86 protein-coding genes and 1 pseudogene are annotated in these 107,532 nt (G+C 60.5%); 34 read left to right on the top strand and 53 right to left on the bottom strand.

Going from position 1 to position 107,532, the window contains the following annotated elements:
- The 3 genes from hldE to PG5_RS06125 form a co-directional block, all read right to left on the bottom strand.
- A partial coding sequence (hldE, locus tag PG5_RS06135) for a bifunctional D-glycero-beta-D-manno-heptose-7-phosphate kinase/D-glycero-beta-D-manno-heptose 1-phosphate adenylyltransferase HldE (RefSeq protein WP_042955249.1) occupies nucleotides 1–1,378 on the bottom strand: 1,378 nt, incomplete at its 3' end.
- Nucleotides 1,379–1,453: 75 nt separating this feature from the next.
- The gene (msbA, locus tag PG5_RS06130) at nucleotides 1,454–3,259 is read right to left on the bottom strand and encodes a lipid A export permease/ATP-binding protein MsbA (protein ID WP_020796232.1); all 1,806 of its coding nucleotides are present in this window, start codon (nucleotides 3,257–3,259) and stop codon (nucleotides 1,454–1,456) included.
- A 15-nt stretch (nucleotides 3,260–3,274) separates the two neighbouring features.
- Nucleotides 3,275–4,447 (bottom strand): O-antigen ligase, encoded by a 1,173-nt coding sequence (locus tag PG5_RS06125; RefSeq protein ID WP_020796231.1) that lies wholly within the window; start codon nucleotides 4,445–4,447, stop codon nucleotides 3,275–3,277.
- Between the two features lie 110 nt (nucleotides 4,448–4,557).
- Here PG5_RS06125 and PG5_RS06120 point away from each other — a divergent pair, with 110 nt between their 5' ends.
- The gene (locus tag PG5_RS06120) at nucleotides 4,558–5,163 is read left to right on the top strand and encodes a serine/threonine-protein kinase (protein WP_033039387.1); all 606 of its coding nucleotides are present in this window, start codon (nucleotides 4,558–4,560) and stop codon (nucleotides 5,161–5,163) included.
- Here the strand turns inward: PG5_RS06120 and PG5_RS06115 are convergent.
- The 16 genes from PG5_RS06115 to glnE form a co-directional block, all read right to left on the bottom strand.
- Complete coding sequence (locus PG5_RS06115) at nucleotides 5,158–6,252, bottom strand: glycosyltransferase (protein ID WP_020796229.1); 1,095 nt, start codon at nucleotides 6,250–6,252, stop codon at nucleotides 5,158–5,160. The genes PG5_RS06120 and PG5_RS06115 overlap by 6 nt on opposite strands.
- Before the next feature lie 48 nt (nucleotides 6,253–6,300).
- Nucleotides 6,301–7,062 (bottom strand): hypothetical protein, encoded by a 762-nt coding sequence (locus tag PG5_RS06110; protein WP_020796228.1) that lies wholly within the window; start codon nucleotides 7,060–7,062, stop codon nucleotides 6,301–6,303.
- 55 nt (nucleotides 7,063–7,117) lie between these two features.
- Nucleotides 7,118–8,074 carry a glycosyltransferase gene (locus tag PG5_RS06105; RefSeq protein ID WP_020796227.1) on the bottom strand — a complete coding sequence of 319 codons (957 nt, stop codon included), beginning with the start codon at nucleotides 8,072–8,074 and terminating at the stop codon, nucleotides 7,118–7,120.
- Between the two features lie 85 nt (nucleotides 8,075–8,159).
- Nucleotides 8,160–9,560, bottom strand: coding sequence for a PIG-L deacetylase family protein (locus PG5_RS06100; protein ID WP_033039393.1), 1,401 nt, complete (start codon nucleotides 9,558–9,560; stop codon nucleotides 8,160–8,162).
- 8 nt (nucleotides 9,561–9,568) lie between these two features.
- Nucleotides 9,569–10,465, bottom strand: coding sequence for an antimicrobial resistance protein Mig-14 (locus tag PG5_RS06095; RefSeq protein WP_020796225.1), 897 nt, complete (start codon nucleotides 10,463–10,465; stop codon nucleotides 9,569–9,571).
- Nucleotides 10,465–11,595, bottom strand: a complete 1,131-nt coding sequence (locus tag PG5_RS06090) for a glycosyltransferase (protein ID WP_020796224.1) — start codon at nucleotides 11,593–11,595, stop codon at nucleotides 10,465–10,467. The genes PG5_RS06095 and PG5_RS06090 overlap by 1 nt, the downstream gene beginning before the upstream one ends.
- Entirely contained in the window at nucleotides 11,579–13,336 is a 1,758-nt protein-coding gene (locus PG5_RS06085; RefSeq protein WP_020796222.1) for a carbamoyltransferase, read from the bottom strand. Before PG5_RS06085 ends, PG5_RS06090 begins: the two co-directional genes overlap by 17 nt.
- 165 nt (nucleotides 13,337–13,501) lie before the next feature.
- A complete protein-coding gene (locus PG5_RS06080; protein ID WP_080725275.1) occupies nucleotides 13,502–13,837 on the bottom strand; it encodes a YceK/YidQ family lipoprotein in 336 nt (111 codons plus the stop codon).
- A 121-nt stretch (nucleotides 13,838–13,958) separates the two neighbouring features.
- Nucleotides 13,959–15,410, bottom strand: coding sequence for a lipopolysaccharide kinase InaA family protein (locus PG5_RS06075; protein ID WP_020796220.1), 1,452 nt, complete (start codon nucleotides 15,408–15,410; stop codon nucleotides 13,959–13,961).
- Nucleotides 15,410–16,162, bottom strand: coding sequence for a lipopolysaccharide kinase InaA family protein (locus PG5_RS06070; RefSeq protein WP_020796219.1), 753 nt, complete (start codon nucleotides 16,160–16,162; stop codon nucleotides 15,410–15,412). Before PG5_RS06070 ends, PG5_RS06075 begins: the two co-directional genes overlap by 1 nt.
- Nucleotides 16,159–16,893, bottom strand: a complete 735-nt coding sequence (locus tag PG5_RS06065; protein ID WP_020796218.1) for a lipopolysaccharide kinase InaA family protein — start codon at nucleotides 16,891–16,893, stop codon at nucleotides 16,159–16,161. Before PG5_RS06065 ends, PG5_RS06070 begins: the two co-directional genes overlap by 4 nt.
- Entirely contained in the window at nucleotides 16,893–17,699 is an 807-nt protein-coding gene (gene rfaP / locus PG5_RS06060; RefSeq protein WP_020796217.1) for a lipopolysaccharide core heptose(I) kinase RfaP, read from the bottom strand. Before rfaP ends, PG5_RS06065 begins: the two co-directional genes overlap by 1 nt.
- Nucleotides 17,700–18,821: a glycosyltransferase family 4 protein gene (locus PG5_RS06055; RefSeq protein ID WP_020796216.1), complete on the bottom strand. Its 1,122-nt coding sequence runs from the start codon at nucleotides 18,819–18,821 to the stop codon at nucleotides 17,700–17,702. It abuts the gene before it with no gap.
- Nucleotides 18,821–19,882: a lipopolysaccharide heptosyltransferase I gene (gene waaC, locus PG5_RS06050; protein WP_020796215.1), complete on the bottom strand. Its 1,062-nt coding sequence runs from the start codon at nucleotides 19,880–19,882 to the stop codon at nucleotides 18,821–18,823. The genes PG5_RS06055 and waaC overlap by 1 nt, the downstream gene beginning before the upstream one ends.
- Before the next feature lies 1 nt (nucleotide 19,883).
- Nucleotides 19,884–20,918: a lipopolysaccharide heptosyltransferase II gene (gene waaF, locus PG5_RS06045; RefSeq protein ID WP_020796214.1), complete on the bottom strand. Its 1,035-nt coding sequence runs from the start codon at nucleotides 20,916–20,918 to the stop codon at nucleotides 19,884–19,886.
- Between the two features lie 203 nt (nucleotides 20,919–21,121).
- Nucleotides 21,122–24,061, bottom strand: coding sequence for a bifunctional [glutamate--ammonia ligase]-adenylyl-L-tyrosine phosphorylase/[glutamate--ammonia-ligase] adenylyltransferase (glnE, locus tag PG5_RS06040; protein ID WP_020796213.1), 2,940 nt, complete (start codon nucleotides 24,059–24,061; stop codon nucleotides 21,122–21,124).
- 383 nt (nucleotides 24,062–24,444) lie between these two features.
- Between glnE and aceE the strand changes: the two genes are divergently transcribed.
- The 5 genes from aceE (at nucleotide 24,445) to msrA (ending at nucleotide 34,359) form a co-directional block, all read left to right on the top strand.
- The gene (gene aceE, locus PG5_RS06035; protein ID WP_020796211.1) at nucleotides 24,445–27,090 is read left to right on the top strand and encodes a pyruvate dehydrogenase (acetyl-transferring), homodimeric type; all 2,646 of its coding nucleotides are present in this window, start codon (nucleotides 24,445–24,447) and stop codon (nucleotides 27,088–27,090) included.
- Nucleotides 27,091–27,101: 11 nt separating this feature from the next.
- On the top strand, nucleotides 27,102–29,072 hold the full coding sequence (gene aceF, locus PG5_RS06030) for a dihydrolipoyllysine-residue acetyltransferase (protein WP_020796210.1): 1,971 nt from the start codon (nucleotides 27,102–27,104) through the stop codon (nucleotides 29,070–29,072).
- Between the two features lie 258 nt (nucleotides 29,073–29,330).
- Entirely contained in the window at nucleotides 29,331–30,725 is a 1,395-nt protein-coding gene (locus PG5_RS06025) for an alkaline phosphatase D family protein (RefSeq protein WP_020796209.1), read from the top strand.
- 230 nt (nucleotides 30,726–30,955) lie between these two features.
- Nucleotides 30,956–33,649, top strand: a complete 2,694-nt coding sequence (locus PG5_RS06020) for a bifunctional diguanylate cyclase/phosphodiesterase (RefSeq protein WP_020796208.1) — start codon at nucleotides 30,956–30,958, stop codon at nucleotides 33,647–33,649.
- Nucleotides 33,650–33,711: 62 nt separating this feature from the next.
- Entirely contained in the window at nucleotides 33,712–34,359 is a 648-nt protein-coding gene (gene msrA, locus PG5_RS06015; RefSeq protein ID WP_020796207.1) for a peptide-methionine (S)-S-oxide reductase MsrA, read from the top strand.
- A gap of 46 nt (nucleotides 34,360–34,405) precedes the next feature.
- On the opposite strand, the gene PG5_RS06010 is transcribed toward msrA, so the two are convergent.
- The 3 genes from PG5_RS06010 to putP all read right to left on the bottom strand — a co-directional run bounded on the left by PG5_RS06010 (nucleotide 34,406) and on the right by putP (nucleotide 37,665).
- Nucleotides 34,406–35,242: a 23S rRNA (adenine(2030)-N(6))-methyltransferase RlmJ gene (locus PG5_RS06010; protein ID WP_020796206.1), complete on the bottom strand. Its 837-nt coding sequence runs from the start codon at nucleotides 35,240–35,242 to the stop codon at nucleotides 34,406–34,408.
- A gap of 190 nt (nucleotides 35,243–35,432) precedes the next feature.
- Nucleotides 35,433–35,762, bottom strand: a complete 330-nt coding sequence (locus tag PG5_RS06000) for a hypothetical protein (protein WP_020796205.1) — start codon at nucleotides 35,760–35,762, stop codon at nucleotides 35,433–35,435.
- Nucleotides 35,763–36,180: 418 nt separating this feature from the next.
- Complete coding sequence (gene putP / locus PG5_RS05995) at nucleotides 36,181–37,665, bottom strand: sodium/proline symporter PutP (protein WP_033044748.1); 1,485 nt, start codon at nucleotides 37,663–37,665, stop codon at nucleotides 36,181–36,183.
- 274 nt (nucleotides 37,666–37,939) lie between these two features.
- On the opposite strand from putP, the gene PG5_RS34765 reads away from it, so the two are divergent.
- The 3 genes from PG5_RS34765 (at nucleotide 37,940) to PG5_RS05985 (ending at nucleotide 44,121) form a co-directional block, all read left to right on the top strand.
- Nucleotides 37,940–38,074 carry a hypothetical protein gene (locus tag PG5_RS34765; protein ID WP_020796203.1) on the top strand — a complete coding sequence of 45 codons (135 nt, stop codon included), beginning with the start codon at nucleotides 37,940–37,942 and terminating at the stop codon, nucleotides 38,072–38,074.
- A gap of 51 nt (nucleotides 38,075–38,125) precedes the next feature.
- On the top strand, nucleotides 38,126–42,076 hold the full coding sequence (gene putA / locus PG5_RS05990; protein ID WP_020796202.1) for a trifunctional transcriptional regulator/proline dehydrogenase/L-glutamate gamma-semialdehyde dehydrogenase: 3,951 nt from the start codon (nucleotides 38,126–38,128) through the stop codon (nucleotides 42,074–42,076).
- A 242-nt stretch (nucleotides 42,077–42,318) separates the two neighbouring features.
- Nucleotides 42,319–44,121 carry an acyl-CoA dehydrogenase gene (locus PG5_RS05985; protein WP_020796201.1) on the top strand — a complete coding sequence of 601 codons (1,803 nt, stop codon included), beginning with the start codon at nucleotides 42,319–42,321 and terminating at the stop codon, nucleotides 44,119–44,121.
- 113 nt (nucleotides 44,122–44,234) lie between these two features.
- Here PG5_RS05985 and PG5_RS35240 read toward each other — a convergent pair whose 3' ends face one another.
- From PG5_RS35240 to PG5_RS05970, 4 genes and pseudogenes are all read right to left on the bottom strand, one after another.
- Complete coding sequence (locus PG5_RS35240; protein WP_371106600.1) at nucleotides 44,235–44,966, bottom strand: methyl-accepting chemotaxis protein; 732 nt, start codon at nucleotides 44,964–44,966, stop codon at nucleotides 44,235–44,237.
- A gap of 135 nt (nucleotides 44,967–45,101) precedes the next feature.
- Nucleotides 45,102–46,127: pseudogene (locus tag PG5_RS35235) on the bottom strand (cache domain-containing protein); the annotation flags it as partial.
- A 145-nt stretch (nucleotides 46,128–46,272) separates the two neighbouring features.
- Nucleotides 46,273–46,572, bottom strand: a complete 300-nt coding sequence (locus PG5_RS05975) for a cell division protein ZapA (protein WP_020796199.1) — start codon at nucleotides 46,570–46,572, stop codon at nucleotides 46,273–46,275.
- Nucleotides 46,569–46,799 (bottom strand): hypothetical protein, encoded by a 231-nt coding sequence (locus PG5_RS05970; protein ID WP_033045282.1) that lies wholly within the window; start codon nucleotides 46,797–46,799, stop codon nucleotides 46,569–46,571. Before PG5_RS05970 ends, PG5_RS05975 begins: the two co-directional genes overlap by 4 nt.
- 355 nt (nucleotides 46,800–47,154) lie before the next feature.
- On the opposite strand from PG5_RS05970, the gene PG5_RS05965 reads away from it, so the two are divergent.
- The 4 genes from PG5_RS05965 to trxC all read left to right on the top strand — a co-directional run bounded on the left by PG5_RS05965 (nucleotide 47,155) and on the right by trxC (nucleotide 54,301).
- Nucleotides 47,155–48,897: a potassium/proton antiporter gene (locus PG5_RS05965; RefSeq protein WP_020796197.1), complete on the top strand. Its 1,743-nt coding sequence runs from the start codon at nucleotides 47,155–47,157 to the stop codon at nucleotides 48,895–48,897.
- A gap of 34 nt (nucleotides 48,898–48,931) precedes the next feature.
- Nucleotides 48,932–52,282, top strand: a complete 3,351-nt coding sequence (mscK, locus tag PG5_RS05960) for a mechanosensitive channel MscK (RefSeq protein ID WP_020796196.1) — start codon at nucleotides 48,932–48,934, stop codon at nucleotides 52,280–52,282.
- A gap of 48 nt (nucleotides 52,283–52,330) precedes the next feature.
- Nucleotides 52,331–53,794 carry a protein adenylyltransferase SelO gene (gene selO, locus PG5_RS05955; protein ID WP_020796195.1) on the top strand — a complete coding sequence of 488 codons (1,464 nt, stop codon included), beginning with the start codon at nucleotides 52,331–52,333 and terminating at the stop codon, nucleotides 53,792–53,794.
- A 72-nt stretch (nucleotides 53,795–53,866) separates the two neighbouring features.
- A complete protein-coding gene (gene trxC / locus PG5_RS05950) occupies nucleotides 53,867–54,301 on the top strand; it encodes a thioredoxin TrxC (protein ID WP_020796194.1) in 435 nt (144 codons plus the stop codon).
- Nucleotides 54,302–54,434: 133 nt separating this feature from the next.
- Here the strand turns inward: trxC and PG5_RS05945 are convergent, their stop codons facing one another.
- Nucleotides 54,435–55,205: a ParA family protein gene (locus PG5_RS05945; protein ID WP_020796193.1), complete on the bottom strand. Its 771-nt coding sequence runs from the start codon at nucleotides 55,203–55,205 to the stop codon at nucleotides 54,435–54,437.
- A gap of 355 nt (nucleotides 55,206–55,560) precedes the next feature.
- Here PG5_RS05945 and PG5_RS05940 point away from each other — a divergent pair, with 355 nt between their 5' ends.
- Genes PG5_RS05940 through PG5_RS05850 form a run of 19 tightly spaced genes read left to right on the top strand, consistent with a single transcriptional unit; the run spans nucleotide 55,561 to nucleotide 72,933 of the window.
- Nucleotides 55,561–56,286, top strand: coding sequence for a beta-ketoacyl synthase chain length factor (locus PG5_RS05940; protein ID WP_042955247.1), 726 nt, complete (start codon nucleotides 55,561–55,563; stop codon nucleotides 56,284–56,286).
- On the top strand, nucleotides 56,262–57,065 hold the full coding sequence (locus PG5_RS05935) for a 1-acyl-sn-glycerol-3-phosphate acyltransferase (RefSeq protein ID WP_020796191.1): 804 nt from the start codon (nucleotides 56,262–56,264) through the stop codon (nucleotides 57,063–57,065). Before PG5_RS05940 ends, PG5_RS05935 begins: the two co-directional genes overlap by 25 nt.
- Nucleotides 57,052–57,312 (top strand): phosphopantetheine-binding protein, encoded by a 261-nt coding sequence (locus tag PG5_RS05930; RefSeq protein WP_020796190.1) that lies wholly within the window; start codon nucleotides 57,052–57,054, stop codon nucleotides 57,310–57,312. The genes PG5_RS05935 and PG5_RS05930 overlap by 14 nt, the downstream gene beginning before the upstream one ends.
- 9 nt (nucleotides 57,313–57,321) lie before the next feature.
- Nucleotides 57,322–57,576, top strand: a complete 255-nt coding sequence (locus PG5_RS05925) for an acyl carrier protein (RefSeq protein WP_020796189.1) — start codon at nucleotides 57,322–57,324, stop codon at nucleotides 57,574–57,576.
- Complete coding sequence (locus tag PG5_RS05920; RefSeq protein WP_020796188.1) at nucleotides 57,573–58,118, top strand: membrane protein; 546 nt, start codon at nucleotides 57,573–57,575, stop codon at nucleotides 58,116–58,118. The genes PG5_RS05925 and PG5_RS05920 overlap by 4 nt, the downstream gene beginning before the upstream one ends.
- Complete coding sequence (locus PG5_RS05915; protein WP_020796187.1) at nucleotides 58,115–59,794, top strand: acyl-CoA synthetase family protein; 1,680 nt, start codon at nucleotides 58,115–58,117, stop codon at nucleotides 59,792–59,794. The genes PG5_RS05920 and PG5_RS05915 overlap by 4 nt, the downstream gene beginning before the upstream one ends.
- Nucleotides 59,787–60,521: a glycosyltransferase family 2 protein gene (locus PG5_RS05910; RefSeq protein ID WP_020796186.1), complete on the top strand. Its 735-nt coding sequence runs from the start codon at nucleotides 59,787–59,789 to the stop codon at nucleotides 60,519–60,521. Before PG5_RS05915 ends, PG5_RS05910 begins: the two co-directional genes overlap by 8 nt.
- On the top strand, nucleotides 60,518–61,459 hold the full coding sequence (locus PG5_RS05905) for an acyltransferase (RefSeq protein WP_020796185.1): 942 nt from the start codon (nucleotides 60,518–60,520) through the stop codon (nucleotides 61,457–61,459). The genes PG5_RS05910 and PG5_RS05905 overlap by 4 nt, the downstream gene beginning before the upstream one ends.
- Nucleotides 61,440–62,984: a histidine ammonia-lyase gene (hutH, locus tag PG5_RS05900; protein WP_020796184.1), complete on the top strand. Its 1,545-nt coding sequence runs from the start codon at nucleotides 61,440–61,442 to the stop codon at nucleotides 62,982–62,984. The genes PG5_RS05905 and hutH overlap by 20 nt, the downstream gene beginning before the upstream one ends.
- Nucleotides 62,977–63,402, top strand: coding sequence for a thioesterase family protein (locus PG5_RS05895; protein WP_020796183.1), 426 nt, complete (start codon nucleotides 62,977–62,979; stop codon nucleotides 63,400–63,402). The genes hutH and PG5_RS05895 overlap by 8 nt, the downstream gene beginning before the upstream one ends.
- On the top strand, nucleotides 63,399–64,091 hold the full coding sequence (locus PG5_RS05890; protein WP_020796182.1) for an outer membrane lipoprotein carrier protein LolA: 693 nt from the start codon (nucleotides 63,399–63,401) through the stop codon (nucleotides 64,089–64,091). Before PG5_RS05895 ends, PG5_RS05890 begins: the two co-directional genes overlap by 4 nt.
- Nucleotides 64,075–66,414 carry an MMPL family transporter gene (locus PG5_RS05885; RefSeq protein ID WP_033044225.1) on the top strand — a complete coding sequence of 780 codons (2,340 nt, stop codon included), beginning with the start codon at nucleotides 64,075–64,077 and terminating at the stop codon, nucleotides 66,412–66,414. Before PG5_RS05890 ends, PG5_RS05885 begins: the two co-directional genes overlap by 17 nt.
- Complete coding sequence (locus PG5_RS05880) at nucleotides 66,411–67,571, top strand: hypothetical protein (protein ID WP_020796180.1); 1,161 nt, start codon at nucleotides 66,411–66,413, stop codon at nucleotides 67,569–67,571. The genes PG5_RS05885 and PG5_RS05880 overlap by 4 nt, the downstream gene beginning before the upstream one ends.
- Nucleotides 67,558–68,805: an NAD(P)/FAD-dependent oxidoreductase gene (locus PG5_RS05875; protein WP_020796179.1), complete on the top strand. Its 1,248-nt coding sequence runs from the start codon at nucleotides 67,558–67,560 to the stop codon at nucleotides 68,803–68,805. Before PG5_RS05880 ends, PG5_RS05875 begins: the two co-directional genes overlap by 14 nt.
- A 46-nt stretch (nucleotides 68,806–68,851) precedes the next feature.
- Nucleotides 68,852–69,334, top strand: coding sequence for a hypothetical protein (locus PG5_RS05870; protein ID WP_020796178.1), 483 nt, complete (start codon nucleotides 68,852–68,854; stop codon nucleotides 69,332–69,334).
- Nucleotides 69,331–70,524, top strand: coding sequence for a beta-ketoacyl-[acyl-carrier-protein] synthase family protein (locus tag PG5_RS05865; RefSeq protein WP_020796177.1), 1,194 nt, complete (start codon nucleotides 69,331–69,333; stop codon nucleotides 70,522–70,524). The genes PG5_RS05870 and PG5_RS05865 overlap by 4 nt, the downstream gene beginning before the upstream one ends.
- Complete coding sequence (locus PG5_RS05860) at nucleotides 70,521–70,982, top strand: hotdog family protein (RefSeq protein WP_020796176.1); 462 nt, start codon at nucleotides 70,521–70,523, stop codon at nucleotides 70,980–70,982. Before PG5_RS05865 ends, PG5_RS05860 begins: the two co-directional genes overlap by 4 nt.
- Entirely contained in the window at nucleotides 70,979–71,707 is a 729-nt protein-coding gene (gene fabG / locus PG5_RS05855) for a 3-oxoacyl-ACP reductase FabG (protein WP_020796175.1), read from the top strand. Before PG5_RS05860 ends, fabG begins: the two co-directional genes overlap by 4 nt.
- Entirely contained in the window at nucleotides 71,707–72,933 is a 1,227-nt protein-coding gene (locus PG5_RS05850) for a beta-ketoacyl-ACP synthase (protein WP_033044227.1), read from the top strand. The genes fabG and PG5_RS05850 overlap by 1 nt, the downstream gene beginning before the upstream one ends.
- Before the next feature lie 154 nt (nucleotides 72,934–73,087).
- Here the strand turns inward: PG5_RS05850 and PG5_RS05845 are convergent, their stop codons facing one another.
- Both PG5_RS05845 and PG5_RS05840 read right to left on the bottom strand, forming a co-directional pair.
- Nucleotides 73,088–73,351: a DUF6124 family protein gene (locus tag PG5_RS05845; protein WP_020796173.1), complete on the bottom strand. Its 264-nt coding sequence runs from the start codon at nucleotides 73,349–73,351 to the stop codon at nucleotides 73,088–73,090.
- Between the two features lie 475 nt (nucleotides 73,352–73,826).
- The gene (locus tag PG5_RS05840) at nucleotides 73,827–74,729 is read right to left on the bottom strand and encodes a LysR family transcriptional regulator (protein WP_020796172.1); all 903 of its coding nucleotides are present in this window, start codon (nucleotides 74,727–74,729) and stop codon (nucleotides 73,827–73,829) included.
- A gap of 119 nt (nucleotides 74,730–74,848) precedes the next feature.
- Between PG5_RS05840 and PG5_RS05835 the strand changes: the two genes are divergently transcribed.
- Nucleotides 74,849–76,129 carry an MFS transporter gene (locus PG5_RS05835; protein ID WP_020796171.1) on the top strand — a complete coding sequence of 427 codons (1,281 nt, stop codon included), beginning with the start codon at nucleotides 74,849–74,851 and terminating at the stop codon, nucleotides 76,127–76,129.
- Here PG5_RS05835 and gspM read toward each other — a convergent pair.
- The 23 genes from gspM to PG5_RS05720 all read right to left on the bottom strand — a co-directional run bounded on the left by gspM (nucleotide 76,122) and on the right by PG5_RS05720 (nucleotide 103,140).
- Nucleotides 76,122–76,583 (bottom strand): type II secretion system protein GspM, encoded by a 462-nt coding sequence (gspM, locus tag PG5_RS05830; protein WP_020796170.1) that lies wholly within the window; start codon nucleotides 76,581–76,583, stop codon nucleotides 76,122–76,124. The two genes, PG5_RS05835 and gspM, sit on opposite strands and share 8 nt — an antisense overlap.
- Nucleotides 76,580–77,692 (bottom strand): type II secretion system protein GspL, encoded by a 1,113-nt coding sequence (gspL, locus tag PG5_RS05825; protein WP_020796169.1) that lies wholly within the window; start codon nucleotides 77,690–77,692, stop codon nucleotides 76,580–76,582. The genes gspM and gspL overlap by 4 nt, the downstream gene beginning before the upstream one ends.
- Nucleotides 77,689–78,519 (bottom strand): type II secretion system protein GspK, encoded by an 831-nt coding sequence (locus PG5_RS05820; protein WP_020796168.1) that lies wholly within the window; start codon nucleotides 78,517–78,519, stop codon nucleotides 77,689–77,691. Before PG5_RS05820 ends, gspL begins: the two co-directional genes overlap by 4 nt.
- Nucleotides 78,516–79,058 (bottom strand): type II secretion system minor pseudopilin GspJ, encoded by a 543-nt coding sequence (gene gspJ, locus PG5_RS05815; RefSeq protein ID WP_020796167.1) that lies wholly within the window; start codon nucleotides 79,056–79,058, stop codon nucleotides 78,516–78,518. The genes PG5_RS05820 and gspJ overlap by 4 nt, the downstream gene beginning before the upstream one ends.
- Nucleotides 79,051–79,434, bottom strand: coding sequence for a type II secretion system minor pseudopilin GspI (gspI, locus tag PG5_RS05810; RefSeq protein ID WP_020796166.1), 384 nt, complete (start codon nucleotides 79,432–79,434; stop codon nucleotides 79,051–79,053). The genes gspJ and gspI overlap by 8 nt, the downstream gene beginning before the upstream one ends.
- Nucleotides 79,427–79,894 carry a type II secretion system minor pseudopilin GspH gene (gene gspH, locus PG5_RS05805; protein ID WP_033044047.1) on the bottom strand — a complete coding sequence of 156 codons (468 nt, stop codon included), beginning with the start codon at nucleotides 79,892–79,894 and terminating at the stop codon, nucleotides 79,427–79,429. The genes gspI and gspH overlap by 8 nt, the downstream gene beginning before the upstream one ends.
- A 3-nt stretch (nucleotides 79,895–79,897) precedes the next feature.
- Nucleotides 79,898–80,347, bottom strand: a complete 450-nt coding sequence (gene gspG, locus PG5_RS05800) for a type II secretion system major pseudopilin GspG (protein ID WP_020796164.1) — start codon at nucleotides 80,345–80,347, stop codon at nucleotides 79,898–79,900.
- A gap of 2 nt (nucleotides 80,348–80,349) precedes the next feature.
- On the bottom strand, nucleotides 80,350–81,558 hold the full coding sequence (gspF, locus tag PG5_RS05795; RefSeq protein ID WP_020796163.1) for a type II secretion system inner membrane protein GspF: 1,209 nt from the start codon (nucleotides 81,556–81,558) through the stop codon (nucleotides 80,350–80,352).
- Nucleotides 81,559–81,561: 3 nt separating this feature from the next.
- Nucleotides 81,562–83,040, bottom strand: a complete 1,479-nt coding sequence (gene gspE, locus PG5_RS05790; RefSeq protein ID WP_020796162.1) for a type II secretion system ATPase GspE — start codon at nucleotides 83,038–83,040, stop codon at nucleotides 81,562–81,564.
- Nucleotides 83,037–84,965 carry a type II secretion system secretin GspD gene (gspD, locus tag PG5_RS05785; protein WP_020796161.1) on the bottom strand — a complete coding sequence of 643 codons (1,929 nt, stop codon included), beginning with the start codon at nucleotides 84,963–84,965 and terminating at the stop codon, nucleotides 83,037–83,039. The genes gspE and gspD overlap by 4 nt, the downstream gene beginning before the upstream one ends.
- A gap of 8 nt (nucleotides 84,966–84,973) precedes the next feature.
- Entirely contained in the window at nucleotides 84,974–85,492 is a 519-nt protein-coding gene (locus PG5_RS05780; RefSeq protein WP_020796160.1) for a type II secretion system protein N, read from the bottom strand.
- 109 nt (nucleotides 85,493–85,601) lie between these two features.
- The gene (gbpA, locus tag PG5_RS05775; protein WP_020796159.1) at nucleotides 85,602–87,068 is read right to left on the bottom strand and encodes an N-acetylglucosamine-binding protein GbpA; all 1,467 of its coding nucleotides are present in this window, start codon (nucleotides 87,066–87,068) and stop codon (nucleotides 85,602–85,604) included.
- 287 nt (nucleotides 87,069–87,355) lie between these two features.
- A complete protein-coding gene (gene hemE, locus PG5_RS05770; RefSeq protein ID WP_020796158.1) occupies nucleotides 87,356–88,423 on the bottom strand; it encodes a uroporphyrinogen decarboxylase in 1,068 nt (355 codons plus the stop codon).
- 252 nt (nucleotides 88,424–88,675) lie between these two features.
- On the bottom strand, nucleotides 88,676–90,094 hold the full coding sequence (locus tag PG5_RS05765; RefSeq protein ID WP_020796157.1) for an FAD-dependent oxidoreductase: 1,419 nt from the start codon (nucleotides 90,092–90,094) through the stop codon (nucleotides 88,676–88,678).
- A gap of 32 nt (nucleotides 90,095–90,126) precedes the next feature.
- On the bottom strand, nucleotides 90,127–94,572 hold the full coding sequence (gene gltB / locus PG5_RS05760; RefSeq protein ID WP_020796156.1) for a glutamate synthase large subunit: 4,446 nt from the start codon (nucleotides 94,570–94,572) through the stop codon (nucleotides 90,127–90,129).
- 350 nt (nucleotides 94,573–94,922) lie between these two features.
- Nucleotides 94,923–96,524: an AAA family ATPase gene (locus PG5_RS05755; protein WP_020796155.1), complete on the bottom strand. Its 1,602-nt coding sequence runs from the start codon at nucleotides 96,522–96,524 to the stop codon at nucleotides 94,923–94,925.
- A gap of 10 nt (nucleotides 96,525–96,534) precedes the next feature.
- The gene (aroB, locus tag PG5_RS05750; protein ID WP_020796154.1) at nucleotides 96,535–97,635 is read right to left on the bottom strand and encodes a 3-dehydroquinate synthase; all 1,101 of its coding nucleotides are present in this window, start codon (nucleotides 97,633–97,635) and stop codon (nucleotides 96,535–96,537) included.
- A gap of 151 nt (nucleotides 97,636–97,786) precedes the next feature.
- Entirely contained in the window at nucleotides 97,787–98,305 is a 519-nt protein-coding gene (gene aroK / locus PG5_RS05745; RefSeq protein ID WP_032831512.1) for a shikimate kinase AroK, read from the bottom strand.
- A gap of 4 nt (nucleotides 98,306–98,309) precedes the next feature.
- Nucleotides 98,310–100,358: a type IV pilus secretin PilQ gene (gene pilQ / locus PG5_RS05740; RefSeq protein WP_020796153.1), complete on the bottom strand. Its 2,049-nt coding sequence runs from the start codon at nucleotides 100,356–100,358 to the stop codon at nucleotides 98,310–98,312.
- A 13-nt stretch (nucleotides 100,359–100,371) separates the two neighbouring features.
- Nucleotides 100,372–100,896: a pilus assembly protein PilP gene (locus PG5_RS05735; RefSeq protein ID WP_033042554.1), complete on the bottom strand. Its 525-nt coding sequence runs from the start codon at nucleotides 100,894–100,896 to the stop codon at nucleotides 100,372–100,374.
- Nucleotides 100,896–101,516 carry a type 4a pilus biogenesis protein PilO gene (locus tag PG5_RS05730; protein WP_020796151.1) on the bottom strand — a complete coding sequence of 207 codons (621 nt, stop codon included), beginning with the start codon at nucleotides 101,514–101,516 and terminating at the stop codon, nucleotides 100,896–100,898. Before PG5_RS05730 ends, PG5_RS05735 begins: the two co-directional genes overlap by 1 nt.
- Nucleotides 101,513–102,079: a PilN domain-containing protein gene (locus PG5_RS05725; protein WP_020796150.1), complete on the bottom strand. Its 567-nt coding sequence runs from the start codon at nucleotides 102,077–102,079 to the stop codon at nucleotides 101,513–101,515. The genes PG5_RS05730 and PG5_RS05725 overlap by 4 nt, the downstream gene beginning before the upstream one ends.
- The gene (locus PG5_RS05720) at nucleotides 102,079–103,140 is read right to left on the bottom strand and encodes a pilus assembly protein PilM (RefSeq protein WP_020796149.1); all 1,062 of its coding nucleotides are present in this window, start codon (nucleotides 103,138–103,140) and stop codon (nucleotides 102,079–102,081) included. The genes PG5_RS05725 and PG5_RS05720 overlap by 1 nt, the downstream gene beginning before the upstream one ends.
- Nucleotides 103,141–103,354: 214 nt before the next feature.
- On the opposite strand from PG5_RS05720, the gene PG5_RS05715 reads away from it, so the two are divergent.
- Nucleotides 103,355–105,796 (top strand): penicillin-binding protein 1A, encoded by a 2,442-nt coding sequence (locus PG5_RS05715; RefSeq protein WP_033042561.1) that lies wholly within the window; start codon nucleotides 103,355–103,357, stop codon nucleotides 105,794–105,796.
- Nucleotides 105,797–106,037: 241 nt separating this feature from the next.
- Here PG5_RS05715 and PG5_RS05710 read toward each other — a convergent pair whose 3' ends face one another.
- Nucleotides 106,038–107,306, bottom strand: coding sequence for a malic enzyme-like NAD(P)-binding protein (locus PG5_RS05710; protein WP_020796147.1), 1,269 nt, complete (start codon nucleotides 107,304–107,306; stop codon nucleotides 106,038–106,040).
- Nucleotides 107,307–107,532: the final 226 nt, after the last annotated feature.

The following is a 107,532-nucleotide window of genomic DNA, read 5'->3' as shown; positions in this document are numbered from 1 at the left end:
CCCCCCCCCCCCCCCCCCCTTCCCCCGCCCCGCCGTAAGCGGTCACGATGTCCGCACCGACCACCTGGTCAATCCCGTAGTCCCCACCCTTGACCAGCACATCCGGCTTCACCTCGCGCAGCAAGTTCTCCGGCGTGCCCTCAGCGAAGCTGATCACCCAATCGACGGCACCCAGGCCTGCCAGCACCGCCATGCGTCGGTCGACACTGTTGATCGGACGGCCAGGCCCTTTCAGGCGGCTGACCGACGCATCGTCGTTGACCGCAACGATCAGGCGATCGCCCTGCGCCCGTGCTTGCTCCAGGTACGTCACGTGCCCGGCATGCAGGATGTCGAAGCAACCGTTGGTGAAAACGATCTTCTCGTTATGCGCACGCGCATCATCGACTGCCAGCAATAGCTGCTCCAGGCCCAGCACACCGCGCTCGGAACCCTGATCGCGCTGGATGGCACGCCGCAATTCCGGCGCGCTGATGGCCGCCGTACCGAGCTTGCCGACCACGATGCCTGCCGCCAGGTTGGCCAGGCCCACTGCGTGTGGCAGTTCCTCGCCAGCAGCAATCGCCGCTGCCAAAGTGGAAATTACCGTATCGCCAGCACCGGTCACGTCGAACACTTCACGGGCACGTGCCGGCAGGTGCAATGCTGGATGATCCGGGCGCAGCAAGGTCATGCCGTGTTCGCCACGGGTCACCAGCAAGGCGCCCAGGTCCAGGTCGTGCATCAGCTTCGCGCCTTTGTTCACCAAATCATGCTCATCGACGCAACCTCCGACGATGGTTTCGAACTCGCTGAGGTTCGGCGTGATCAGGCTCGCACCGCGATAAATGGAAAAGTCCTTGCCCTTGGGATCCGCCAGCACCGGAATGCCTCGGGCACGGGCGGCCTGGATCAACGCCTGATGGTTTTTCAGCGCGCCCTTGCCGTAGTCGGACAGTACCAGCACCTTGATGCCTTCGAGCAGTTCATCGACCTGCACGGACAACGCCAAAGCGTCGGTGGCGAAGGGTTCTTCGAAGTCGATGCGCAGCAGTTGCTGGTGACGACTCATGACCCGCAGCTTGACGATGGTCGGCTGGTGGGCAATGCGCTGGAACAACGCGCGCACACCGGCACCCTTGAGACTATTGACCAGGCTGTCGGCGGCTTCATCGTCGCCAGTCACTCCGACCAGCGAAGCCGGCGCGCCGAGGGCGGCAATGTTCAACGCAACGTTGGCGGCACCGCCCGGGCGGTCCTCGATGTGATCGACCTTGACCACCGGTACTGGCGCCTCAGGGGAAATCCGTGAGGTACCACCATGCCAGTAACGGTCGAGCATGACATCGCCGACCACCAAGACAGGGGCTTGATCGAATCGCGGCATGGACAACTTCATGGAGCAACCCACATACAAAATGAACAGGGGCGCGATATTAACACAGGGTGAGTCAGGCTCACCCTGATGTCGGTATCAGGCGATGTCTTCGGCCGGCGTATCGAGCCCCATCGCATGCAGCCGCGAATAGTAGCCATTTTGCGCCAGCAATTGAGAGTGGGTCCCACGCTCGACGATTTCGCCGTGGTCCATCACCAGGATCAGGTCGGCCTTTTCGATAGTCGACAACCGGTGAGCGATGACCAGCGTGGTACGACCCTTCATGACTTGATCCAGCGCTGCCTGAATGTGGCGCTCGGACTCGGTATCAAGTGCCGAGGTTGCTTCATCGAGAATCAGCAACGGAGCATTTTTCAACAAGGCCCGGGCAATCGCCAGGCGCTGGCGCTGACCGCCGGACAGCAGTACGCCGTTTTCCCCGACCTGGGTATCCAGGCCTTGCGGCATCTGCGCGATGAAGTCCATTGCATAGGCGTCCGCGGCAGCCTTTTCAATGTCTTCGCGAGGTGCGCCAGCCAAATCGCCGTAGGCGATATTGTTAGCGATGGTGTCATTGAACAGGGTCACATGCTGTGTGACCTGCGCTACGTGCCGACGCAGATTGCGCAGGCGATAGTCTTCGATTTCGACATCGTCGAGCAGGATCTCACCGACTTCATGATGGTAGAAGCGCGGTATCAGGCTGGCGAGAGTCGATTTGCCGCTGCCAGAGCGACCCACCAGGGCGATCATCTGTCCCGGCGCGGCGGTAAAGCTGATGTTCTTCAGCACCTCACGCTCTGTGCCTGGATAGGTGAAGCTCAGGTTGCGTACTTCCAGATAGCCGTTGACGCGATCACGCTCAACGGTTCCGTTGTCGACTTCCGGCTCAACGTCCAGTTGCTCGAAAATGCTTTCGGCACCAGCGACACCTTTCTGAATGGTCGAACTGACTTCCGACAGCTGCCGGATCGGCTTGGGTAGCAGACCCGCCGCAGTGATGTAGGCCACCAGGTCACCGGCGGTTGCATCACCACGCAGGAGCAGCACCAGGAACATCAGAGCGGCCATGGCGGTGTAGATCACCAGCTGCAACATCGGCGTATAGACCGCACCGGTCTTGGTCATACGTAGTTGCTTGTCGGTGTTGCCCTGGCTGGCTTCGGCAAAACGCCGCTCTTCGTAGCTCTCGCCACCGAAACTGCGCACTACGCGATAACCCTGGATGGTCTCGGAAGCCACATGGGTCACGTCGCCCATCGCCACCTGGATCTTCTTGCTCTGCTTGCGGAATTTCTTGCTGGTATTACCCACCATGAATGCAATCAGCGGCAGGATCGCCAGCATCACGAGGGTCAGTTTCCAGTTCATCCACAGCAGGTAGGCAAACAGGAAGACCACGGTAAGGCCTTCGCGGATAACTACCTTGATGGCATCGGTGGCGGCACCGGTCACCATGGTCACGTTGAACGTGATTCGCGAGATCAGATGCCCGGAATTGTGGGTATCGAAGTAGCGATTCGGCAGGACCAGCAATTTATTGAACAACTCGACGCGCAGGTCATGCACCAGCCCCAATGACACCTTCGCCAGGTAATAGTTACCGAGGAAGGAGCCCAGGCCTTGCCACGCCGCGATCAGGATGATCAGCAGTGGCACGGCCATCAGCAGCTGCAAGTCCTTCAGGTAGGGGACGTCGGGAAAGAGCACCGCTTCAGGATTGCTCAGGCCATCGACGAAATACTTGAGAATCCCCGCCAGCATCGGCTGTGTGGAGGCAAAGATCACGAAGCCCACGATACTCAGCAAGAAAAGACCGAGATAAGGTTTTACATAACCCAACAGCCGAAAATAGATTTTCAGGCTGGAGTCCTGTCCCGCTTTGGGCGGTGCGTCACTCATCGTAGAGCTCACTGGTTAGGAAGAACGCGAAATTTTATCACAAGCGTCAGGATTGACCCGCGCCCATACCAAAACACTGGCCAGGCCAATGGGCAACCAGCTGATAAACCATTCAGCCCTTGGAGTACCATTCAGGCTGGCGGCGTCAAACTGCATCGCCAGGGTAGAGAACAGCCATATGCCGATGATTCCCTTGGCATAGAGTGTTTCCCGAACCTTCCACGCTTCGCGCAGTACAGCGATCCAGGTCGCAGCCCACAACAATAATCCCGGCAGGCCCAATTCGATGGCCACATGGGTGAACAGGTTGTGCGCGTGGTCAAAATACTGCCCATCGGCAAACACCGTGTAGTGACTGCCAAGGCCCAGGCCCCGCCATGGGTGCTCGGCGATCATTTGCAGACTGGCCAACAGGATCTGCGGGCGATAGGAAGCGCCGCGCGCCAGTACCAGGGATTCGAAAAGCCAGAACGCAAGCATGGCGACGATCAGTGCGACCGCCGCAATGATGCGACTGCGCCGGTCACCGCACCAGATCGGCATGGCAAGTATCGTGAGAAACATTGCCAAGGCAGCGCCGCGGCTCTGGCTGAGCAGAACGAATAACCCCAGGAAACCCAACGCAACGGCACAAACCACCTGCATCGCGCCAGTACGTGGCGCCCAGAGCACCAGCCACACCGCAGCCAACCCGATGACGTAGCCGCCCAGAATCGGATGGGCCAATTCGCCCAACCCTTCCACACGTGAACTCCAGGCGTTGCCTTGCATCCCATAAAATTTGACGATCGCCACCAATGCAGTGACAGCCAATCCTATGCCTCCCCACTGCATGATGCGGATCACGCGCTCGGGGCGGGCACTGGCGAATACCGGGAAAAACAACAGGAATACCACGACGTACAGCACACGCTTGGCTGCGCGTTCCAGGTCAGGGGTATTCGACCAGGAAAGGCTGAGCAGTGACCAGATCACCAGCCCGAGCAACGGCAGGTAGATCCAGCGCTGGTCATGGAATAATTCCCGAAGCCGGGCCCGCGCGGGCCAGCAGAAGATGATTGCAGGCAACCAGAGAAACGCCACCAAGCCTTGTTGATAGAGCTTGTTGGTAGGCGCAATGGCGATGGCCAACAAAAACCACAAAAGACCTACTGCCATCCATGCTTGCGCCCAACGAGTTTCTTGCATCAAATTGCTCCTGTAAGCGTTCGCCTACCCAACCCGACATGGTTAAAGCTGAATTTTTTCGGCATCATTGCCCGCCACTGTGCCCCGTTCTTCCAACAAGGCTTTCTACGATGCAATGTTCCCGGCTCCCTCAAGCAGCCCTAGATCAATTGATTGACGGTGCCAAAGTACTCGAGGCCGACAGTTACGGGCCAAAAGTCTACCTGTTGCAAGATGGGAATATCCTCAAACTGTTTCGCCGCAAGCGTATTTTTTCATCTGCCTTGTTTCGTCCATACTCGAAACGCTTTATCGACAACGCGCTCGAACTGCAAAAGCTCGGTGTGCCGACCTTGCAGGTCCTGCAGTATTACCGACTGCAGGCGCCGGGCATGACAGCCGTGCTGTACCAGCCATTGCCAGGCCAGACCCTGCGCCAGGTCGCCAGCAAGGACGGATTCAACTGGCCGCAAGCCTTGCCAGAATTGGCCGCACTGATACGCAGCCTCCATCAATCGGGGATTTACTTCCGCTCACTGCATCTGGGCAACATCGTGATCACGCCCGACAATCGTATGGGGCTGATTGACGTGGCTGACATGCGGTTCCTGCGAGCCCCATTGCCTCGCCACTTGATCAAGCGCAACCTGCAGCATTTCGCACGCTATATTGCGCGCGAGAACCTGAACGACACCTTTCCGATGCAGGCATTGGAGCAGGCAGTGTTGCCATCATGAGAGTAGCGCACGGGCGGTCTGGCTGAAGCTCAGCCAGGCTTGATCCGGCGCTAACGCTTGGAATTGTTCAGCAGCGACCGCTTCGGCAGAGACACTGAACGCTCGCAAGATCGCTTCGCGCCACGCACTCACGTCATCAACCGGGGCATACCAGCCGCTATCGGCCAACTGTTCGCGAAACACCGGTAACTCACTGCACAGTACCGGAACGCCCGCCATGACCGCCTCCTGCATGATCAACCCCAGGCCTTCTTCCCGCGAAGGGATCGCCACCCAGTCGAAGGCACGATAAAGACGCGCCGCGTCATCCAGATGGCCCGGCAGCAAGACTTGCTCACGCAGTCCCAGCTCATCGATTCGCGCTTGCAGCGTGGCCCGAGCGCTGCCCTCCCCGACAATGACCAATCTCAGGTCGGCGCGCTTGTGCAATGCCCCCGCAAAGGCATCGAGCAGGCAAATGAAGCCCTTCTCCGAAACCAGGCGCCCCACCGCTCCCAATATTGGCCCTCCGGTCGCAGACAGGCCCAAGCGGCTCAACGCCTCTTCCCGAGGAAGTAAAGCGCTATGGAAAGCGGCAGGCTCAAAGGCACTGCGCAATGTCACGACCGGTACCTGCAAGTCACGATTCAGGGAAGTTGCGAGGGTGTTCGACACGGCAGCCAATGCCAGCTGGGAGGATGGGAGCTGTTGGAAGAGCGCTCGATCACCTGCATGCAGCCGCGTCGCCCCATGAAAAATGACCACTACACGGATATGCGGCAACCCCTTGAGTATCGGCAACAGCGTGCGCGCCACTCCCAACCCGTCAAGCAATAGCAAACGCGCGTCGCTGTCCTTGAGGGCGCGGTGAAACCGGGCGCGCATCCAGGGTTTGGTCAATCGCCAGAAATGCCGCCCTTTCAATTGGGCAGAAGTCAGCCCCCATTCACGGATCTCACCAACGTTCACTCCACATTCGCGCGCACCTCCCTGAAGCAACCAGGTTTTCACCGGGGCCGAGGGTAAGGCATGAGACAGTATCTGCTGATGCACCTTGTGGATCGAGGCAAATGGAGCACCACCGGCCCACATCACATTGAGAATACTCATAGGGCAAGCAGCCAATACAAAAGGTAAAGGGGATAAGCTGCGGTGTCGCTACTTGATGGTCCAGCCAATGCAGACTCCCAACAACAAAAACAAAACGAATTTGACCTGTTCGCGCCGACTACGACGCGCCTTGCGCTGTCGCTCGATAGGCGTTTGCACGTGCAGGCCAAACCCGGTGTGCATGACTGCGTCCGCTTCAAGCGTCAGGGCAGTCAGATTCAGCTGTGCGTATCGTTGTGACAGCGCTTTCTCTCCACCGTGCCCGGAGAATGGCGCGCACAATCGATATTCCTTTACCCTCCGCAGGCCCGGGTTCAGCGAGAACCCCTGCCACTGCGGCTTGTCGGAAATCAATGGATGGCAAGCCACTCCACCTACGACCTCACGCGGCCCCAGATGAATGTAGGGACTGTGAACCCGCAGATCATGAGTATAGCTACGCAGCCACACTTGCAGGATTTCCGGGCGCAATTGGAGAATGGTCATGGAGTCTTCCACAAACCCTGGGCGATAGAATTCCCAGTCATCCTCGCAATGGAAGATGTAGTTCGTGCTGACGTGTTCGTACGCCAGGTCGATTGACGCCAGTTGACCCAGCTTGGGTCGATTGACGAACACCGTGCAGTGTTCCTTCCAGTTAGCTGGAATGACCGCGTGAACGCCTTCGTCACCCGCATCCTCAGTGATGAACACTTCACGGATAGGGGCCGTATTGAATCGATCGAAGCTCTCGAGTGTAGTCTTCAGCAGATCCAGGCGACCACAGCTTGTGACCACTAGCGTGATGTCACTCTCGTGGGAAAAATGCACGGTTTTCTCAATAGGATAAAAGTGGTCAGCAATATCAATGGCCGGCCTACACTTGTCAAACACCCAAATTGAGTCGAATTCTTTCCAACAGACTCAGCGGCGCACGGGCACGCAGTGCAGGCTCAAGCTCCTCAACGATACGCTGGCCGATGCGTGCAAAGCTGAACTGACTGACCGCCAGCTCCTGACCGTTGCGCGCGATACGCTGCGCCAGTTGCGGGTCGCTGCGCAGAATGGCCAGCTTTTCCTGAAGCTGTGCAATGTCCCGATACAACACCACGTTGTGCATATCCTGCAAGCCCAGCGCTTGGCATTCCGCGGCACCCTGATCATAGGCTAGCAAGACACAGCCACAGGCCATGGCTTCGAAGTTCTTGATCATGAATTCGCCCATGCCGACGTCCGCACTGACGAAAAATCGAATGCGGTTAAGCGTATCGCGGTACTCCTCGCCGGACTTGGTACGAGTGACAACCAGGGGTTCGACACTCGCCAGCTCATCGAGCAGCGCCTTGCGGCCGCTATAGGCAACGCTGTTGGTACTGCCAACGAACGCCAGCTCGATATCCCGCTCGCGCCCTTGATCTTCAAGCTGCGTCTGGTCGTAGCCCTTGGGAACGAACACTGCATCGAAGCCCTCCGAACGCAGGCGCTCGGTGACAACGAAACCGGAACTGATGACTCGCGCCCACGGCAATCGACGGTAGTGCGCACTGAACTTACCGGTGTACTTGCAAGGAATGTAGTTCTGGTAGGCATCGTGCTCGAGGATGACCAGGTTGGGAATCGTACGGATAAATCCGACCTGGCGGATCTCCTGCTTGAACCGCAGGAAAAACACGATCCGGTCGTACCGGGACACGTCGACTTCACGCCGGAAATAACTGCGCAGGTTGCGCTGTTCCTTGCTGCTCAACCACCGCAAGTCGCACTCGCAATGAGCCGCCACCCCGTCGTACAGACGGTCCAGGATGGCCCGCTGATCTTTCTGCACCAGAAATAGAACTTTCATCGTCTTCCTTGCCACAACAGGCAAATGGAGCAACACCTGAAACCGGACCTGCCCTCAGACGGCCGACCTTCAGGCCCATGACACCTTATAAACGCCAAAACAGTTCCTGGCGTCGCACAGCCTTGCGAAAAAATTCATTTTCGCCGTAACGCGAACCGGCCCGGCCCGCCAGAAACCGCTGCAACCCACGCCGCAAGCGACGCTTGAATGGCGGCGGCGGTTGCAGGTCGTGCATCATCGCCAATGCCATTGCCTTGTCACGCTGCTGAGCCAGGGAAAGCTGCAGGCAGTAGGGATGCATCTGCTGACCAAGATCGAACACGGGAGGAAGGGCAATAGCGGTGCCGGTGTCACCCATCGGCCAGCGATCGTTGTCATGAAGGTGATTGGCATAGCCCAACAGCGTCGGTTGCCAATCAAGCCCCTTTAGCGCTTCGAGCACTGCTGCCTGCGCACAAAAATGATCGGGATGGGGATCAAGGGTCGGGTGCGGCAATACGATTACCTCAGGCCGGGCACGCAGCAGCAGGGCTTGCAGATCTGCCAGCAGGTTGTTCCAGGTTGGCGCGCCATCGACATCGCCCGGCAGGCCAAACGGGTTCAATTGGCGAAATACCCGGGTGTCGTGCAAATCCGCTTCCCGCGAGCCTATCGGCTTGGCGGGCGATGCCTGCATGGCTTCCAGTTGCAAGCAGAAATAGCCCAACTGCACGCAATGGTCTGACGGCACTCCCGCCCAGCGCGGCACGGCAATACTGTCCCAGGCACGCAAACGGCCTTTCAGGCGCGCCGCCTCGACCTTGTTCATGCCCATGCGTTGATAATGTTCGGCTTCGATTTCACCGGCGGTGAGCGTCACGATCCAGGCTTCATCTGCCTGACTGTACAAACCGTAAGCCGCGAGCTCGGCATCATCGGCATGCGGGGCGATGACCATCACCCGTTGACGGCGAAAGTCCGGATGTTCAAAAGCCCACAACACAGGCTCACCCTGTAGCCGGCAGAATCTCCCACGCAGGCGCAACTCACCGCGCGACAGCACCTGGGCCTGGCCGCTGAGGTTGAGGTAACGCAGGCCGTCCACTCCCCGTTCGAAGGTCTGCCGGTCAGGGCTGTCGCCCCCCGTCAACTCGACCACTGGATCGAAGAAACGTCCCAGCCACGTGCTTTTTACCTTGAGGGCCAGCACCAGCGTCGCGTCGTCGACCAGCATGACGCCCTCATCCAGGCGCAGGTGCTCCCCGTTCAGGTGAACCTTGGGCTGCGGGGTGTAGGGCGTAAAGGTGTACTGATAGTCGTCTTTGGCGCTATAGAACAGGTGATCGGCAAACCAGGCTTCGTGGGCCACCCAGCCCACCAGCGCAAGCACCAGTGGCAACCACCACACCACCAGGATGCCGGACAGGATCAACAGCACCAGCGCCACCAGCAGACCGATGCGTTTATTGCGCCGATGGCGCTTGAGCAATTGCTGTTTGCGGGTCATGGCTTGACTCATACGGTGTAGACCGGCACAGGGTTGCACCAGCGATCCTTGTATTCCCGGTCGGCACGGCCAAAGGAAAAGCGCAGGGGCTTGTCCAGTGCCCTGGCGTGCTCCCAGGCGCTTTGGGTGTTGAGAAAACTCAGTACGCTACCGGGACTGAACTCGCGGGTTTCGGGATCGACACCGCCATTGATGTATTCAACGCTGATCCATTGCGGCGTCTCAACGCGATAAACCAGTTGAATGGCGATGGCGGCATCATTGAGGAAGATCACCGAACCGATCAGAAACTCGCGCAACAACTCGATGACCTCGGCCATGCGTTCGGCACCGGTTGCCGGGAAACCCCAGCGACGCAGGAACAAATCACAATAGATCGCGCCCAGCTCCTGACTGGAAAACTCGGAAACCGCTCGCACGACGCCACCCGCTTCCTCCAGCAACCTGAGTTCGCGACGCTGGTTGTAGCGAAATTTCTTCGACAACTCTTCGGGCGTGCGGGCCATGGCCAGTTGTTCGGCCTGCAGCCTGATACCGGTGAAACGGTTTTCGTTGAGCGCCGACAAGTAGCGGCCACGATGGCGCAAAGGTGCCTGGGCATCGGTGGCAGCCGGCAGGATGATTTCGGCATTGCCGAGGTCGAACAAGCCCTTCTTGCCGTGACGCTTGAGCACGTCCTTGGACAAGGCAAGGTCGCGCCCCCAGGTCGGAATCGCCGCCTTGATTTCGCCGCCTTGCTCCCACGCCAGGTATCGCACTGGGATGTCGGCGAGCCGCGCCAGGCGCTCGACCACCAGCGGGTGAGTGGCGACGCTGCCGCCATAACGCTGCCAGGCCTCGGCATAAGTCGAGGCATCGGATAGCGACCAGCCGCGTTCGCGCCAGCCTTGAAATCGGTTGAGCATCAGCCCCTCTGTGCCAGTTCGGTAACGTGCGGCAAGTGCCAGAAAGCATCGCGCACCGCGCGGTCGGAGAAGCGTTCACGCAGGCGCTCAAGCATCAACTCGGCGCACTGGCGACGTTGCTGCTCGTCCATTGCGGCCAGATGTTGCAGGCCTTGAGCCAAGTGCTCGGCATCGCCCAAGGGAAACAGGATACCAACGCCTTCGACCACTTCCTTGGCTCCGCCACAGGCCGTTGCGAGCAATGGCACGCCCGCCGCCATGGCTTCGAGCAGCACCATGCCGAATGGTTCATGATCGGAACTGAGGGCAAACACATCGAAAGCGCTGAAATACCGCCGGGCCTCAGGGACCTGACCAAGGAACAGCACCCGGTTGCCAATCCCCAACTCGAGAGCCTGGGCCTTCAAATCCTGTTCCAGACGACCGCTACCCAAAATGACCAGTTGGCTGTTGGCCGGCAACCCGGGGAGCGCCTTGGCAAAACCTTCCAGCAACGTGGCTTGATCCTTGTCCGGGTGCAGACGACCGACGTTGCCGACGATCCAGGCATCCGCAGACAGGCCGAGGGTCTCGCGCGCCTCGCGAGCCGACACCTGGCTAGCCTGCAAAGCCGGTACATCGATCCGGTTATAGAGCGTCTGGATCCTTGCCGCCGGCCACTTCGGCAGGCATTGGCGCATGTCGTCACGCACGGCATCGGACACCCCGAGCAGGCTCAGGCGCTTGCGGAAAATATGCGCGAAGAGCTTGCGTGTGCCGCGCTTGTAATCGTCAAACGCATGGTGCACGCCAATCACCGGCAACGAGGTGCCGAGCAAGGCGATGTAGATCGGCTTGAAGCGATGGGCAATGCAGAAACTGAAATTGCGCGAAGCGGCGATCTTGCGCAGATCGCCAATGGCGCCCAGCTTCAGGCCACGAATGGCCTTGGAGCTGTACTCCATGAACAACACTTCATCCGAGGCGCAACCCGCGGCCACCTCGGCATCGGCGACCCCGGTCAGAAACACCGTGGTCACGCGATAGCCGGTGCCCGCGAACAGGCTGGCGTACTGCCGGGCGCAGTCCAGGAACGGCCCGTCATAGCCGTGACAAAACTGCAGCACATGGCGTTCAGCCGAGCGTGTCATAGGTGTCCGCGCCCTCTTTGACCACCAGGATGTCTTCCATGATCAGATACTGTAGATCCGAACCGAAGAACATGTTCAAGGCGTCCGTCGGCGAGCAGATCATCGGTTCGCCACGACGGTTGAGCGAGGTGTTCAGCGACACGCCGTTACCCGTCAGGTTTTCCAGTGCCTTCATCATGTCGTAGTAGCGTGGGTTGTATTCACGCTTGAGCACCTGGGCCCGGGACGTGCCGTCTTCGTGAACGACTTCCGGCACGCGGGTTTTCCATTCTTCAGCCACTTCGAAAGTGAAGGTCATGAACGGCGCCGGGTGATCGATCTTGATCATCTGCGGTGCGACGGTGTCGAGCATCGACGGGCAGAAAGGCCTCCAGCGCTCGCGGAACTTGATCTGGTGGTTGATGCGGTCGGCCACGCCGGCCACGCTCGGGCAACCGATGATCGAACGACCGCCCAGTGCACGCGGACCGAACTCCATGCGGCCCTGGAACCAGGCCACCGGGTTGCCGTCGACCATGATCTTGGCGATCTGCTCGGGCATGTTGTCGAGCTTGCGCCACGTTGGTTTGTTCTCGTGACGAGCACAGGCCGCGATCACGTCTTCGTTGCTGTACGACGGACCGAGGTAAACGTGTTCCATCTTCTCGACAGGTACGCCACGGGCATGGGACACATACGCTGCCGCGCCCACCGCAGTACCGGCGTCGCCGGACGCCGGCTGCACGAACAGCTCCTTGACGTCGTCGCGAGCGATGATTTTCTGGTTGAGCTTGACGTTCAGCGCACAACCACCGGCGTAGGCCAGCTTGCCGGTTTCCTTGAGCACGTCGCCCAGGTAATGGTCGATCATCTGCAAGGCAATTTTTTCAAACAGCGCTTGAATGCTGGCGGCGTAGTGAATGTAAGGCTCGTCGGCGATGTCGCCTTCGCGCTTTGGACCCAGCCACTCGATCAGCTTCGGCGAGAAGTAGTAACCCTTGCCCTTTTCTTTGTAACGACGCAGCCCGATAACGTTGGCGTAGTCGGTGTTGATGACCAGCTCACCGTTTTCGAACGAAGCCAGGCGCGAGAAATCATATTTGCTGGCGTCGCCGTACGGCGCCATGCCCATGACCTTGAACTCACCGTCAAGCATGTCGAAACCGAGGAACTCGGTGATCGCGCCATACAGGCCGCCGAGAGAGTCCGGATCGAAAAATTCCTTGATCTTGTGGATCTTGCCGTTTTCGCCATATCCGAAGAAGGTCGTGGCGTACTCGCCCTTGCCGTCGATGCCCAGGATCGCGGTTTTCTCTTTGAAACCGGAACAGTGATAGGCGCTGGAGGCGTGGGCCAAGTGGTGTTCAACCGGCTCGATCTTGATCTTCTTCGGATCAAAACCCAGTTGCTCCAGGCACCAGACGATCTTGTTGCGATAGCGCTTGTAGCGACGGTTACCCATCAGGATCGCGTCAAGTGCGCGGTCCGGGGCGTACCAGTATCGCTTGGCGTACTGCCACCGCGCCTTGCCGAACAGGCTGATCGGTGCGAACGGAATCGCTACCACGTCAACGTCGGAAGGCTTGATGCCGGCCTGTTCCAGGCAGAACTTCGCCGACTCGTAGGGCATGCGGTTCTTTGCATGTTTATCGCGTACGAAGCGCTCTTCTTCCGCCGCCGCGACCAGCTTGCCGTCGATGTACAGGGCTGCGGAAGGATCATGGCTAAGGGCGCCGGACAGGCCAAGAATCGTCAATGCCACAGGGGTCTAGCCTCTTTAGTCTGCGTGCAGGCGCAATGCGCCTCAAAAATTAATGTGCCCTCGCAACGGGCGAGAGACAGCTAAAGGGCGGGATTATAGCTTAAAAGCAGCTTCAAGCCTCTAGCGGCAAGCTGCAAGCGATAGCGGGGTTGACCGTGCCGTTGGTTATTCGGGTGCTGGCCGCCAGTAAATGCTGATATTGCCATCCGTGCCCTGCCGGTAAATCGTATACGGCAAGACAACGGTATCCAGCACGCCAGTCAATACCAGGTCCACCAAAACGAGCGGGACGTAGATACCCGTTGGATCGGGCGGCGCATTCAGCACACAAAAATCGTAGGCCAGGCCGCTGTACACCCGAGGAATGGACTGACAATAGGTTTTTTGCCGTCGAAGCCCGTGGGCCGCGTCGGCATCGTCCTGAAACACCGTTGCGACCGTCCCGCACCCTGTCAAAGCCAGTGAAATGAAACCTGATACAACTAGCGTCTTGATCGTCAAAGCTTGCCCTCCGTAAGCGTCAGGCAAACTAGCATCGCGGTCATTCAGGCCACAGTTCATGGCTTCTCAAAATCATGTAGGACCGTTCGCAGGAACTTGTCCGCTAATCTCTCGAAGGGGTTCAGGCAGCGCCAGAGACGTCCTTGGGTAGACGCTGATCGATGACCTGATAGAGCGCGCTATTCTCGGGCCAATTACGCATGAACCGCGCCCGATCCCGAGCATACGCCGGCGCGAAGCTGGCGAGCGAGCCATGCTGGCACATCGAATCCAGATCGATCAGCGCCCAACGATCCTGCTGCCAGAACAGATTGTGGCCCTTGAAGTCGCCGTGGCTGATGCGCTCGCGAATCAGTTCGGCGAACAGGTGATCCAGCGCCAGCAACTCGGTCTCAGGAGCATCGCCGCTATCAATGTACGGCGCGAATCGCTCGATGATGTCTGGCCCCGGCAGATGCTCGGTGATCAGATAGGCACGACCGCGCAACCCGAGAAAACGCTTTTCCTGCACCGCCAGCGGCTTGGGCGTGGCGATGCCGAGGAATGCCAGGCGATTGCCCTCGCGCCAGGAGTGCCAGGCACGGCTCGGGCGCCAGAAGCGCTTGAGCCAGTGGGCGAAACCCTTGATGTTGTAGCGCTTGATCACCAGCGTACGTCCGTCCACCTCAACCTTGCCGACGCTCGCCGCGCCGCCGGTCTTGTACAGATGCCCCTGATCCAGCAAGGCATCAGCCTGGGCCAATACCGGTAGCATTGCCGCCTCTTCCTCGCGACGGATCGCCCGCAAGCCGAACGCACCGCGCTGGACGCTGAACAGCGTGCATTCGCGACCGGTCTTGATCAGGAAGTCCTTCAGGCGCCAGCTGCGAACCTTGTCGACCTGTTTTTGCAGCGCCTCCATGGGTAGGGCATGCTCGCCGTTGCTCAGCAGGTAGTACACCAGCAATTCTTCGGTGAACGGCTCCAGCGACTTGGGCAACTGGGCGAAAAACACCCCGAGGTTTTCCAGGACCTTCTGGCGCGAGAGTGGCTGGCCCGCCGTTTCGCTGCAGATCCCGGCGCCATCGATCAAATACAGTCGATTGCCCTGGCGCAACAGGTTGTCCAGATGCAGGTCTTCTTGCCACAAACCTTTGCGATGCATCTGGCCGATCGCACCCAAGGCTTGCGCCAGCACGGCTGACTGCTCGTCGGCCAGCACCGGCAGGCCTTCCACCTGCTGCCAGGCATCGCCCAGGCTCTGGGCACCCTCAAGGAACTCAAACAGCAGCCAGCCACCCTCGCCTTCCTTCAGGCCATCAGCCAACAGGAGTGGCGTGGTCAGGCCTTGGGCGGAGAGCAATCGCACGCCGTCCAACTCGCGCTGGAAATTCCGTGCTGCCTTGTTGCCAACCAGCAACTTGGCCAGCACTGGCCGACCGCGCCAGACACCGGCACCGACATAACGCTGTCCAGGCAATACCCGCAACAGGGTCAGCAACTGCAACTGCGCCGGCCCGGCAGCATCGGCCAGTGAAAGACTGATGGGCAGGCTCGGCTGACGGCCAGCGTTTTTCAGCTCGGACAAATGCATCAGCGCTTCTCCTTATGGCTACGTCGCGCGGTCAGGCGCGCCAGCCAGCTATCGATCAGCGTGCTGTCCTGAGATTGATCCAGATAGGCGGCCAGCAGAATGCGCAGCTGCGCCTCGCTCCATTCCGGCGCCCGACGTAACAGCGGCTCCAGGTCCTTGACCCGATCCCGCTGGCCGAACAGCAGTGGCCGAGTCTTTTCCAGATCGATCAGTTGCGCCTGATAGCCGTCACCGGTGGCGCACAGGAAAATATGCTTGGGGTAAAAACAGCCATGCACCTGACGCTTGCCGTGCAGGTGCCGCGCCAGTTTTCCGCAGGCTTGAAGTATCGCCACATGTTGCGCCTCGCCGAGGTCCGACCAGCGCTGCAGCAGCGAATCCAGGTCATCCCAGCCGTCCAGGGCGCGAGTGAGGAGAATCGCCCGGACTTCGCCGTCGACCTTGCGCTCACCGAAAAACGCCGCTTTCAGCGCTGGAATGCCGAGCTTTTCGTAGCGGCTGATGTTACGAAACTCCCTGGCAAAACTCGGCTCGCCAAAGGGCGCGTGCAAGGTATGCATCTGGTAGTTGCTCTGACGCTTGAGGTAGAAACCCTGACCCTCCAGATCCAGTCGAAACACGCTGCTCCAGCCTCCACGCAAGGTGTTGGGTTCGTCCACGGCATCGAGCTGCCGGGCCCAGAGCGCATCGAAAGTACCGAGGCCGTGGCGCTCAAGCAGCGCACGGTCTTCAGCGGCCAGGAAATCAGTCATTCGCGTCCCTCGAAAAATCTCACCACATGCCGGATGCGCTTTTTATCGGCGGCATTGAGCCGGCTGCACTGGCGGTATTGCAGGTAAAAACGCAGGCGCTGGGTAGCCGACAGTTGATACTTGGCGACCTTGTCCAGGCAGGCCAAGTCCTTGGTGATTCGGTATTTGAGCCAGAAACCGCTCCAGAAATCACCGTTGGGGCAGTCGATCAGGAACAGGCGGGCCTGATCGTCGACCAGCAGGTTGCGCCACTTCAAATCGTTATGGGTAAAGTGATGTTCGTGCATTGTGCGGGTGTAGCTGGCCAGTTGTCGGCTGATGCTGTCGACCCAGGCGCGGTCCGCCAGTTTCGCATCGTGCCGCTCGGCCAGCGCCGACAGGTCTTCTGTATGTGGCAGTTCGCGAGTGATCATCGCCCCACGATCGTAGGCCGCACCACGCCGCTCCAGGCCCCAGGCCACTACCTCGGCGGTGGGGATGCCCCACTTGGCGAAACGCTTGAGGTTTTGCCACTCCATTTTCACCCGTGGCTTACCCAAGTAGCGCCGCAAGCCCTTGCCCGCCCCCACGTAGCGTTTGACGTAATAGTTGACGCCATTGCGCTGGACGCGAATGACCTCCGACAACGGATCGCGGGTCAGGCGCTCACCTTGCAGCGCAAACACGGCATCAAGGCTGCCGAAGTCTTCTGCCAGATCGTTGTAAGCAGGCTCAAGCCTCCAGCCCGCCATCAGAGCGCGTCCCCGTATCGCTGTTTACGCTCGTAAAGCTTGTTGGCCTTGCCTTCGAGCCAGCTCAGCAGCCCGGCTTCTTCGCTCAAGACCTGGCGCAGCGGCTGCTGGAAATAGCCCTTGAGAAAACGCAGCTTGTCGCGTCGGGTCAGGCCGATATCCAGAGCGGAAAAATACAGCGCCGCCAGATCCTTGTTACGCCAGCGCGCGGTGATCGTCGGACGGGTCTGGGCGCGGTGCAGGTCGATCACCGAGAGTTTGAAATCGTCTGCGGTCACCGGCTTGTCGGTGTGCAACAGGAAGTGGCAGATGTAACAGTCACGGTGGTTTACCCCGGCACGGTGCATCATGCCGGTCATGCGCGCCACTTCGGCAATCAGCGCACGCTTGAGTTTTGGCTCGGGCGGCTGCTTGATCCAGTTGATGCTGTAATCTTCGAGACTGACAGTCGGCGCCAGCTCTTCGGTGACGATGAACGAATGCTGGTCCGCCGGGTTGCTGCCCTTCTCGCCATAAGCGACGGCGGTCATGGTCGGCACGCCGACTTCCTGCAGGCGTTGGATGGCCTTCCATTCCTGGCCAGCCCCCAGCACCGGCAACTTGGCAGTGAGCAGGTTCTTGAAGATTTCGCCCCAGCCGATGCCACGGTGGATTTTCACGAAAAACCCGTTGCCGTTCACTTCGGTACGCAGCGTGCGGCGAGCCTCAAGCTCCCGGTATACCTCGCCCTGCAAGCCCTCGACTTCGGCGAACGGATCGCGTCCGGCCCAGAGGCTCTTGAACGGTTCAGCCAGCATCAACTTCATTTAAGCGTGCTCCGCCAGAATCACATCGGCCGCGTGCTGCGGCATGCTGTAGAGGTCGGCCGTCTCGGCGAAGGCCAAACCGTTGCGGCTCCAGGCCGCCCTTGCTTGAGCGTCGTTCAGCATACCGGTCAGGTACTGGGTCAGCTGGGCTTGATCGAACGGCTCGTCCAGCACCAGGCCGGCGTCGGCCTCGGCGATGTAATGGGCGTACCCGCATACCGCACTGACCAGCACCGGCAACCCAGCCACCAGCGCTTCCAGCAGCACGGTGCCGGTGTTTTCGTTGTAGGCCGGGTGGATCAACAGATCGGCGCCCAACAGGAAACGCGGTATATCGCTGCGACCCTTGAGGAACGTCACGTTGTCGCCGAGCCCCAGCGTGGCGCTCTGCATCTGGAATATCTTGGGGTCGTCCTGGCCAATTACAAACAGCCGGGTGCGCTTCTTCAGATCAGCGGGCAACCCGGCCAGGGCCTTGAGACTGCGATCCACGCCCTTGGTCTTGAACCCGGAGCCGATCTGCACCAGCAGCAAGTCATCGTCCTTCAGATTGAATTCAGCGCGGAACCCGGCGCGAATTTCGTCCGCATCCGCCGGCCGGCGACGATCCTGGGCAATACCCGGCGGCAGCAGGTGGAAGCGCTCCAGTGGCGTGCCGTAATGCTTGATGAATAGCGGTTGCTGAACCTCGGAAATCATCAACACTTCAGTCTTGGCGTCCTTGGCGAACACCGCGCGCTCGTACTCGGCGAAATGGCGGTAGCGGCCCCAGCGCCGATACAGCGAATTGCGCAGGTTTTGCGCCTTGTCTTCGAAACAGCCGTCAGCGGCGTAGTAGACGTCCAAACCCGGCATCTTGTTGAAGCCGATCAAACGGTCCACCGGACGCTTGGCCAGGTCCGCTTCCATCCATTCGCTGAGCTTTTCGTTGCGCCGATGGTTGAAGAATGCCTTGACCGGCGCCACGAGTACCTCGAAACCCGGTGGCACCTCGCCTTCCCAGATCAGCGTGTAGACGCGAATCTGGTGTCCGCGCTTCTGGCACTCCAGGGCGATGCGCATGAAATCTCGCTGCAGGCCACCAAAGGGAAAGTACTTGTACAGGACAAATGCCAATTGCATCAGCGCAGCTCCTCAGCCAGTAACAACGTGCTCAGTCGGCTCGCGACACGCTCGGGATTCAGACGCGTGAAGCACAATGGCCACTCGCGTTTCAGGTCAAACCGATTGGCATCTTCGGCCGTCGGTTGATAAGTGCATTTTTTTTGCAAACACGGTGCGCAGGGGAAATCGCTGGCCATGTGAATCTGCGACTTGCCGTAGGCCCCGGTCAGGCCCGGATTGGTCGGGCCGAACAGCGACAGCGTTGGCACATCAAGGGCTGCGGCCAGATGACCGAGGCCAGTGTCCACCGCCACGCAGGCTTGCGCGCCGGCCAGCACCTTGCCGACCCCGGCCAGATTCAGCTTGGGCAAAACCTCGGCGTGCTTGAAGCCGGCAGCGATACGCTCGGCACGGGCCTTTTCCGCGCCGTTGCCCCAGGGAAGTTTCACGCCCACACCAAGGTAACCGACCCGTTCGGTCAGCTCGCGCCAGTAGGCTTCGGGCCAGTGCTTGGTGTCCCAAGTGGTGCCATGCAGGAACACCACATAGGGGTTCTTGCGCGGCAATTCCACCAGGCGCTCGACACTCAGGCCGTAGTCACCCAGCCCCTTGGGCAAGTCATAACCCAGGGCGATGGCGAACAACTGACGCACCCGCTCTACCGCATGCTGACCGCGGGCAACCGCCAGCCGCCGGTTATAGAAACGCGCGGCGACGGGTTCACGCGCCGAACCTTTATCGAGGCCGGCCACCGGGGCTTTCACATACCGGGTCAGCAGAGCGCTTTTGAGCAGGCCCTGGGCATCGATGACCAGATCGTATTTCGTGGCGCGAAGGCTCTGCTTGAAGCGCTTCCATTCGCCACTCTTGATGGTCTGCCAGAGGTTCTTGCGCCAGCGACGGATCGCCACCGGAATCACCTTGCCCACCGCCGGGTGCCAGGTCGGAATTTCGGCGAAGCCTTCTTCCACCACCCAGTCAAAGGTGATGCCGGGGATGGCCCGCGAGGCGTCGGTCAGCGCCGGCAGCGCATGAATCACGTCGCCCAGCGATGAAGTCTTGATCAGCAATACCCGCAAACTATTTGACCTCGACCACAGTGCCCTGCAAACGCTGCAAGGCTTCGTTCACCGCCTGCGGCATCAGTTGGCGCAGGCAGTTGTAATGGCCGAAACGGCAGGTGCGGTCGAAGCATGGGCTGCATTCGATGCCCAGGCGCACGATCTCGACATGTTCGGCCAAGGGTGGCGTGAAGCCCGGTGACGTCGAGCCATAGACTGCCACCAGCGGGCGGTTCAGCGCGGCGGCAACGTGCATCAGGCCAGAGTCGTTGGACACCACCGAATCGGCGCAGGACAGCAAATCGATGGCCTCGGCCAACGAGGTGCCGCCACTGAGGTTCACCGACTCTTCACGCAAGCCGGGAATCAACCGCGAACGGATGTCTTCACCCACGGCGTGATCGTTTTTCGAACCGAACAGCCAGACTTGCCAGCCCTCGCGAATCTTCGCTTCGGCCACCTTGGCGTAATGCTCGGACGGCCAACGCTTGGACTCGCCGAACTCGGCACCGGGGCACAGCGCCAACACCGGGCGGTCGAGGGTCAGGCCAAACTTGGCCAATGCCGCCTCGCGAGTCACCGGGTCGATCCGCAGGCTCGGGCGCGGGTAAGGCTTGGGCAGCTCAAGGCCTGGCTCGTAGGCCAGGGCCATGAAGCGCTCGATCATCAACGGGTAACGCTCTTTATCCAGCGTGCGTACGTCGTTGAGCAGGCCGTAGCGGAACTCACCACGCCAGCCGGTACGCTTGGGGATGCCGGCGAAGAACGGCACCAGTGCCGACTTCAGGGAATTGGGCAACAGGATCGCCTGGTCGTACTGGCCGGCCAGGGATTTGCCGATGCGCCGACGCGTCGCCAGCTCCAGTGCGCCGTGGCCGAGCGGGAAGCTCAAGGCCTGGCGAACTTCGGGCATGCGCTCAAGAATCGGCCGGCTCCACTCGGGGGCCAGCACGTCGATTTCGCATTGCGGGTGGCGTTGCTTGAGACACTGAAACAGTGTCTGCGCCATCACCATGTCACCGACCCAACTGGGCCCAACGATCAGAATTTTCATGTGGTTTCCATAAACGAACCGGGGAGGCCTACGCCTCCCCGCCTCGAAAATTCTACAGAACAACGCAAATCTACTGTAGAAGCGAGCCTGATCGCGATGGTCGTTAACGATAACGCAGCAAGTCTGGCACTCCGCGGCGCTCTCAAATTCATCGCGAGCATGCTCGCTCCTACAGGGGATATTGGCGTATCAAATATCCCGTTTCAGCTTAGCCCCAGTTCACGCCAGATCCGCATGACCTGTCGCCGTTCGTCCGCGAACTGGTCACCCGGAATCACCCCGGCATTCTTCTGCAAGGCCTGCCGGTGGGCGGCGGAGCGGTAAGCTTTATAAGCTTCACGCAACAGACTGGCGTCCTCGACAGGCATCAGCCCGGCCTTCTCCAATTCTTCCAGAATACGGATATTGTCTGTCCAGCGCAGCAATGGCGGGTACGTTTCGGACCACGCCAGGGCCGCGTATTGCACCATAAATTCAATATCGACGATACCTCCGGCGTCCTGCTTGAGGTCGAAGGGCACTGTGGCTTCGAAGGCATTTGCCCCGGTGCCGGCCGCGGTACTCTTGCTGCCCAGGTTATCGCGCATCTTGGCGCGCATCTCGCTGACCTCCTGGCGCAGGGTCGGCAAGTCGCGTGCCTTGCCCAGGATCGCTGCGCGAACCTGCTCGAATGCCCGGCCGACGTCGTCGCTACCCACCAATACCCGCGCCCTGACCAACGCCTGATGCTCCCAGGTCCAGGCTTCATTTTCCTGGTAGCGCGCAAAGGCCCCCAGCGAACTCACCAGCAGCCCTGATGCACCGGACGGGCGCAGGCGCATGTCGACTTCATAGAGCTGACCGGAGTTGGTCTGCGCTGTCAGCAAGTGAATGATCCGCTGCCCGAGCCGGGTGAAAAACTGCGCGCCATCGATCGACTTCGGCCCGTCGGTTTCTGCCTGTGGATCGCCATCATGGATGAACACCAGGTCCAGGTCCGAACCATGCCCCAATTCCAGGCCACCGACTTTCCCATAACCGACAATGATGAAGCCGGGATCGCACAAGGTGCCATCGGTGCGTAGCGGCGTGCCGTACTTGGCGACCGTTTGCCGCCAGGCCAGGGCCAGTACTTGTTCCAGTATCGCTTCGGCGAGCCAGGTCAGGTAATCGCTGACTTTCATCAACGGCAGGCTGCCGGCGATTTCCGAAGCGGCGACCCGCAAGCGGTGCGCCAGCTTGAAATGGCGCAAGGCCTCCATCTGCTGCTCGAGGTCGTCCTCGGGAATCCGGGTCAGGCGTTCGCGCAACTCAGCGGCCAGCTCCGGTGCCAACGGCGGCTTGAACAACCGGCCTTCGTTGAGCAACTCATCGAGCAACAGCGGAAAGCGGGTGATCTGTTCGGCGATCCATGGGCTCGCTGCACACAAGGTCAGCAAGCGGCGCAGGGCACCGGGATTTTCGGTCAGCAAAACGAGATAAGCAGAACGGCGGGCTACAGCTTCCACCAGTGGCAACACCCGTTCCAGCACCAGATCCGGATTGGCATGCTCGACAGCCTGGGCCAGCAAGCGCGGAATAAAGGCGTCGAGGCGCTCACGCCCCAGTCGCTGCATGGCGCGCAATTGCGGGCTGCCGCGTAAACTGGCCAAGGCTTTCAGAGCCTGGGTGGCATCGGCGAAACCGCCTTCCTGCAACTGTCGGCAGGCAGCTTCTTCATCCTGAGCCTCTTCCCACAGCGGCAACCACTCTCCACCGACCACCACTTCGTTTTCGGCGCCCTGCTCCTCGTCAGGGTCGGCGATCACCTGAGCGAAGTGCCAGGCCACGCGGCCGCGCCAGTACATCAGGCGCTCATGAAACGCCGGCCAATCGGCAAAGCCCAACATGAAGGCAATGCGCGCCTGATCCTGAGCACTGTCCGGCAGCATCTGGGTCTGGCGATCGGCAATCGCCTGAATCGCATGTTCGGTGTAACGCAGGAACTCGTAACCTTCACGCAGCTCACTGATCACCGCTGGCGGGAGATAACCCTGACCTTCCAGCGTACTCAGTACTTTTAATAGTGGACGTTGTTGCAGACTCAGGTCGCGACCGCCGTGAATCAACTGAAAGGCCTGGGCAATGAACTCCACCTCACGGATGCCGCCGGAGCCGAGCTTGATGTTGTCGGCCATGCCCTTGCGCCGCACTTCCTGCTGGATCAACTGCTTCATGGTGCGCAATGCTTCGATCGCCGAGAAGTCCAGGTAGCGTCGATACACGAACGGTCGCAGCATCTCTTGCAGTTGCGCACCGGCCACTTGATCCCCGGCCACTACCCGCGACTTGATCATCGCGTAGCGTTCCCAGTCGCGGCCCTGGTCCTGGTAGTACTGCTCCAGCGCGTTGAAGCTCAACACCAGGGCACCCGACGAACCGTAGGGCCGCAAGCGCATGTCGACACGGAACACAAAACCGTCGACGGTCATCGGGTCCAGCGCCTTGATCAAGCGCTGGCCAAGACGGATGAAGAATTCCTGGTTGTCCAGCGGGCGCTTGACCCCGACCGTTTCGCCGCCTTCGGGATAGGCAAAGATCAGGTCGATGTCCGACGACAGATTGAGTTCGACCGCGCCCAGCTTGCCCATGCCGAGGACGACCATCTGCTGCGGCTCGCCGCTGCGCCGGCCGGTGGGCACGCCGAACTGCTGGCAATGCCGTGCGTACAACCATTGATAGGCCTGGTCGATGCTGGCATCGGCCATGTCCGAAAGGTCGCGGCACGTCTGGACCAGATCGGCCTGGCGGGTCAGGTCACGCCAGACGATCCGCACCTGGTGGCGCGCCCGTTGGCGGCGCAATGCCCGGCCGAGTTGTTCATCGGTCTCGGCGGCATTTACGGCTGCAGCGATCTGCGCGCATAACTCGCCGGGGGCATAGCCACGGTCCAGTTCACCGGAGCGCACCAGTTCCAGCAGCATCAGCGGATCGCGCACCGATTGCTCGGTGACAAAGTCGCTGGCGGCGGTTACCCGGGAAAATTGCGCCCAGCGCTCGGGCGTCCATGTGGACAGGCCATGGTCGTCATCCAATGCCTCGACAGCATCGCGCAACGACTGCTCGGCGCGGGTGACAAACGGCAAGAGAATAGCGGGCAGGTCGACAAGCGGGGGCAGGCTCATGGTCTATCCTTGATCGGCGTGTAACAGGCTGCATGTAGTGAATCTCGCATACCCACTACCTGAAGGAGTGTCGAACAAAAGTTAGAAATAGCTGAAAATTCTTTTTTATTGGCAGCCAACATCAAGGTTTCACCTTTTTCGGTTGGCAAAAGACCAACCTTAACGATTATTCTCACAACGCAGCCGGGGGCCACAAGCCGCTCATCTGTAGTTTTACTACTCGTATATACATTAGCAAGGCTGAAATGCCGGATGATTTGTAGTAAAACTACACACCGCCGGAACAACCTATCGGCAATCCAAGAATTCATAACGTCTGCCCACAAGGCCAGTCGCTAACTCAGGCAACCGATTCTGGTAGCCTTTCCGCCCTGGAGCAAGCCATGCAAGACCTCGATCCCGTCGAAACCCAGGAATGGCTGGACGCCCTGGAATCGGTTCTCGACAAAGAAGGCGAAGACCGTGCTCACTATCTGATGACCCGTATGGGTGAACTCGCGACCCGCAGCGGTTCGCAGTTGCCTTACGCCATCACCACGCCTTACCGCAACACCATCCCGGTAACCCACGAAGCACGCATGCCTGGCGACCTGTTCATGGAACGCCGCATTCGCTCGCTGGTACGCTGGAACGCGATGGCCATGGTAATGCGTACGAACCTGAAAGATTCTGACCTCGGCGGTCACATCTCCAGCTTCGCTTCCAGCGCGACCCTGTATGACATCGGCTTCAACTATTTCTTCCAGGCCCCGACCGACGAACACGGCGGCGACCTGATCTACTTCCAGGGCCACACTTCGCCAGGCGTCTACGCCCGCGCGTTCATGGAAGGCCGCATCACCGAAGACCAGATGAACAACTTCCGCCAGGAAGTCGACGGCCAGGGCTTGTCGTCCTATCCGCACCCTTGGCTGATGCCTGACTTCTGGCAGTTCCCGACCGTATCCATGGGCCTGGGCCCGATCCAGGCGATCTACCAGGCGCGTTTCATGAAGTACCTGGAAGCCCGTGGCTTCATTCCTGCCGGCAAGCAAAAAGTCTGGTGCTTCCTGGGCGACGGCGAGTGCGACGAGCCGGAATCCCTGGGCGCGATCTCCCTGGCTGGCCGCGAGAAGCTGGACAACCTGATCTTCGTCATCAACTGCAACCTGCAGCGCCTCGACGGCCCGGTTCGCGGCAACGGCAAGATCATCCAGGAACTCGAAGGCGTGTTCCGCGGTGCCCAGTGGAACGTGACCAAAGTCATCTGGGGCCGTTTCTGGGACCCACTGCTGGCCAAGGACGTCGACGGCATCCTGCAACGTCGCATGGACGAAGTCATCGACGGCGAGTACCAGAACTACAAGGCCAAAGACGGCGCGTTCGTACGTGAACACTTCTTCAACTCGCCAGAACTCAAGGCGATGGTTGCAGACTTGTCCGACGACGAGATCTGGAAACTCAACCGTGGCGGCCACGACCCGTACAAGGTCTACGCGGCGTACCACGAAGCGGTCAACCACAAAGAACAACCTACCGTCATCCTGGCCAAGACCATCAAGGGTTATGGCACCGGTGCCGGCGAAGCGAAGAACACCGCGCACAACACCAAGAAAGTCGATGTCGACAGCCTGAAGTTGTTCCGCGATCGCTTCGACATCCCGGTCAAGGACGAAGAACTGGAGAACCTGCCGTTCTTCAAGCCTGAGCCAAACAGCGCCGAAGCCCGCTACCTGAGCGAGCGTCGTACCGCACTGGGTGGCTTCGTGCCGCAGCGTCGCGCGCAAAGCTTCAGCGTGCCGACTCCACCACTCGATACCCTCAAGGCTATCCTGGACGGCTCGGGCGACCGTGAAATCTCCACCACCATGGCCTTCGTGCGCATCCTCGCGCAGCTGGTCAAGGACAAGGAAATCGGCCCACGCATCGTGCCGATCATTCCGGACGAAGCCCGTACCTTCGGTATGGAAGGCATGTTCCGTCAGTTGGGCATCTACTCGTCCGTCGGCCAGCTCTACGAGCCAGTCGATAAAGACCAGGTGATGTTCTACAAGGAAGACAAGAAGGGCCAGATCCTCGAGGAAGGCATCAACGAAGCGGGCGCCATGAGCTCCTTCATCGCTGCCGGTACTTCGTACTCCAGCCACAACCAGCCAATGCTGCCGTTCTACATCTTCTACTCGATGTTCGGCTTCCAGCGTATCGGCGACCTCGCGTGGGCCGCTGGCGACAGCCGTACCCGTGGCTTCCTGATCGGCGGTACCGCCGGCCGTACCACCTTGAACGGTGAAGGCCTGCAACACGAAGACGGTCACAGCCACCTGCTGGCTGCCACCATCCCGAACTGCCGTACCTACGATCCAACCTACGGCTATGAGCTGGCGGTGATCATCCAGGACGGCATGAAGAAGATGACCGAAGAGCAACAGGACGTCTTCTACTACATCACCGTGATGAACGAGTCGTACCAGCAGCCAGCCATGCCGGCCGGTGCCGAAGAAGGCATCAAGCGGGGCATGTACCTGCTCGAGGAAGACAACCGCGAAGCGGCACACCACGTTCAGCTGATGGGCTCCGGCACCATCCTGCGTGAAGTGCGTGAAGCGGCGAAGATCCTGCGTGAAGAGTTCAACGTCGGCGCCGACGTGTGGAGCGTTACCAGCTTCAACGAACTGCGTCGCGACGGCCTGGCCGTTGAGCGCACCAACCGTCTGCACCCTGGCCAGAAGCCTAAGCTGAGCTACGTGGAAGAGTGCTTGAATGGCCGCAAAGGTCCGGTCATCGCCTCTACCGACTACATGAAACTGTTCGCCGAGCAGATCCGTCAGTGGGTACCGTCCAAGGAATTCAAAGTCCTGGGTACCGATGGTTTTGGCCGCAGCGACAGCCGCAAGAAACTGCGTCATTTCTTCGAAGTCGACCGTCATTTCGTGGTGTTGGCAGCCCTGGAAGCACTGGCTGACCGTGGTGACATCGAACCTAAGGTTGTGGCTGAAGCCATTGCCAAGTTCGGTATCAACCCGGAAAAACTCAACCCACTGGACTGCTGAGGAGAGATTCTGTGAGCGAACTCATTCGCGTACCTGACATCGGCAGCGGTGAAGGTGAAGTAATTGAACTGTTTGTGAAGGTCGGCGACCGCATCGAAGCTGACCAGAGCATCCTGACACTTGAGTCGGACAAGGCGAGCATGGAAGTGCCTGCGCCGAAGGCCGGCATCATCAAGAGCCTGAAAGTGAAGCTGGGCGATCGCCTGAAAGAGGGCGACGAACTGCTGGAGCTGGAAGTCGAAGGCGCCGCTGCTGCGGCTCCAGCGGCTGCCCCTGCGCCTGCTGCAAAAGCTGCAGCTGCACCTGCTCCTGCGGCAGCTCCAGCGCCGGCAGCTCCAGCTGCTGCACCGGCTGCCGCTTCGGTACAGCAAGTGCACGTGCCGGACATCGGCTCGTCGGGCAAGGCCCAGATCATCGAGATCCAGGTCAAGGTCGGCGACACCGTCGAGGCTGATCAGTCGCTGATCACCCTGGAATCCGACAAGGCGAGCATGGAAATCCCGTCGCCTACCGCTGGCGTGGTCAAGGCCATCAGCGTCAAGCTCAATGACGAAGTTGGCACTGGCGACCTGATCCTGGACCTGGAAGTGGCCGGTGCTGCTGCACCTGCCGCCGCGCCTGCCCAGGCTGCCGCTCCTGCACCTGCCGCTGCGCCTGCTCCGGCAGCTGCTCCTGCTGCTCCCGTTGCAGACAGCGTTCAGGACATCCACGTTCCGGACATCGGTTCGGCGGGCAAGGCCAAGATCATCGAAGTGCTGGTCAAGGCCGGTGACTCGGTTGAAGCCGATCAGTCGCTGATCACCCTGGAATCCGACAAGGCGAGCATGGAAATCCCATCGCCTGCCGCTGGTGTGGTGGAAAGCGTTTCCATCAAGCTGGACGACGAAGTCGGTACCGGCGACCTGATCCTCAAGCTGAAAGTCAAAGGCGCAGCGCCTGCTGCTGCCCCGGCACCTGCTGCCGCTGCTGCGAGCGCGCCTGCGCCAGCCGCTGCTCCTGCTCCTGCTGCCGCCGCACCTGCTGCAGCCGCTCCGGCTGCTGCTCCAGCCAAGCCTGGCGCCAAGGTTCACGCAGGCCCGGCCGTACGCCAACTGGCCCGTGAATTCGGTGTCGAGCTGAGCGCTGTCGGCGCCAGCGGTCCGCACGGTCGCATCCTGAAAGAAGACGTGCAGGTATACGTCAAGGCCATGATGCAGAAGGCCAAGGAAGCACCGGCCGCCGCTGCTGCTGGCGCAACCGGCGGCGCGGGTATCCCGCCGATTCCGGTCGTGGACTTCAGCCGCTTCGGTGAAATCGAAGAAGTGCCGATGACCCGCCTGATGCAGATCGGTGCGTCGAGCCTGCACCGCAGCTGGCTGAACATCCCGCACGTGACTCAGTTCGATTCGGCTGATATCACCGAGCTGGAAGCGTTCCGTATCGCTCAGAAAGCCGTTGCAGAGAAGGCCGGCGTCAAGCTGACCATCCTGCCGCTGCTGCTCAAGTCCTGCGCGCATCTGCTCAAGGAGCTGCCGGACTTCAACAGTTCGCTGGCACCAAGCGGCAAAGCGATCATCCGCAAGAAATACGTGAACATCGGCTTCGCCGTCGACACCCCTGAAGGCCTGCTCGTACCGGTCATCAAGAACGTTGACCAGAAGAGCCTGTTGCAACTGGCAGCCGAAGCCGCTGCGCTGGCCGCCAAGGCCCGCGACAAGAAGCTCACCGCTGACGACATGCAAGGCGCCTGCTTCACCATTTCCAGCCTCGGCCACATTGGCGGCACCGGCTTCACGCCGATCGTCAACGCGCCGGAAGTGGCGATCCTCGGTGTTTCCAAGGCAACCATCCAGCCAGTCTGGGACGGCAAAGCCTTCCAGCCGAAACTGATGCTGCCGCTGTCGTTGTCCTACGATCACCGTGTGATCAACGGCGCCGCTGCTGCACGCTTCACCAAGCGTCTGAGCGACCTGCTGGCGGATATCCGCACCATCCTGCTGTAACACCGGCGGGCCCTCCTTCACGGGAGGGCCTGTCGCGTTTCACGTTTTCCGAGCGCCACGCTCGTACCTCAACCCCGCCAATTTGGCGGGGCTTTTTTTGTCCGGCGTTCTAACCTCAACAGATACTTTCCTACATTTGTGGCTGATATCCCCCACAAGTCGAATCCATTTCCGCCCGGTATTTTTCAAGGCCAAATAACTAGCCTTGCCTGCAAGGCCATTTAAAGCCAATTGATTAAAAACCGAATGGATTCGAATATGTTCAAACCAACTGTCGGGCCAATCATTGGCCACACCACCACGAACCATGCACGTATATTCTTGCGTGGAGAATCAAGTAAAGACGCCCATGCATTCGCCGGCATTCGCTATCGGCAACTCGATGACGAGCATTGGTCAAACGGAATTTTCGCTGAACTCGAGAAAGCCCGGGACATGTCCGCCGTCCTGGCTCTCAGCGACCTGGCTGCCGACACCGTGTATGAATATCAGGCTGGATGGTTCAGCGCGATGCAGCCTGTGTGCTCTGCCGAGGCAATGCAGGAACTGAGCTTGCAATGGCCAGGGCGGATTCATCGCCTGCGTACCCGCTCGAACCAGGCAGGAAAATCCAGGGCCTATGTCGTGGGTTCTTGTCGCTATCTACGCCTCACCGCAGGCATTGCCGCCGAACCGCATCTGGGTGACAGGATGTTCGCGACAATCTCAAGACTGGCCGAGCAGGCCGATCCGCCTATCAGCGCTATGCTGATGACCGGCGACCAGATCTATGTCGATGACTTGAACCTCATTGCTCCGGACCGCGAGCTCAAGGATATTCTTCTCAAGTATCGCGTGGCTTTTTCCCAGCCAAACATCGCAAAGTTAATGTCCAATCTGCCGACTTACATGATCCTGGACGATCATGAGATCGAAGACAATTGGCCGGCCAACAGAAACAAGTCCGATGGCTTCCTATATGCCAATGCGATAAACGCCTATGAGATCTACCAGGCCAGCCATGGTCCGTCACACCCACTCTGCGCCGATGGCCAAATCAACAGGAAGCTGGACAAATACTGGTACTTGTTCGCCGATGGCGATATCGAGTGGTTTGTCACCGACAGCCGAACACGGCGCAATCTTGCAGCCAGCGACCGACGCATCCTCGATATCGAGCAGGAGCAGGCCTTGTGCACATGGCTGATCAACAGTTCGGCCCGGGTCAAATTCGTGGTCACCAGCGTCATGTTCTACCCCGACAGCAAACGCCCGGACAATGACGCCTGGAAAGGTTTCCCCGATCAACGACTACGGCTGCTGGAAACCATTCGGGCACACGCGATCAAGAATGTCTTTATCGTTTCAGGCGACGTCCATGGTTCACTGATCAGCCGCCTGACCCACAGCGAGGACCCGGCGTTTGAAGTTCATACCATCGTCTCCTCGCCCCTGTGCAACAGCAAACTGCTGCCCTATGCGCAAGCGTCTACCTTCCTGCTGGATCAGCCGCTCGCGCGAACCGCTCAAGGCAATTATCGGCACGAATTGACGGGCAAGGTCATCAGCCAGGATAACTTCGCGCATGTGATCGTCGATACGGAACAGCTTCACGTGCGATATCACGACCGGGATGGCGGCCTTTTGCAATCGATCGCTATTTCGCTGCATTAAAAAGCAAAGATCGCAGCCTGCGGCAGCGCCTACAGGATGCGATCTTTTCGGCTCAATCCAATCTTTTAGTCGCGTGCTGGAGAAATCTTCTCCTCTGCCGACATATTCTTATAGCACTTGGCCTTCATCTCTCTTGTCAGTCAGTGTCGCAATGATGCAACCTTGCCGCAGGCAACAATAAAGAGGGCGAGAGCCCGGCGCGATCAGCAAATTCGAAGCGAGTCCCCTCCATGAAAAGCCAACCCGATGCCGCCAGCCGTATGGTGGCCGAGGTAGTGACGCAGTTGCCTGTGCCCTCGCGGCTCGGCATGCTGCGTTTCGAACGGCTGAACGAACCAAGCTGGGCACTGCTGTTTCTCGATCCCAATTGCGAACGCCAGTTCGGCCTGCCGGCCGTGGAATTGTGCGCCCTGGTCGGTTCGCCCTACGCCAGCCTGATGGAGCCGCAAGCACGCTATCAGCTGCATGACGCGATTCAGGCGCAGTTGAGCGAGAGCACCCACTATCTGATCCGCTACACCCTGCACACCGCCTCGGGCGCGTTGAACCTGCTGGAGCTGGGTGAAGCCTACAAACAACACAATCGACATCTGCTGCGCGGCTACCTGCTGGTCATCGACGGCCTGTTCGAGGATGACCCACTGCTGCCAGCGCTGGATCTCGAAACCCAGAACTCGCGCCTGCAAATCGCCCTCGAACTCAATCAGCGCGCCCAGCGGGAACAATTGCAGCATCTGGATCGGGTCCGTGCCCAGCAGGACCTTATCCTGCTGCTGACCCGCCAGCGCTACAGCAGCAACAATTCCCTGCAGGAAGCCGCCGAACTGATCACCCGTAGCGCCTGTGAGATTTACCAGATCGACTGTGCCAGTCTTTGGCACCTGGAAGGATCGATGCTGGCCCCCATCTCGGCCTACCACCGCTCAACCCAGGAATACCTGCTGCCGGCGCCGATCGACGCCAGCGGTTTCCCCGATTACCTCGACGCCCTGCATACCGGTCGCGCCATCGACGCCCACAACGCCATGCGCGACCCGCGCACCCGGGAAATCGCCGAAAGCCTGCGCTCGCGTGATGTCAACGCGATGCTCGATGCCAGCATTCGAGTCGACGGCCAGGTGGTCGGCGTGTTGTGCCTGGAGCAAACCGGCGCGACCCGCGCCTGGCAGCAGGACGAAATCGCCTTCGCTGGCGAGCTGGCGGATCAGTTCGCCCAGGTCATCAGTAATCACAATCGACGCACCGCCACCAGCGCCCTGCATCTGTTCCAGCGTGCGGTCGAGCAAAGCGCCAACGCCTTTTTGCTGGTCAATTGCGATGGCATCGTCGAGTACGTCAACCCAAGCTTCACGGCGATCACCCAGTACACCACCGAAGAAGTCCACGGCCAGCGCCTGGCGCAACTGCCGGCACTGGAGAACCTCAGTGAACTGCTGTTCGACGCGCCCTCGGCGCTGGCCATGAGCAACAGTTGGCAGGGGGAATTCAAGAGTCGGCGCAAAAACCTCGAACCCTATTGGGGTCAGTTGTCGATATCCAAGGTCTATGGCGACAACCGCGAGTTGACCCATTACATCGGTATCTACGAAGACATCACACAGACCAAGCTCGCCCAGCAACGCATCGAGCGCCTGGCCTACACCGATAACCTGACCAACCTCGGCAACCGCCCGGCTTTCATCCGCAACCTCGATGAACGCTTCGCCCGCGACAGCGACGCGCCTATCAGCCTGCTACTGGTGGACATCGACAACTTCAAGCGGATCAACGACAGCCTCGGCCACCAGACCGGCGACAAGCTGCTGATCAGCCTGGCCCGGCGCCTGCGCAACAGCCTCAACCCGGGCGGCAGCCTGGCGCGGTTTGCCAGCAACGAGTTCGCGGTCTTGCTCGACAACACTGGCCTTGAACTCGGGCAGCAGGTCGCCAACCAATTGCTCACGACCCTCGACAAACCGATGTTCGTCGACAACCAGCTGATCAGCGTGACCGGCTCGGTTGGCCTGGCTTGCGCGCCCCTGCATGGGCGAGACCCGCAGACCCTGATGCGTAACGCCGGCCTGGCCCTGCACAAGGCCAAGGCCAACGGCAAACATCAGGTGCAGGTTTTCACCGAGGCCCTGAACGCCGAAGCCAGCTACAAGTTGTTCGTCGAGAACAACCTGCGCCGCGCCCTGACCCAGAACGAACTGGACGTGTTCTACCAACCCAAGCTCTGCCTGCGCAGCGGTCGCCTGCTGGGGATGGAGGCGCTGTTGCGCTGGAACCACCCGGAAAAGGGCATGATCCGCCCGGACCAGTTCATCAGTGTTGCCGAAGAAACCGGCCTGATCATTCCGATCGGCAAATGGATCGCCCGCCAGGCCTGCCGCATGAGCAAAGCGCTGAGCGCCGCCGGCCTGGGCAACCTGCAGGTAGCGATCAACCTGTCACCCAAGCAGTTCTCCGACCCGGACCTGGTAGCGTCCATCGCCAACATCCTCAAGGAGGAAGCGCTGCCGGCGAGCTTGCTGGAGCTGGAACTGACCGAAGGTTTGCTTCTGGAAGCCACCGAAGACACTCGCCTGCAACTCGACCAGCTCAAGCGCCTGGGCCTGACCCTGGCCATGGACGACTTCGGCACCGGTTACTCGTCGCTCAGTTACTTGAAAAAATTCCCCATCGATATCATCAAGATCGATCGAAGCTTCATTCACGAAATCCCGGATAACCAGGACGACATGGAAATCACCTCCGCGGTGATCGCCATGGCCCACAACCTTAAACTCAAGGTCGTGGCCGAAGGCATCGAGACCGCCGAGCAGTTGGCTTTCCTGCGTCGCCACCGTTGCGACGTCGGCCAGGGCTACCTGTTCGACCAACCGATCCCGGGCCTCGACCTGATCGACAAGCTCAAACGCTATCCGCGCGGCCCGATTGCCTGACATCGCGTCAACACTCGGGCAAACTGCATTTCTGATTATTCCAACGACTGAGAGGACTGACGATGGTTCTGCGCTCGGAAATTCTGGTGAACAAAAACGTGCTCCCAACAAAAGAACAAGCTCTGCCTGGCCGCGAAACCCCCATGACCGTGCCGGAAAAACACTTCGTCCACGACGCCCCGCTACTGGGTCCATTCGCGATGGATGTGGATTTCGCGATCTTCGGCCTTGGCTGCTTCTGGGGCGCGGAACGCAAGTTCTGGCAGCGTGAAGGCGTGGTCAGTACGGCCGTGGGTTACGCTGGCGGCTTCACCCCGAACCCGACTTACGAAGAAGTCTGCTCCGGCTTGACCGGCCATAGCGAAGTCGTGCTGGTGGTCTACGAGCCGGCGAAAGTCAGCTACGAAGCGCTGCTGAAGATGTTCTGGGAACTGCACAACCCGACCCAGGGCATGCGCCAGGGCAACGACCTCGGCACCCAGTATCGCTCGGTGATCTACGCCACCAACCCGACCCAACTGGAAGCCGCGAAAAAAAGCGCACAGGTGTTCCAGGTCGAACTGACCAAGGCCGGCAAGGGCATCATCACCACCGAAATCGACGAAGCGCCGACGTTCTATTTCGCCGAGGCGTACCACCAACAGTACCTGGCGAAAAACCCTGAAGGCTATTGCGGCATTGGCGGCACCGGCGTGACCTGCCCGATCTGACCACTGACCGATCGTTCCCACGCTCTGCGTGGGAACGATCATCGCCTCATTCGGCGATCAACCAATCCATCCGCCACCCGCCCTGGGTCTGCCCAAGCTTCTCGGACAACCACGGCAGCAACTCACGCAACTCTTCCTCCAGCCCCCACGGCGGATTGGCAATGGCCAGACCGGAGCCGTTGAGGCTGTTCGGCGTATCCAGCGGATGCACCAGCAGCTCGACCCGCAACAACTTCGGCGCACCGGTACCGGCCAGGTCCTGATAGAAACGACGCAACGCACGCTGATCCTTAACCGGGTACCAGATCGCCGCCACAGTCTGGCGCATCCGCCCAACCGCCTCTTTCAAGGCCGCGGCGCAGCGCTGCATCTCATCCAGTTTTTCGAAGGGCGGATCGATCAACATAACCGCACGCTTCTCCGGCACCGGCAGCAACGCCCGCGGCACATGCCAGCCTTCGCCAAGATGCACCTTGACCCGACGATCACCGGCCATGTTGTCCTTGAGCAGCACGCCATCTTCCGGATGCTTCTCGTTGAGCAACACGCGGTCCTGCGGGCGCGTCAGGCGCCGCGCCAACTCCGGTGAGCCCGGATAAAAGCGCAACTGGCCGTCCGGGTTCATCTCATGCAACACCTGCATGTAATCGGCGGTCAGGATCGGCAGATCCGGCTGATCCCACAAACGCGCGATGCCTTCCAGATACTCACCGGTCCGGCTGGCCTGATCGCCCTGGAGGTCGTACAGGCCAATGCCGGCGTGCGTATCGAGATAGGCAAACGGCTGCTCCTTGCGCGACATCAGGGCGATGAGGCGGGTCAAGGTCAGGTGTTTGAACACATCGGCGTGATTGCCGGCATGGAAGGCGTGGCGATAATTCATGGTTGCTCCTGCGAAGGCCGGCAAGTTTACCTTTTACTGGGCGGCAAGTCAGGGGCTCGCGGCTGAGTGGCCCTCAACGTCAAAAGATCGCAGCCTTCGGCAGCTCCTACAGCGATCGCGCAAAATGGCTCTGACACCTGTAGGAGCTGCCGAAGGCTGCGATCTTTTGATCTTGATCTTGTGACGACGCCTACAGCCCTGCCGAAGGCCGCGCCCGCAACCGCCGCCCAACCACATCCAGCACGTCACAGCCATCGCGCAACGGAATGGCGCAGAGCAAGGCAAAGTCGCTGAGGATGAAGGACTCGCACTCGATAGAACCGCGCATCGACAGATTTTCAAGCACTTGGGTAACTGCGCGGATTCTGTAGTTTGCGGCATCGGTAAGGATGTCGAGTGGCGCGTGGGTGTCGACGAACAGCGTGGGCATGTCGGTGCAGTTGCTGGTCAATGCCATGAAGCGGTTGTCGGGATGGGGGATCGGCTTTTCGTAGGGTGGATCTAGATGAGTCGTTTTCATTTTTTAACCTCTGGTAGAAGCGGGGCTACCATCGGCCTTCCTACAGGCTTGGGTGGCAGCCATACGCGGGGTAGGAATATCGAGACCAGACAACTCGACCACGCCGAAGCGTGCCCGCGCACAGCCGCCGCAACAGATCTTACGGGCGCACGTTAGTGGCCGCAAATCAGTTGTCGACGCCAAAGCGTTTCTCATGGTCTTAACGGGTTCCTACACCCCATCACTGAATTGTCAGTGACCACCAAAGACTATCCATGAAATCCAAGCACCACCAGTTCATGGAAACCGATACATCTTGAAGGAAACGTCCTAGGACCTTGCCCGGAAATTTCGTAAGCCTCCCCCCCAAAAAAAACGGCCCGCCTCCTGTAGGAGACGGGCCGTTTTTGCGAAAGGTTAGAGCCTCAGCTCATCCCCATCACTTGTTCAGACGGAAATCCGCCTCAGCCGCAGCAAAGCGCTGCAGCATGCCAGCAGTCGGCGTGCCCAGCTTGCTGACGATGTAGATCGCCAGGCTGGCGAAGATGAAACCAGGGATGATTTCGTACAGGCCCAGCAGTTCGAAGTGCTTCCAGACGATCACGGTGATCGCGCCGACCAGGATGCCAGCCAGTGCGCCGTTGCGGGTCATGTCTTTCCAGATCACGGAGATCAGCACGACCGGACCGAATGCGGCACCGAAACCTGCCCAGGCGTAGCTCACCAGGCCCAGTACACGGTTTTCCGGGTTGGCCGCCATGGCGATGGCGATCAGGGCAACCAGCAGCACCATGGCGCGGCCGACCCAGACCAGTTCAACCTGGGAAGCGGATTTGCGCAGGAAGGTCTTGTAGAAGTCTTCGGTCAGGGCGCTCGAGCACACCAGCAACTGGCAGCTCAGGGTGCTCATGACGGCAGCCAGGATGGCCGACAGCAGAACGCCGGCAACCCATGGGTTGAAGAGGATTTTGGCCAGTTCGATGAACACACGCTCATGGTTTTCACTGACCGGCATGGCCACGGCCGGGTTGGCCGAGAAGTAGGCGATACCGAAGAAACCGACAGCCACGGTGCCGCCCAGGCACAGGATCATCCAGGCCATGGAGATGCGACGGGCTTTGGCGATCGACTTCACCGAATCGGCCGCCATGAAACGCGCCAGGATGTGCGGCTGGCCGAAGTAGCCCAGGCCCCAGCCCATCAGCGAGATGATGCCGATGAAGGTGGTATTTTTCAGCATGTCGAAGTTGCTTGGATCTTGCGCTTCGATGGCCAGGAACGTGGTGTCGACGCCGCCGGTGGCCAGCAGCACGATGATCGGCGTCAGCAACAGGGCGAAGATCATCAGCGTGGCTTGCACGGTGTCAGTCCAGCTGACCGCCAGGAAACCACCGACGAAGGTGTAGGCAATCGTCGCCGCAGCACCGGCCCACAGCGCAGTCTCGTAGGACATGCCGAAGGTGCTTTCGAACAGACGAGCTCCAGCCACGATGCCGGAAGCGCAATAGATCGTGAAGAACACCAGGATTACGACGGCGGAAATGATCCGCAGCAGGCCGCTTTTATCTTCGAAACGGCTGGAGAAGTAGTCCGGCAGGGTCAGCGCATCGCCATTGTGCTCGGTCTGCACGCGCAGACGGCCGGCGACGAACAGCCAGTTCAGGTAAGCCCCGATGATCAGGCCGATGGCGATCCAGCTCTCGGACAGACCGGACATGTAGATGGCGCCCGGCAGGCCCATCAACAACCAGCCGCTCATGTCGGATGCACCGGCGGACAACGCGGTCACGACACTGCCCAGGCTACGGCCGCCCAGGATGTAGTCGGAAAGGTTGTTGGTGGAGCGATAGGCCATGAAGCCGATCAGCACCATTGCTGCGATGTAGATCACGAACGTGATCAGGGTTGGATTGCTTACGCTCATTGAGTGATGCCCTGGCTTTGTTTTTATGTAGCGGCGGCTGGTGAAGCGCTGGCAAACGGTGACATTTGACAGACGATCCGGGATCCCGCGCATTTATGACCGATGTTTCCCCAGGAAAGCCATCGGCCGGCACACCGGTCTTGCGACTGGTTGCACCTTGGGCGCGAATGCTATGCAACAAAGCAAATAAGGTGCAACCCATTTCTGGGGAATAAGTTGCACCTAGTCGGAAATTTATATCAAACCAGGGTTTTTGCTCCTTTTCGGAGCAAGAATGATCGTCTATCCATCCAAAAAGCACCAAGGCAATGCGGTAATGGCGCAGTGGAATTTTTTTCCTGACGAACTGCCGTTTATTCCCGTAAAAAAAGGGTTGCACCCGGTTGCACCTCATTCATCACACGGCTAATCTTTGCGCCAGCTGATGCCACGCAGTCGTGGCAAACATGAGGATAAAAACATGGCTACCACCACCCTTGGGGTCAAACTCGATGACCCGACCCGCGAACGCCTCAAGGCTGCCGCGACCTCGATTGATCGCACGCCGCACTGGCTGATCAAGCAGGCAATTTTCAATTACCTGGAAAAACTCGAGGGTGGTGCAACCCTGTCCGAGCTCAACGGTATCGCCCGAGACACTGACGAAGCGGGCGACGTCCATGTCGACCACGCGCACCAGTGCTTCCTCGAGTTCGCCGAGAGCATCCTGCCGCAATCGGTCTTGCGTGCGTCGATCACCGCCGCGTACCGTCGCCCGGAACCGGAAGTGGTGCCGATGCTGATCGAGCAGGCTCGCCTGCCGGCGCCGATGGCCGAAGCCACCAACAAGCTCGCTGCCTCTATTGCGGAAAAACTGCGCAACCAGAAGAGCGCCGGCGGCCGTGCCGGTATCGTTCAGGGCCTGCTGCAAGAGTTCTCCTTGTCGTCCCAGGAAGGCGTGGCGCTGATGTGCCTGGCCGAGGCGCTGTTGCGCATTCCGGACAAAGGCACCCGTGACGCCCTGATCCGCGACAAGATCAGTACCGGCAACTGGCAGCCACACCTGGGCAACAGCCCGTCGCTGTTCGTCAACGCCGCGACCTGGGGCCTGCTGCTGACCGGCAAGCTGGTGTCCACGCATAACGAAGCGGGCCTGACTTCGTCCCTCAGCCGCATCATCGGCAAGAGCGGCGAGCCGATGATCCGCAAGGGCGTCGACATGGCCATGCGCCTGATGGGCGAGCAGTTCGTCACCGGCGAGACCATTGCCGAAGCCCTGGCCAACGCCAGCAAGTTCGAAGCCAAGGGCTTCCGCTATTCCTACGACATGCTCGGTGAAGCCGCACTGACTGAGCACGACGCGCAGAAGTACCTGGCCTCGTACGAACAAGCCATCCACTCGATCGGCAAAGCGTCCCACGGTCGCGGGATTTATGAAGGTCCGGGCATTTCGATCAAGCTGTCGGCCTTGCACCCGCGCTACAGCCGTGCCCAGTACGAGCGCGTGATGGATGAGCTGTACCCGCGCCTGCTGTCGCTGACCCTGCTGGCCAAGCAATACGACATCGGCCTGAACATCGACGCCGAAGAAGCCGACCGCCTCGAGCTGTCGCTGGATCTGCTCGAGCGCCTGTGCTTCGAGCCGCAACTGACGGGCTGGAACGGCATCGGTTTCGTGATCCAGGCTTATCAGAAGCGTTGCCCGTACGTGATCGACTACGTGATCGACCTGGCTCGCCGCAGCCGTCATCGCCTGATGATCCGCCTGGTGAAAGGCGCGTACTGGGACAGCGAGATCAAGCGCGCCCAGGTTGAAGGCCTGGAAGGCTATCCGGTCTACACCCGCAAGGTGTACACCGACGTGTCCTACATCGCTTGCGCACGCAAACTGCTGTCGGTGCCGGAAGTCATCTACCCGCAGTTCGCCACGCACAACGCCCACACCCTGTCGGCCATTTATCACATTGCCGGTCAGAACTATTACCCGGGCCAGTACGAGTTCCAGTGCCTGCATGGCATGGGCGAACCGCTGTACGAACAAGTTGTAGGAAAGGTTTCCGAAGGCAAGCTGAACCGTCCGTGCCGTGTGTACGCACCGGTCGGCACCCACGAAACCCTCCTGGCTTACCTGGTACGTCGCCTGCTGGAAAACGGCGCCAACACCTCGTTCGTCAACCGTATTGCCGACCAGTCGATTTCCATCCAGGAATTGGTGGCCGACCCGGTAGCAAGCATCGAGCAGATGGCGACCGTGGAAGGTGGCTTCGGCCTGCCGCATCCTCGCATTCCGCTGCCGCGCGATTTGTACGGCTCCGAGCGCGCCAACTCCAGCGGCATCGACATGGCCAACGAACATCGCCTGGCGTCCTTGTCCTGCGCTCTGCTGGCTACTGCGCACAACAACTGGAAGGCCGCGCCGATGCTCGGTTGCGCTTCCAGCAGCGAAACCCCTGCACCCGTCTTGAACCCGTCCGATCTGCGTGACGTGGTTGGCCACGTACAGGAAGCGACTGTCGAAGACGTCGACAATGCGATCCAGTGCGCACTGAACGCCGCGCCGATCTGGCAGGCTACCCCGCCGGCCGAACGCGCCGCGATCCTCGAACGCGCCGCAGACCTGATGGAAGCCGAGATCCAGCCGCTGATGGGCCTGCTGGCTCGCGAAGCCGGCAAGACTTTCGCCAACGCCATCGCCGAAGTGCGCGAGGCCGTGGACTTCCTGCGTTATTACGCGGTGCAGGCTCGCAACGATTTCACCAATGATGCCCACCGCCCGCTGGGTCCGGTGGTGTGCATCAGCCCGTGGAACTTCCCGCTGGCAATCTTCAGTGGCCAAGTGGCTGCGGCGCTGGCTGCCGGTAACCCGGTATTGGCCAAGCCTGCGGAACAGACGCCGCTGGTCGCCGCTCAAGCCGTGCGCCTGCTGCTCGAGGCCGGGATTCCACAAGGTGTCCTGCAACTGTTGCCGGGCCGTGGCGAAACCGTCGGCGCCGGACTGGTGGGCGACGATCGCGTCAAAGGCGTGATGTTCACCGGCTCCACCGAAGTTGCGCGCCTGCTGCAACGCAACATTGCCGGTCGCCTGGACAGCCAGGGTCGTCCGATTCCGCTGATCGCCGAAACCGGTGGCCAGAACGCGATGATCGTCGACTCTTCGGCACTGACCGAACAGGTGGTGATCGACGTGGTTTCGTCGGCCTTCGATAGCGCCGGCCAGCGTTGCTCGGCCCTGCGCGTGCTGTGCCTGCAGGAAGATTCTGCCGACCGCGTGATCGAAATGCTCAAGGGTGCCATGGCTGAAAGCCGCCTCGGCAACCCTGAGCGCCTGTCCGTGGACATCGGCCCGGTGATCGACGCCGAAGCCAAGGCTGGCATCGAGAAGCACATCCAGGCCATGCGCGACAAAGGTCGCAGCGTGTACCAGGTGGCCATCGCCGACGCCGAAGAAGTTAAACGCGGCACCTTCGTGATGCCGACGCTGATCGAACTGGAAAGCTTCGACGAACTGCAACGGGAGATCTTCGGCCCGGTGCTGCACGTGGTGCGCTACAAGCGCAAGGACATCGATCAACTGATTGCCCAAATCAACGCTTCCGGCTACGGCCTGACGCTGGGCGTGCACACCCGTATCGACGAGACCATCGCCAAGGTGATCGACAACGTCAATGCCGGTAACGTCTACGTCAACCGCAACATCGTGGGTGCCGTGGTCGGCGTGCAGCCATTCGGCGGCGAAGGCCTGTCGGGTACTGGCCCGAAAGCCGGTGGTCCGCTGTACCTGTACCGCCTGCTGTCGACCCGCCCTGCCGATGCGATCGAACAATCCTTCGCTCGCGGCGACGCTGCCGTAGCACCGGACGTTCGCCTTCGCGATGCCATGAGCAAACCGCTGACCGCCTTGAAAGCCTGGGCCGACAGCAACAAGTTCGCCGACCTGAGCACCCTGTGCGCGCAGTTCGCCGCACAATCGCAAAGCGGTATCACCCGCGTCCTGGCCGGCCCGACCGGCGAACGTAACAGCTATGCGATCCTGCCGCGCGAGCACGTGCTGTGCCTGGCGGAAGTCGAAGGCGACCTGCTGACGCAACTGGCTGCGGTATTGGCTGTCGGCGGTTCGGCGGTATGGCCGGAAGCTGAACTGACCAAGGCCTTGCTCGCCCGTCTGCCGAAAGACATCCAGGCACGCATCAAGCTGGTTTCCGACTGGAACAAGGACGACGTGGTGATTGATGCGGTTCTGCATCACGGCCATTCCGACCAGTTGCGCGCGGTTTGCCAGCAAGTGGCCAAGCGTGCCGGTGCCATTGTCGGCGTCCAGGGTCTGTCGCAGGGTGAAACCAACATTGCGTTGGAGCGCCTGGTGATCGAGCGTGCGTTGAGCGTCAATACCGCTGCTGCCGGCGGTAACGCCAGCCTGATGACCATCGGCTAAAACCGATAAACCGGGCTGCCGCAATAGCCGCCCGGCACGCAATACCCTGTGGGAGCGGGCTTGCCCGCGATAGCGATGTATCAGTCACTGATGATGTTGACTGGTCTGACGCCATCGCGGGCAAGCCCGCTCCCACAGTTACTTATGGCGTCTGCTAAGTCACCATCACGCAGATCAATCATCCTGTTCAGCCTCTATTCCCCCGCCTAGACTCGCCCTACTCCAACAAAAGGTAGGCCGCCATGTCCGAGACGTTGCTCAGTTCCCGCAATCTGGCTTTCGAGCTGTATGAAGTCCTCGATGCCGAGGGCCTGACCCAGCGTGAGCGTTTCGCCGAACATAATCGCGAAACCTTCGATGCCGCCTTGGGCACCGCCCGCAACATCGCCGAGAAGTTCTTCGCCCCGCACAATCGCAAGGGTGACGAGAACGAGCCGCGCTATGAGGACGGCCAGGCAATCCTGATTCCGGAAGTGAAACCGGCAGTCGACGCGTTCCTCGAGGCCGGCTTCCTCAATGCAGCGCGCAGTTTCGACGCTGGTGGCATGCAACTTCCTACCCTGTTGTCGCAGGCCTGCTTCGCGCATTTCCAGTCCGCCAACGCGGCGTCGACCTCCTACCCGTTCCTGACCATGGGCGCGGCCAACCTGATCGAAAGTTTCGGCACCGAGGAGCAGAAACGCCGCTTCCTGCAACCGATGATCGACGGCCGCTTCTTCGGCACCATGGCCCTGACCGAACCCCACGCAGGTTCGTCGCTGTCGGATATTCGTACACGAGCCGAGCCTGCGTCCGACGGCACCTATCGACTCAAGGGCAACAAGATCTTCATCTCCGGCGGCGATCATCCGCTGTCGGAAAACATCGTGCACATGGTCCTGGCCAAGCTGCCGGATGCACCTGCCGGGGTGAAGGGCATTTCGCTGTTCATCGTGCCGAAATTCCTGGTCAACGATGACGGCCGCCTCGGCAAACGCAACGACGTGCTGCTGGCGGGGCTTTTCCACAAGATGGGCTGGCGCGGCACCACCTCAACCGCGCTGAACTTCGGCGATAATGGCGAGTGCGTAGGCTATCTGGTGGGCAAGCCGCATCATGGCTTGAGCTACATGTTCCAGATGATGAACGAGGCGCGAATCGGCGTCGGCATGGGTGCGGTGATGCTCGGCTACGCCGGCTACCTGTATTCGCTGGAATACGCCCGCGAGCGCCCTCAGGGTCGCGTGCCCGACAGCAAGGACCCGAACACCGCTCCGGTGGCGATCATCCAGCACGCCGACGTCAAGCGCATGCTGCTGACGCAAAAAGCCTACGTCGAAGGATCGTTCGACCTGGGGCTGTACGCGGCGCGGCTGTTTGATGACACCACGACACTGGAGACCGAGGCCGAACGCAAACAGGCCCATGAACTGTTGGACTTGCTGACCCCGATCGTCAAATCCTGGCCGTCGGAGTTTTGCCTGAAGGCTAACGAACTGGCGATCCAGATCCTCGGCGGCCACGGCTACACCCGCGAATACCCGGTGGAACAATACTACCGCGACAACCGTCTGAACCCGATCCACGAAGGCACCCACGGCATTCAGTCGCTAGACTTGCTGGGGCGCAAACTGGCGCAGAACGGCGGCGCAGGGCTCAAGCAATTGATCCGTCTGATCGCCGACACCGCCGAGCGCGCGCAAGCTCATGAGGCGCTGAGCGCATTGCGTGAGCCGCTGGAGAAACTGGTGGCGCGCCTGCAAACGGTGACCATTGGCTTGCTGACCGACCTGGCCCAGGGCAAGGTCAACAGCAGCCTGGCTAACTCGGCGCTGTACCTGAAAGTTTTTGGTCACACGGTAATTGGCTGGCGCTGGCTGGAACAGGCGATTCGCGCCGAGGAAGGGTTGGCCAAAGAAAATGCGGCCGATGTGAACTTCTATAAAGGCAAGCTCCAGGCGGCGCGGTACTTCCTGACCTGGGAAATCCCGGCTTGCCACCATGAGTTGACGATTCTTGAAGCGCGGGATGATGTTTGCCTGGGCATGCAGGATGAGTGGTTCTGATCCAAGTCTGAGGTGCTGCCGAAATCCATTCGCGAGCAGGCTCGCTCCCACAGTTGAACGCGTGACATTGTGGGAGCGAGCCTGCTCGCGAAGAGGACATCACTGACAACAGATCAGCTCAGACGAAACCCACCCATCTGCCGCGCCAGATCATCCGCCAACCGCTGCAACGTCTGGCAATCCTCCCGACAAGCCTTGACCTCCCCGGCCGTCGCCCGCGCCAGATCGGAAATCCCCTGCACGTTGCGGTTGATCTCTTCCGTCACCGCCGACTGCTCTTCCGTCGCCGTCGCCACCTGGTGGTTCATGTCGCTGATGCGCTCGACCTGCCCGGTAATCGCCGTCAAAGAGGCCCCGGTGCGCTGGCTCGACTCGACACCCGTGCCCGTCGCGGCCTGGCCGGAATGCATCAACGACACCGCGTTCTCCGCGCCCTGCTTGAGGCTGCCGATCATCTGCTGAATCTCGTCGGTGGATGTTTGCGTGCGTCGCGCCAGGGTGCGCACTTCATCGGCCACCACCGCGAATCCGCGTCCCATGTCGCCGGCCCGCGCCGCTTCGATAGCGGCGTTCAGCGCCAGCAAATTGGTCTGCTCGGAAATTCCGCGAATCACCGCGAGCACCTGATCAATCGATGCCACCTGGTCTGCCAATTCGCCCACGGCTCTGGCGGCGACGCCGATTTCATCGGACATGCTTTCAATATGGCGGATCGAACCCCCGACCACTTCCCGCGCCTGCATTGCTTCATCACGGGCGTTTTGCGAAGCGACTGCCGCATTGCCGGCGTTTTGCGCAATTTCCTGCACAGTCAGGCCCATTTCGTGGACCGCGGTGGCGACCATGTCGGTCATCTCCTGCTGGCGCCCGGAACGCTCTGCGGTGTTATCCACCACCCGTGCCACCTGCCCGACCGCTGCGCGCAAGCGTTCGCTGGTGGTCAGCACTTCGCCGATCATCCCGCGCTGGCTTTCCAGGAAGCGATTGAACCCGCGCGCCAGGTCGCCCAGTTCATCGGCGCGGCTGGAATCTAACCGATGGGTCAAATCTCCACCACCGCTACCGATGGCCACCAGTGCCGCTGTTACCTGACGAATCGGTCGTACCAGGCCACGGGCCAGCAACACCACCAGCAACAAGCACACCAAGGCCACCGCCAGGCCGATACCACCGCTGATCCACATGGCGCGACGGGCCTCGGCGTAGATTTGCGATTGCGGCACTTCGGCCACCAGGGTCCAGCCCAAATCCCTTAACGGCAGGCTCAGCGCCAGATAATCCTCACCCTCACGGGAAAAACCGCTGCTGGCGGCAACTTTTTGACCCATGACTGCTTGTGCCGCCGAGCTGCCGATTTGTTCGGCCAGAGTACGCTTGCCGCTGAATTGAGCCTCGGGATGCACCTGGATCAAACCGTCGGAGCGCACGAGATAGACCTTGCCACGCTCACCAAAGCTGAAGTTGTGAATCAGCTCCGACAGCTCTTTCATGCTCAGGCCCAGTCCGGCGACGCCCACGACCTTCCCGGCCTTCTCGACTTTAAGGTCGATGAAAAGCGCCAATTCTCCGGTGGCCGCGTCGTTATCGATATTGAGGGTGCGCGGCTGGTCGCTGTCGAGGAACGCATAGAACCAGGCGTCTTTTGGATTGGAACGACTGAGGGTCCGGTCCAGGCCTTTTTCGTTGAAGTAATGGTGGCTAGCCGTGCCGACCATCAACGCGGTAAAGGCTTTGTGTTCGGCGCGCACGCCTTCGAGGTAAGTGGTAAACGTGCCGGTCTGGGCACTGTCTTCACCCGCGGCCAGCCAGTCGCGAACCATGCTGTTGCTGGCGATGTCCTTGGCGGCGGTGAGAGGCTGGACAAGGATGCGTTCGATGTCGTTGCGCATCGCCTCAATACTCGACGGCAAGGCTTGCTCGACCAGATAGCTTTGAGCAAGGCGGTTGACCACCAGGGTATAAATGCCAACCACGATCAGAATGCTGACCAACAGGGCGGTGCCCATGCTCAGGATCAACTGCCACTGAATACTGCGTCGCCAGAACTGCATGGAGCACCCCCAAAGAATAAGAGGCTGAAACACTGCAACAGCCGTGCCGATTGTATACAACTAAACCGACAATTTATTCTTTGGTTGTGCGCAAAGCCGATCAGGCCTGATTGATCGTCTTGGAGATCACTTCAACCGTGGCGCTGACTTGCTCTTGGTAACGGTCGAGTTCCTGCTTGTGGCGCTTTTGCATTTCGATCTGTTGGGAACACAGATTCATAGCGGCCAGCACCAGCAGTCGGTCACCGATCAGGGTCGGGTACTTCTTCTTGGTCTCGGCCAGGGCAGCCTTCAACATCAATGCGGCGTCCAGCAGGGTCTGCTCTTCCCCGGCCGGCGCCTTGATCGAATAGTCTTCCCCCAGGATCGAGACGACTTTCACACCTGGGCCATAACTCATGCGTTGACAGGGCCAGCGCTGACGCGCTCAACCAGGGCCTGGATGCGTGCCACGGTGGCGCCTTGTTTCTCTTCCTGTTCCATCAGGCTCAGTTGCAGGCTTTCGTTTTCATCCTTGGCCTGGGCCAGTTCGGCGCTCAGGGTCTGGTTAGTGCTGACCAAGGCCTGGTTCTGTTGCACCAGATCGCTGACCAGTTGTTCCAATTGGCTTAGGGATGCTTCCAACATTTTGATTTTCCGGGCATTTTCAAAGGGCGCGTACGATAAAGAAAAGTCACGGTGGATGCCAGGGTTAAACAGGCGCAAGGCCTTGATTTTCCTGACCAGTGACCCTTCTCGCGAACTGTAGAGACTGTCATTGTCCAATCTGGTTCCTGCAGTTCGTCGCCATGAAGCGCAAAAGATCGCAGCCTTCGCCAGCCCTGCAAGAGATTCGCGTTTTCCTGTAGGAGCTGCCGCAGGCTGCGATCATTTGATTGGCAAAAGCTTTTTGACAGCATCACATTTCAACAGGTTAGAATCGCTGGCACGCAGACTGCATGGTCAGTTTGTGCCCGCTTTTCAGCCTTCCGGAGTACTGCCTTTGAATGCGACGACCATCAACAGCCTGTTCTTGATCGGCGCGTTGCTGGTAGGTGCGAGCATCCTGGTAAGTTCACTTTCGTCGCGCCTCGGCATCCCGATCCTGGTGATCATCCTGGCCGTGGGCATGGCCGCCGGCGTCGATGGCGGCGGCATTATCTTCGACAACTACCCCACCGCTTATCTGGTCGGCAACCTGGCATTGGCGGTAATCCTGCTGGACGGTGGCTTGCGTACTCGGGTATCGAGTTTTCGCGTGGCCTTGTGGCCGGCGCTGTCGCTGGCCACTGTAGGCGTGCTGATTACCACCGGGCTGACCGGCATGGCCGCGGCCTGGCTGTTCGACCTGAACCTGATGCAGGGCCTGCTGATCGGTGCCATCGTCGGCTCTACTGACGCCGCCGCAGTGTTTTCCCTGCTAGGCGGCAAAGGCCTGAACGAACGGGTGACCGCCAGCCTGGAAATCGAATCCGGCAGCAACGACCCGATGGCGGTGTTCCTCACCGTGACCCTGATCGACATGCTCGCCAGCGGCCAGACCGGCCTGCACTGGAGCCTGTTGACGCACCTGCTGCGCGAGTTCGGCATCGGCGGCATCATCGGCCTGGGGGGCGGTTGGCTGATGCTGCAACTGGTCAACCGTATCAACCTGGCCACCGGTCTCTATCCAATCCTGGTCATTGCCGGCGGCCTGGTGGTGTTCGCCCTGACCAACGCCCTGCACGGCAGTGGGTTCCTGGCCGTGTACCTGTGCGGCCTGGTTATCGGCAACCGTCCGGTGCGCAGCCGTCACGGCATTTTGCACATGCTCGATGGTATGGCCTGGCTGGCGCAGATCGGCATGTTCCTGGTGCTGGGGCTGCTGGTCACGCCCCACGATCTGTTGCCGATTGCCCTGCCGGCACTTGCGCTGGCGCTATGGATGATCCTGTTTGCCAGGCCGTTGTCGGTGATGGTCGGCCTGCTACCGTTCAAGGCGTTTCACGGGCGCGAAAAGGCGTTCATTTCCTGGGTTGGACTGCGCGGTGCGGTTCCGATCATTCTGGCGGTGTTCCCGCTGATGGCGGGCCTGCCCAACGCCCAGCTGTACTTCAACCTCGCCTTCTTTATCGTGCTGGTATCGCTGCTGGTGCAAGGCACAAGCTTGCCGTGGATCGCCAAACTGCTGAAGGTGACGGTGCCACCCGAGCCTGCGCCAATCTCCCGCTCGGCCCTGGAAGTGCACGTCACCAGCGAGTGGGAACTGTTCGTTTATCGCCTCGGCGCCGAGAAATGGTGCATCGGTTCGCACCTTCGCGAGCTGAAAATGCCCGAAGGCACCCGTATCGCAGCCCTGTTTCGTGGCGAACAACTGCTCCATCCGTCGGGTAGTACGGTGCTGGAAGTCGATGATTTGCTGTGTGTTATAGGCCATGAACACAACCTGCCGGCCCTCGGAAAACTGTTCAGCCAGGCGCCGCAGCGGGGCCTCGATTTGCGTTTCTTCGGCGACTTCGTCCTTGAAGGAGACGCCCAGCTGGCCGCTGTTGCCGCCCTGTACGGGTTGAAGGTCGAAGGCATCGATCCGGACATGTCCCTGGGGCACTTCATTGCCCAGAAAGTTGGGGGTGCGCCCGTGGTCGGTGACCAGGTTGAATGGAACAACACCATCTGGACCGTTGCGGTCATGGAAGGGAACAAGATCGGCAAAGTGGGCGTCAGATTCCCCGAAGGAAGTCGCCCCGGCCCGGGACTCTTCCTCTAAACTCCATTCTTCGTCTCGTTTTCGATCGGTCACTATGTCAAGCCTGCGCACGTTTTTCGTCATGGTCCTGTTGGGCCTGAGCCTCTCTGTCGGTACCGTACAAGCCGCCGAACCGCCCACCCGTGAATCCGTGCAGGCAAGCCTGGACAAGATCGCCGACCGCAAACTGCCGGAAGCCGATCAAAAGGCCCTGCAATCCGTCCTGCAGAGCACGCTGACACAGCTCAACAATCAGCGTGATTACGAGCAGAAGCTGGTCGAGCTCAAGCAACAACTGGCCAGCGCGCCCAAACTGACCATTGAGAACCAACGCGAACTGGCCCGCCTGAAGGCCAGCAGCGTGGTACCGGTGGCGCAACGTTTTGCCAAAGAGTCGATTCAGCAACTTGAGCAACTGCTCACCGAACGTTCGACCCAGCAAAGCGATCTGCAAAAAGCCCTGGGCGACGCCAACAGCCTGATCATTACCGCCCAGACTCGCCCCGAACGCGCCCAAGGGGAAATTTCCGCCAGCCAGACGCGCATCCAGCAGATCAACAACATCCTCAAGGCCGGCAAAGACGCCGGCAAAACCCTGAGTGCCGAGCAGCGCGACCAGCTCAATGCCGAGCTCATGGCACTGAACGCCCTGATCCCGCTGCGCCGCCAGGAACTGGCGAGCAACACTCAGCTGCAAGACTTGGGCAATAGCCAGCATGACCTGCTGACGGAAAAATCCGATCGCCTGGATCAGGAAATCCAAGAGCTGCAAAACCTGATCAACCAGAAGCGCCTCGCACAATCCCAGGAAACGGTCACCCAGCAATCGATCGAAGCGCAGAAGGCCGGCGGCAGCAGCCTGCTGGCCGTCGAAAGCACGGCGAACCTGAAACTCTCGGACTATCTGCTCAAAAGCACCGACCGCCTCAACGAAGTCACGCAGAAAAACCTGCAAACCAAGCAACAACTGGACAGCCTGACCCAGAGCGATTCAGCCCTGGACGAGCAGATCAACGTGCTCAAGGGCAGCCTGCTGCTGTCCAAGATTCTCTACAAGCAGAAACAGGCCTTGCCACGCCTGCGGGTCGACCGTGACCTGGCGGATCAGATCGCCGACATTCGCCTGTATCAATTCGAAGTCAGCCAGCAACGGGAGCTGCTGAGCAACCCGGCGAGCTACGTCGACAACCTGCTGTCGACCCAACCGCCCGAGCAGGTCACCCCGCAATTGCGCAAGAGCCTGCTGGAGCTGGCCACCACCCGTGCCGACCTGCTGGAGCGGCTGAACCGCGAACTGAGCGCGGTACTCAACGAATCCATCACCCTGCAACTGAATCAGAAACAACTGCTGAGTACCGCGCAAAGCTTGCGGGCGACACTCGACGAGCAGATGTTCTGGATTCCCAGTAACAAACCGCTGGATGTGGAGTGGTTCAGTACTGTGCCGGAGCGCCTGAGCCGTCAGGTCGATACCCTGCCCTGGGCTTCGAGCCTGAGTGAACTGGTCGACGGCCTGACCCAGCGTCCACTGCTGTTCCTGCCGCTGGCATTGCTGATTGGTGCACTGCTATGGCGACGCAAGCAGCTGTATGCCCGCCTGAACAAGGTTCACCAGGACATCGGGCATTTCAAGCGTGATAGCCAGTGGCACACACCCCAAGCCATTTTGATCAACATCCTGCTGGCGATGCCAGTGTCACTGGCCCTCGCCTTGTGCGGCCTGGCCCTGCAAATCGACGCCCGCGGGCAGAACGCGAGCATGGGCGCGGCCTTGCTGCAAATGGCCGGGGCGTGGCTGGTGTTCTACACCGCCTACCGAATCCTCGCGCCGGGTGGGGTGGCAGAACTGCATTTCCGCTGGGAAAAACCCCAGGTCGAATTCCTCCGGGGCTGGGTCCGCCGCCTTGGCATGGTGGTGATGGCACTGGTCACCGTGGTGGCGGTGGCGGAATTGCAACCGGCGGCGCTGGCCGATGACGTGCTCGGCATGCCGGTGGTGCTGATCTGCTACGCCTTGATGACCTGGCTGCTCAGTCGATTGCTGATCAGCAGCCCGACCCACGAAAACGCCTCGTTGTTCCGCAAGGTCCTGGGCATTCTGTTTACCGCGCTGCCCATCGCGCTGTTCGTGGCCGTGTGCTTCGGCTACTACTACACCGCACTCAAACTCAGCGACCGACTGATCAACACCCTTTACTTGCTGATGTTCTGGCTGGTGATCGAAGCGACCTTCGTGCGCGGCCTGAGCGTGGCGGCACGGCGCCTGGCTTACCAGCGCGCCCTGGCCAAACGCCAGGCGGCAAAAGAGGCCGGCGACGGCGAAGCGATCATCGAAGAACCGACGCTGGACATCGAGAAGGTCAACGAACAATCCCTGCGCCTGATTCGCCTGGCGCTGCTGGGTGGCTTCATCGCTGCGCTGTATTGGGTCTGGGCCGACTTGATCACGGTGTTCTCGTACCTGGACAACATCACCCTTTACGAATACACCAGCGGCACCGGTGCCAACATGAGCATGGTGCCGATCAGCATCGGCGACATGCTCGGTGCACTGATCATCATCGGTATCACCTTTGCCCTGGCGCGCAACTTACCCGGCCTGCTGGAGGTGTTCGTGCTCTCGAAGCTGAACCTGGCCCAAGGCAGCGCCTATGCCACCACCACGCTGCTGTCCTACCTGATCGCCGGTATTGGTTTCGTCTCTACCCTGTCGACCCTCGGCGTGAGCTGGGACAAATTGCAATGGCTGGTCGCGGCGCTCTCGGTCGGCCTCGGCTTCGGTATGCAGGAAATCTTCGCCAACTTCATCTCCGGCATCATGATCCTGTTCGAACGCCCGGTGCGCATCGGTGACACCATCACCATCGGCAACCTGTCGGGTACGGTGAGCAAGATTCGCATCCGTGCCACCACCATCACCGACTTCGACCGCAAGGACATCATTGTCCCGAACAAGACGTTCATTACCGGGCAACTGATCAACTGGTCGCTGACCGATACCATCACCCGGGTCACGCTCAAGCTCGGGGTCGATTACGGCTCGGACCTGGACCTGGTCAAGGAATTGCTCCTCAAGGCTGCACGGGAAAATCCGAGGGTGCTCAAGGAGCCCGAGCCGCACGTGTACTTCCTCAACTTCGGCGAAAGCACTCTTGACCACGAGCTGCGCATGCACGTGCGCGACCTCGGCGACCGCAACCCAGTGCTCGATGAGGTCAACCGCTTCATCAACCGCGAGTTCAAGAAGCAGCACATCAACATCTCGTTCCGCCAGATGGAGGTCTACCTCAAGAATCTCCACGGCCAGGAATACAAGATGGTGCCGATCGAGCCAGAAGCGAAAACCATCGTGCCACTGGTCGATGGCAAGCCGGTGCAAGAGCCACCTTCCGCCAAACTCGACTAACCGGCCATTCCCCAGCAGAATGCTCGGACATTCTGCTGGAGCCGGCCTTTGAAAGCCCTCGACGAACTGACCTTCGACAATCGCTTCGACCGCTTGGGCGATGCCTTTTCCGCCCATGTGCTGCCCGAGCCAATCGATAACCCACGTCTCGTGGTCGCAAGCCCCGCTGCCATGGCGCTGCTCGACCTCGACCCCGCCGTGGCCGAAACCCAAGAGTTCGCCGAGCTGTTCAGTGGTCACAAACTCTGGGCTGACGCGATTCCCAGGGCGATGGTCTATTCCGGTCACCAGTTCGGTTCCTACAACCCGCAACTGGGCGATGGTCGCGGCCTGTTGCTGGGCGAGGTGTACAACGAGGCCGGCGAGCACTGGGACCTTCACCTCAAGGGCGCCGGTCAGACGCCGTTTTCGCGCATGGGCGATGGGCGCGCAGTGCTGCGTTCCTCGATCCGCGAGTTTCTCGCCTCCGAAGCCCTGCAGGCCCTGAACATCCCGACCACTCGGGCGCTGTGCGTGATTGGCTCCGACACCCCGGTCTGGCGCGAAAAACAAGAGCGCGCGGCCATGGTCCTGCGCCTGGCACCGAGCCATGTACGCTTTGGGCATTTCGAATACTTCTACTACACCAAACGTCCCGAGCAGCAGAAAATCCTGGGCGACCATGTGCTGGCCATGCACTTCCCGCAGTGCCTGGAACAACCGGAACCGTACCTGGCGATGTTCCGCGAAGTGGTCGAGCGCAATGCCGAACTGATCGCCAAGTGGCAAGCCTACGGTTTCTGCCATGGCGTAATGAACACTGACAACATGTCGATCCTCGGCATTACCTTCGACTTCGGCCCATTCGCCTTCCTCGATGATTTCGACGCCAACTTCATCTGCAACCACTCCGATGACCAGGGCCGCTATTCATTCAGCAACCAGGTGCCCATTGGCCAGTGGAACCTCAGCGCCCTGGCCCAGGCGCTGACACCGTTCATCAGCGTCGAGGCCCTGCGCGAAACCCTCGGCCTGTACTTGCCGCTGTTCCAGGCTCATTACCTGGACCTGATGCGCCGCCGTCTCGGCCTGACCACCGCCGAAGAGGACGACCAGAAGCTGCTGGAGCAATTGCTTCAACTGATGCAGAACAGCGGCGTCGATTACAGCCTGTTCTTCCGGCGCCTGGGCGAAAAAGCCCCCGAAGCGGCCGTTGGCCATTTGCGCGATGACTTCGTCGACCTCAAGGGTTTTGATGCCTGGGGCGAGCGCTACGTCGCCCGAGTGGCCCGGGAAGGCGAGGTGGATCAGGAGCAGCGGCGCGCCCGGATGCATGCGGTCAACCCGCTGTACATCCTGCGCAACTACCTGGCGCAAAAGGCCATCGATGCGGCAGAGAGCGGCGACTACTCGGAAGTCCGCCGGCTGCACGCGGTGCTAAGCAAGCCGTTCGACGAACAACCCGGTATGGAGAGCTACGCCGAGAGGCCGCCGGAATGGGGCAAGCATCTGGAGATCAGTTGTTCGTCGTGAAGTGCCGCGCGATTGAAAATACAAGCGAGTGGCTCCAGATACAGACTACTCGCTCCTCACTGGACATCCGTCATGACCGACCCACTCCTCATCCCCTGCCCCCACTGCAACGGCCTCAACCGCATTCCCGCCGAGCGCCTGGGCGACCATCCAAAATGCGGACGTTGCAAGGCCGAGGTCCTGCTGAACAAGCCCTTCGAACTCAAGCAAGGTGATTACGCCAGTCAGATCAAAGGCGATCTGCCGCTTTTGGTGGATGTGTGGGCAGACTGGTGCGGACCGTGCAAATCGTTTGCGCCGGTGTTCGAGCAGGCGGCAGGGCAATTGGCCGGCAAGTGTCGGCTGGCCAAGCTGGACAGCGAGGCGAACCAGCAATTGTCGGCGCAGCTGGGGATTCGCTCGATACCGAGCCTGATTTTGTTCAAGAACGGTCGGGAAGTCGCCCGCCAGAGCGGGGCGTTCCCGTTAGCGCAACTGATGAGCTGGTTGCGTAGCCAGGGGATCTAAAGGCCACCCGAAAACCAAATGTGGGAGCGAGCCTGCTCGCGAAGAGGGATTCACATCCAACGTCTCTGTTGACTGAACTCCTGCCTTCGCGAGCAGGCTCGCTCCCACAGTGTTTTCGTTTTGCCCTTGGGAATCAGGTGTTTTCCAGCAAGTTATGCAACTCAACGAACTGCTGTGTCAGCTTGTGCCGCGGGTCCAGATGGATCAGCGGCATGTTGGCCTGATGGGATTCGCGCATGCGCACCGAACTGCCCAGGTACACCGGTAGCACCGGCAGACCTTCGGCGATCAACTCGTCGAGGATTTGCTGGGGCAGGCTCGCACGGGCCTGGAACTGGTTAACCACGATGCCTTCGACTTCCAGGCCTTCGTTGTGGTCGTCCTTCAGTTCTTCTATTTCTGCCAGCAAACCGTAAAGTGCTTGGCGGGAGAAGCTGTCGCAATCAAAGGGAATCAACACACGATCGGCGGCAATTAACGCAGAAACCGCATAAAAATTCAGGGCCGGCGGTGTATCCAGGTAGATCCGGTCGTAATCACCATCAAGCTCTTCGAGCAACTTTCGCAGCTTGTTGATCTTGTGCTTGGCCTCAAGCTTGGGCTGCAAGTCGGCCAGCTCGGCGGTGGCGGTGATGACGTGGAGGTTGTCGAACGGCGTTTCGTAGATATCGACCTGGTTCTTCTTGGCAAAAGGCCCGGAGGACAAGGTTTGCTTGAAGAAATCGGCGATACCCATCGGGATATCGTCACCGGTGAGTCCCGTCAGGTACTGAGTGGAGTTGGCTTGGGCATCGAGATCGACCAACAGGGTGCGATAGCCCTCGCTGGCGCTGACCGCCGCCAGATTGCAGGCAATACTGGATTTGCCCACGCCACCTTTCTGATTGAACACCACGCGCCGCATTGCAAAACCTCCGTGTACCAAAGAATGACCGAGTGTAGTGGTGCAGGGCATGGCTTCGCTAGCTCGCATGCGCATGGACTACATGGTCATCAGTGTTTTCTTACGGAAAAAGCCGCTGGGGGCACTATACGCCGAGACCTGAGCCGACAGACGGCCCGATGAAAATGTGAATAATTGCCAAACGTTCAGTTTTTGTGAACTGACCGGTACATCTCATCGAGCAAAACGTAACCAGTGTTTGCTACACGTTCGTCGCACCGGGATAATGCGCACCACTCGGCGCCAAGCGCCACGTAGGGTGTGCCGTGCCGTTGCGCCACTCACCGCGTCAGGAAGCCTGCAAGGGCGGGATTGAATGTCTGTGATTAATTTCAACATCGCCCAGTGGCGCGCTTGGGCCCCGGGGCTCGAAAGCGTGGATGACTGGCAGGCCTGGTGCCGCCAACCGTTGATGTTACCGGCCAGCGATGCCGCACCCGATGTCTCGTTCCTGCCGGCCATGCAACGCCGGCGGCTCAGCCGTCTGGCGCGAATGGCATTCAGTGTCGGCTGGCCATTGGCCGAGGGGCGCCAGGACCTGCCACTGGTCTTTGTTTCCCGTCACGGCGAAACCCCGCGCACCTTCGACATTCTCAGCGACCTGGCCGTCGAGCAACCGTTGTCGCCAACCCAGTTCAGCCTATCGGTGCATAACGCGATCATCGGCCTGTGGTCGATCATGCGCGGTGAAACCAGCGAAATGACTGCCTTGGCCGCCGCCGGCGACGGCCTTGAAAACGGCATGCTGGAGGCTGCGGCCCTGCTGGCTGAAGGCTCGTCCGCGGTTTTACTGGTGGTTACCGAAGAGCAACCGCCGCAGGCCTATTCGGCCTGGATCGACGACGTGCCCTTCCCTTATGCCGTCGGCCTGCTGATTACCCCGGGCAATGACTGGCAGCTGTCCCTGAACAGTGCCACGGATGCGTTGTCCAACGCTCGATGGCCGCACGCGTTGAATCTGTTGTGCACGCTGCTGGGTCCGCAAACCACCTGCCAACATGCCTGGAAAAATCGTGTATGGACTTGGCAACGCAAGCTGTGACTGAAAAAAACCGCGATGCCTATTACTGGCGCCTGCTGGCCACCGCCGCGAGCTTTGCCCTGTTCGGGTTGGGCGGGTTGTGCCTGCGCCTGGTGATTTTCCCGCTGCTGGCCTGCCTGCCAGGTGATGCCCATACCCACCGGTTGCGGGCGCGCCAGACTGTCAGCCGCTGTTTCTGGCTGTTCGTGCGCTTCATGGCCCGCGCCGGCGTGCTGACCTACGAAATCGAGGGTGCGGAAAAACTCGGTCGGCCCGGCCAGATGATCGTTGCCAATCACCCATCGCTGATCGACGTGGTATTTCTGATCGGTCTGGTCCCCCACGCCAACTGCGTGGTCAAGCAAAGCCTCTGGGATAACCCGTTCACCCGCACGCCCCTGCGTCGTACCGAATACATCAGCAACGATGGCAGCATGGACATGCTCGATGCCGCCGCCGATGCGCTGAAACAAGGCCAGACCCTGATCATTTTTCCCGAAGGTACACGCACCCAGCCAGGCCAGGCGCCCGCCTTTCATCGGGGCGGCGCGGCAATTGCCGTGCGTGGTGCGAAAATCCTCAGCCCCGTGGTGATCCGGGTCAGCCCGACCACACTGACCAAGGCCGAACCCTGGTATCGGATCCCCAAGCGCCGCGTACACTTCAGTTTCCGTGTGGGGGACGATATAGACCCCCAGGCCTTCGCCGCGCTCGGCCCGCCCCCCCTGGCCTCGCGCAAGCTCAACGATTACTTGCATTCTTACTTTATCAAGGAGCTCGCCGAAGATGAGCAATCTTAACCGTGAAATAAAAGATCTGATCATTGAAGCCCTCGGCCTCGAAGACATCAGCGCCGACGACATCGACGATCAGCAGACCCTGTTCGGCGAAGGTTTGGGCCTGGACTCGGTGGACGCCCTGGAACTCGGCCTGGCCATCCAGAAAAAATACGGCATCAAGATCGATGCCGACGCCAAGGACACGCGCAATCACTTCAGTAACGTGGCGAGCCTCGCGGCCTTCGTCACTGCAAAACAGGCAGCTTGAGACCGGACCATGCAAACTCGTGACGACATTTTCAACACCCTGCGCGATGCCTTGGTCGAACTGTTCGAACTGGACCCGGACCGGGTGAGCCTCGAATCCAACCTGTACCAGGATCTGGAAATCGACAGCATCGATGCGGTCGACCTGATCGATCACATCAAGCGCCAGACCGGCAAGAAAATCGCGGCCGAAGAATTCAAGTCGGTGCGTACCGTCAGCGACGTGGTCGAGGCGGTCTACCGTCTGGTTCAACCGGCCGCATGAGTCGATTGATTGGCCTCGGCTTGCTGCTGGCGGGCCTGCTATACCCTTTTGCGGTGTATTTCGGCATGGAGCATTTCGCCCCGTGGCAGTTCGGGTTGCTGCTGGGCAGCCTGTGGCTGGCCCGCGCGCTGACCGGCAAGCGACGGCCAGGCAGTTCGTGGATGGCGGGCGTGGCTATCCTGTTCTGCCTGTTGCTGGCGTTGTTCGACAGCCCGGCACTGCTGCGCTGGTATCCGGTATTGATCAGCGCCTTCATGCTGGGGCTGTTCGGACTGAGCCTGAAGTACGGCCCACCGATGGTCGAACGCCTGGCCCGCCTGCGCGAAGCACATTTGCCGGCCAAGGCCATTCGCTATACCCGCCAGGTGACTATCGCCTGGTGTGTATTTTTCCTGTGCAACGGGATCTGCGCCGCAGCCCTGACACTGTGGGCGCCGCTGAGCTGGTGGATGCTGTACACCGGCCTGATCTCCTATGGATTGATAGGCCTGATGTTTGCCATTGAATGGCTAATACGCCAACGGGTAAGAGGCCGCGCATGAACTGGATAAAACTTGAGCATCTGTTGCTCAAGGCCGAGCCGGGGCGAGCCGTGACGGCCGACCCGCAGCTTGATCACGCACAATTGCGCGAGCAGGCCCTGCGCCTGGCCGCCGGCTTGCAAACCCGCGGTGTGCGGCGCATTGCCGTGCACCTCGAAGACGCCGCGGACCTGGCGATTGCCTTGTTGGGCGCCTGGCGCGCGGGGGTCAGCGTGTTGCTGCCGGCCGACTTGCAACCGCAAACCCGCCAGCGCTGGTCGGGTGAAGTCGATTTATGGCTCACCGATCAGCCCGACGACACACACCCGGGCGATTATCAGGATGCGCCCCTTGGCGCCGCTGCCCTCGATCTTGACGGCTGCTCGCTGAGCCTGTGCACTTCCGGCTCCAGCGGCGAACCCAAGCGCATCGAAAAAAACCTGCGCCAACTGGTCAATGAAGTCCAGGCCCTGGAACAGCTGTGGGGCGCCGACCTGGGCCCAGCCTGCATCATTGGCAGCGTCGCCACCCAGCACATCTATGGCTTGCTGTTCCGGGTACTGTGGCCACTGTGCGCGGGACGCCCGTTCGTTCGCAGACAACTGGCCTTCCCAGAAGACCTGCAGCGTGCCAGTCTCGAACACCCGGCCTTCGCCTGGGTGGCCAGCCCGGCGCTGCTCAAGCGCATGGGCGACAACCTCGACTGGCCGGCGCTGAGCGCAGTACGTCGGGTATTTTCTTCCGGTGGCGCATTGCCCGCCGAGGCCGCGCAGCGTCTGCATGAACGCCTGCACCAATGGCCGACGGAAATATTCGGCAGTTCGGAAACCGGCGGCATCGCCTGGCGCCAGGGCCAGTCACTGTGGCAACCCTTTGCTGGCGTCCAGTTGACCCAGGACAACGAGGGGGCTTTGCTCATCGCCTCGCCCTACTTGCCTGACGGCCATATCGAGCACACCGCCGATGCAGCGCGAATGGCGGCTGATGGCCGCTTCGAGTTGCTTGGACGACTGGACCGGATCGTCAAGCTGGAAGAGAAACGGATCTCGCTGCCGATGCTGGAGCAGGCACTGATGGCCCACGACTGGGTGGCCGAAGCGCGCCTGGGTGTCGTCCAGGAAAACCGCGCCTCTCTGGGCGCATTGTTGGTGTTGACTGATGCCGGCTTGCATGTGCTGCGCAATCAAGGCCGGCGCACACTCACCGAACAACTGCGGCAACACCTGAGCCTGCATTGTGAAACCCTGGCCTTGCCCAGACGCTGGCGCCTGTTGCAGCAACTGCCGCTGAACGCCCAGGGCAAACTGCCCCAGGCCGACGTCGAAGCCGTGCTGCTGGCACCGCGCCCCAAGGCTCCGCAGGTGCTGGAACAGGTGGAAGCCAATGGTGAGTGGAGCCTGCAGCTGGCCGTGCCGCCGGATCTTGCCTATTTCAGCGGGCACTTTCCCACAGCTCCCGTATTGCCCGGCGTGGTGCAGGTGGAGTGGGCGCTGCTTTTGGGCCAGCAACTGATGAACCTGCCGCAGAAATTCGCCGGCATGGAAGTGCTGAAATTCCAGCAATTGGTGCGTCCCGGCGACGAAGTCCAACTGCACCTGCGCTTCGACCCAGCCCGCGGCAAGCTGTATTTCGCCTATCGCAACGAAACCGCCACCTGTTCCAGTGGACGGATTTTGCTGGAGCCGGCACATGCATAACCCCTGCGCCGTCGTCCCGGTCTACAACCACGAGACCGCCATCACCACCGTGGTCGATGCGCTGCTGGCCAACCACCTGCCGTGCATTCTGGTGGACGACGCCAGCAGCCCGCCCTGTGCCAGGGTGCTCGATCAACTGGCGCTGCGCGACAACGTGTATCTGATCCGCCTCGCCACCAACCAGGGCAAGGGCGGTGCGGTGATGACCGGTCTGCGGGAAGCCTCGCGCCTGGGCTTCAGCCACGCCTTGCAGGTGGACGCCGACGGCCAGCACGACCTGCAGGATGTGCGACGTTTTGTCGAACGCTCCCGCGCCCATCCCGACGCCGTGATCTGCGGCTATCCGCTGTATGACGACAGCGTGCCGAAGGGGCGTTTGTACGCCCGCTACCTGACCCACGTGATGGTGTGGATCAACACGCTGTCGCTGCAGATTCGCGACTCCATGTGCGGCTATCGCCTCTATCCCTTGGCCCCGGTCCTGGCGTTGATCGAATCGGCGAAAATCGGCAAGCGCATGGACTTCGACTCGGACATCCTGGTCCGCCTCGCTTGGCGCGGGCAGCCGATGCAATGGCTGCAAACCAGAGTCCATTACCCGCTGGACGGTGTTTCGCATTTCCGCATGTTCCACGACAACGTACTGATTACCAGCATGCACACCCGGTTGTTCTTCGGCATGCTGCTGCGCTCGCCGCTGATCCTCTGGCGTCGGTGGCGCACATGAACGTCGACAAGCAACACTGGGCCGACCGCGAGGAGCGCGGCAGCTTCTGGCTGATGAAATTTACCGCGGTCGCCACCAAGGTGCTTGGGCGTCGACTGCTGAGCCCGCTGCTGTACGGCATCGTGTTGTACTTTTTCCTGTTCGGCCGCAGTGCCCGTCAAAGCGCCTGGGAGTATCAGCAACGACTCGCCGACTGGAGCGGTCGCGACGAACTGCGCCCGAGTCATTGGCGTGTATTCGGCCAGTTCATGGCCTTCGCCGACTCCCTGCTCGACAAGCTCGACGTGTGGAACGGCAAGCTGGGCATCGAGCACATCGAAATCATCGACCCGGCATTGCTGCGCAACCAGTTACGCGGCACGCGCGGGCAAATGCTGGTGGGCGCCCACCTGGGCAACCTCGAAGTCTGCCGCGCACTGGCGGAAATCGGCGAGAAGGTCACCATGAACGTGCTGGTGCACACCAAGCACGCCGAGCGATTCAACCGCTTGCTGGGCGAAGCCGGGGCGACCAATCTGCGACTGATCCAGGTCAGTGAACTGGACCCAGTGATCATGCTGCAACTGCACGAACGCCTGGAACGCGGCGAATGGCTGGCGATTGCCGGCGATCGCGTGCCGCTGCACGGCGGGCGCAGCGTGACCGTGGACTTCCTCGGCCATCCGGCAAAGTTCCCGCAAGGACCATGGCTGCTGGCGGGGCTGCTGAAATGCCCGGTCCACCTGCTGCTGTGCCTGAAAAAGGCCGATGGCCATTATCGACTCACCCTCGAACCCTTCGCTGACGCGATCACCTGGAAACGCAGCGACCGCGAACAGGTCATACATCAGTGGGCCACCCGCTATGCCGAGCGCCTGAGTCACTATTGCCTCCAGGCACCTCGACAATGGTTCAACTTTTACCCTTTCTGGAAGACCGATGACGACGCCAACGCTTGAGCCTGTAATCTTCGGCGAACGCCCTTTGCGCATCGACGATGTGCTGGCCCTGGCCAACCGCCAGGCGCCCACGCAGTTGCAGGGCGACCCGCAGTTCCGCCAGCGCATCGCCAAAGGCGCGCAGTTCCTCGACTCCCTGCTCGACAAGGAAGGCGTGATCTACGGCGTGACCACCGGCTACGGCGATTCCTGCGTGGTCGCCGTGCCGTTGCATCACGTCGAGGCGTTGCCGCGTCATCTGTACACCTTCCACGGCTGCGGCCTGGGCAAATTGCTGGACGCGCAAGCCACTCGCGCGGTACTGGCGGCACGCTTGCAGTCGCTCTGCCAGGGTGTCTCCGGGGTGCGCGTGGAGCTGCTGGAACGCCTGCAGGCATTCCTTGAACACGACATCCTGCCACTGATACCAGAAGAAGGATCGGTCGGCGCCAGCGGTGATCTGACGCCGCTGTCGTACGTTGCCGCCACGCTGTCCGGCGAGCGTGAAGTGATCTATCGCGGTGAGCGCCGGCAAGCCGCCGATGTTCACCGCGAACTCGGCTGGCAGCCACTGGTGCTGCGTCCCAAGGAAGCCCTGGCACTGATGAACGGTACCGCCGTGATGACCGGGCTCGCCTGCCTGGCCTACGCCCGCGCCGATTATCTGCTGCAACTGGCCACGCGCATCACCGCGCTGAACGTGGTAGCGCTGCAAGGCAACCCGGAACATTTCGACGAGCGCCTCTTCGCCGCCAAGCCACACCCTGGGCAGATGCAGGTCGCCGCCTGGTTGCGCAAGGACCTGGCCATCGACGCGCCGACCGCACCGCTGCATCGCCTGCAGGACCGCTATTCGCTGCGTTGCGCACCGCATGTCCTCGGTGTGCTGGCCGACAGCCTGAACTGGCTGCGCTCGTTCATTGAAATCGAACTCAACAGCGCCAACGACAACCCGATCATCGATGCCGAGGCCGAACGCGTGCTGCACGGTGGGCACTTCTACGGCGGGCACATCGCGTTCGCCATGGACAGCCTGAAAAACCTCGTGGCCAACGTCGCCGACCTGCTGGATCGACAACTCGCCCTGTTGGTGGATGAGCGCTACAACCACGGTTTGCCCAGCAACCTGTCCGGGGCCACGGCCGACCGCGCCATGCTCAACCACGGCTTCAAGGCCGTGCAGATCGGTGCCAGCGCCTGGACCGCCGAAGCGCTGAAAAACACCATGCCCGCCAGCGTGTTCTCGCGTTCTACGGAGTGCCACAACCAGGACAAGGTGAGCATGGGCACCATCGCCGCCCGTGATGCGATCCGCGTGTTGGAGCTGACCGAACAGGTCGCCGCCGCCACCTTGCTGGCTGCCAACCAAGGCGTCTGGTTGCGCGCCCAGGCCGAGGATGCGCGCCCACTGCCACCGGCTCTGGCGGCCATGCATGAAGCATTGGCCAAGGATTTCCCACCGGTCATCGAAGACCGTGCGCTGGAGGGCGAACTGCGCCTGTGCCTGCAACGTATCGCCGCACAACACTGGAGGCTGCATGCGTAGCAAGGGAGTGCTCTACACCGATACGCAAATCCTCGTGCCGTTCTTCGACGTCGACAGGATGAACGTCGTCTGGCACGGCCATTACGTCAAATACTTGGAAATCGCCCGCTGCGCCTTGCTGGACAAGATCGGCCACAACTACACGGCAATGTCCGAATCGGGCTATGCGTGGCCGGTGATCGACCTGCAATTGCGCTACATACGCGGTGCCCAGTTCGGCCAGACGCTCAACGTGCGCGCCAATCTGGTGGAATGGGAGAACCGGTTGAAGATCAATTACCTGATCAGCGACCTGGAAACCGGCGAACGCCTGACCCGTGGTGTTTCCGTACAGGTCGCCGTCGACATGAGCAATCGCGAAATGCAATTGGCCTCGCCGAAGGTATTTACCGACGCCGTGGCGAGGGCCTTACCATGATTTCCGGCCCTGTAGGAGCGAGCCTGCTCGCGATGGTCGCTAACGATGACGCTGGGCGCCTGTCACCCCGCGGTGCCCTCAGGTTTTTCGCGAGCATGCTCGCTCCTACAGTGTTCTGGCTGTTACTGGGCATTCCTGGGCTGGCCAACGCCTTCGATCTACAGCAGCTCAGCGAGCAACTGGCCAGGCCCGATGTCATCCATGGCAACTTCATTCAGGAAAAACGCCTGCGCGCCCTGCCCCAGCCACTGACCAGCAAGGGCACTTTCGTCCTGGCGAAGAATCACGGGTTGTTGTGGCTGCTGAAAACGCCGTTGCAACAGGACTACCGCATCACCCCCACAGGCATTGCCCGGCGTGATGCCAGCGGCTGGCAGATGTTGCCGGGCAAGAGCGCCGGCGCTGAGCAGAACCGCTTGTTCCTGGCCGTCCTGCAAGGCGACAGCAGCGGACTGCAACGGGATTTCGAGCTGGCGCTCAGTGGCGATGCACAAAACTGGACACTGAAGTTGACGCCACGCTCGATGCTGCTCAAGCAGGTGTTCAACCAGATCAACATCACCGGCGGCGAACTGGTCCACAGCATCGAGCTGCTGGAAACCCAAGGTGACAGCACGCTGTTGCGCATGCAAGACAGCACCAGCGCGCAACCGTTAAGCGACACGGAGCAGCATGACTTTGCCGAGTGAACGCAGGCTACCCTGGCTGTTCCTGATCCTGCTGCTGGCAGTGCTGGCGCTTGCCGGCTGGCAATGGCGCGACGGCGCCCCGCTGTCGGCCAACCTGATGGAGCTGGTGCCCGGCACCGCGCCGGATGCGCTGGAACTGCGTGCCGAACAACGCATGCAGGAACCGCTGAATCGCGAAATGCTGGTGCTGGTTGGCCACACCGATCGCCAGCAAGCCATTGCCATGGCGCAAACACTGGGCGATCAGTGGCAAGCCAGCGGCCTGTTCGACAAGGTCCAATGGAACCTGCAAGCCGACTTGCCGGCCTTGCGCACGCAACTGCTGCAAGGCCGATTGGCCATGCTCGCGGCAGAAGATCGCGAGCAGTTGATCGAACACCCCGATGCTTTTATCCAGCAACGGGTGCAGGCGCTGTTTGACCCCTTCACCGGTTTCAGCCTGGTGCCGAGCCAGGATGACTGGCTGGGCCTGACCGGGCGCATCCAGAACAGCCAGCCACAGCACGGTGCCGTGCAACTGGACATTGGCAGTGGCGCCTTGATTGCCGAGCAAGATGGCAAGCACTGGGTGCTGCTGCGGGCGCGCGCCACCGGCAATGCTTTCGACATGAACCTGCCGCTGCAAGTGGCCGACCTGCTCCAGCACAGCCGTGAAGAGGCCGCCCGGGCCGATGTGCAACTGCTCGCCGCAAGTGGTTTGCTGTACGCGGCCAACGGCCAGCGCCAGGCTTCCCGTGAGATGACCTGGGTGGGGGGCGGTGCCACCGTCGGGATCCTGTTGTTGCTGTTGCTGGCTTTCCGCCGTTGGCGTGTCGTGCTGGCGTTTGTCCCGGTGCTGGTGGGCATGCTGTTCGGCGCGGTGGCCTGCGTGGCATTGTTCGGCCACATGCATGTGATGACGCTGGTGTTGGGTTCGAGCCTGATCGGTGTCGCCGTCGATTACCCGCTGCATTACCTGTCCAAGAGCTGGAGCCTGAAGCCCTGGCACAGTTGGCCGGCGCTACGCCTGACCTTGCCGGGCCTGACCCTGAGCCTGGTCACCAGCGCCATCGGCTACCTGGCCCTGGCCTGGACGCCCTTCCCGGCGCTGACCCAGATTGCCGTGTTCTCGGCGGCGGGACTGCTCGGTGCCTATTTGTCCGCGGTGTGCCTGCTGCCGGCGCTGCTCAAGGGTGCCGAGCTGCGCCCGGCGCAATGGCCGCTGCGCCTTAGCGAATTTTTACTGGGACGCCGCGAAGCGTTGCTCAGGCATTTGAGCACGCCGGTATTGCTGGCACTGCTGATCGCTTTTTGTGCCGGCGGCCTGGTGCAGCTCGAGACCCGCAACGACATCCGCCAATGGGTGGGCGCCCCGCAGCAGTTGACTGACGAAGCGCAGACCATTGCGCGAATCACGGGCTATCAACCCACCAGCCAGTTTTTCCTGGTGCAGGCGGCCGATCAACAGCAACTGCTCGAACGCCAGGGCGCCCTGAGTGAACGCCTGGATCAGTTGGTTGGCCTGCAGAAACTCCAGGGTTACCTGTCGCTCAACCAACTGGTCAGCCCGCCCAGCGAACAGCGCAAGGTGCGTGAGGCGTTGAGCAAATTGCCGGCGTTTTGGCAGCCGTTACTCGATATCGGCGTACCGGCACAGGCGCTGCAAGCAGAGTTGAGCCAATTGCAGGCCCTGCCCATCGAAGACATCGACAGCGCACTGGCCGGCCCCTTAGCCGAGCCTTATCGCCTGTTGTGGCTGGGGCCGACCGCTGACGGCGTGGCGGCGATGGTCAGCCTGCAGGGCCTGAACAATCCTGCCCTGTTGCGGGTACAGGCCGAAGATTTGCCGGGCGTGAAGCTGGTGGATCGACTGGGCGAGTTGAACAACGTGTTCGCCGCCACCCAGGTCAGTGCCGCAGAACTGAAACTCGCCTCCTGCGCGCTGATCGTCCTGGTGCTTGCCCTGCCGTTCGGTCTTGGCGGCGCGTTGCGCATTGTGTCCCTGCCATTGCTGGCGGCGTTGTGCAGCCTGGCCAGTCTCGGCTGGCTGGGACAGCCATTGACCCTCTTCAGCCTGTTCGGCCTGCTGCTGGTGACGGCGATCAGTGTCGACTACGCCATCCTCATGCGCGAACAGGTCGGCGGCGCCGCCGTGAGCCTGTTGGGCACTTTGCTGGCGGCACTGACCACCTGGCTGTCCTTCGGCCTGCTGGCAGTGTCGAGCACGCCAGCGGTGAGCAACTTCGGCCTGTCGGTAAGCCTGGGCCTGATCTTCAGCTTCCTGCTCGCGCCCTGGGCCGGTCGCCAGGTGCATGCCGCCAGTATCACGGAACCGACAACATGATGATCGCGCTGTTTTGGGCGATGGCCCTGGTACTGTTCGCCGTAGCGACCCGGGTCGGTCGCCATTTCGGCCTGATTCCAATCGTCAGCCAGTTGCTGCTGGCGACCCTCGGCTTGCCATTGCTGATGTACTTCTGGATCGAACCGCAATGGCAACTGAGCGGCGCGGCGCTGGTGTCACCGTCCTGGCTGAAGAACCTCTACAGCCTGAGTTTCGCGCTGCTGCTGGGCTACATCCTCAGCGACGTGATCGATCTGCAACTGGACCGCCAGAGCCTGAAAATCGCCCTGCCGAGTTTCTGCATTCCGTTTGCCTGCGGCCTCGCCACGGCCATCTGGCTGCTGCCACCGCAACCCTGGATCAGTTCGCTGGCGGTCGGCCTGCTGTTCGCCATTACCGCGATCCCGGTGTTGTACCTGTACCTGCGGCACATCGCTTACCCGCACGCCGCCACCCGGCGACTGGTGCAGACTGCGATTATCATCGACCTGACTTGCTGGACCCTGTTCGCTTTCGCCCAGGGCAGCCTGCACCTGAGCAGCCTGTTGCTACCCTTGGCCGGGGCCTGCCTGCCCGTGCTCCTGCGGCTGCTGGGCCTGCGTCAAACCTGGCTGTACAGCCTGGGCTTTTTCGCGTTACTGGTGGTCGCCGAGCACTACAAGCTCAATGCCCTCATTTTCGGCATCGTTTATGTACTGATCATGGCAGCACTCAAGGCACCGCTTGTCCTGCCGTTGCCGGCAATCTGGATGAGTCGCTTGCAGACGTACATCGCCATTCCACTGATACTCACCTTCGGTATCGTCCAGATCAACGTGCACAGCGCAATGGACAGCCTCGGCTGGGTGCAGCTGGCGGCCCTGCTGCTGTTGCCGATTGCCAGCAAGCTGCTGGGCAACTGGCTTGGCCTTGGCTGGGCCGGTGCCTCGTTCCAGGGCGCCAGCCGCTGGCGTGAAAGCATATTGCTGAACATTCGCGGCTTGAGCGAGATCGTCTTTCTCAACCTGCTGCTGCAACAACAGCTCATCAGCCCGGCGCTGTACTTTGCGTTGATGCTGATGGGCCTGGTCGCGACCCTGCTGCCGGCACTGGCCGGCATGCACCGTATCCCATTGATAGCTGCCGCCCCGGCAAGGAGCCCCCATGCCAATCGTTGAAATGCAACGTCGCCAGATCGTGGTCATCGGTGCAGGTCCGTCCGGCGCCATCGTCGCCGCGCTGCTCAAGCGCAAGGGACATGATGTACTGGTGATCGAGCGCCAGCATTTCCCGCGCTTTTCCATCGGCGAAAGCCTGCTGTCCCACTGCCTGGATTTCGTCGAAGAAGCGGGCATGCTCGATGCCGTCAATGCCGCGGGCTTCCAATTGAAAACCGGGGCCGCGTTTGCCTGGGGCGAGCGTTACAGCACGTTCGATTTCGGCGACACTTTCACTCAGGGCAAGCCGACGACTTTTCAGGTGCAGCGCGCGGATTTCGACAAACTGCTGGCCGATCAGGCCGCACTGCAAGGCGTTGAAATCCGCTATGGCGAAACCATCGTCAGCGTCGATATCGACCAGGCCAAACCGCTGCTTGGCGTACGTCGCGAAGACGGCAGCGAGTACCACATCGACGCTGACTTCATGCTCGACGCCAGCGGATACGGTCGCGTCCTCCCGCGCTTGCTCGACCTTGAAGCACCGTCGAATTTCCCGGTGCGCCAGGCGGTGTTCACCCATGTCGAAGACCGCATCGTCCACCCGAACTTCGATCGCACCAAGATCCTCATCACCACCCATCCTGTCCAGCGTGACATCTGGTTCTGGACCATTCCGTTCAGCGGCGGCCGCTGCTCGGTCGGCGTGGTGGCCGCCGCGGAACATTTCGAAGGTCGCAGCGATAACCTCGACGATTGCCTGCGCGGCTTCATTGCCGAGACGCCCAGCCTGGCCGGGGTACTGGACAACGCCGTATGGGACACGCCAGCACGCACCATCGGCGGTTACTCCGCCAACGTGAAAACCCTGCACGGGCCTGGTTTTGCGTTGCTGGGTAATGCGGCGGAATTCCTCGACCCGGTGTTTTCCTCTGGCGTGACCATCGCCATGCGCTCGGCGAGCATGGCCGCGGGGGTGCTGCACCGTCAGCTGCAAGGCGAGTCCGTGGACTGGCAGCGTGAATTCGCCGAACCGCTCAAGCGCGGGGTCGATACGTTCCGCTGCTACGTCGAGAGCTGGTACGCCGGGACTTTCCAGGACGTGATTTACTACCCGGATGGCAATGCGGAAATCCGCCGCATGATCAGCTCGATCCTCGCCGGCTATGCCTGGGACGAGCGCAATCCATTCGTCGCCGAACCGAAACGTCGCCTGCGGATGTTGTCAGAACTCTGTGCAAGGGATGCGACATGAGCGACTTGAGCAACGTGCTGCGCAAGCCCGTTGAAGGGTGTGCCTGATGATTCGAGTTCTGCTGCTCGGCTGCATCCTGCTGCTGAGCGCCTGCGCGAGCCAGGCGCCACTGCCCGCGCAGACCCCAAGCATGGCGTTGCCGCTGCAATTGCACATCCAGCGCCTGCAGGCCGAACAACGCCAGGACTGGGTACTGGTCATCCAGCGTGAAGGCCCTGCCATACGCTGGTCGATGATGGACTTGCTGGGTATTCCGCAGGCCCGCCAGAAACTGGTCGATAGCCATTGGCAAGCCGATGGCCTGTTGCCGCCTAACCCGGAAGCCCGTGAGCTGTTCGCCGCGTTGCTGTTTGCACTGACCCCCAGGGATGAACTGCCTGGCAACTATCCAAAGGCGTGGCAATACGGGGCGCAACGCTCGCTGCCAGCGCGCTGGGACGTCCGTTATTCACAACCATTGAGCTTCGAATTGAATTTGCCCAAAGGCCCGAAATATCTAATCACCCCCCTGAGCGGTGACGCACCATGACGGCTTACCTCAATGCCCTCGGGGTCGTCTGCGCCCTGGGCCGTGACAAACAAGAAGTCGCCCGCCACCTGTTCGCCGGCGATTGCTCAGGCATGCGCAGCGAAGCCGGCTGGGTGCCAGAGCGTTCATTACCGGTAGGCGCGGTGCGTGGCGATCTCGTGCCGATTCCCGCAGAACTGGCCTGCCAACGCAGTCGCAACAATCAATTGCTGATGGAGGCCACGCTGCAAATTCGCGGTGACATCGATCAGGCCATCCAGACCTACGGCCGCGATCGCATCGGCATCGTGCTGGGCACCAGTACGTCGGGCATCGACGAAGCCAGCCAGGGCCTGGCTCGCTACGTGCGCGAACAGCAATTTCCGGCGCAATACGACTATCAGCAACAGGAACTCGGCGCACCGGCAAACTTTCTCGCCGACTGGCTGCAAGTAAGCGGCCCGGCCTATGTGATTTCCACTGCCTGCACCTCCAGCGCACGCGCATTGATGAGTGCCCAGCGCCTGCTCGATCTGGGCATGTGCGATGTGGTGCTGTGCGGTGGAGTCGACACACTGTGCAAGCTGACGCTCAACGGCTTCTCGGCACTCGAAGCCGTGTCCGGGCAGCGCTGCAATCCGTTTTCAGTGAACCGCAACGGCATCAATATCGGCGAAGCAGCCGTGCTGTTCCTGATGAGCAAGCAGCCTGGCGACCAGACGATTGCCCTGCTTGGCAGTGGCGCCAGTTCCGATGCGCACCACATTTCCGCGCCAGAACCCACCGGCCGCGGCGCCCAACAGGCAATGCGCAAGGCCTTGAGCCGGGCCAGACTGCGGCCTGAGCAAATCGCCTACCTGAACCTGCATGGCACCGCCACCCAACACAACGACGCCATGGAAAGCCACGCAGTGGCGGCGGTGTTCCCGGCCGGCGTGCCCTGTTCTTCGACCAAGCCCATGACCGGCCATACCCTTGGCGCGGCCGGCGCGCTGGAAGCCGCCTTCTGCTGGTTGAGCCTGAGTGACGACAACCGCGAGCACCTCCTGGCCCCGCATGTCTGGGACGGCCGAGCCGATCCCGAACTGCCCACCCTCAAATGGGTGACTCCCGCCGATCGCCTGGCGTCCACTGGACCTCGCTACCTGATGAGCAACTCCTTCGCCTTCGGTGGCAACAACGTCAGCCTGATTATCGGAGACGCCCCATGATTGATTGGCCGCTCGCCGAACTGCTGCCCCATGCTGGCGACATGATTCTCATCGAGCAGATCCTGGCATTCGATGAAGAGCAGATTCATACACGCCTCAGGGTCAAGCCCGACGGTCTGTTCAATTTGCCCGACGGCAGCCTGCCGGCCTGGGTCGGGATTGAACTCATGGCCCAGAGCGTCGCGGCCTTCGCCGGTTGCCATGCGCGCCAGCGCGGCGATGCAACGCAGCTGGGCTTTTTGCTCGGCTCTCGCAAGTTCGAATGCAACGTCGACCGTTTTCCCGCCGGCACCGAACTGACCCTGCATGGCATCCGCTCCCTGGAAGATGACAACGGCATGGGCGTGTTCGAGTGCCACATCAACGCACCCGGCATTCACGCCAGCGCCCGCCTGAACGTGTATCGCCCGCCTCAGGCGGCTCAATATCTTGATGAATCCGAAGGAGTCCAGTCATGACTGAATTCGTACTGGTCACCGGTTCCAGCCGTGGCATCGGCCGCGCCATCGCCCTGCGCCTGGCCCAGGCCGGGCATGACATCGTGCTGCATTGCCGCAGTGGCCTGGCGGATGCCCAAGCCGTACAAGTCGAAATCGAGACCCTGGGTCGCACTGCGCGCATCCTGCAATTCGATGTGTCCGACCGCGCCGGCTGCAAAGCCATCCTTGAGGCCGACGTCGAAACCCATGGCGCCTACTACGGCGTGGTGCTCAACGCCGGGCTGACACGTGACGGTGCTTTTCCGGCGCTGAGCGAGGATGATTGGGATGTGGTGATGCGCACCAACCTCGACGGTTTCTACAACGTGCTGCACCCGGTGATGATGCCGATGATCCGTCGTCGCGCTGCCGGGCGAATCGTTTGCATCACGTCGGTGTCCGGCTTGATCGGCAATCGCGGCCAGGTCAACTACAGCGCCTCGAAGGCCGGGTTGATCGGCGCGGCGAAGGCGTTGGCGATCGAGTTGGGCAAGCGCAAGATCACCGTCAACTGTGTCGCACCCGGCCTGATCGACACAGCCATGCTCGATGAAAACGTGCCGGTGGAAGAACTGATGAAAATGATCCCCGCACAACGCATGGGCACCCCGGAAGAGGTGGCCGGCGCGGTGAATTTCCTGATGTCGGCGGAAGCCTCGTACATCACCCGGCAGGTGCTGGCCGTCAACGGAGGCCTGTGCTGATGAAACGTGTCGTCGTCACCGGCATGGCCGGCATCACCTCGCTGGGCAGCGATTGGGCAACCATCGCCGACCACTTCGCAGCCAACCGCAGCGGCATTCGCCGCATGGACGAATGGGACCGCTTCACTGAACTCAATACGCGCCTGGCCGGGCCCATCGATGACTTCATCGTGCCGAGCCACTGGACGCGCAAACAACTGCGCAGCATGGGCCGCGTTTCGCGACTGGCCGTCGGCGCAGCGGAGCGGGCGTTGGCCGATGCCGGATTGCTCGGTGACGAATCGATCAAGGACGGGCGCATGGGCGTTGCCTGCGGGTCCTCCACGGGCAGCACCGACGAGATCAAGGCCTTCGGCAACATGTTGCTGAACTCGGTGGCCGAAGGCCTGAACGCCAACTCCTACGTGCGCATGATGCCGCACACCACCGCGGCCAACATCAGCATCTTCTTCGGCCTCACCGGCCGCCTGATCCCCACCTCCAGCGCCTGCACCAGCGGCAGCCAGGGCATCGGCTACGCCTACGAAGCCATCAAGTTCGGCCGCCTGCCGTTGATGCTCGCTGGCGGTGCCGAGGAACTGTGCCCGACCGAAGCCATGGTGTTCGACGCACTCTACGCCACCAGCCTGAAAAACAACGCCCCGCACACTACCCCGCGTCCCTATGACAAAGGGCGCGACGGCCTGGTGATCGGTGAAGGCGGCGGCATGCTGGTGCTCGAAGAACTGGAACACGCGCTGGCGCGAGGTGCCCGTATTCATGCCGAACTCGTTGGTTTCGGCAGCAATGCCGACGGCCAGCACACCACCCGCCCGGAGCAAGTCACCATGCGCCGGGCCATGGAGTTGGCCCTGGAAGATGCGGGCTTGAGCCCTGCCGACATCGGCTACGTCAACGGTCACGGCACGGCCACCGAACAGGGCGACATCGCCGAAACCCTGGCCACCAGCAGCCTGTTTGGCGAACACATGCCGATCAGCTCACAAAAGAGCTTCCTCGGCCACACGCTCGGCGCCTGCGGTGCGCTGGAGTCCTGGTTCAGCATCGAAATGATGAACAGCGACCTGTACGCCCACACCTTGAACCTTGACGAAGTCGACCCGCATTGCGGCAAGCTCGACTACCTGCGCGGCGAGTTCCGGCAGATGAGCAATCAGTACGTGATGAACAATAATTTTGCGTTTGGCGGGGTGAATACGTCGTTGATTTTCAAACGCTGGGCGTAGGCGCTGCCGCAGGCGAGCGCACTTCAATCCCCTGTAGGAGCGAGCCTGCTCGCGATGGATGTCAACGATAACGCGTGCTGCCTGAACGAACGCGTTGTTCGGACGTTTTTCGCGAGCAGGCTCGCTCCCACAAGGTCCCTGCCTCCCGGACAGGTCATGGCGGATCGAGGTTATCCAGGACCCTATTGACCGCCAGTTCTCCCAGCATGATTGATTGCTGAATCCCCAGCATTGTGTAGCTCTGCACTCCGTTCAGGCTCCTCGCGAAGTCGCTCGCCATGACATTGGCTGACGCCAGTGAAACGCAGGCGTACTCCAGCAGGGTGTGGTTATCGATTTCGGGGGCGATGAGGAAGAGGGTGCTGGGTTGGTGTGGCGCGTCTGGGTCGGTATCCGGAGAGTTTGAGGCATTGGTCATGATTCAGCGTCCTGACAATGGGGGCCACACCGAATCGCTACTGATCAAAGGGTGGCGGCTGTACGCAGGTTAGTAGACCGGGCAAACCGAAAACCGGCGCGCCCGAAGGCGCCCTGCGCACAGCCACCGTCAAGGGCAGGTACGGACATACCTGCCTATCAGGAGCGCCAATGCGCTTCGGTTTACTACGGGCTACTAAACCCGATCACTGACAATCAGTGACCCGGATCAAGCTACCGATGGCCCCCAAAGCGCACAAGCCGGCGGATTCTGGAGTAGTTGTAGGCAACGCCGCAAGGCGTTGTAGCCTCTCCGGGATAGTTCAGAAATATCCCACCAGCAGCGGCGAAAACTCTGACCTGTAGGAGCGAGCATGCTCGCGATGGACTAGAGAACGCCGCGTGTCACCAGGAAACAAGCGTCATCGTTGACGACCATCGCGAGCATGCTCGCTCCTACAGGGACGGTGCAGCCTTCATGACTTTAACGGCTCAACCTTCCTCGTCAACAACTCCACGAACGCCCGCGCCATCGGCGACTTCTGGTCCTTGCGCTGCACCAGCCACACCGCCGACACCGCCGCCGGGTCGAGCAACGGCCGATAGACCACCCCGTCGATGCGCATTCGCTGATAAGACGCCGGCAGCACCGACACACCCAATCCTGCGGCTACCAGGCCAATGATAGTCATCGCTTCGCCGGCCTCTTGGGCAAAGTGCGGACTGAAGCCGGCATCACGGGCCAGGCTGAGTAATTGTGCGTACAGGCCACTGCCATAGCTACGGGGGAAAAATACGAAAGGCTCCAGTGCCAGGGCGGACAGGAACAGGCCTTCTTCACTGCCCTGCGCCAAAGGGTGCTTGGAACTGAGCACGGCCACTAACGGCTCACGCATCAACTCGACGACGCTCAAGCAATCCGGCAGCCCCAGCGGCCGCATGATCCCGACTTCGATCGACTCATCCACCAGCGCATCGGCCACCTGGGTGCTGCTCATTTCCCGCAAATTCAAATGCACTGCCGGAAAACGCTGGCGAAACGAAAAAATCGCCTGGGGAATCGTTGAGTTGAACGGTGCCGACGATGTGAAGCCGATTTTCAGTTCGCCCAACTCGCCCAACTGCGCCCGCCGCGCAACATCCGCCGCCTTGTCGACCTGCGCCAGCACCAGCCGTGCCTCTTCCAGGAACAGTCGACCGGCCTCGCTCAACTCGACCCGACGATTGGTACGCTCGAACAATCGCGCACCCACTTCCTGCTCCAGGGCCTGGATCTGCTGGCTCAGCGGTGGCTGCGAGATACCAAGCGCCTGCGCAGCGCGGCCGAAGTGCAGTTCTTCGGCGACAGCGATGAAGTAACGCAGATGACGCAATTCCATGAAAACCCCATTAGGTCGTTAAAGCTATCAAACAGGTCGAACAATATATTGGATTGAATCATTAGCCAGCTATATGCTTTTTTCATTGCCTGACGGGCTGCGCTCCTCCGAGGTCCACCGTGAAAACTGCTGTCGCTCCACTTACCCATGAAGTTCCTCCCGCCACACCAGACGATGTGGCTGCCGAGCTGGAAGAGATCTACATCGAAAAAGGCACGCCAGCCTTCATGCGCACGGTGCTGGCGCTGTTCTGCGGCGGCTTCGCGACGTTCGCCCTGCTCTACTGCGTGCAACCGATGATGCCGCTGCTGTCCAACGAATACTCGATCAACGCGGCGCAGAGCAGCCTGATTCTCTCGGTAGCCACGGGCATGCTTGCCATTGGCCTGCTGATCACCGGCCCGATCTCCGATCGCGTCGGGCGCAAAACGGTGATGGTGGCGGCGCTGTTTGCCGCCGCACTGTGCACCATGGCCAGCGCGATGATGCCGAGCTGGCACGGTGTCCTGGCGATGCGCGCGCTGATTGGACTGTCGTTGAGCGGCCTGGCGGCGGTGGCGATGACCTATTTGAGCGAAGAGATTCACCCGCAGCACATCGGCCTCGCCATGGGTTTGTACATCGGCGGTAACGCCATCGGCGGGATGAGCGGGCGTCTTATCACCGGCGTCTTGATCGACTTCGTCAGCTGGCACACGGCAATGCTGGTGATCGGCGGCCTGGCACTGATTGCGGCAGCGGTATTCTGGAAAATCCTCCCCGAATCGCGCAACTTCCGTGCCCGCTCGTTGCACCCGCGCAGCCTGGTCGACGGTTTCACCATGCACTTTCGCGACGCCGGGCTGCCACTGCTGTTCCTCGAAGCCTTTGTGTTGATGGGGGCGTTCGTCACCCTGTTCAACTACATCGGCTACCGCCTGCTGGCCGAGCCTTACCACATGGAACAGGCCTTTGTCGGATTACTCTCGGTGGTGTATCTCTCGGGTATCTACAGTTCGGCGAAAATCGGCTCGCTGGCCGACAAAATCGGCCGCCGCAAAGTGCTCTGGAGCACTATCGCGCTGATGATCGGCGGTCTCGCCCTGACGATGTTTACGCCATTGCCGCTGGTCATCATCGGCATGCTGGTCTTCACCTTCGGTTTCTTCGGCGCCCACTCCGTCGCCAGTAGCTGGATCGGCCGTCGTGCCACCAAGGTCAAGGGCCAGGCATCGTCCTTGTACCTGTTCAGCTACTACGCAGGAGGAAGCATTGCTGGCACGGCGGGCGGCGTGTTCTGGCACTTGGCTGGCTGGAATGGAATCGGCTTGTTCATCGGTGGACTGCTGGCCGTGGCATTAATGGTCGCCTTGAAGCTTTCAAAGTTGCCGCCACTGCCAGGCACCGGTGCGACTATCTGAGCACTATCTGCGCCTCCAGTACCGCGTTGCGCTTTTCCAGGGTCAAGGATTGCAGCGCGGTGCCGTCACGTTCGATGCGGTCCAACCATGCCAGTAATGCCTTGGCGTCACCGCTGAGGTTCAGGCGCAACTGATCACCGTCGGTGTTGACCTGATGCAGTTCGAGTCCGGCCTCGGTAGCACTTTCGCTGACGTGCAGTGACAGCGGCTGAGTGACAGGCTCGCGCATGCTGCGCGGACGCGCCAGCTGCAGTTGCGCCGTCAGTGCCAGCTGCTGCTGATACTGACGCTCGGCCGCTGCAAGACGCTGTTGCGTCGGTTGCCAGACCAGGCTGAATGCCGCTACACCAAAGACAAACGCGACCAACACCAGCAACAATCGTTGTTCGCGCAGCGACAGGCGCTGCCAGCGCTGCAGCAGCACCGGCCATGTGACCAACCCGCTCAGCTTCATGCGCCTTGCTCCAGGGTCAGGGTCAGGGTCGCCTGCACCCGATCGCCTTCCTTGCTCGCGCTGTCGAGTCGCACAGGCAAACCTTGCTGGCGGCCACGCTCACGCAGTAATTCCAGTTCGGTAAAACTATTGGCGGTCAGCCGGACTTTCCAACCATCGCTTTCGCGAAATTCAATGCGCTGGACATCGACATTGCTGGCGCCGATGACTTGTTCGACGAGTTTGACCAGCCCGGCGATATGGCCGTCCTGAGGGGCCGCATTTTGGCTTTGCATTACATTGAGTTGTAACGCCAGGTCAACGATGCGGGTCTGCTCCGGGTAAAGCCCTTTGAATTGCTCCACGTTGCGACTGTAGAGCTGGCGGGTCTGGTTTTCGAGAAAGCCGATACGTGCCACGCTGGCACCCCAGTCGAGCAGCAGCAGCGACAACACGACCAGCCCGCCGAAACGCCAGGGCAGGCGCTTTCGAGGCGCCGCGAAATCGCCGTGCAACAGATTGATTGCCGGTCCATGCACCGGGATCAGCCACTGATCGATATCAGTGGCATCCTTACGCTCGTCACGCCACTGAACGTCCCTGGGCAAGCCTGGCTCGAGCGCCACCAGATCTTCATCCGACAACGTCAGGCGTGCAGGCAAGCCTCCACCGAGCAACCAGCGGCCAAACCACCAGATGCCGAGTGCCTGGTCACGAGGCAACACATCGGCATCGACGAACACAGATCGCACCTTAATACTCACTTCGGCCAGCAGCGCGAGGACAACGGCAAATCGTTCGCGGTCGATCACCATCACCGGATAGCGACCTTGTGGATCGCGCGCACCGGTACTCAGGTGCAGCTTTTCCAGGGCTTGGCTCAATTGCTCTTCGACAGCGTAAGCGATGGCCTGGGCATCAGGTTGGCGCCTGGATGGCCATGGATCGCTGAGCAACCAACTGCACAGTTCCATGGGCAACAGCACATCGACCGCCTGCCCAGCCAGTGACTGTGCCGCTTGATCCAAGGGCAAGCGCTGCCGTTCGCCGGTCGAAGTCCATAGACAACAAGGCCAGGCGAGCGTGGGCAGGCCCAAGCCTTCGGCTGTTAGATAAAGCCAGGTTTTCATTGCTGGATCTCGCTTGCATTCGAGGGGAGAACACGCCGTTGCAGGATCTTCAACTGACGCGTCTTGGGGTCGCGTTCGACATCGGTTGCCAGCCGCAGATGCCCCTGCCCCTGGGTTACTTGAACGGTGATCCGGTACCAGCGGCTATCAACGCCCAGGCCATGGCCGCTCAAGCCCAAACCGGATATCAGCGGGTCCTGGGTAAAGGCCTGAACGCTTGGCCAGCCTGCCGGGGAACGCTGGCGTACCAAGGTTTCGGCCGTGGTGCGCTCGATACCGTCGAGCGTACGCAATACCAGCGCTGGCGCTGTGTTGATGTTCATCGTGGCCTTTGCCGGCAACAGCGCGACCCAGGGCGCCAAACGACGCAACAGCTCTGCATCGACACCAGGAAGCAGTCGCAGCTGGCTGAGCTCGAGCAGCGGCCCTACTTGCTGCAGTTGCAACGACGGCAGTTCGAGCAGCGTCAGCAAACGCATCCAGCGCTTGAGCGTGACTTGATCGATCTGCCCCTGAATCAACAGGGTATTGAGATTGAAACGACCGGCCAGATCCTCGATCTCGACGCGTATCTGCGCATCTTCAATGGCAAAAGCGCTGGAAGGTTCGGCTATCGGCTCGCTGTCTTTTTGCTGAGCCTTGAGCAACACCAGGCCCCAGGTTTCCCCGGCTACACCGAGTTGCCGCAGGTGCATCTGCTGTAACTGCTGCCCGGTGCTTTGCAGCAATGCGCGATGGCTGCGCAGCATGCCGCCGATGATCAATAACGCCAGGCTCATGACCAGCAACACACTGATCAGAGCAACGCCGCGTTGACCGGCCCTCATGGCAGTGCTCCCGGCAATAACAGCACCCGACGGATCGCCTCGAAGCGCCCTGCCGACATTTGCATTTCCACCGCCAAGGGCGCCTTCGGGCTCTGCCCGGACGGCCAATCGCCGCGCCAACCAACCTGGCTGTCGTACAGACGCCAACGCACCTCTCGAACATCGTCGAGCAGTTTTTGCCGCTGCACGCTCTGCGCCCCTTCCGCCCGGCTGTCACGCCAAAGCGCGCCGTTGTCGAGTCGATAAGTCAGCAACTGCCGCTCACTGCGCGGTAAGTCCAGCGGATTACGCCAATTGCCGCGCAGCAGTTGCAACTGCGACGGGTCTTGCACGACAGGCGGCTGCGCGATGTGCATAAGGTCACGTTCGATTACTGCCACGGCGCGTTGCAGGTTCCTGAGTTCACGTTCGTGGCTCAGGGTGCCCCGCTGCACGCGCACCACACTGTCGAACAGCGTCCAGCTGGCCAGCCCCAGCAAGGCAAAAATCGAAATGGCAATAACCAGTTCGAGCAGGGTGAATCCGCCTTGCTCATTCATGACGATTGGCTATCCAGCCGGTGGCGCGGAACAGGGTCTGGTCACGTCCGGCAAGGCCGACCTCGACTTCGACCAACAACCCGGGAGGATCGCGCGTCGGGTCGACGTTTTGACGTATAACCCAGTCGCGTTGACCCAGGCTCACCATCCGTTGTGGCTGCGCAAGCACGGGGGACGATTGCAGTCGCAGCTCGCTCAGCTGATTGTCTGCCACCCAGGCCGCGAGAAGACGCTCTTCGGCAGCGCCTGCCTGCCTGACCACGTATTGGCTTGCGGACAGCACCGCCGTCGCCAGGGTCGCGAAAATCGCCAGGGCCACCATGACTTCAAGCAAGGTGAATCCACTCATGCGAACAATGGCCGGTGGCTCACTCATCGATCATGATCTCGCCCATGCCATCACCGGACAGGGTCGCCCAAATCTTGTCTTTGCCAGCGAACGTCAGTGTGAAGTTGCTGGTTTCATCGCTGCTGTACAGCAGAATCTGCGGAGGGCCGACGTCAGCGCCCAGCCTCAGGGCATACCCCTCCTGCTCAAGGCTCAGTTGCAAGCTCTCGGGCCATCGGTTGAAGGCGGCCAGCGGTTCCCAGCCACGCCCATCCAGACGCATCGACCGGTACCCCAGGACGCTCAGCCGCAGACCGTATTCGCGCCCCTCCAGCACTGCCTGTTGCCGCAGCTGGCGGATGACGCCACCCAGGGCGCTCGCTTCCTGCCTCGCTTGCTGTGCCGGGTGGATGCCCGTGGCCAGACTCACCATGCCCAACAGCACGCCGATCAGGACGGTCACGATCATCATTTCCAGCAAGGTAAATCCCCGACTACGGCGCGGCATGGTTCAACTACCCCAATTGCCGATTTCCGCTGCGTGCCCTTCGCCACCCGCTACGCCATCGGACCCGAGGGAATACAAGTCATAGCCGCCATCCGCCGATTTAACACCGGGATTGAGGTACTGATAGGGCGTGCCCCACGGATCAACGGGCAAGGATTTCAGGTAACCCTGAGGGTTCCAGCTCCTCGCCGCCGGCATTCCGGAAGGTCGCTTGCTCAAGGCCTCCAGCCCCTGTTGCGTGGAGGGGTAGTGGAAGTTGTCGAGACGATACATTTCCAGGGCGGTGCCGATGGCCTGGAGATCGACTTTGGCCGCGGTGACTTTGGCCTGATCGGGGCGGCTCATGAACTGCGGCACCACGATTGCCCCCAAAATGCCGATGATGACTACCACCACCATGATCTCGATCAGGGTAAAGCCGTGCTGGGAAGTTCTGTGACGTAAAGCGTGCATGGTCAATTCACCAATTGGTTGAGGCTGAGAATCGGAAGCAGAATGGCCAGGACGATCAGCAACACGACGCCGCCCATCAGCACGAGCATCGCGGGCTCGAACAGACTCACCACCAGGGCAATTCGCGCCGCCAGGCTGCTTTCCTGTTGTTCGGCGGCGCGGGCCAGCATGCGATCGAGTTCGCCCGCCCGCTCGCCACTGGCGATCATGTGCAGCATCATCGGCGGGATATCGCCGCTCAATTCCAGGCCATGGGTCAGGGTTGCGCCTTCGCGGACCGAGCGGGCGACATCGGTCATTCGCGCACGGATGGTCAGGTTGCCGATCACGGCAGCGGCAATTTCCAATGCGTCGACCAAAGGCACGGCGCTTTTGCCGAGGATGGCCAGGGTGCTGGCAAATCGTGCGGCCTCCATTGCGCGCAGCACGTCGCCAAAAACCGGGACGTTCAACGCCAGGCGATGCCAGCGCAGGCGCCAGGCTCTTTGACTCAAGCTCCAGCGCCAGAGGGCGACCAGCAGCGCCAGCGCAGCTATCAACAACAAGCCATGGCTACGCAACCCGTCACTGGTACGTATCAATGCCCGCGTCAGCCACGGCAGCGGTTGGCCGCTGTCGACGAAAATCTTCACTACGTCGGGCACCACGTAACCGAGAAGAAAGCCGACGATGACCACGCTGGCCGACATCAGGATCAACGGATACACCAACGCCATCTGGATCTTTTGCCGTGAGGCCTGGCGAGCCTGGGTATACGCGGCCAATTGCTCCAGCACATGGCCCAGATGGCCGGAACGTTCGCCAGCGGCCACGGTGGCACGGAACAGGTCGGGAAACGCCTTGGGAAACTGCGCCAGCGCATCGGCGAGGGCATGCCCTTCCATGACCCGACTCCTGACCATCGACAGCAAACTGGCAACCCGACGCTTGGCACTCTGTTTCGCCACGGCCTCAAGAGATTCCTCCAAGGGCAATCCGGCCTGAACCAGCGTGGACAATTGCAGTGTCAGCAGTGCCAGGTCGGCGGCACTCAAACGCCCTGCGCTGCCTGGCTTGTTTGTGCCACCAACGACCCGGATTTCCTTCAAGTCCCGCGGCCACAACCCGCGCTCACGCAACAGTTGCCGAGCATGACGGGGGTTGTCTGCCTCCAGCCGTCCCTTGCAACGGCGACCCTGACCGTCATCGGCCCGGTAATCGAATGTCGGCATGACCTAGTCCTCCCGCGTCACGCGCAACAACTCGTCGAGACTGGTCAGCCCGTCCAGCACCCGTTGGCGGCCGTCCTGGAACAGACTGCGCGACATCTGGCGGGCCTCGTTGGCCAAGGCTTGTTCACTGGCCCCCTGGTGAATCAGCGATGCCAGTGACGGTGTCACGCAGATCAACTCATAGATGCCGACGCGCCCGCGATAGCCGTGCTGACACTGCTCACACCCCACGGCCCGGAACAGCTGCAGCGATGCGGTGCCGAGCCCCAGGCGCTGGCAAGCTGTTGCATCGGCGCTGTAGGGCACCTTGCAATGAGGGCACAAGGTGCGCAGCAGTCGCTGGGCTAGAACACCCACCAGCGACGATGCCAACAGGTAGGCATCGACACCCATGTCCGCCAGGCGAGTCACCGCACCGACCGCACTGTTGGTGTGCAGCGTCGAGAGCACCAGGTGACCGGTCAGCGAAGCCTGGACGGCAATTTCAGCAGTCTCGCGGTCACGGATTTCGCCGACCATCACCACATCCGGATCCTGACGCAGGATCGCTCGCAACCCCCGGGCAAAAGTCATGTCCACTTTGGGGTTGACCGGCATCTGCCCCACGCCCGGCAGGTGGTATTCGATGGGATCTTCGACCGTAAGGATATTGCGGGTCTGGTCATTCAGACTGTTGAGCGCGGCGTAGAGGCTGGTGGTCTTGCCTGAGCCGGTGGGCCCGGTCACCAGCAAAATGCCGTGCGGTTTGCCCAGCAGGTGGCGCAGGTTCCGGAGGATGTCCTCCGGCATGCCCAGACGCGACAACTCAAGGCGCCCGGCCTGCTTGTCGAGCAAGCGCAGTACCACCCGTTCGCCGTGTGCCGAGGGTAGGGTCGAGACCCGCACATCGACTTCATGCCCGGCCAGGCGCAAGGCCATTCGACCATCCTGGGGCACACGCTTTTCAGCGATATCCAGGCGCGCCATGACCTTGATGCGCGATACCAGCAGCGTTGCCAATTCACGTCGGGGCCGGAGCATTTCGCGCAACTGCCCGTCGACCCGCATGCGCACCGACAGGTACTGCTCGAACGTTTCCAGATGCACGTCCGAGGCGTGTTCGCGCATGGCCTCGCTGAGTAATGCATTGATCAAACGGATGATCGGCGCATCGCCCTGCTGCTCCAGCAAATCGGCGGTTTGCGGTACCTTGTCCACCAGACTGAGCAAGTCCAGTTCTTCGTCCAGCCCTTGGGCGACCTGCTCGGCGGCGCTCTGGCCTTCGCGGTAGGCGGCGGCCAGGCGGGTCGCAAAAATATCAGGGGTGAGCACCTGCAGCGACAGCTCGCGAGCGCATGTCCGGCGAGCTTCCGCCAGGGCGGTGAGCGGCGTATCGGCCCGCACCGCAAGGCTCGCCTTGTCGCCTTCGCTCTCCAGCAGCACGCCGAAACGACGGGCAAAACCGAAGGGCAGTGGTGGGCAACCATCGCTCGAATGGGTCATGGCGTCTGCGGTGCCGGCTTGCGCAGGTCGAACACGGGCGCCTTGGAAACCGGTTCGAACAGCTGACGCGAATCTGACGGCAGCAGCAACGAGTTGTTATCCCGCGCCCCCGCCTGGCTCAAGTCGCGCAGTGCGTTGTAACGCTGCTGGCTGATACCGTTCAGGTCTTCCTTGCTGCGTACAATCGTGGGCCGCAAGAACACCATGAGATTGCTTTTACTCTGGGTGTCTCGGTTCCAGCGAAACAGAGCACCCAGGTAAGGAATATCCCGCAGTAACGGCACCCCGCTTTTTTGTGTTCTTACGCTGTCTCTGATCAGCCCGCCAATGACGATGATTTCGCCATCGTCGGCCAGGATGGTGCTCTTGAGTGCACGCTTGTTAGTGATCAGGTCCGAAGAATCGATGCCTGATACCGACGGCGCGATGTCCGACACTTCCTGCTCAACCTCCAGCCGCAGCGTCGAGCCTTCGTTGATGTAGGGCTTTATCTTCAGGCTGATTCCCACGTCCTCGCGGGTGACTGTGGTAAACGGATTATCCGCCCCATTACTGTTTGTGGCGTAGGAGCCGGTCTTGAACGGGACGGTCTGGCCGACGATGATGTGCGCTTCCTGATTATCCAGCGTCAACAGGCTGGGCGTAGAAAGCAGGTTGCTGTGGGTATTGCTGGCCAGGGCCGAAATCAATGCGCCAAAGCGATCACTGCCCAGGCGTAACAGCGCGCCTTCGGGTGCGGATTTCTTCTCGTCGAAATCCAGGCCGCCGACAATCGGGATATCGGTGCCGGGGAAGTTGATGAAGCCTTTCGCGTCGCCGGTACTGAAGCCCCATTGCACGCCAACCGCTTCAGCGATGTCCCCGGAAATCTCGACGATGGCGGCATGGATCAGCACCTGCGCGCGCGGCTGGTCCAACTGACGCACGATGCTTTCAATGGTCCTGACCTGCTCCGACTCGGCGATCAGCACCAGCGCATTCTGGCTTTCGTCAGCCTTGATCATGAAGGCAGTCCCGGTTGGTGCGTCCTTATTGCTGCCAAGGGTTGGGGCCGTTTTTCGGCCCTGCCCCATGCTTTCCAGAATCTCGGCCAATTGCTTGGCGTCGCTGTGACGCAGGCGGATCACCCGAGCGTTGTCCGGAGCCGCCGTGGCAGGAACATCGAGACCGCGCGCCAGTTCGGCCAAGCGTTGGCGAACGGCTGACGGGCCAATCAGGATCAGCCGATTGGTTCTGCTGTCGGCCAATACCTGGACCGCGTTCTCGGCAGTGCGCTTGCCCAGGGAGGCTTCCATGACGGAGGCCACGTCACTGGCCTGGGCGTGACGTAACTGCACTACGGCGTGCATATTGTTTTGTCCAGAGTCCAGCTGGCGGATGACTTGGACGATGCGTTGCGCATTGGCTGCCGTTTCCGTGACCACCACTGCATTGGCCGACACGGACGGCCCGACATAGCCGTTGACCGAGACCAAAGGCCGGACCAGCCCGGCGATATCGGCGGCACTGCCATTGTTCAGCTCGATCACTCGAGTGACAAATTGCGAGGGCGTAGCGTTCTTTGCAGCGCTGCTGCCAGCGCGAGTCCTGGCTTCTGTCACTGGCGTGATCAGGATGCGGTCACCTTGGTCGATCACCGTGAAGTTGTGGGCGTCGAGCACCCCGTAGAACAAGCGGCGCACGCCTTCGCGATCAAGGGCTTGCCGAGACACAACGGTGATGCGTCCGGAGACCCTGGGATCGAGCACCACGGTGGTCCCCAGAATGCCGGAGATTTCTTCAACGATGTCGCGCAACTCAGCGTTGTTCATCGCCAGCTGCCACTTTTCCTCAGCTGCCTGCAACGCGCCCGGCAAAGCCAGACTCGCCAACACGACAAGGAAACGCATCGAGCGCAAGGCCTGCGCGCCAATGAAACTGTTCATTATGTTGATTACTCTGACGGCCCGGAAACCGGGCGTAGAAAACGCGTGGAAACAGCGGGAGCCTGTGTGTCGCCGGGTGACTCGAGCTTTCGCAGGAACCGCGCAACGGACGGTCGCAGCGTTAGTCGCTCTTCGCGCCCCTTGTTCCACAGCACCACTTGATTGGCCTCGACGCGACGCAGCACGCTGCCACCGGGCAAACGTTCGCCCACCTGATACACACGTGAACCTTGATCATCGGCGAGCAACGCTCTGGACACGCCGCCGCTCAAGACAAAACTGGCCTGCAAGGTCAGCGGTTCGGCACTGGCGAGCAATGAGGCTCCTTGGGTCAGGCCGAGCACCGACGCCACCGCACCAGCATCCAGCGGTACATGGGCGGGACCAGGGATTGGCGCCGCCATGGGTAGCGGCGGCGCGGCAAGGCGCTCCCGAAAGTGCCACTCCTGCCAGATCAGCAGCGCTGCATAACCCAACGGCATGACTACCAGGCCGAAACGGCTCAGCACCCGCCACGAATTCTTCATGAGTAGTTCACTCGAGCCGTTCGATAACCTGAATCCGTCATTTGCAACTCGAAAAAAAGAGAACCTCCAGGCGACCTTCACAGATCACTTGGAGTACTGCGCGATAGACTTAGAGTTTGTCCCAGGCCATGTGCCAATGCGCACCGATGCCAGGTTCAAAACCATTGGCAGTCGGGCTGTATTGCTTGCAATAACCGGACTCAGGGAATGGCTTGCACTCAAAGACTTCGTTGGTCTTCGGCTGCAGTACCTTGGTACCGGCGGTGTACTCGCCAAGGCCTTGCGGGAACACAAAGTCGTAATCGGCGCCCGCGCCTTCGCCGGTCAACTGGGTTACCTGGGTGTCCTGGCGGGTGGTCCGGCCATCCAGGGTGGTGCCGACCAGGGTCAGGGTGTGCTTGCCAGGATTGCTGCGAACATCCATCGCCAACCAGGTCGGGCCGCTGCCCACTTGTGTGGAAGTGGAGCCGACCGGCTTGTTGCTCTCATCGAACAGCGTCGCTTCGACGTTCATCTTGCGATTGGACAGGATGCTGAACTCGATCTTGGCCAAGCCTTTGTCCAATTCGTACTCAGCTTGCTGGGAAGCTACCGACAGACGAGCCGCGGCATCTTCCTGCATGTTCAGTTGCACTTCGTAGCGCGTCACGCCGCTGTCTTTTTGCGCGTACACGCTGTTGTTGCCCTTGACCGGCTCGATCTTGCCGTTTTCATCTCGAACGCCCGCACGCACAAGTGTGTGCGCTTCATTGATGGCTTCTGCCAACTTGAACGACCAGTTGTTTGGCGAGCCTTCCTCGGCACTATTGATGGGGATCTCTATGCTGTATTCCGGGCTCTCGCCATTGGCGGAGAATGCACGGGCCCTGACCTTGTCACCGACCAGCAACGAAGTCGATGGGGCGATGCTGCCTACGGAAGACCAACCACCCGGAAGCTCCGGCTCTGCAAGGATGTTTACATCCCCCACGTTATAAAACGCTGCATCGGTATCACCGACCGTCCAGATCGCCAGGATGACATGCTGCCCGGATTTGTCCGCGGGGATGTTGCAGTTGTGTTTGGCTCCCGACTCCGGTTTCTGGTTGCCGCCGTCAATGGTGCAGAACGGCGCACTTTCAAAGGTGGCACGCTTGAGTGCTTCGTTCGGGTTCCAGCCGTTTCGGGTGATGAAATACTCATGTTTTGTGGCTGGATGCACAGCGGTGTAGCGCCACTGGAAATCGATGTTGCGTTCCTTGATTTCCGTCATATGCCAACGGGTGGCTGATTGCGCGTCCAGCGCGGAAAACAGCGAGTGACCGCCACTCGGGATCTTGCCATCCACCGGCCCTTGCAGAGGCGCGCCGCCCACTCCCGCTGGAAAACCCTTGAAGGTTTCACCAACGCTTTGCGGTTCGTATTGGGCGCCACCGCACTGGGTGTTCAAGCCTTTCTGGCAGGCTAATGCGCGCGAGGGTGGCACTTCCAGATAGCCATGCGCGGAAACACTTTGAGAGGCGAACATTGCCGATAACAGGATCATTGAAGAAGTGCAGGCGGCCAGCGCACTTCCCTTGTAGTAAGCATTTTTCATCCAATAAATTCCAGACTGCTTATCGAAATAAGGCGTGCATTGCAGACGCCTTTAATTGCAATTCTGCTCACCACGGGGGAGCACGAACCGTTCAATCTACTTGGATGAAAGAACTTTATATGTAGGGAAAATCTCTACTTCCTGCAGGATTAATCCGCTTAGACGTTATCTGATACAGAATGAGAAAAAACCTTACAGAGAAAATATTTAAACTAGTTACGAAACTAAAAGTATAAAAAAACCCGTCCTGCGCTAGGCCGGACGGGTTTTAAACAACTTAAACGCAGTTATTCGTGATACTGCGCCGACAACTCATGCACGGCGCGCAAGAACGCACCCGCATGTTCCGGATCGACTTCCGGAGTAATGCCATGGCCGAGGTTGAACACGTGGCCGCTGCCTTTGCCGTAGCTGGCCAGGATACGCCCGACCTCAGCGCGAATGGCTTCAGGCTTGGCGTAGAGCACGGTCGGGTCCATGTTGCCTTGCAGGGCAACTTTGCTGCCGACACGCTCACGGGCGCTGCCGAGGTCGCACGTCCAGTCCAGGCCCAGCGCGTCGGCGCCAGCGTCGGCAATGCTTTCCAGCCACAGGCCGCCGTTCTTGGTGAACAGGATGACCGGAACCTTGCGGCCTTCGTGCTCGCGGATCAGGCCGCTGACGATTTTGCGCATATAAGCCAGGGAGAATTCCTGGTACGCCGCCGCCGAGAGGCTGCCGCCCCAGCTGTCGAAGATCTGTACCGCTTGCGCGCCGGCCAGGATCTGGCCGTTGAGGTAGCTGGTGACCGTCTGCGCGAGCTTGTCCAGAAGCAGGTGCAAGGCTTGCGGGTTGTCGTAGAGCATGGTTTTGGTCTTGCGGTAGTCTTTCGACGACCCGCCTTCGACCATGTAGGTAGCCAGTGTCCATGGGCTGCCGGCGAAGCCGATCAGCGGCACGCGGCCGTTCAGTTCACGGCGAATGGTGCTGACCGCGTCCATCACATAACCCAGGTCTTTCTGCGGATCAGGAATCGGCAGGGCTTCGATGTCGGCCAGGGTGCTGACGACTTTCCTGAAGCGCGGGCCTTCGCCCGTTTCGAAATACAGGCCCTGGCCCATGGCATCGGGAATGGTCAGGATGTCGGAGAAGAGGATCGCCGCGTCCAGTTGCGGATAGCGGTCGAGCGGCTGCAGTGTGACTTCGCAAGCGAACGCCGGGTTCATGCACAGGCTCATGAAATCGCCGGCCTTGGCACGGCTGGCGCGGTATTCAGGCAGGTAGCGACCGGCCTGACGCATCATCCACACGGGAGTGACGTCTACGGGTTGCTTGAGCAGGGCGCGCAGGAAACGGTCGTTCTTCAGGGCAGTCATGTCGGCATCCGGAAAAAAAGTGCGGGCATTTTCTCAGAGCCGGACGCAAAAGGCACGAATGCAGGTCAGCCTTTTGTCTATCGGGTCAATTTGTCGCGCTGAAACGCGACATTCGTATCACCACCAAACGACTGTGGGAGCGAGCCTGCTCGCGAAGGGGCCTGTAACATCCAACATTGATGTTGACTGACAGACCGCTTTCGCGAGCAGGCTCGCTCCCACAGGGGTATTGCTTTTGGCTCTAGAGCGGGCTTAGACGCCCAGGTAATCCAGGATCCCTTCGGCTGCATTACGGCCTTCGAAGATCGCCGTCACCACCAGGTCAGAGCCGCGAACCATATCGCCACCGGCGAAGATTTTCGGGTTGCTGGTCTGGTGCTTGTACTGACCCTGTTCCGGAGCTACTACACGGCCCTGGCTATCGGTCTGGATGCTGAACTGCTCGAACCACGGCGCAGGGCTCGGACGGAAACCGAAGGCGATGACCACGGCGTCGGCCGGGATGATCTCCTCGGAGCCCGGGATCGGCTCGGGGCTGCGACGGCCACGGGCGTCCGGCTCGCCGAGACGGGTCTCGACCACCTTCACGCCTTCGACCCTGTCTTCACCGACAATCGCGATCGGCTGGCGGTTGTAGAGGAATTTCACGCCTTCTTCCTTGGCGTTCTTCACCTCTTTGCGCGAGCCCGGCATGTTCGCTTCGTCACGACGATAGGCACAGGTCACCGACTTGGCGCCCTGGCGGATCGAAGTACGGTTGCAGTCCATCGCGGTGTCGCCACCGCCCAGTACCACGACCTTCTTGCCTTTCATGTCGACGAAATCTTCCGGCGACTTTTCGAAGCCCAGGTTGCGGTTGACGTTGGCAATCAGGAAGTCCAGGGCGTCGTACACGCCCGGCAGGTCTTCACCGGCAAAGCCGCCCTTCATGTAGGTGTAGGTGCCCATGCCCATGAATACGGCATCGTATTCTTCGAGCAGTTGCTCCATGGTCACGTCCTTGCCCACCTCGGTGTTGAGGCGGAACTGGATGCCCATGCCGGTGAAGACTTCGCGGCGATTGCTCAGCACGGTCTTTTCCAGCTTGAACTCGGGGATGCCGAAGGTCAGCAGGCCGCCGATTTCCGGGTTCTTGTCGAACACCACCGGCGTCACGCCACCGCGTACCAGCACGTCGGCACAGCCCAGGCCCGCCGGGCCCGCGCCGATGATCGCGACACGCTTGCCAGTCGGCTTGACCTTGGACATATCCGGGCGCCAGCCCATGGCGAACGCGGTGTCGGTGATGTACTTCTCCACCGAACCGATGGTGACCGCGCCGAAACCGTCGTTCAGGGTGCAGGCACCCTCGCACAGACGGTCTTGCGGGCACACGCGGCCGCAGACTTCCGGCAGGGTGTTGGTCTGATGGGACAGCTCGGCGGCCTGGAGGATATTGCCCTCGGCCACCAGTTTCAGCCAGTTGGGAATGAAGTTGTGCACCGGGCACTTCCATTCACAATACGGGTTACCGCAACCCAGGCAGCGGTGGGCCTGGTCGGCCGACTGCTGGGGTTTGAACGGTTCGTAGATTTCCACGAACTCTTTCTTGCGTTGACGCAACAGTTTCTTCTTCGGATCCTTGCGCCCGACCTCGATGAACTGGAAGTCATTATTCAGACGTTCAGCCATTTTAAAACCTCATCAAACTCTTCAGGCGCATATCACTGCGGGTTGGCACGGGTGCTGGAAAGCAACGATTTCAGGGAGGCAGCCTTGGGCTTGACCAACCAGAAACGACGCACGTAATCATCGAGGTTCTCGGCGAGTTCACGACCCCACTCGCTGTCGGTTTCCTCGACGTACTCGTTCAGCACGCGTTGCAAATGGCTACGGTAGGCTTCCATCGCCTCGCCGCTGATCCGCTGGATTTCCACCAGTTCGTGGTTGACCCGGTCAACGAAGGTGTTGTCCTGGTCGAGCACGTAGGCGAAACCGCCGGTCATGCCAGAGCCGAAGTTATAACCGGTCTTGCCCAGGACGCAGACGAAACCGCCGGTCATGTACTCGCAGCAGTGATCGCCAGTGCCTTCCACGACGGTGTGGGCACCGGAGTTACGCACGGCGAAACGCTCGCCCGCGGTACCGGCGGCGAACAACTTGCCGCCCGTGGCGCCGTACAGGCAGGTGTTGCCGATGATGGCACTGTCCTGGGTCTTGTAGATGCTGCCCTTTGGCGGAACGATCACCAGCTTGCCGCCGGTCATGCCCTTGCCGACGTAGTCGTTGGCGTCACCTTCCAGGTACATGTTCAGGCCGCCGGCGTTCCATACACCGAAGCTCTGGCCGGCCGTGCCCTTGAAGCGGAAGGTGATAGGCGCATTGGCCATGCCCTGGTTGCCGTGCTTACGGGCGATGTCGCCGGAGATCCGCGCGCCGATGGAACGGTCGCAGTTGCAGATATCCAGTTCAAACTCCGCGCCGCTCTTGTCGTTGATCGCCGAGGTGGCCATTTCGACCATTTTCTCGGCCAGCAAGCCTTTGTCGAACGGCGGGTTACGCTCCACACCGCAGAACTGTGGCTTGTCCGCCGGCACGTGGTCGCTGCCCAGCAACGGGGTCAGGTCGAGGTGATGCTGCTTGGCGGTCTGGCCTTCGAGGACTTCCAGCAGATCGGTACGACCGATCAGCTCTTCGAGGGAGCGCACGCCCAGCTTGGCCAGCCACTCACGGGTTTCTTCGGCGACGTAGGTGAAGAAATTCACCACCATGTCGACGGTACCGATGTAGTGATCCTTGCGCAGCTTCTCGTTCTGGGTCGCGACGCCGGTGGCGCAGTTGTTCAGGTGGCAGATGCGCAGGTATTTGCAGCCCAGGGCAATCATTGGCGCGGTGCCGAAGCCGAAGCTTTCAGCGCCGAGGATGGCTGCCTTGATCACGTCAAGGCCGGTCTTCAGGCCGCCGTCGGTCTGCACCCGGACTTTGCCGCGCAGGTCGTTGCCACGCAGGGTCTGGTGAGTTTCGGCCAGGCCGAGTTCCCACGGAGCGCCCGCGTATTTGATCGAGGTCAGTGGCGATGCGCCGGTGCCGCCGTCGTAGCCGGAGATGGTGATCAAGTCCGCGTAGGCCTTGGCCACACCGGCAGCGATGGTGCCGACGCCCGCTTCCGCTACCAGCTTCACCGAGACAAGCGCCTTCGGGTTGACCTGCTTGAGGTCGAAAATCAGCTGCGACAAGTCTTCGATCGAATAGATGTCGTGGTGCGGCGGTGGCGAAATCAGGGTCACGCCCGGCACTGCATAACGCAGCTTGGCGATCAGGCCGTTGACCTTGCCGCCTGGCAGTTGACCACCTTCGCCAGGCTTGGCGCCTTGGGCAACCTTGATCTGCAGCACTTCAGCGTTGACCAGGTACTCCGGGGTCACACCGAAACGGCCGGTCGCAACCTGCTTGATTTTCGAGCTCTTGATGGTGCCGTAGCGCGCCGGGTCTTCACCACCTTCACCGGAGTTGGAACGCGCACCGAGGCGGTTCATGGCTTCGGCCAGGGCTTCGTGAGCCTCAGGCGACAGGGCGCCCAGCGAGATACCGGCGGAGTCGAAGCGCTTGAGCACCGATTCCAGCGGTTCGATTTCGCTCATGTCCAGCGGGGTATCGAGGGTCTTGACCTTGAGCAGGTCACGGATCATCGACACCGGGCGGTTATCCACCAGCGAGGTGTATTCCTTGAACTTGCTGTAGTCGCCCTGCTGCACGGCGGCTTGCAGGGTGTTGACCACGTCCGGGTTGTACGCGTGATATTCGCCACCGTGGACGAACTTCAGCAGGCCGCCTTGCTGGATCGGCTTGCGCGGGCTCCAGGCTTCGGTGGCCAAGGCTTTCTGCTCGGCTTCGATGTCGACGAAACGCGCGCCCTTGATGCGGCTCGGCACGCCCTTGAAGCTCAGGTTGCAGACTTCCTCGGACAGGCCGATGGCTTCGAACAACTGTGCGCCACGGTACGAAGTGATGGTCGAGATGCCCATCTTCGAGAGGATCTTGAGCAGGCCCTTGGTGATGCCTTTACGGTAATTCTTGAACACCTCGTAGAGGTCGCCCAGCACTTCACCGGTACGGATCAGGTCGCCCAGCACTTCGTAGGCCAGGAACGGATAAACGGCAGAGGCACCGAAACCGATCAACACGGCGAAGTGATGCGGATCGCGAGCAGTCGCGGTTTCCACCAGGATGTTGGAGTCGCAACGCAGGCCCTTCTCGGTCAGGCGGTGGTGTACCGCGCCGGTGGCCAGGGAGGCGTGGATCGGCAACTTGCCCGGGGCAATGTGACGGTCACTCAGGACGATCTGCGTACGACCGGCGCGCACGGCTTCTTCAGCCTGATCGGCGACGTTGCGGATGGCTGCTTCGAGGCCGACGCTTTCGTCGTAGTTGAGGTCGATGATCTGGCGTTCGAAGCCTGGACGATCGAGGTTCATCAGCGAGCGCCACTTGGCCGGGGAAATGACCGGCGAGCTGAGGATCACGCGCGACGCGTGTTCCGGCGACTCCTGGAAGATGTTGCGCTCGGCACCGAGGCAGATCTCCAGCGACATGACGATGGCTTCACGCAGCGGGTCGATCGGCGGGTTGGTCACCTGCGCGAACTGCTGGCGGAAATAGTCGTAAGGCGTACGCACGCGCTGGGACAGCACGGCCATCGGCGTATCGTCGCCCATCGAGCCCACGGCTTCGTAGCCTTGCTCGCCAAGCGGGCGCAGCACCTGGTCGCGCTCTTCGAACGTGACCTGGTACATCTTCATGTATTGCTTGAGCTGATCGACGTCGTAGAACGCCGAACCGTGGTCGTTGTCTTCCATGGTCGCCTGGATGCGCAGGGCATTCTTGCGCAGCCATTGCTTGTACGGATGACGTGACTTGAGACGGTTGTCGATGGCATCGGTGTCGAGGATCTGACCGGTCTCGGTGTCCACGGCAAAGATCTGGCCAGGCCCCACGCGGCCCTTGGCGATCACGTCTTCAGGCTGGTAGTTCCAGACACCGATTTCCGAAGCCAGGGTGATGAAACCGTTCTTGGTGGTGACCCAACGCGCCGGACGCAGGCCGTTACGGTCGAGCAGGCACACCGCGTAGCGACCGTCGGTCATAACCACACCGGCCGGGCCATCCCACGGTTCCATGTGCATCGAGTTGTACTCGTAGAACGCACGCAGGTCCGGGTCCATGGTCTCGACGTTCTGCCACGCAGGCGGAATGATCATCCGCACGCCGCGGAACAGATCGATACCACCGGTGACCATCAGCTCGAGCATGTTGTCCATGCTCGATGAGTCGGAACCGACACGGTTGACCAGCGGGCCGAGTTCTTCCAGATCCATCAGATCGTTGGCGAACTTGGTGCGACGGGCCACGGCCCAGTTGCGGTTGCCGGTGATGGTGTTGATCTCGCCGTTGTGCGCCAGGAAGCGGAACGGTTGGGCCAGCGGCCATTTCGGCAGGGTGTTGGTGGAGAAGCGCTGGTGGAACACGCAAATCGAGGTTTGCAGGCGCTCATCGCTCAGGTCTGGATAGAAGGCGGTCAGGTCCGCCGGCATCATCAGGCCTTTATAGATAATGGTCTTGTGCGAAAAGCTGCAGACGTAGTGGTCGGTATCGGCGGCGTTGGCCACCGATGAACGACGACGGGAGGTGAACAGCTTGACGGCCATGTCCTGGTCGCTCAGGCCTTCGCCACCGATGAACACCTGCTCGATCTGTGGCAGGCGCTCAAGGGCCAGGCGGCCGAGGACGCTGGTATCGATCGGCACTTTGCGCCAGCCGACCAACTGCAGGCCGGCAGCCAGGATCTCGCGGTTCATGTTCTCGCGAGCGGCTTCAGCCTTGACCGGGTCCTGGTTGAAGAAAACCATGCCCACAGCGTATTGCTTGGGCAGTTCGACGCCGAAGGTTTCCTGGGCGATCGCTCGCAGGAACACGTCCGGCTTTTGAATCAGCAGACCGCAACCGTCACCGGTCTTGCCGTCAGCATTAATCCCACCGCGGTGGGTCATGCAGGTCAGGGCCTCGATGGCCGTTTGCAAAAGGGTATGACTGGGCTCGCCCTGCATATGGGCAATCAGGCCGAAACCGCAGTTATCCTTGAATTCATCTGGTTGGTACAGACCTGCTTTCATAGACACTTTCTCACCAGGCTGCCCCTTATCGAGGCAAATTTCTTTTCAATTCAACCACTTACCATCCGCACCGAACGTACGCCAGCTTTGCGGGGGCAAAAGGGAGGTCATTGTACACACCGACACTTGGCCTCACAAATTTGGCGACGAAATGTCGCAAATCTATGTCGCATTTGTGAAAGGTTTAAAGCGATCTGCTGTGCTAGTCAAAACTTTTTTTAATTTTGACCGCTACGACTCAAAGACTACTGTGACGCAGACACCACAAGGCACGCAGCCCGAAAGGTTGCGCGCACTTGTAGAAATTTTGAGGTGCTTGGAGAGGCGGCCTGGGTAAGGCCGCCGAATCTTCAGCGAGTTGTTGCCAGTTCCTGTTGGACGCTGGCGACAGTGCGAGGCCAAGGTTTACCAGCCTGGACCTTCGCTGGCAAGGCCTTGATGGCGGAAACGGCTGCATCACGATTGGCGAAGTTGCCGTAGGTGATCACGTAGAGCGGTTTGCCGTTGAGGACTTTCTTGAAATAACGGTACTCGCCGCCTTGCTCCTTGACGAAGTTTTGTGCGGCGGTTTCCGAGCTGGTGCCGAGGATCTGCACCACGTAATTACCCGGTGCCTGACCGGCGTACCAGGTGCCACCGGCAGCCTTGGCGACGGTCGCTGGCTTCTCGGCCGGCTTGGCAGCAGCGGCGGCTGGCTTGGCTGGCGCCGGAGCTGGAGCCGGCTTGGCAACCGGAGCAGGCGCTGGCTTGGCGGTAGCGACCTGGGTCGGTGCAGGCGTCGGCTTGGCGGTTGGCGTTGGCGTTGGCGTTGGCGTTGGCGCAGGACCAGCCGGAACGCCCGCTGGCGGTGCGATCGTAGTCACGGTCGGTGGCGTTGCGCTGGAACCCTCGACCGGCACGCCGTCATCGCCCTCGGTAATGCCACCCGCTGCTTCGGCCAATGGAGCACGCATGACAGGTTGCGAATTGCCGACCAACGGCAATGGCGTAGGCTGCGTGTTGCCGGCGAATTCGACGGCCGGAGCACCGCCCGACGAGCCCTGGCCAAGCGGCAGTTGCGCCTGTTCGTTGGCAGGCGCACCGGTGGTCGGTGTCTTGCTGCGACCAGGCATCAACCAGGCGGCGGCTACCGCGACCACAACGACGGCGGAAATCGCCAATACGTGTTTCTTCGGCATATTGAACCCCATACTTGGACGCTTCACCGCTGAGCGGCTGGCAATCATGGCTTCGATCATCGCATCGCGGGCAGCCTGGTTGATGTTGCCAGGCCAACCCTCGGAGCTTTCGTGAATATCAGAGATCTGATTTACAGTGAAAAGTTCGATACCCCGGCCGGCGCCTTCAAGCCGCTGCTCCAGGTATTCACGCGTTTCCTCTTCGGTGTAAGGCTGCAGCTCGATGACGTGGAAGCGTTCTTCCTCGAGTTGCAAAGCCTCAAGCTGAGCGATCATCGAGGACTCGCCGAACAGGAACACATGCGGACGGCCTTCCGGCGCACCCGCGCCCAAGGCCATCAAGGCTTCAAGCGCGGACTCGTCGAGCTGCTCGGCATCATCGACCAGCAGATAGACTTCCTGCCCAGTCAGAGCAAGCTGCACCACCTGTTTCAGAATTGCCCCGATCTCAGCCTGGGCAACGTCCAGTGCCTGGGCAACCTGGCGCAACACGCCAGCCGAATCACCCGCACCACGGGCGGAAACCACCACGCTTTGCACGGTCTGCTTGTTGGTACTGGCCACCAGGGCCTGGCGCAGCAGGGTCTTGCCACTGCCATGCGGACCTGTGACCACCAACAGCAACTGGCTGTAACGCGCCAGATGGTGCAACTGCCCCAGCACCGGCTTGCGCTGGGCAGGGAAAAACTTGAAGCCAGGGACCCGTGGAGCAAAAGGGTCATGACTCAACTGGTAGTGGCCGAGGAAAGCCTCGTCGGCATGCAAACTAGTCATCGCGTTCTTATTAACCTTTAAGCTGAGCCAGGGCGCGGTAATCCGCTCCCAGCGTGGCCTGTAGAACCTCTTTCGGATAATCGTCGGTCACTACCGCTTCGCCCATGTGGCGCAGCAGCACCAGGCGCAAACGACCGTCGATCACTTTCTTGTCAATTGCCATGTGTTCGAGAAAATCGGCCGGGGTCATCTCTTCAGGCGGAATAACCGGCAGGCCGGCACGCTGGAACAGGCGAATGCCGCGGTCGCGCTCCTGTTCGCTGATCCAGCCCAGGCGCGCGGACATCTCCAAAGCCATGACAGTGCCAGCAGCCACCGCTTCACCATGTAGCCAGACACCATAGCCCATGTGGGTCTCGATGGCGTGACCGAAGGTGTGCCCCAGGTTGAGCGTTGCCCGTACACCAGTTTCTTTCTCGTCGGCGCCGACCACGGCCGCCTTGGCCGCACAGGAGCGCTCGATGGCATAGGTGAGGGCTTGCTGATCCAGGTTGCGCAGGCGGTCGACGTTGTCTTCGAGCCAGGTCAGGAACGGCTCATCGCAGATCAACCCATACTTGATGACTTCGGCCAGGCCGGCGGACAGCTCGCGGGCCGGCAGCGTATTGAGGGAGGCGGTGTCGATAAGCACGACGTTCGGCTGATAGAAGGCGCCGACCATGTTCTTGCCCAGCGGATGATTGATACCGGTCTTGCCACCCACCGAAGAGTCAACCTGCGACAGCAGCGTGGTCGGAACCTGGATAAAATCGACACCGCGCTGGTAGCAGGCTGCCGCAAAGCCGGCCATGTCGCCAATCACGCCGCCACCCAGGGCGATCACCGTGGTGCGCCGATCGTGCCGCGCGGTCAGCAGACCGTCGAAAATCAGCTGCAGGGTTTCCCAGGTCTTGAAGGCCTCGCCGTCGGGCAACACCACGGAAATCACCGAGAACTGCGCAAGGCTGCGGGTCAGGCGTTCGAGATAGAGAGGCGCAACGGTTTCATTGGAAATGATCGCCACTTGCCGTCCGCGAATGTGCGGGGCCAGCAGCTCAGGCTGGTCCAACAAACCTTCGCCAATATGAATCGGGTAGCTGCGCTCGCCTAGATCGACCTTGAGTGTCTGCATGTGTCCCCACAGTGAAGATGGAATCAGGCAACCTGCCTTGGGTTAACGAATGTCTACGGCCACCGCGGGTGTGACGTCGCTCGATGGCCATTCGCCACAACCTCGAGCGGTCATGGCAGGAGGCCGAGGATAGCGCATTTCGTGCGACGCTTTAACGGGGCGGCAATTGCTGCAAACGCTCCAGGATATCGAGCACGACCATTCGCGGCGGTCGTTCATCCGTTTCCACCACCAGATCGGCGATTTCCCGATAAAGAGGGTCGCGAATGGCCAAAAGGTCCCTGAGGGTCTTGGCCGGATCGGCTGTACGCAACAATGGCCGATTGCGGTCGCGTGAAGTGCGGCCGACCTGCTGCTCGACGGAGGCATGCAGATAGACCACACGTCCGCCAGCGCGCAGCGCCCGACGATTGGCCTCGCGCATGACCGCGCCACCGCCTGTCGCCAGCACCACGCCGTCGTAATCGCACAGCTCGGCAATCATTGCCTGCTCGCGCTCACGAAAGCCCGGTTCGCCTTCCTTGTCGAAGATCCATGGGATATTGGCGCCCGTGCGTAATTCAATTTCCTTATCGGAATCTTTGAATGGCAAGCGCAGCTCTTTGGCCAGCAATCGGCCGATGGTGCTTTTTCCAGCCCCCATCGGTCCTACAAGTATCAAATTTCGCACAGAATCAACGACTCACAGCAATCGCCTGGTTATTCATGATACGCGGTGTGAGAAACACCAACAGCTCGGATTTTTTCTCCGAAACCACGTCACGCCGGAAAAGGCGGCCAAGATACGGCACATCGCCAAGAAATGGCACCTTATCTACAACCTTGCTTTGAGTATTTGAGAAAACACCACCAATGACGATGGTCTCGCCATCGTTGACCAGGACCTTGGCATTGACTTCGTTTTTCTTGATCGGCGGCACATCCTGGACCTTGTTCAGGTAATCCGGCTCATCCTTGGTGACCTTGACCTCCATGATGATCCGGTTGTCCGGCGTGATCTGCGGCGTCACCTCCAGCGATAGCGAAGCCTCTTTGAACGAGACCGAAGTAGCGCCGCTGGAGCTGGCTTCCTGGTAGGGAATCTCGGTGCCCTTGAGGATCTTTGCGGTTTCCTTGTCGGAAGTGACGACCTTGGGTTGCGAGACGATTTCGCCATTGCCGGTCTTTTCCATGGCCGTCAATTCAAGGTCCAGCAAGACGTTGTCGGTGATGAAGGCGATGCCGATGCCCGATGTGTTGTTGGCGACCCCCAGGTCGACGAACGGCGAGCTGGTGCTACCGCCGTCGCTGGTGCCGTTACCGACTCCCGAGGCATTCCAGTTGCCTTTGTTCTGTATTGAGCCTCCCCAACGCACGCCAAGGCTCTTGTCGTAGTCAACGTTGGCTTCAACGATACGCGCCTCGATCATCACCTGACGTACCGGAATATCCAGCTGCGCAACGATGCGCCGCAGTTCGTCGAGCCGGTCCTGGGTCTGGTAGGCAATGATGTTGTTGGTGCGTTCATCGACCGTGATCGATCCCCGTTCGTCGGCTTTCGCCTCGGCGTTGGTCACCGACTGGAACAGTTTGGCGATATCGGCCGCCTTGGCGTAATTGACCTGCAACAGCTCCCGACGCAGTGGTGCCAGGTCGGCAATCTGCTTTTGCGACTCCAGCTCCTGGCGTTCACGGGCGGCAATTTCGTCGGCCGGAGCGACGAGCAACACATTACCCAGCTTGCGCTTGTCCAGGCCCTTGGTTTTCAGTACCAGGTCCAGCGCCTGGTCCCAGGGTACGTTTTGCAGGCGCAGGGTAATTCCCCCCTGGACCGTGTCACTGGCGACGAGATTGAGGTTGGTGAAATCGGCGATCAGTTGCAGTACCGAGCGCACGTCGATGTCCTGGAAATTCAGCGAAAGCTTTTCACCGCTGTAGGCATTGCGATCGGCGTTGCGCTTTTGCAGGTCGTCGACCGTCATCGGACGAATGCTGACGGTCAGCTTGTTGTCGGTCTGGTAGGTCGAATAGTCAAAGGCACCGCTGGGTTCTATGGTGATGGTCGCCTTGTCCCCCGTGGCACTGGCATTGACGAATTGTACCGGTGTGGCGAAATCCTTCACATCCAGGCGCACACGCAACGGCTCGGGCAATCGGGTCTTGTTGAAGCCGAGAACGATCTTGCCTTCGCGCTCCTGGATATCGGGTGCAATGGACGGATCCGACAAGTCGATCACGACATTGCCTTCGCCCTCGGTACCCCGCTGGAAATCCACCGCACGAATCGCTTTGCCTGTCGGTGCAACCGCGCGCGCCGGAACCGGGACCGGTACAGCAGCGGCCGCTCTTGGCGCAGGGCTTTTACCTCCCTGCCCGACGACCACAAACAGGTTATTGCCTTCGACCCGCATGTCGTAGGGGCTCAACTGGGTCAGGTTGATGATCAGCCGCGCACGATCCTTGGCCTCCACCACGGTCGCGCTGCGGGCATTGCCACTGCCCAGGTCGCGAGTTTTGCTCGCCAGCTGACTGACGACACCGGGCAGATCCAGGGCAATCCGGGCAGGAGAGTCCGTCGTATAGCCACGGGGCGTCGGAGGCGGTTGGTCGAACACCAGCTTCAACTCGACGCGGTCTCCCGGCAACGCGGCGACATCCAGCGCCTTGAGGTTGGCCGCTTGTACCATCGGTGACAGCAACGCTATCCATAGCGATACCCCGAGGGTGGAGAAAATCCTGTTCATTGTACGAGTTCCACTATGAGTGCTCTTTCAAAGGAAGGATCCGCGGCCGCTCCAGCCAGGCACCTTCGCCGTCAGGAACGATTTCTACCACTTCGACTTGCGAGCCACTGATGGCGACAATCCGGCCGTCGTTACGCCCCAGGTAATCACCGACTTTCAGCCGATGCACCCCACCAGCGCCGCGCAGCAGTGCAAAGGAGCCTGCCGCATTGGAAATCGTGCCGACCATTTCAAACTGCTCGATATTGAAACCCTCGAGGTACTGCTTGACCCGGCTGGGGTCAGGCTTGACGTTGCGCGCACCTTGTTGGTGTGCCAGATCGACCTTGACCTGCCGTGAAAACGGGCTACGCAAGTTGGCGGCGTTGTAGGTGAACGTCGGGTAAGACCGAAATGTCGGCGTTGGTTCAATTTTGCCCGGCGCCCGAAGGCGCATTTCGTTCATGTAGGCGTCCAGGTCGCTGAAATCATCGCCGCCGTCACAGCCAGCCAATAAGGCGACCAAAACCACTATCGAACAACCACGTAGCGGGCTCATCAATTCAGTCCCTTGTCGTTGTAGCGGTAAGTCCTGGCCAGGATGCTCATGCGCAATTTCGGTCCGTCGTCTGGATTGACCGGCGCGAGGTCGAAATCATGCAGGGTGACGATACGCGGCAACCCGGCCACGCCACTGACAAAAGTGGCCAGGTCGTGATAGGCACCGGTGACCGTGATCTTGATCGGCAGTTCGATGTAGAACGGCTGGGTGACCTCCGGCAACAGCTTGATCTCTTCGAACTCCAGGCCGCTGCCCAGCCCTGTTCGAGTGATATCTTCCAGCAGGCCTGGGACTTCAGTGTCGCTGGGGAGTTGCCGTAGCAGAACACCGAAGGCATTCTCCATCTCCTTCATCTGCTGGGAGTAAAGTTCCAGATTCGCCGCCATTTGGGATTTGCTGGCAAATTGCTCCTTGAGGGTCGACTCCTCCTCTCGCTTGAGCTCAAGCTGGTTTTCAAGCTCGCTCGTGGAAAAGTTGTAGCCGATCGACAGCACCAGGACCGCGACCACAATGCCCATCAGGACTTTAATCGCGGGTGGCCAGGCCCCCATGCTGTGAGTATCCAGATCGTTGATATCGATCCTGCGCAACCCGTCGAGCCATTCGGACGGACTCATTCGCCATCCTCCACGGCCGCGGTCCGGGTTTGACGAACGGTCAACTGAAAAACATTGGCCTGGTCCAGTTGGCCCGAGGTCGTCGCCTTGACTTCAGTCAGGCTGGGCGCATCGAACCAGTCGGACGCCTCCAGGTTTCGCATCAGGTCTGAAACACGGTTGTTCGATTGCGCCGCCCCAGTGATGGACAAGGTCTTGCCCGTCATTTTGACTTCGGTGAAATACACCCCATCGGGCAAGGTCCGCGCCAGTTGATCAAATATTCGCCCGCTGATCGGGCGATTACCTTGCAAGTCCTGGATGATGCTCATGCGCTCGACCAATTGTTGGCGACGAGCCTTGAGATCGCTGATCTGCTTGATCCGCTCGTCGACCATGGCGATCTGTCTGCCGATGTAGTCGTTACGTGCAATCTGCCGCTCGATAGCTCCGCCGATGACCTGGTTGAGCACGAGCAAGGCGCCTGCCGAACCCAGCACTACAGCTGCCAGCACCACGAGGAAGCGCTTGCGCCGCTCTTCCCGTCGCTCTTCGCGCCAGGGTAATAGATTGATCCGCGCCATCAGTCGAAACTCCTGAGGGCCAACCCGCAGGCAATCATCAGCGCCGGCGCATCGCTGGCCAGGGCCACGGCATTGACCTTGCTGCCCAACGTCATGTCGCAAAACGGGTTGGCCACCAGCGTTGGCGTTCCCAATTGCTGCTCGATCAACCGCTCCAGACCGGGGATTGACGCAGTACCGCCGGCCAGCAGAATCTGGTCGACCGCGCTGTACTGGCCCGAAGCGAAGAAGAACTGCAATGAGCGCGATACTTGCTGTACCAGCGCTTCGCGAAACGGCTGCAGCACTTCGCCGACATAATCATCCGGCAAGCCGCCTTGTCTCTTCGCCAAGCCGGCCTGCTCAACGGTCAGGCCATATCGGCGCTGAATTGCCTCGGTGAGCTGACGGCCGCCGAACAATTGCTCTCGGGTATAGATAATCCGCCCCTCAAGCAGCACGCTCAGGGTGGTCATCGTTGCTCCGACATCGACTACTGCCACCAAGCGCCCTTGAGCGCCTCCCTGCTGGATCTTGAGCAAACCGAACGAACGCTCCAGGGCATAGGCCTCCACGTCGACCACGCGCGCAGTCAAGCCCGCCAGGGCCAGTGCGGCCTCACGGACCTCGACATTTTCCTTGCGACAGGCGGCAAGTAACACGTTGACCCGCTCAGGATTGCGCGTGGAAGCGCCCTGGACTTCGAAATCGATGGCGACATCGTCCAGCGGATAAGGGATGTACTGGTCGGCCTCGATCTTCAACTGGTCTTCCATCTCGTCATCGGTAAGGCCGGCATCCATTTCAATGGTCTTGGTGATCACTGCAGAACCGGCCACGGCCACCGCTACGTACTTGAGGTCGGTCCTGGCCTTGACCAGCACGCGCGCCAGCGCCTGGCCCACCCCATCGAGCTCGGCGATATTTTTCTCGATGACCGCCTTGGCGGGCAACGGCTCGACTGCGTAGGCTTCGACCCGATAGCCATTGCCCTGGCGGCTCAGTTCCAGCAACTTCACCGAAGTGGAGCTGATATCGATTCCCAGGAGCGACCTGGCTTTTTTATTGAAGAGTCTTAGCACTACCAATTCCCTATGACTTTCCGTGAGTTACGGACTCCATAACGGGTGTTGCGTTCAATCCACCCGTCTTGACAGCTAGCGCAAATAACGCCTTGGACGGAAAAATGCTTATAATGCCCAGCGTTTTTTTCCGGTTTTTCTCAAGCGCGGGTCGTTCTCCTTTAGCCTGAACCCTGATGCCAAATTCATTTTTTGCCCTGGATGTCCAAAAGCCTTGATTCGTCTGCTGAAATTTTTCGGTTGGTCCATCGTCGCCGTATTCTGCGGACTGCTTCTGGGTCTGAGTGGGGCGTTTCTTTACCTTAGTCCTGGATTGCCCTCCGTTGAGGCACTGAGAAGCATCCAGTTGCAGATTCCCCTGCGGGTCTACAGCAGCGACAACAAGTTGATCGCAGAATTTGGCGAAATGCGCCGTACACCGATCCGTTTCGCCGACATTCCCCCCAACTTCATTAATGCGTTACTAAGTGCTGAAGACGATAACTTCGCCAATCACTACGGCGTCGATCCCAGCAGCCTGATGCGCGCTGCCACTCAACTGGTCAAAAGTGGCCATATCCAGTCCGGCGGCAGCACCATCACCATGCAGGTGGCAAAAAACTTCTTCCTGACCAGCGAACGCAGCTTCTCGCGTAAAACCACCGAAATCCTCTTGGCCCTGCAGATCGAACGGCAGCTGACCAAGGATGAAATCCTTGAGCTGTACGTCAACAAGATCTATCTGGGCAACCGCGCCTACGGCATCGAGGCAGCGGCGCAGGTGTATTACGGCAAGTCGATTCGCGACATCAGCCTGGCGCAGATGGCGATGATCGCCGGCTTGCCCAAAGCGCCTTCGCGATTCAACCCGCTGGCCAACCCGGCCCGTAGCAAGGAGCGTCGCGACTGGATCCTGGGGCGCATGTACAAGCTGGGCAAAATCAGCGAAGCCGACTACACCACTGCCGTCAACGAGCCGCTGAACGCCAGCTATCACGTACCGACTCCAGAAGTGAACGCGCCCTACATCGCCGAGATGGCCCGCGCCGAAATGGTTGGCCGCTATGGCAGCGATGCGTACACCGAAGGTTTCCGCGTCACCACCACGGTGCCGAGCAACCTTCAGGAAATGGCCAACACCGCCCTCCACGAAGGCTTGATGACCTATGACCAGCGTCACGGCTATCGGGGCCCCGAGTCTCGTCTGCCGGGCAAGACGCGCGAGGCGTGGGCGACCGAACTGACCAAGCAACGCACCATCAGCAGCCTTGAACCAGCCATCGTCACCCAGGTCGACAAGAGCGGCCTGCAGGTGCTGACCCGCACCGGCAGCGAACACGTTAGCTGGGACACCATGAAATGGGCTCGCCCATTCCTGAACACCAACAGCATGGGTCCAAACCCCAAGCAGCCTTCGGATGTGGCCCAGGTCGGCGATCTGATTCGCGTGCAACGCCAGGCGGACAATTCGCTGAAATTCAGCCAGATCCCGCAGGCTCAGGGCGCATTGGTCTCCCTTGATCCGCAAAACGGCGCCATCCGCGCGCTGGTCGGCGGTTTCGCCTTTGAGCAAAGTAACTACAACCGCGCCCTTCAAGCCAAGCGCCAGCCGGGTTCGAGCTTCAAGCCTTTCGTCTACAGTGCCGCACTGGATAACGGCTACACCGCGTCCAGCCTGGTGAACGACGCACCGATCGTGTTTGTCGACGAATACCTGGACAAAGTCTGGCGCCCGAAAAACGACACCAATACCTTCCTCGGCCCGATCCGCCTGCGTGAAGCGCTCTACAAGTCACGTAACCTGGTTTCGATTCGCCTGTTGCAAGCGATGGGCGTTGGCAAGACCATCGACTACATCTCCCGCTTTGGCTTTAACAAGCAGGATCTGCCACCCAACCTTTCCCTGGCCCTGGGTACCGCAACCCTGACACCAATGGAAATTGCCACGGGCTGGAGTACCTTTGCCAACGGTGGCTACAAGATCACCCCGTACATCATCGAAAAGATCGAAAGCCGCAATGGCGATACACTGTTCGTTGCGAACCCACCCAGCGTGCCAAAAGGCGCTGTCGCGACCGACGGTATCGCCGCACCCGCCGCCGAAGCCTTTACGGTCAATGCAACACCTGGCCAGGCACCGGGCGAGCAACCAGCACCACAAACACCTGCCGTGGCTGAACGCATTGTCGATGGACGAACCACCTACATCCTCAACAGCATGCTGGAGGACGTGATCAAGCTCGGTACCGGTCGTCGCGCGCTGGCCCTGGGCCGCAGCGACATTGCCGGCAAGACCGGCACCACCAACGAGTCCAAGGACGCCTGGTTCTCCGGCTACAACGCCGATTACGTCACCACCGTCTGGACAGGCTTCGACCAGCCCGAAAGCCTGGGTCGCAAGGAGTTTGGTGGCACCGTCGCCCTACCCATCTGGATGAACTTCATGGGTGCCGCGCTCAAAGACCTGCCGCCTCACACCCAGCCAGAGCCGGAAGGCATCCTGAGCCTGCGGGTAGATCCAATCAGCGGCCGTGCAGCCACTCCAGGCACGCCTGGGGCCTACTTCGAGCTGTTCAAGGTCGAAGATACGCCGCCGACGGGCAATGAGCTGGGCAACGGCAACGCTCCAGGCAGCCCGCTACCGGCGGATGAGGGCGCGCCGATCGATTTGTTCTGATCGCAAGCCACATCAAAGAGCCCTGCCCTCGTGAGAAGTGCAGGGCTTTTTATTGCCTGCCAGATTTGCATTTATTTAACTGCCGCCTTCGCGGGCAAGCCCGCTCCCACAGGAATCGCATAAACCCTGCGGGAGCGGGCTTGCCCGCGAAAAGGCCTGCACAATCGACGCAAAACTCACGGATGTAAAAAAGCCCCGGCTCAAAACGAGCCGGGGCTTTCGGTTGAAGCGCTACCACGACTTAGCCGTTGAACACGTCATCCACGCTTTTGAGCGGGTAGTTCTTCGGGTACGGCAGGGTCGCCACGCCGGTCTCGATCGCAGCCTTGGCCACAGCGTCAGAGATCAGGGTGATCAAGCGAGCATCCATTGGTTTCGGAATGATGTACTCACGACCGAATTCCAGCTTGATGCCACCGTAGGCATCGCACACTTCCTGAGGCACTGGCAGCTTGGCCAGTTCACGCAAGGCGTTGGCCGCAGCCACTTTCATTTCTTCGTTGATGCGCTTGGCGCGAACGTCAAGGGCACCACGGAAGATGAACGGGAAGCCCAGCACGTTGTTGACCTGGTTCGGGTAGTCCGAACGGCCGGTGGCCATGATCACGTCGCTACGGGTAGCGTGTGCCAGCTCCGGGGAGATTTCCGGATCAGGGTTGGAGCACGCGAACACGATCGGGTTAGGCGCCATGGACAGCAGGCCTTCAGCGCTCAGCAGGTTCGGGCCGGACAGGCCGACGAACACGTCTGCACCTTGCAGGGCGTCTGCCAGGGTGCGTTTGTCAGTCGCGTGAGCGAAGACGGCCTTGTACTGGTTCAGGTCGTCACGGCCGGAGTGGATCACACCGGTACGGTCAACCATGTAGATGTTTTCGATGTTGGCACCCATGCTCACCAGCAATTTCATGCAGGAGATGGCGGCAGCACCGGCACCCAGGCACACGATCTTGGCTTGCGGCAGGGTTTTGCCAGCGATTTCCAGGGCGTTGATCATGCCGGCTGCGGTCACGATCGCGGTACCGTGCTGGTCGTCGTGGAATACCGGGATGTCACACTGCTCGATCAGGGCGCGTTCAATTTCAAAGCACTCAGGCGCCTTGATGTCTTCCAGGTTGATGCCACCGAAAGTGATGGAGATCCGCTTGACGGTGTCGATGAAGGCCTGCGGGCTTTCAGAATCGACTTCGATGTCGAAAACGTCGATGCCGGCGAAGCGCTTGAACAGCACGCCTTTACCTTCCATCACTGGTTTGGAGGCCAATGGGCCGAGGTTACCCAGGCCCAGAATCGCGGTGCCATCGGAAATGACTGCAACCAGGTTGCCTTTGCCGGTGTATTTGTAGGCCAGCTCAGGATCGCGGGCGATCTCGCGTACTGGTTCAGCTACGCCGGGGCTGTACGCCAGCGACAGGTCGCGGGCGGTAGCAGTGGCCTTGGTGAGCTCGACACTCAGCTTCCCTGGACGAGGATTGGCGTGATATTCGAGAGCGGCAGTTTTCAGATCAGACATTTTGGCATTCCGCTTTTACTGTTGGACAGACTGGTCAGCGAGGATACGCGCCTGGCAAAATCCCCACAAGACTGACCGGTCACCCCTGTCAAGCGCCCGGCCCTACGACTTTGGGCCAAGAGCCGCGGAACACAAGGGATAGACTGTTCACAATCCAAGTAAAAAATGTCTACAATTATTTGAAAATGGCCATTGCAGCCAAATCACAGACATCGGCATAGGGGAC

Origin of the sequence: Pseudomonas sp. G5(2012) (assembly GCF_000408945.1) — a bacterium.
GTDB lineage: Bacteria > Pseudomonadota > Gammaproteobacteria > Pseudomonadales > Pseudomonadaceae > Aquipseudomonas > Aquipseudomonas umsongensis.
This window is presented reverse-complemented; position numbering and strand designations above follow the sequence as displayed.

What these genes read in the sequence shown, in the direction of transcription:
- msbA (WP_020796232.1), bottom strand. Translation starts at nt 3,259, where the DNA reads ATGAGTGACGCACCGCCCAAAGCGGGACAGGACTCCAGCCTGAAAATC.
- PG5_RS06125 (WP_020796231.1), bottom strand. Translation starts at nt 4,447, where the DNA reads ATGCAAGAAACTCGTTGGGCGCAAGCATGGATGGCAGTAGGTCTTTTG.
- PG5_RS06120 (WP_033039387.1), top strand. Translation starts at nt 4,558, where the DNA reads ATGCAATGTTCCCGGCTCCCTCAAGCAGCCCTAGATCAATTGATTGAC.
- PG5_RS06115 (WP_020796229.1), bottom strand. Translation starts at nt 6,252, where the DNA reads ATGAGTATTCTCAATGTGATGTGGGCCGGTGGTGCTCCATTTGCCTCG.
- PG5_RS06105 (WP_020796227.1), bottom strand. Translation starts at nt 8,074, where the DNA reads ATGAAAGTTCTATTTCTGGTGCAGAAAGATCAGCGGGCCATCCTGGAC.
- PG5_RS06100 (WP_033039393.1), bottom strand. Translation starts at nt 9,560, where the DNA reads ATGACCCGCAAACAGCAATTGCTCAAGCGCCATCGGCGCAATAAACGC.
- PG5_RS06095 (WP_020796225.1), bottom strand. Translation starts at nt 10,465, where the DNA reads ATGCTCAACCGATTTCAAGGCTGGCGCGAACGCGGCTGGTCGCTATCC.
- PG5_RS06090 (WP_020796224.1), bottom strand. Translation starts at nt 11,595, where the DNA reads ATGACACGCTCGGCTGAACGCCATGTGCTGCAGTTTTGTCACGGCTAT.
- PG5_RS06075 (WP_020796220.1), bottom strand. Translation starts at nt 15,410, where the DNA reads ATGCATTTGTCCGAGCTGAAAAACGCTGGCCGTCAGCCGAGCCTGCCC.
- PG5_RS06070 (WP_020796219.1), bottom strand. Translation starts at nt 16,162, where the DNA reads ATGACTGATTTCCTGGCCGCTGAAGACCGTGCGCTGCTTGAGCGCCAC.
- PG5_RS06065 (WP_020796218.1), bottom strand. Translation starts at nt 16,893, where the DNA reads ATGGCGGGCTGGAGGCTTGAGCCTGCTTACAACGATCTGGCAGAAGAC.
- rfaP (WP_020796217.1), bottom strand. Translation starts at nt 17,699, where the DNA reads ATGAAGTTGATGCTGGCTGAACCGTTCAAGAGCCTCTGGGCCGGACGC.
- PG5_RS06055 (WP_020796216.1), bottom strand. Translation starts at nt 18,821, where the DNA reads ATGCAATTGGCATTTGTCCTGTACAAGTACTTTCCCTTTGGTGGCCTG.
- waaF (WP_020796214.1), bottom strand. Translation starts at nt 20,918, where the DNA reads ATGAAAATTCTGATCGTTGGGCCCAGTTGGGTCGGTGACATGGTGATG.
- glnE (WP_020796213.1), bottom strand. Translation starts at nt 24,061, where the DNA reads ATGAGCCTGCCCCCGCTTGTCGACCTGCCCGCTATTCTCTTGCCGTTT.
- aceE (WP_020796211.1), top strand. Translation starts at nt 24,445, where the DNA reads ATGCAAGACCTCGATCCCGTCGAAACCCAGGAATGGCTGGACGCCCTG.
- PG5_RS06025 (WP_020796209.1), top strand. Translation starts at nt 29,331, where the DNA reads ATGTTCAAACCAACTGTCGGGCCAATCATTGGCCACACCACCACGAAC.
- PG5_RS06020 (WP_020796208.1), top strand. Translation starts at nt 30,956, where the DNA reads ATGAAAAGCCAACCCGATGCCGCCAGCCGTATGGTGGCCGAGGTAGTG.
- msrA (WP_020796207.1), top strand. Translation starts at nt 33,712, where the DNA reads ATGGTTCTGCGCTCGGAAATTCTGGTGAACAAAAACGTGCTCCCAACA.
- PG5_RS06010 (WP_020796206.1), bottom strand. Translation starts at nt 35,242, where the DNA reads ATGAATTATCGCCACGCCTTCCATGCCGGCAATCACGCCGATGTGTTC.
- PG5_RS06000 (WP_020796205.1), bottom strand. Translation starts at nt 35,762, where the DNA reads ATGAAAACGACTCATCTAGATCCACCCTACGAAAAGCCGATCCCCCAT.
- putP (WP_033044748.1), bottom strand. Translation starts at nt 37,665, where the DNA reads ATGAGCGTAAGCAATCCAACCCTGATCACGTTCGTGATCTACATCGCA.
- PG5_RS34765 (WP_020796203.1), top strand. Translation starts at nt 37,940, where the DNA reads ATGATCGTCTATCCATCCAAAAAGCACCAAGGCAATGCGGTAATGGCG.
- putA (WP_020796202.1), top strand. Translation starts at nt 38,126, where the DNA reads ATGGCTACCACCACCCTTGGGGTCAAACTCGATGACCCGACCCGCGAA.
- PG5_RS05985 (WP_020796201.1), top strand. Translation starts at nt 42,319, where the DNA reads ATGTCCGAGACGTTGCTCAGTTCCCGCAATCTGGCTTTCGAGCTGTAT.
- PG5_RS35240 (WP_371106600.1), bottom strand. Translation starts at nt 44,966, where the DNA reads ATGGTCGCCACCGCGGTCCACGAAATGGGCCTGACTGTGCAGGAAATT.
- PG5_RS05975 (WP_020796199.1), bottom strand. Translation starts at nt 46,572, where the DNA reads ATGAGTTATGGCCCAGGTGTGAAAGTCGTCTCGATCCTGGGGGAAGAC.
- PG5_RS05970 (WP_033045282.1), bottom strand. Translation starts at nt 46,799, where the DNA reads ATGTTGGAAGCATCCCTAAGCCAATTGGAACAACTGGTCAGCGATCTG.
- mscK (WP_020796196.1), top strand. Translation starts at nt 48,932, where the DNA reads ATGTCAAGCCTGCGCACGTTTTTCGTCATGGTCCTGTTGGGCCTGAGC.
- trxC (WP_020796194.1), top strand. Translation starts at nt 53,867, where the DNA reads ATGACCGACCCACTCCTCATCCCCTGCCCCCACTGCAACGGCCTCAAC.
- PG5_RS05945 (WP_020796193.1), bottom strand. Translation starts at nt 55,205, where the DNA reads ATGCGGCGCGTGGTGTTCAATCAGAAAGGTGGCGTGGGCAAATCCAGT.
- PG5_RS05940 (WP_042955247.1), top strand. Translation starts at nt 55,561, where the DNA reads ATGTCTGTGATTAATTTCAACATCGCCCAGTGGCGCGCTTGGGCCCCG.
- PG5_RS05935 (WP_020796191.1), top strand. Translation starts at nt 56,262, where the DNA reads ATGGACTTGGCAACGCAAGCTGTGACTGAAAAAAACCGCGATGCCTAT.
- PG5_RS05930 (WP_020796190.1), top strand. Translation starts at nt 57,052, where the DNA reads ATGAGCAATCTTAACCGTGAAATAAAAGATCTGATCATTGAAGCCCTC.
- PG5_RS05925 (WP_020796189.1), top strand. Translation starts at nt 57,322, where the DNA reads ATGCAAACTCGTGACGACATTTTCAACACCCTGCGCGATGCCTTGGTC.
- PG5_RS05920 (WP_020796188.1), top strand. Translation starts at nt 57,573, where the DNA reads ATGAGTCGATTGATTGGCCTCGGCTTGCTGCTGGCGGGCCTGCTATAC.
- PG5_RS05915 (WP_020796187.1), top strand. Translation starts at nt 58,115, where the DNA reads ATGAACTGGATAAAACTTGAGCATCTGTTGCTCAAGGCCGAGCCGGGG.
- PG5_RS05910 (WP_020796186.1), top strand. Translation starts at nt 59,787, where the DNA reads ATGCATAACCCCTGCGCCGTCGTCCCGGTCTACAACCACGAGACCGCC.
- PG5_RS05905 (WP_020796185.1), top strand. Translation starts at nt 60,518, where the DNA reads ATGAACGTCGACAAGCAACACTGGGCCGACCGCGAGGAGCGCGGCAGC.
- hutH (WP_020796184.1), top strand. Translation starts at nt 61,440, where the DNA reads ATGACGACGCCAACGCTTGAGCCTGTAATCTTCGGCGAACGCCCTTTG.
- PG5_RS05895 (WP_020796183.1), top strand. Translation starts at nt 62,977, where the DNA reads ATGCGTAGCAAGGGAGTGCTCTACACCGATACGCAAATCCTCGTGCCG.
- PG5_RS05890 (WP_020796182.1), top strand. Translation starts at nt 63,399, where the DNA reads ATGATTTCCGGCCCTGTAGGAGCGAGCCTGCTCGCGATGGTCGCTAAC.
- PG5_RS05885 (WP_033044225.1), top strand. Translation starts at nt 64,075, where the DNA reads ATGACTTTGCCGAGTGAACGCAGGCTACCCTGGCTGTTCCTGATCCTG.
- PG5_RS05880 (WP_020796180.1), top strand. Translation starts at nt 66,411, where the DNA reads ATGATGATCGCGCTGTTTTGGGCGATGGCCCTGGTACTGTTCGCCGTA.
- PG5_RS05875 (WP_020796179.1), top strand. Translation starts at nt 67,558, where the DNA reads ATGCCAATCGTTGAAATGCAACGTCGCCAGATCGTGGTCATCGGTGCA.
- PG5_RS05870 (WP_020796178.1), top strand. Translation starts at nt 68,852, where the DNA reads ATGATTCGAGTTCTGCTGCTCGGCTGCATCCTGCTGCTGAGCGCCTGC.
- PG5_RS05865 (WP_020796177.1), top strand. Translation starts at nt 69,331, where the DNA reads ATGACGGCTTACCTCAATGCCCTCGGGGTCGTCTGCGCCCTGGGCCGT.
- PG5_RS05860 (WP_020796176.1), top strand. Translation starts at nt 70,521, where the DNA reads ATGATTGATTGGCCGCTCGCCGAACTGCTGCCCCATGCTGGCGACATG.
- fabG (WP_020796175.1), top strand. Translation starts at nt 70,979, where the DNA reads ATGACTGAATTCGTACTGGTCACCGGTTCCAGCCGTGGCATCGGCCGC.
- PG5_RS05850 (WP_033044227.1), top strand. Translation starts at nt 71,707, where the DNA reads ATGAAACGTGTCGTCGTCACCGGCATGGCCGGCATCACCTCGCTGGGC.
- PG5_RS05845 (WP_020796173.1), bottom strand. Translation starts at nt 73,351, where the DNA reads ATGACCAATGCCTCAAACTCTCCGGATACCGACCCAGACGCGCCACAC.
- PG5_RS05840 (WP_020796172.1), bottom strand. Translation starts at nt 74,729, where the DNA reads ATGGAATTGCGTCATCTGCGTTACTTCATCGCTGTCGCCGAAGAACTG.
- gspM (WP_020796170.1), bottom strand. Translation starts at nt 76,583, where the DNA reads ATGAAGCTGAGCGGGTTGGTCACATGGCCGGTGCTGCTGCAGCGCTGG.
- gspL (WP_020796169.1), bottom strand. Translation starts at nt 77,692, where the DNA reads ATGAAAACCTGGCTTTATCTAACAGCCGAAGGCTTGGGCCTGCCCACG.
- PG5_RS05820 (WP_020796168.1), bottom strand. Translation starts at nt 78,519, where the DNA reads ATGAGGGCCGGTCAACGCGGCGTTGCTCTGATCAGTGTGTTGCTGGTC.
- gspJ (WP_020796167.1), bottom strand. Translation starts at nt 79,058, where the DNA reads ATGAATGAGCAAGGCGGATTCACCCTGCTCGAACTGGTTATTGCCATT.
- gspI (WP_020796166.1), bottom strand. Translation starts at nt 79,434, where the DNA reads ATGAGTGAGCCACCGGCCATTGTTCGCATGAGTGGATTCACCTTGCTT.
- gspH (WP_033044047.1), bottom strand. Translation starts at nt 79,894, where the DNA reads ATGCCGCGCCGTAGTCGGGGATTTACCTTGCTGGAAATGATGATCGTG.
- gspG (WP_020796164.1), bottom strand. Translation starts at nt 80,347, where the DNA reads ATGCACGCTTTACGTCACAGAACTTCCCAGCACGGCTTTACCCTGATC.
- gspF (WP_020796163.1), bottom strand. Translation starts at nt 81,558, where the DNA reads ATGCCGACATTCGATTACCGGGCCGATGACGGTCAGGGTCGCCGTTGC.
- gspE (WP_020796162.1), bottom strand. Translation starts at nt 83,040, where the DNA reads ATGACCCATTCGAGCGATGGTTGCCCACCACTGCCCTTCGGTTTTGCC.
- gspD (WP_020796161.1), bottom strand. Translation starts at nt 84,965, where the DNA reads ATGAACAGTTTCATTGGCGCGCAGGCCTTGCGCTCGATGCGTTTCCTT.
- PG5_RS05780 (WP_020796160.1), bottom strand. Translation starts at nt 85,492, where the DNA reads ATGAAGAATTCGTGGCGGGTGCTGAGCCGTTTCGGCCTGGTAGTCATG.
- gbpA (WP_020796159.1), bottom strand. Translation starts at nt 87,068, where the DNA reads ATGAAAAATGCTTACTACAAGGGAAGTGCGCTGGCCGCCTGCACTTCT.
- hemE (WP_020796158.1), bottom strand. Translation starts at nt 88,423, where the DNA reads ATGACTGCCCTGAAGAACGACCGTTTCCTGCGCGCCCTGCTCAAGCAA.
- PG5_RS05765 (WP_020796157.1), bottom strand. Translation starts at nt 90,094, where the DNA reads ATGGCTGAACGTCTGAATAATGACTTCCAGTTCATCGAGGTCGGGCGC.
- gltB (WP_020796156.1), bottom strand. Translation starts at nt 94,572, where the DNA reads ATGAAAGCAGGTCTGTACCAACCAGATGAATTCAAGGATAACTGCGGT.
- PG5_RS05755 (WP_020796155.1), bottom strand. Translation starts at nt 96,524, where the DNA reads ATGACTAGTTTGCATGCCGACGAGGCTTTCCTCGGCCACTACCAGTTG.
- aroB (WP_020796154.1), bottom strand. Translation starts at nt 97,635, where the DNA reads ATGCAGACACTCAAGGTCGATCTAGGCGAGCGCAGCTACCCGATTCAT.
- pilQ (WP_020796153.1), bottom strand. Translation starts at nt 100,358, where the DNA reads ATGAACAGGATTTTCTCCACCCTCGGGGTATCGCTATGGATAGCGTTG.
- PG5_RS05735 (WP_033042554.1), bottom strand. Translation starts at nt 100,896, where the DNA reads ATGAGCCCGCTACGTGGTTGTTCGATAGTGGTTTTGGTCGCCTTATTG.
- PG5_RS05730 (WP_020796151.1), bottom strand. Translation starts at nt 101,516, where the DNA reads ATGAGTCCGTCCGAATGGCTCGACGGGTTGCGCAGGATCGATATCAAC.
- PG5_RS05725 (WP_020796150.1), bottom strand. Translation starts at nt 102,079, where the DNA reads ATGGCGCGGATCAATCTATTACCCTGGCGCGAAGAGCGACGGGAAGAG.
- PG5_RS05710 (WP_020796147.1), bottom strand. Translation starts at nt 107,306, where the DNA reads ATGTCTGATCTGAAAACTGCCGCTCTCGAATATCACGCCAATCCTCGT.